The organism is Pseudomonas sp. lyk4-TYG-107 (assembly GCF_030209055.1).
In the GTDB taxonomy this organism is placed as follows: domain Bacteria; phylum Pseudomonadota; class Gammaproteobacteria; order Pseudomonadales; family Pseudomonadaceae; genus Aquipseudomonas; species Aquipseudomonas putida_A.
The window spans coordinates 1-113,390 of record NZ_JARVST010000018.1 but is presented as its reverse complement, the minus strand read 5'-3'; the positions used below and the strand labels follow the sequence as shown (position 1 = coordinate 113,390).

Below are 113,390 nucleotides of genomic sequence, written 5' to 3'. Positions count from 1 at the left end.
TTGGCGCAGCCTTGTTGTTGCGCCTGCTCCCAGCGCTCGCCGAGGTTGTCTGGCGATAGATCTTCAAGCAATCGCCATGCGGCCTGCGCTTCAAGACTCTGCGCGTCCGCCGCCAGCGGCTCGACACGCAGGGCGTCGTCCTTCGATGGCGGCACAAACGGCTCCGGGGCTGCCGGACTGACGGGCGAAACCTCCAGAGCGGCGAAATCCCACGCCTGGTTTTGCGCCTGGCTGGAGCTGTTGGCCAGGGCATTATCGAGCGCCAGTGCAGCAAAGGCGCTGGACGCCGTGGCGACAGCGACGTCGGCGTCCTGCTCGTCTTCCTGTTCGGCGTTTTCCAGGCGCCATTGGGCAATCGCCAGCGCGCGTTCGTAGGCTTCGCGCAAGCGCTGGAAGCCTTCGGGATCTTCATCGGGCCTGAAGGTTTTCAGCAGGCGTGCATAGCTGCGCTTGATATCGCGGACGTCAGCGTCATCGGGCAAATGCAGGAAGGACCAGCAATCCATGTCAGCGCTCCCTTATTGCCACGGCGTGCGATCAAGTTCGCTCAGGTGCCTGCTCAGCTCGGTGCGCACTTCACGAATCTGGCGCTCGTCCTGCGAGTCGAGCGCGATCTGGAATTGCTTGGCCCAATGGCCAATCTGATCGCGCAGGTCGCCCAGGCTTTCCTGGTAGAGGCGTTCGAGACGGGCACTGAGCAGCGTGTTGACCTGTTGCTCGCGCGGGTGAATCTTGAGCTGAGCGAGGTTCTGCAAGCGTTGCTGAATCTCTTCAGGCGTGAGCACGCCGGGGTTGTTTTCGATGACCAGCGAATGTTGTTGCCCGGTCAGCGGAATATTCACCTGGGCCTCCAGCAGGCCGTTGTTGTCATAGGTGAAACGCACATCGAGGGACACTTCGCCGGCCTTGCGTTTCGGCACCTTGATCGCCAGTTCGCCAAGCGCGACGTTGTCTTTGACCAGACGGCTTTCGCCCTGGAAAATCCGCACAACCACCTGCTCCTGATTGTCCTGCAAGGTGTACACGGTCTTGACCCGGCTGACCGGGACGATGCTGTTGCGCTCGATGATGGGCAGGTAGTGACCGGCCTCATAATTGCGGCCAATCTGGGTCGAAGTTTCGATGCCCAGGGTGTAGGAGCAGACGTCGGTCAGCACCACTTCTTCAAGTGCGGCCGAGCGGGCCTTGAGTGCTGCCTGAATGGCTGCGCCTTGCGCCACCACCTGATCCGGATCGAGGGTGATCGACGGAAAACGGCCGAACAATCCGGCGGCAAGTTTGCGCACCAGCGGCATCCGGGTAGTACCGCCGACCAGCAGAATCTCATCAAGGTCGCTGACCCGGATGCGTGCGTCGCGCAGAGCCCGTTCGATCGGCGCGCGCAGGCGCTCGAGCAGTGGCATGTAAAGCGTCGCCAATTCTTGCTGGGTGATGGTGTGGGTCCAGTGGCGGTCACCCAGTTGCAGCCGGAACTCGGCGCTGCTGTCCTGACCCAGAGCCTTGCGCACACGCTCAGCCTCGCGGCGCAGGGGCTGGATGACGCTGTTGCGGTCAGGGAAGTCGGCGACTGAGCGGTGCTGGTCGATAAAGTGTTCCAGCAGCACGCTGTCGAAGTCTTCGCCACCGAGGAAGTTGTCGCCGGCGCTGGCGCGGACCTCCATCACCCCTTCGAACAACTCCAGAATCGACACGTCGAACGTGCCACCCCCGAGGTCGAACACCAGGAACGAGGTTTCCTTGTCGCGTTGGTGCAGCCCATAAGCGAGGGCGGCGGCAGTCGGTTCGTTGATCAGCTTCTCGACTTTCAGCCCGGCCAGTTCGCCGGCGATCCGCGTGGCTTTGCGCTGGGCGTCGCTGAAGTAGGCCGGGACGCTGATCACCGCTTCAGTGACGGTTTCGCCATAAGCCCGTTCGACGTCTTCTTTCAGACTTTTCAGCACCAGCGCGGACAGCTCTTCCGGACGAAACGCTTTGTCTGCCAGATAGACTTCCGTGGCGCTGCCCATGTGACGCTTGAACAGCGACGCCGTCAGGCGCGGATGCGTGTGCAGACGTTCGCGCGCAGCCTGACCGACCAGAATCCGGCCCTGATCATCCAGCCCGACCACGCTCGGCGTCAGGAACTGACCGAGGGCATTGGGCACCAACTCGGAGGATTCGCCACGCCAGACGGCGACGAGACTGTTGGTGGTTCCCAGGTCAATCCCTACGATCATTGCAACAACTCCCTTGGCGCTTGGCAAAAAAATGAAACATATTTTCGGCGCGCAAGGATATTACCGAGGCTGTGATGCGGTAAAGGACGATGATGGCGCTGAGCCATTATTTGCGACAGAAAGCCATGTCGGCGTCGACACGGCGCTGTCAGGAAGGGAAGGCGGGGCGTCGACCGATTGACCGCGCCCCGCACTGATTCAAGGAATAACCGGCGGCGTATACGCCAATGTCGTCCCCAGCACCCACAGCAAGAACAGCACCAGCGGCGTGTGCACCAGCAATTGCACGAACGAGAAGCCGATCAGGTCGCGCGCCTTCAGACCGAGCACGCCCAGCAGCGGCAGCATGTAGAACGGGTTGATCAGGTTCGGCAGGGCCTCGGCGGCGTTGTAGATCTGTACCGCCCAGCCGAGGTGGTATTGCAGATCGTTGGCGACTTGCATCACGTACGGCGCTTCGATGATCCACTTGCCGCCGCCGGACGGGATGAAGAAGCCGAGAATCGCCGAGTACACGCCCATCAGCAACGCGTAGGTGTCGTGGGAGGCGATGCTGACGAAGAAGGTCGAGATGTGATGCGCCAGGGTCTGCGCATCGGCACCTTTGACCGTGGTCAGCAGCGCGGCGATCGAGCCGTACAGCGGGAACTGGATCAGCACGCCAGTGGTGGTCGGCACCGCCCGGGCCACCGCATCGAGGAAGCTGCGCGGGCGCCAGTGCAGCAGGGCACCGAGCATGATGAACAGGAAGTTATAGGTGTTCAGCCCGGAAATCGCGGTGATCGCCGGTTTGCTCGAAAACTCGTGGAACAGCCAGCCGGCGGCCAGCAGCACCAGCAAAATGATCAGCAGCGGACTGTGCTCCAGCCATTCGCCGGGCCGGGTGCGCGGTTGCAGCGGTGGCAGGTTGAACGCCGGGTCGATGCCACAATCCTTGGCATCGCGCGCAGAGTTCGGGCCGGGCGCGGTGGCGTAGGCGACGATGATAGAAATCACGATCAGCGCCAGCAGCATGGCGCCGGACTGCCAGAGGAAGATGGTTTGGGTGAACGGAATCACCCCGGTGATCGACAGGATCGCCGGCGGCAGGCTCGCCGGGTTGGCCTGCAACTGCGCCGCCGATGAGGACAGGCCCAGCGCCCAGACCGCGCCCAGGCCCAGATACGCCGCCGCACCGGCCGCGCGGTAATCCATTTTCAGATCGGTGCGGCGGGCGAGGGCGCGCACCAGCAAACCGCCGAATACCAGCGACAGGCCCCAGTTCAACAGCGAGGCGACCATCGAGATCAGCGCGACCCAGGCCACGGCAGAGCGGCCGTTTTTCGGGATGCGCGCCAGTTTGTCGATCAGCTTGACCGCCGGCGGCGAACTGGCGACGACGTAACCGCCAATCACCACGAAGGCCATTTGCATGGTGAACGGGATCAGGCTCCAGAACCCGTCGCCGAAGGCCATCGCGGCATCGGTGGGTTTGGCGCCCATCGCCAAAGTGGCCAGCGCGACAATGATCACCGCCAGTGCGGCGAATACCCAGGAGTCGGGGAACCAGCGTTCGGCAAAGCTTGAACAGCGCAAGGCAAAGCGCGCAGAGCGGCTATCTTCGATATCAACGGCCACAGGGAGTACCTCGGATTTTTATGGTTATTGTGGGTCTGCAGCACGCTGAGTGCTTTGGGTGGGAGCGGGCTTGCTCGCGAATGCGGTGTGTCAGTCGACGCTGATTTGGCTGACACAGCGCATTCGCGAGCAAGCACGCTCCCACAGGTTTTCACCAGGTGCGGCTGGAGACTGGTCTAAACAGTAAATCAAGCCTGGCTGTTTTGTGAGCTGGTTTTGCGAAACCGGGACTATGGTCTAACGGGTTGTCCCCAGGCAGATTTGCGTAGACCATGGGCGCCTTGGTTTTTTGCCTGCCAGAGTTCTTTGCCATGACTGCCCAATCCACAGCCCGACCGGCGCCATTCAGCCGTTCCGATTACAAGACCCTCGGTCTTGCGGCCCTCGGCGGGGCGCTGGAGATCTACGATTTCATCATTTTCGTGTTCTTCGCCCTGACCCTCAGCCAATTGTTCTTCCCACCGGAAATGCCCGAATGGCTGCGTCTGCTGCAAAGCTTCGGGATCTTCGTCACCGGTTATCTGGCGCGCCCGCTGGGCGGGATCCTGATGGCGCATTTCGCCGATCGCCTGGGCCGGAAAAAGGTCTTCAGCCTGAGCATCCTGATGATGGCGCTGCCGTGCCTGCTGATCGGGATCATGCCGACTTATGCACAGATCGGTTACTTCGCGCCGCTGCTGTTGCTGGCGTTGCGCATCCTGCAAGGCGCGGCGGTCGGCGGCGAAGTGCCGAGCGCCTGGGTGTTCGTCGCCGAGCACGCGCCTGCCGGGCATCGCGGTTACGCGCTGGGCTTTTTGCAGGCCGGGTTGACCTTTGGTTACTTGATTGGCGCGCTGACCGCGACTTTCCTTGCACAAGTGTTCACCCCGGCGGAAATCCTTGATTACGCCTGGCGGTATCCGTTCCTGCTCGGTGGTGTGTTCGGCGTGATCGGTGTCTACCTGCGCCGCTGGTTGAGCGAAACCCCGGTGTTCATGGCCATGGAAGCCCAGCGTGAAGCGCGGGTCGAACTGCCGTTGCGCACGGTGCTGCGCGAACATCGTCTGGCGATGTTGCCGGCGATGCTGCTGACCTGTGTGCTGACGTCGGCGGTGGTGGTGTTCGTGGTCATCACCCCGACCATGATGCAGAAAACCTTCGGCATGACCGCCAGCCACACCTTCGCCCTGAGCGCGTTGGGCATCGTCTTTCTCAACATCGGTTGTGTGATTGCCGGATTGCTGGTCGATCGCATCGGTGCCTGGCGCACGGTCATGCTTTATAGCCTGCTGCTGCCGTTGGGCATTGGTGTGCTTTATAGCTGTCTGATCATGGGCGGCAATTGGGTCGGGCTGGCGTATGCCGTCGCCGGCCTGGGCTGCGGTGTGGTCGGCGCGGTGCCATCGGTGATGGTCGGACTGTTTCCGGCGCGGATTCGCGTGTCGGGCATCTCCTTCACCTACAACATTGCCTACGCCGCGTGGGCGAGTATCACACCGCTGTTGCTGATCGGTCTGATGCCGTGGAGTCCGTGGATCTGCGTGATGTTCTGTGCGGTGATGGGCGCAGTCGGCATTGTCAGCGCGGCGTATTTCGGTTCGCGCATGAGCAGTGTCGGGCGCCAAGCCGTGGCGCCCTGTTCCTGACGAGTGTCAGGTCAGCCAGTGCCACCACAGCAACGTCCCCACCAGTCCCACCACCGAGACAATGGTTTGCAGGATCGACCAGACCCAGATCGTCTGTTTGAGTTGCAAGCCAAAGTATTCGCGAACCATCCAGAAGCCGGCGTCATTCACGTGGCAGAAGAACACGGAGCCGGCGCCAATCGCCAGCGCCACCAGTGAGCTTTGCGTCGCGGCGAGCCCCGCCATCATCGGCGCCAGAATCCCCGCTGTCGTCGTGGTCGCGACGGTCGCCGAACCCGTAGCCTGACGCAGTGCCACGGCAATCAGCCAGGCCAGCAGCAGGTACGGCATGTGCGCGCCTTCGGCGACTTTGCTGATGGTCTGGCTGACGCCGGCGTCCAGCAAGGTCTGCTTCAAGCCGCCGCCGGCACCGATGGTCAGCAGCAACACGGCAATCGGCGCCAGGCTTTTGCGCAGCGTGCCGCCGACCTGTTCGCGCGGCATGCCGTTGGCCCAACCGAGGCAGATCACCGCCGCCATCACCGCAATGCCCAGCGCCACCAACGGTTCGCCGAGGAACTTCAGCGTCAGGGCGACGCTGCTTTCGGGGGGCATCGCGACTTTCGCCAGGGTGCTGCCGAGCATCAGCAGCACCGGCAACAGAATGATCAGCAGCGACAGGCCGAAACTCGGCTGGCGCGGCGCTTTCGGCGGAGCGCTGAACAGTGCGCCGAGCTCTGCCGGCTCATCGACGTGCATGCGTTTCGACAGCCAGTTGCCGTACAGCGGCCCCGCCAGAATCACCGCCGGAATCGCGATGCTGAAGCCCAGCAACATGGTCAGCCCAAGGTCGGCATGCAATGCGCTGACCGCGATCAGCGGCCCGGGATGCGGCGGCATCAGGGCATGCAGGGTGGTCATCCCAGCCAGCGCCGGAATGGCGATTTTCAACAATGGCTGACCCGAGCGACGGGCCATGACGAAGATGATCGGCACCATCATCACCAGCCCCACTTCGAAGAACAGCGGCAGGCCGATCACCATCGCCACCAACGCCATGACCCACGGCAGGGACTTGCCTTTGCCCAGCCCGAGCAGCGTCGAGGCGATACGGTCGGCAGCGCCGGACTCGGCCATCAGTGCGCCAAGCATCGAACCCAGGGCAATGATGATCCCCGCTTCTCCGAGAATCGCCCCGGCGCCTTTGCTGAACGCCTTGGCTACGTCTTCCGGCGGCAGACCGGCGCCGACACCGGCAATGAAAGTGCCGATCAGGATCGAGAGAAAAGGTGGAAGTTTGGTGGCGCTGATCAACACGATGATCGTCGCAATCGCCAGCAGGCAGCAAAGAATCAGGCGGGTGTCATGCATCATCCAGGCAGCGGTCGATAAATCCAAAACGGCACTCCTTATCGGGCGGTTACCTGCAACATGTTGTTGCAATTTGACCTGAGAATACCTGAAGTGGCCGGGCCAGAGCGGTGGCTTTTGTAACCGGCCTGCGCGGTGATAGTCAGAGCCATGGCCTATTGAGATTATTTTTGACTGACCGGTCTCAAACGCTCTTCAGAAAAGTTTTCCAAGGCCGATGGTTAGGCTGCATCCTGCTTTCTACCTGCCTATCGGTACTTTCCCATGTTCAACAAACGCCTCAAGCAAGAGCTGGCTACGCTTCGTGAAGAACTCTCCAGCCTGCTGCAAGTGAAGGAAAGCCTGGAAAGCGAGATGCTGGTGCTGACCCTGGAACCCGATGGCCGGATTCAGTCGGTCAATCAGAACTTCCTTGGCGAGATGCTCTACAAGAGCCAGGATCTGGTGGGGCGCGCCATTGAAGATATCGTTCCGGCGCACGTGAAGGCCGACGACTTTCATCATCGTTTCAAGGCCGCACTGACCCGTGGCGAACATTTCGCCGGAGCCGTGCGCCTGTTGCGTGGTAATGGCGAAGAGGCGTGGCTGCGCTCCATCGTGCAGCCGGTGCGCTCTTCGGACGAGCGGATCAAGCATTTCTCGATCTTCTCCAGCGACCTGACCCGCACCATCGAAGCCTCCCGCGAACACGAAAACCTGATCGGCGCGTTGGTGCGTTCGACGGCGGTGATCGAGTTCGACCTCAATGGCAACGTGCTCAATGCCAACGAGCGCTTTCTGCAGGGCATGGGTTACAGCCTGGCGCAGATCAAAGGCAAACATCACCGGATGTTCTGTACGCCCGAGGAGTACAACAGCGCCGAGTACCAGAATTTCTGGCGTCGCCTGAACAACGGCGAGTTTGTCGCCAACCGCTTCAAGCGGGTCGACAGCCATGGTCGTACGGTGTGGCTGGAGGCGTCCTACAACCCGGTGGTCGATGCCAACAACAAACTGTACAAAGTGGTGAAATTCGCCACGGTGATCACCGATCAGGTCAATCGCGAACAAGCGGTAGCCGACGCGGCCAGCATTGCCTACAGCACTTCGCAGCAAACCGACAGCACCGCTCAACGTGGCACTACGGTGGTCACCGAGGCAGTGAATGTGATGCGTGATCTGTCGCGCCACATGCAGGCGGCTGGTGAGGGCATCGAGGCACTGAACGAGCAGTCGCAGGTGATCGGTACCATCGTCAAAACCATCAGCGGCATTGCCGAACAGACCAACCTGCTGGCGCTCAACGCCGCCATCGAAGCGGCTCGTGCCGGCGAACAGGGCCGGGGCTTTGCGGTGGTTGCCGACGAAGTGCGGCAACTGGCCTCACGCACCAGTCAGGCGACCGAAGAGATCGTCACTGTGGTGCGACAGAATCAGGAGATGGCGCGCAATGCTGTGGCGCTGATGACCGATGGCAAGCTTCAGGCTGAACAGGGCCTGGCACTGGCGGCGGAAGCGGGCACGGTGATCGTCGAGATCCAGGACGGCGCGCAGAAAGTGGTGGATGCGGTCGGCCAGTTTGCCAATCAACTCTCTAACTGACCTGTACTAAACCCTGTAGGAGTGAGCCTGCTCGCGATATCGGTCTGACATTCAACCTCCATGTTGATTGAACTACTGCGATCGCGAGCAGGCTCACTCCTACAGTTGAAGGTGGCGCTACAATCTTCTCCTTTTTCCCCGGAGCAGATCCCCATGAGTGCTTCCCACCGCCGCCCGGTGCCCCTGAACAAAGCCTATCGTCTGCTCAATCACGGGCCGACCGTGCTGGTCAGCGCTGCCCATGACGGCCAGCGCAACATCATGGCCGCCGCCTGGGCGATGCCGCTGGATTTCGAACCGCCGAAAGTCGCCGTCGTCCTCGACAAGTCCACCTGGACCCGCCAGTTGCTCGAAGCCTCCGGCACTTTTGTGCTCAACGTGCCGTGCGTCAATCAGGCTGACATCGTGCAAACCGTCGGCAATACCTCGGGTCTGGAAATCCAGCAGAATCAGGGGCAGGACAAGTTTCAGGCTTATGGCCTGCAAACCTTCGCCGGTGAAACCGTCGAGGCGCCGTTGCTCGAAGGCTGCGTGGCCTGGCTCGAATGCCGCTTGCTGCCCGAACCGCGCAACCACGAGCAATATGACCTGTTCCTCGCCGAAGTCATCGCCGCTCAGGCTGATGAACGGGTGTTCAGCGATGGGCGTTGGCATTTCGACGGGCACGACGGTTTGCGCACGCTGCACCACGTGGCCGGCGGGCATTTCCTGACGATTGGCGATGCGGTGGACGGTAAAATCCTGCCGGTTTGATTAGCTAGCCTCTTGCGGCAGAGGAGCACAATTTATAAGGCACAAAAAAGGCTTACCTCGCGGTAAGCCTTTTGTTTTTCCTGCGTCGCCTCAATCCCCCAACGCTTCCCCTTCACGCCGCGGATCTGCGCCACCTTCCAGCGAGGCTTTCCCTTGCGCATCCTTGACCCGCACGATCGCCTGGGTGCCGCTGGTCATGTCGATTTCATTCACAACATGTCCCTTGTCCTTCAACGCCTGAATCAACGCCGGGCTGAACTGGCCTTGTTCCAGTTCGGTCGGGCCGTTGCGGCTGCCGAAGTTGGGCAGGCTGATGGCGCTTTGCGGGTCGAGGTTCCAGTCGAGCAGGCCGACGGTGGTCTTGGCCACGTATTCGATGATCTGCGAACCGCCCGGCGAGCCGACGCTGGCGAGGAATTCGCCGCTGTTGCGGTCAAAGATCAGCGTCGGCGCCATCGACGAGCGTGGGCGTTTGCCGGGTTCGACGCGGTTGGCGACTTTCTGCCCGTGCTCTTCGGGGATGAACGAGAAGTCGGTCATCTGGTTGTTCAGCAAAAAGCCCTGCACCATCAGGTGCGAGCCGAACGCCGCTTCGATGGTGGTGGTCATCGACACCGCGCCGCCCAGATCATCCACGGCAACGACTTGCGAGGTGGAGATGCGCAGCGGCGAGCGATCCGGCGCGTAGGCCACCTGCACGCCCGGCGGTGTGCCCGGTTGGGCGCTGCCCATGCTGCGTTCGCCGATCAGGCTGGCGCGGCTGGCCAGATAACCCGGATCGACCAGACCTTTGACCGGCACCGGAACGAAATCGGTGTCGGCGACGTATTGCGCGCGGTCGGCGTAGGCCAGGCGTTCGGCTTCGGCGATCAGGTGCACGGCTTGGGGATCGGGTTCGATACCGGCCGGTTTGTTGGTTTTCACAGGTTTGAGCGGTGTCAGCGACAGACGCGGGTCGCGGCTTTCCAGCGCCTGCAAGGTGCCGAGAATCTGCGCCACGGCGATCCCGCCCGACGACGGCGGCGGCATGCCGCAGACCTGCCAGCGCTTGTAGTCGGTGCACAGCGGCGCGCGTTCCTTGGCCTGATAGCGCTGAAGATCATTCAGTGACAGGCTGCCGGGATTGGCGTGACCCTGCACCTTGGCGACGATCTCTTCGGCGATCGGGCCTTTGTACAGCGCGTCCGGGCCTTCGTTGGCGATGCGCTTGAGCACGGCGGCCAGCGCCGGGTTCTGCAGGCGCGTGCCGATGGCTTTGACGCTGCCGTCGCGGTTGAGGAAGTAGGCGGCCATGTCCGGTGATTTACGGATCACCGGGTCGGATTCCAGCAGCGAATGCAGGCGCGGTGAAATCGCAAAGCCCTGCTCGGCGAGTTTGATCGCCGGCTCGAACAGCGTGGCCCACGGCAGGCGACCGTGTTGTTTGTGTGCCATTTCCAGCGCACGCAGCACGCCCGGAGTACCCACCGAGCGCCCGCCGATCTGCGCCTGCGGGAATGGCATCGGTTTGCCGTCGGCCTGCAGGAACAGCTTCTCGGTGGCACCCGCCGGGGCGGTTTCGCGTCCGTCGTAGGTGCGCACCTGTTTGCCGTCCCACAACACGATCATCGCACCGCCACCGATCCCGGAGGATTGCGGCTCGACCAGGGTCAGCACTGCTTGCATGGCAATCGCCGCATCAATCGCCGAACCACCCTTGCGCAGCATCTCGCGACCGGCCTCGGCGGCCAGCGGATTGGCGGCAGCGGCCATGTGTTGACTGGCGTGGCGAGTCTGCAGATCGGTGCGGTAACCGGAAGCGGCCTCCGGCGCCAGCGGCAAGGTCGAGGAGGGCGGGGCGTTGCACGCGGTGAGGGTCAGCGCGCTGATGATCAGCGTCAGGGCAGGCAGGCGAAAGCGGCTCAGGGGCAGGGCTGGAAACACGTGGGGCTCTCCGTCCATGGGGTGAAAGGTCTGACGGACTTTATCGACCGCTCGGTCGCGACGCAAACCGGTGGGCATTATTGTCTTTCTTTTCCGGGCGGATGTTCGCTAGGGTCAAACTCAATAGAACGACCGCAAATATCCCCCTGTAGGAGTGAGCCTGCTCGCGATGGCGTCATAACATTCAACATCCAAGTTGACTGACCCACCGCTATCGCGAGCAGGCTCACTCCTACAAAGGTCAAGCCATAAAAAACACAAGAGGCCGATATGCACAGCGAGTTTCCAACCGAGTCCAGTTACCGCGATCAACGCGAACAGTTTCTGACCGCCGCCCAAGCTGCCGGAGCCACGCTCACCTCCTACGCACATCCGCGTTGCGGCCCCTTTGGCGAGCCCCTGAGCACCGATGTCGCGGTGCTCGGTAATCCGCAGGCAAAGCGCCGGCTGGTGGCGCTCAGCGGCACTCACGGAGTCGAGGGCTATTACGGTTCGGATTGCCAGATCGACTGGCTGAAGACTTTCGTGCCGGGCTCGCTGCCCAAGGATGTCGCGGTAGTGATGATTCACCTGATCAACCCCTGGGGTACGGCGTGGCTGCGGCGGGTCAACGAAGACAATATCGACCTCAACCGCAATCACCTGGATTTCGCAGGATCGCTACCGGACAACCGCGCCTACGCCACGCTGCACGAGATCTACGCCTGCACCGATTTGCACGGCCCCGAGCGTAAGCGCACCGATGCCTTGCTCGAAGCGCAGATTGCCGAACACGGCTGGCCGGCGGTGATGTCGATTGTCGAGGGCGGTCAGCATAGCCATCCCGATGGACTGTTCTATGGCGGCCGCGCGCCGAGTTGGTCGAATCGCACGTTGCATCAGATCATCGACGCCCATGTGGCTGGCGCTGAAACCGTCATGTGCTTCGACCTGCACACCGGGGCAGGGGAGTACGGGCATCCGATGTTGCTGACCATCACCCAGGCGCCTTATCCGGCGTTGGCGCAAGCACAGTCGATCTACGGCCCATGGTTGTACACCTTGCACACCGGCGCCGAAACGTTGAGCGAAACCGGTGTCGCCGCGACGGCTACCGGCTACACCTCACAGGCATTGCTCAATGCGTTGCCGGGCGTGCAACTGATGCCGTTCGTGATCGAATGCGGAACGTATCCGGGGCCGGAGGTGCATCGTTATTTGCGCGATGATCACTGGTTGCATCTGCATGGCGATCCGCTGGATGCGACGGGGCGGGCGATCAAGTTGAAACTGCTGGAGCAGTTCTATCCGGCCGATCCGGATTGGCGGGCGATGGTCGGGTTGCGTACTCGGCAGATCTGGGCGAAGGGGCTGATGGCCCTGTCGGCAGAGCAGACCTGAATAGGTCAGGATTGGCATTGTGGTTAGGGATTTATCTCCTCACCACAGAGGGCGGTTTTCTCGAGGCATAAAAAAACGGCCTACCTTTCGGTAAGCCGTTTTTAGTACTTGGTGGCTACACAGGGACTTGAACCCCGGACCCCAGCATTATGAATGCTATGCTCTAACCAACTGAGCTATGTAGCCAAGTGGCGCGCATTATTCCCCTGAAATGGAAAAGCGTCAAGCGTAAATTTAAAATATTTCTTCTTATTTTCAACCGCTTATCCTCCGACCCCGGAAATCGGGGCTGGGCAGGGCGTCAACGCAGCTGGAATCTCGCGGTATTGGCGCTCAACGCATGGCTGCCTTGGCTCAGCGTGTCCGCTGCGAGGTTCACCGCCCGCGCACCTTCAAGCAAACGCATCGCCGCCTGATCGACCTGCTGGATATTGCCGCTGACTTCATCGGCGGTGCTCGCCTGTTCCTCAACGGCGGTGGCGATCTGCGCCAGGGTGTCAGTGACACTTTGCACCGCGCTGGCGATTTCGCCGAGACGTTCACCAAGACCGGTCACGGCTTCGGCATCCGATTGCGCCTGGCCGCATGCAGCTTCCATCAGGCTCACCGCCTCGTTGACCGTAGCGCGGAGGCTATCGACGGTGCCGGCAATCTGCGCAGTGGACGATTGCGTGCGCTGCGACAGGCTGCGCACTTCATCGGCGACCACGGCAAATCCGCGTCCCTGTTCGCCAGCGCGTGCCGCCTCGATCGCAGCGTTGAGCGCCAGCAGGTTGGTCTGCTCGGCGACGCCACGAATGGTGTCGACCACCAGTTGAATCTGCTGGCCCTGTTCGCTGACTCGACCGAGTGCCGCTGCGGTTTCGTTGAGGCGTTGATTGAGCTGCTGAATGCTCGCCGTGGTGCGCTGGCTGTCGCGGCTACTGTCGGCGGCGATGCGCCGGGTGTGCTGGGCGCTGCCGGACGCCTGTTCGCAACTCTGCGCCACACCTTGCGAAGTGGCGGCCAGTTGCGTGGCAGCGGCGGCGATCTGGCTGATCTGCAATTGCTGCGCCTCGACTTCGCTCAGCGCGCCGCTGGAATGCTCGTTGAGGCTGCGCACCGCGTGGCTCAGTTGTGAGGTTTCGTGATCGACCCCGAGCATGCTCGCGCGCAGTTGCACCACCGCGACGTTGAGCGCGGTGCTGATCGCCGCCAGCTCATCGCGGCCCACCACCGGCACTTGCAGGCTGAGATTGCCGTCACGCAGGGCCTCGGCCAGCAGGGTGATGCCGCTGGCGCTGCGGCGGATCGAAGCCTGCAGGCAGACGAACAGGTACAGCGCCGCCAGCAACAGGCAACCGAAGATCGCCGCGACTACGATGAACTGGCGAATCGCCGAGGCGTGGTAGGCGTCCAGACGCTGATCCAGCGACAGCAGCGATTGCTGGCGCAACGAGGCGAGATCACCCAGCAGAGCATCGAGGCTGCGTTCGAAGTCTTCAGGCTTGAGGGTAATGCTGCCGCCGAACACGCCGTCATCCAGCACTTTCAGCCCTGCGTCCAGACGCTTGAGGCTGTCGTGGTATTGACCGGCCCAGGTTTGCAGATCGCTCGGCATGCGCGCTTCGAGCAGGCCTGCCGTTTTGACAAGCTGCTCGCGGGCGTCGCCGATGCGGCCGCGCAGGTCGCGCAGTTGCAAGCGACTTTGCAGGGTGAATTGTCCCGAGACCACCGAAGCCTGGCCGACGGCGGCGAGTCGACCCACGCGCTCGATCAGATCCGGTGCGTGCTGCGTGGAGATCTGCGTCAGCAGATAGGTCTCCAGCCATGGCGCCAGCGTCAGGCGGTTGTCCATGACGATTTGCTCGCGCAAGGCTTGCAGGGCGCTGAGAGCATTGGTGAAACGGTCGTAACCGTCCGGCCACCAACCGACGCCGCTCAGGCTTTTCGAATCCAGACCGCCGAGCGCGGTTTGCAGGGCTTGATAGCGGGCGAGGGTTTCGCCTTCGGCACCTTCATTTTTCAGCGCGTTGCCCAAATCACTGGTGGCTTGCTGGACGGCTGGTTGAATCGCGTCAAACGCCGCCATGGCGGCGAGGGTCGCCGGGGTCGGCTGGCGATTGGTTTCGGTGGCGCGCCAACGGGCGGCGCGGTCACGCTGGGCGGCGAGCAGGTTGTCCAGCGCATCGAGGCTGAGCAACTGGCGTACGCCGGCACGCTCGCCGGAAATCAGATTGAGCTTGTTGCGATAGTCCTGGCCAATCATCAACAGGCTGCCGGCCAACGGCAGAATGAACAGCAGAAACAACAACTGGAATTTACGCGCGAATCCAAACCGCCCCAGCAATTTGATCCCCGGTGACAAGAAAGCCTGCATGCCTCATGACTCCTCTGGACACCACGCACCAATGGCGTGCATCGCGGTCGTGCGACCTCGATGTCGTGCCCTGCTAAAAGGCCTCGAAAGTTCACTCTCGCCCGCTCTGTAGGCCGGCTCTGTAGCGAAACTTCCCATTCTCGGAGGCCTTTGTAAGGCCGCCGCGTTCGAGGGGAGAAGCAAGGCAAGATTCAGACCATGGCGTTGCGCTATCACTTCGCGTGCGACGGTCAGTCAGTTAGTTAGCTGGCTAAGGGGATGGCGCTGGCGCACCGAAAAATGGCACATTGACGCACCTGCCTGCGTGCACCCATCTGCTGTACGGAAACTTTCATGGCTATCAGCAACGCTCAGACCGCCGCTGCCTCGGCGTCCGCTCCTCCCCAAAGCAGCCCGTTGGTGATGCGTATCATCGGCGCGGTGGCGCTGGCGCATTTGATCAACGACCTGATTCAGTCGGTGCTGCCGTCGATCTATCCGATGCTCAAAGCCAACTATGGCTTGAGCTTCACCCAGGTCGGCCTGATCACGCTGACCTTCCAATTGACCGCGTCGCTGTTGCAGCCGTGGGTCGGTTATCACACTGACCGCCATCCGAAACCGTGGCTGTTGCCGGCAGGTTCGATCTGCACGCTGATTGGCATCGTGATGATGTCGGTGGTCGGCAGTTTTCCATTGATTCTGTTGGCGGCGGCGCTGATCGGTATCGGCTCCTCGACCTTTCATCCCGAGGCTTCGCGGATCGCGCGGTTGGCCTCGGGCGGACGCTTTGGTCTGGCGCAATCGACCTTCCAGGTCGGTGGTAACGCCGGTTCTGCGTTCGGCCCGTTGCTGGCGGCAGCGATCATCATTCCGTTCGGTCAGGGCAACGTGGCGTGGTTCGGTCTGTTCGCGGTGTTTGCGCTGTTCGTGCTGTATCGCATCAGCCGCTGGTACGCCCATCACCTGAACCTGTTCAAGCTCAAGGCCGGGCAGGCGGCGACTCACGGGTTGTCGAAGGGCAGGGTGATCAGTGCGCTGGTGGTGTTGGGGCTGTTGGTGTTTTCCAAGTATTTCTACATGGCCAGCCTCACCAGCTATTTCACCTTTTACCTGATCGAGAAGTTCGACCTGTCGGTGGCCAGTTCACAGCTGCACCTGTTCCTGTTTCTCGGCGCGGTGGCGGCGGGGACGTTCTTTGGCGGGCCGATCGGCGACAAGATCGGGCGTAAGGCGGTGATCTGGTTTTCGATCCTCGGCGTGGCGCCGTTCACGTTGCTAATGCCGCACGTCGATCTGTTCTGGACCACTGCCCTCAGCGTGGTGATCGGCTTCATTCTCGCCTCGGCGTTCTCGGCGATTGTGGTTTACGCGCAGGAACTGGTGCCGGGCAATGTCGGGATGATCGCCGGGGTGTTCTTCGGCTTGATGTTCGGGTTTGGCGGGATTGGCGCGGCGCTGCTTGGGCATCTGGCGGATGTGCACGGGATCGAGTACGTGTATTTCCTGTGCTCTTTTTTGCCGTTGTTTGGCGTGCTGGCGATCTTCCTGCCGCGCACCAAAAAAACCTGACCTACACAATTCCAACGGTGGGAGCGGGCTTGCTCGCGAATGCGGTATATCAGTCGATATTAATGTGGCTGACCCACCGCCTTCGCGAGCAAGCCCGCTCCCACAGGGGGATTGGTGGTGTTGCAAACAAATCTGTAAGGCACAAAAAAGCCGCGTATCAAACGCGGCTTTTTCTTGGGCGTGTCGCTTACACGTTGAAGCGGAAGTGCATCACGTCGCCGTCTTTGACGATGTAGTCCTTGCCTTCCAGGCGCCATTTACCGGCTTCCTTGGTACCGGCTTCGCCCTTGTACTGGATGAAGTCGTTGTAGGCGATGACTTCGGCGCGGATGAAGCCTTTTTCGAAGTCGGTGTGGATCACGCCAGCAGCTTGTGGTGCGGTGGCACCGACGCGGACGGTCCAGGCGCGGACTTCTTCGACACCGGCGGTGAAGTAGGTCTGCAGGTGCAGCATTTCGTAGCCGGCGCGGATCACGCGGTTCAGGCCAGGCTCTTCCAGGCCCAGAGCCTCGAGGAACATGTCTTTCTCTTCGCCGTCATCGAGCTCGGCGATTTCCGCTTCGATCTTGTTGCACACCGGAACCACCATGGCGCCTTCTTCTTCGGCGATGGCCTTGACCACGTCCAGGTGCGGGTTGTTCTCGAAACCGTCTTCAGCGACGTTGGCGATGTACATGACCGGTTTGGTGGTCAGCAGGTGGAAGCCCTTGATCACCGACTTTTCGTCAGCGCTCATGTTCTTCATCAGGCTGCGCGCCGGCTTGGCCTCGGTGAAGTGCGCGATCAGTTGCTCAAGCAGAGCTTTCTGAACCACGGCGTCCTTGTCACCGCCCTTGGCGTTGCGCGCGACTTTCTGCAGTTGCTTCTCGCAGCTGTCGAGGTCGGCGAAGATCAGTTCCAGGTCGATGATTTCGATGTCGCGTTTCGGGTCGACGCTGTTGGACACGTGGATCACGTTGTCGTCTTCGAAGCAGCGCACCACGTGAGCGATGGCGTCGGTTTCGCGGATGTTGGCCAGGAACTTGTTGCCCAGACCTTCACCTTTCGACGCGCCGGCCACCAGGCCTGCGATGTCGACGAATTCCATGGTGGTCGGCAGGATGCGCTTTGGATTGACGATGGCCGCCAGGGCTTCCAGACGTGGATCCGGCATCGGCACGATGCCGCTGTTCGGCTCGATGGTGCAGAAGGGGAAGTTCTCGGCCGCGATCCCGGATTTGGTCAGGGCGTTGAACAGGGTGGACTTGCCGACGTTAGGCAAGCCGACGATGCCGCAATTGAATCCCATGGTGTTTCCCCTCGGATTAGAGTCAGGCCTTCTGGCTGTGCAGGTTTTTCATCGCGCGGTTCCATTCACCGGCGAGGATATCCGGCAGCACGCCGAGGGCAAAGTCGATGCTGGCATCGAGTTTTTCCTGTTCGGCGCGTGGCGCACGACCCAGGACGAAATTTGAAACCATACTGGCGACGCCCGGGTGGCCGATGCCAAGCCGCAGGCGGTAGAAAGTATTCTGATTGCCCAGTTGCGCGATGATGTCGCGCAACCCGTTGTGACCGCCATGGCCACCGCCCTGTTTGAGCTTGGCGACGCCCGGAGGCAGGTCGAGTTCGTCGTGCGCCACCAGGATTTCTTCAGGCTTGATGCGGAAGAAACCGGCGAGTGCCGCCACGGCCTGGCCGCTGCGGTTCATGTAGGTGGTGGGAATCAGCAGACGAACATCCTGACCCTGATGCGAGTAGCGTCCGGTCAGGCCGAAATATTTGCGATCGGGCACAAGGTTGACACCTTGCGCGGCAGCGATGCGCTCAACAAAAAGGGCCCCTGCGTTATGCCGGGTCTGTTCGTATTCAGCGCCTGGATTACCCAGGCCAACGATCAGTTTGATGGCAGTCACGATAGGGGCCCTTCCTTGGAGTGGTGGTTAACATCGCCGCGATCAGTGAAGGCGGCGAAAGTGGACGAAAATTGCTCATTTACCATGAATGTAAACTCCGCGTTCCCGCCCGCTTTCTCGCTACGTTCCAGTCCGCGATGTTTCACTCACTCCGACGAACAGAGTGAAATTACTCTGCTGCGCCTTCTTCGGTAGCTTCTGGAGCAACACGTGGAGCGTGGACGTTGGCTACTGCCTTGTCATCGCCGTGTGCCAGAGCAACGAACTCGACACCTTTAGGAGCTTTGAGGTCCGACAGGTGAACGATGGTGCCGATTTCAGCGTCAGCCAGGTCGACTTCGATGAACTCAGGCAGGTCTTTTGGCAGGCAGGAAACTTCGATCTCGGCAACAACGTGCGAGATTTCGCCGCCTTTCTTCACTGGAGCAGCTTCGTTGATGAAGTGCACAGGAACGATAGCGGTCAGTTTCTGGCCAGCTACAACGCGTACGAAGTCAGCGTGCATCACGTGGCCTTTGGCCGGGTGACGTTGCAGGGCTTTGATCACGACGTTTTGTTTCTTGCCACCAACGTTCAGCTCGATGATGTGGCTGTAAGCCGCTTCGTTTTCGAGCAGTTTGGCAACTTCTTTGGCCAGCATGCTGATGGATTCAGGGGCTTTGTCGCCACCGTAAACAACAGCTGGAACCAGAGCGGCGAGACGACGCAGGCGGCGGCTCGCACCTTTCCCCAGGTCGGAACGCACTTCAGCATTCAGAGTAAAATCGTTCATTTTGTATCTCCAAAATAGCCATGACCGAGTGGCGTTTGCGACCAGCGCCAAACACGGTATGGGCAAAAAAGCCCCGCCCCGACAGGAATGCCGGGGCGGGGCGCTTTTCGTCAACGAGACATTTCGAGAAGGGCAGGGCCCTTAACGGAACATCGCGCTGATCGATTCTTCATTGCTGATGCGGCGAACCGCTTCGGCAACAACCGGTGCGATATCCAGTTGACGGATACGTGCACAGGCTTGTGCTGCAGCGGACAGCGGGATGGTGTTAGTCACCACCAGCTCGTCCAGCACGGAATTTTCGATATTCTCGATGGCCCGGCCCGACAGCACAGGGTGTGTGCAGTAGGCAAAGACCTTGGCTGCGCCATGCTCTTTCAGGGCCTTGGCCGCGTGGCACAGAGTGCCGGCGGTATCGACCATGTCATCGACCAGAATGCAGGTACGCCCTTCGACATCACCGATGATATGCATCACTTCAGAGTGATTGGCTTTCTCACGGCGTTTGTCGATGATCCCGAGATCCACGCCCAGGGATTTGGCAACGGCCCGTGCACGCACGACGCCACCAATGTCCGGGGACACGATCATCAGGTTTTCGAAGCGCTGATCTTCAATGTCATCCACCAGAACCGGGGAGCCGTAGATGTTATCTACCGGAATATCGAAGAAGCCCTGAATCTGGTCAGCATGCAGATCAACCGTGAGAACACGGTCGATGCCGACTACGGTGAGCATGTCAGCAACGACTTTCGCGCTGATAGCCACACGTGCGGAACGCGGACGGCGATCCTGACGGGCATAACCAAAATAAGGAATAACAGCAGTAATACGAGTAGCCGAGGAGCGGCGGAAGGCATCAGCCATCACTACCAGTTCCATCAGGTTATCGTTGGTCGGAGCGCAAGTCGGCTGAATAATGAAAACGTCTTTACCGCGAACGTTTTCATTGATCTCGGCAGTAATTTCGCCGTCGGAGAATTTACCGACAGAGATGTCACCGAGAGGGATATGCAGCTGACGTACAACACGCCGAGCCAGATCGGGGTTAGCGTTCCCCGTAAAGACCATCATCTTGGACACGCGCAGTACCTAGAGGCTGAGGGTAACCTGGATGAGTATAGAAAATGGCAGGGGCGGCTGGATTCGAACCAACGCATGGCAGGATCAAAACCTGCTGCCTTACCGCTTGGCGACGCCCCTGTATCTGTTGCTTCAAGTGCCTGGCACTTGATTCCTTTTAGAGCAGACTTTGCAGCTTGCGATGCAACATCGAAACGTTGCTTCCTTTCGCTACAAACCCTGTAAGGGTCTCTGTCAGAAGGGCCGAGACTTTATCAGCTTCAGCTTTGCTTGGGAAGCCCCCAAACACACAACTTCCAGTTCCGGTGAGTTTCGCTTCGGTAAATTTACCTAACAAATCCAATGCGTTACGTACTTCTGGATAACGCCTTGCAACCACCGGCAAGCAGTCATTTCGACTGTTTCCCTCGGGAACGGGGCGCACTTTAATGGGCGGCGTGTTACGTGTCAACAAAGGATCGGAAAAAATTTCTGCCGTACTTACAGAGACTTGCGGCACGAGCACCAGATACCACGGTTCTTCGGGGTCGACCGGGGTCAGTTTCTCGCCCACGCCTTCGGCAAATGCCGCGTGACCACGGACGAAAACCGGCACGTCAGCGCCGAGCGACAGGCCCAGTGCGGCGAGGCGATCTTCATCCCAGCCCAGTTGCCACAAGTGATTGAGGCCGAGCAGGGTGGTCGCCGCGTTGGAGCTGCCGCCACCGATGCCGCCGCCCATGGGCAGCACTTTGTCGATCCAGATGTCGATGCCGAGTGTGCAGCCGGACTGTTGCTGCAGCATTTTTGCCGCACGCACGATCAGGTTGCTGTCGTGGGGCACGCCAGCGAATTCGGTGTGCAGATGAATCAAGCCGTCATCGCGCACGGCGAAGGTGATTTCGTCGCCGTAATCGACAAACTGAAACAGCGTCTGCAATTCGTGGTAGCCGTCCGCGCGGCGCCCGAGAATGTGCAGCATCAGGTTGAGCTTGGCCGGCGACGGCAGCGTCAGGCGTGGAGCGGTCATGCTTTATTGCCCCAATTTACGCGGTTGCCAGGTCTTGATCACCAGCGTCACGTCCAGATCGGTGCCATGCAGCTTGATCCGCTCGGGCAGCCAGTAACCGTTTTGCTCGGCGTAGCTGAGGTACTCGACCTTCCAGCCGTCCTGTTCCAGATTGGCCAGGCGACTGTCGTTATCGAGGGTCAGACGGCTTTTGCTGCTGGGGGCCGGCAGGCCACGGACCCACCAGGCCAGATTGGAGACCGGCAGCTTCCAGCCGAGTTGCTCTTCGAGCAGCGCTTCCGGCGACTCGGAGTCATAGCGGCCCTGATTGGCGACTTCCAGCGAAACCTTGCCCGGGCGCCCGGTCAGACGTGCCGCGCCACGACCCAGCGGGCCGGACAGGCGAATGTCGTAGTAGTCCTGGCGTTGCAGCCAGAACAGCGTGCCGCTACCGGAATCTTTCGGTGCGCGAATGCCGATCTTGCCGTCGATCTGCCAGCCGTCGAGGCCGGTCAGTTGTTGTTTGTTCGCGGCCCACTGAGCCGGACTGCCGTGGCCCTCGACCGATTCGCGAGCGCCGAAACCCGCGCAACCGGAGAGCAGGACGATGAAGCTGAAAACAATAACGTGGCGCAAAAACATGAGTTAAAGAGTCTCGGATCCGGTCAGGCGCTTGATGGTGCTGCGCAGGATGGTGCTGTCGGGCTGATCTTTGAGGTACTTGCCCCAGACTTGTTTGGCCTCACGCTGATTGCCCTTGACCCACAGAACTTCGCCCAGGTGCGCGGCGACTTCGTGGTCCGGGAAACGCTCGAGCGCCTGACGCAGATATTTCTCGGCGTCGTCCAGATTGCCCATGCGGAAATTCACCCAGCCGAGGCTGTCGAGTACCGCCGGGTCTTCCGGATTGATCTGGTGCGCCTGTTCGATCAGGGCCTTGGCTTCAGCGTAGCGGGTGGTGCGATCGGACAGGGTGTAGCCCAGCGCATTGAGCGCCATGGCGTTGTCCGGGTCGCGCTTGATGATCAGGCGCAGGTCTTTTTCCATCTGTGCCAGATCATTGCGTTTTTCCGCGAGCATGGCCCGGGTGTAGAGCAGATTCAGATCGTCCGGGTATTGCTGCAAGGCTTTATCCAGGGTTTTCCAGGCCTTGTCGTCCTGTTTGTTGGCCGACAGGGTTTCGGATTCGATCAGATACAGCTGGATCGCGTAATCCGGCTGGGCATCGCGTTCGGCCGCCAGTTTGCTCTGGGCTTCGGCGGTCTTGCCGTTGTTCATCAGAATATCGGCCTGACGCAGTTGCGCCGGCAGATAGTCATTGCCAGGGCCGACCTGCGCGTATTCGATCAGCGCGCCCTGCGGGTCGTTGCGTTCTTCGGCGATGCGACCGAGGTTCAGGTGCGCCGAGTCAACGTGGCTTTCCCGGGCGATCAGGTCTTCCAGGTAACCCTTGGCCTCGTCCCAGGCCTTGGCTTCCAGGCACACCAGTGCCAGCGAATAACGCAGTTCGTCATCTTCCGGGTATTGCTGAACGAGGGTGGAGAACTCGACCTTGGCGTCATCCATCCGGTCCTGTTCAACCAGCGTGCGCGCATAAGTCAGGCGCAGGCGTTTGTCGTCCGGGTATTTCTTGATGCTTTTCCGCAACAGCGGCAGGGCTTCGTCGCCACGATTCATGGTTTGCAGCAGACGCGCGCGCAGCAGGATCGGCGCAATCTCGCCTTCTTCCGGCGGGTTGTCTTCGAGCAGTGTCAGGGCGGCTTTATTGTCGCCGTCCTGTTGCAGCAGCAGGGCCTTGCCGAAAATCAGCTGGCTGTTCTTCGGGTGGCGCTGCAGCAGACGGTCGAAACTTTTCATCAGGCCGTTGCGGGTTTCCTGATCGGTATCGGCGGCCGACAGCGCGAGGAAGTCGAAATGGGTGTCGCCCTTGCCCTGCAGGACTTTCTCCATATAAACCATGGAGTCGTCATAACGCCCGGCGCGGGCCAGTTGCACGGCGGCGGCGCGTTGCGCTTCGAGGTCGTCCGGGGCGTTTTTTGCCCAGATCAGTGCGGTGTCCAGCGCAGGCTGGTCGGCACCGAGGTATTCGGCGATGCGGAACGCGCGCTCGGAAACCCCCGGGTCCTGAGTATTGATCGCCTGGGTCACGTAGTTGTCCAGGGCAATGTCGAACCGATTGCGCTGGCCGGCGAGTTCGGCGCTCAGCAGGCTGAAAACGGTTTCCTCGCTGAACGAGCTGTAAACCTTGGGTTTTTCAGGCGTGGACGCGGTGTCTTCGACCGGCGGGGTACCGTCCGGCGAAACGGGTGCCATGGCCTGGCAGCCGCTGAGGAAGACAAAAGCAAGGAGCAACGCGGAAGATCTATTCATATAGGAAGAGGACGACTAACCTGCGGTCGGATCATCATGACACAAGCCTTCGGCCAAACATAACCGAGTCTCGAATGTGGCCTTTATAGTGGCCGACAATTGGGACAATAGTCAGCGGTAGTTGTTCTGAATCTGACGAAGTAGGACAATTGCCGGCTTCACGTCACCATCAGCGACCTTGAATGGCCTTCCTTGCACTCGGTATTAACCACAAGACTGCTTCAGTAGACGTCCGCGAGCGCGTGGCCTTTACCCCTGAGCAGCTGGTGGAGGCCTTGCAGCAGCTCTGCCGACTCACCGACAGCCGCGAAGCTGCGATCCTCTCCACCTGCAATCGCAGTGAGCTGTATATAGAACAGGATCAGGTTTCGGCTGATCTGGTTCTGCGCTGGCTGGCCGATTATCACCATTTAAGCCTCGATGAGCTGCGCGCGAGTGCTTATGTGCATGAAGATGATGCGGCAGTTCGTCACATGATGCGCGTCGCCTCCGGGCTCGACTCGCTGGTGCTGGGCGAACCGCAGATTCTCGGCCAGATGAAATCGGCTTACGCCGTGGCTCGCGAGGCCGGGACCATCGGCCCGCTGCTGGGGCGGCTGTTTCAAGCGACGTTCAATGCCGCCAAGCAAGTGCGTACCGACACCGCCATCGGCGAAAACCCGGTGTCCGTGGCGTTTGCCGCCGTCAGCCTGGCCAAACAGATTTTCAGTGATTTGCAGCGCAGCCAGGCTCTGTTGATCGGCGCCGGCGAGACCATCACGCTGGTCGCCCGCCATTTGCACGAGCTGGGGGTCAAGCGCATCGTGGTCGCCAACCGTACGCTGGAGCGTGCCAGCCTGCTGGCCGAGCAGTTCGGCGCGCACGCGGTGCTGCTCTCGGACATTCCGGCGGAACTGGTGCGCAGCGATATCGTGATCAGTTCGACCGCCAGCCAGTTGCCGATCCTCGGCAAGGGCGCGGTGGAAAGCGCGCTGAAGCAGCGCAAGCACAAACCGATCTTCATGGTCGACATCGCCGTACCCCGCGACATCGAGCCGGAAGTCGGCGAACTCGACGACGTTTACCTGTACAGCGTCGATGATCTGCACGAAGTGGTTGCCGAGAACCTCAAAAGTCGTCAGGGCGCAGCCCAGGCGGCGGAAGAGATGGTCTCGGTCGGCGCCGACGATTTCATGGTGCGTCTGCGTGAGCTGGCGGCGGTCGATGTGCTCAAGGCTTATCGGCAACAAAGCGAACGCCTGCGCGACGAGGAGCTGCAAAAAGCCCTGCGTCTGCTGGCCAACGGCGGCAACGCCGAAGATGTGCTCGGGCAACTGGCCCGCGGCCTGACCAATAAACTGTTGCATGCGCCCAGCGTGCAATTGAAAAAGCTTTCTGCCGAAGGCCGCCTCGATGCGCTGGCCATGGCCCAGGAACTCTTTGCCCTCGAGGGCTCACCGGATAGTTTTTCGGATAAAAAACCGCAATGAAAGCGTCACTGCTCAACAAGCTGGACACCCTCCAGGACCGTTTCGAGGAACTGACCGCGCTGCTCGGCGACGGCGAAGTCATTGCCGATCAAGCCAAATTCCGCGCCTATTCCAAGGAATACGCCGAACTCGAGCCGGTGGTACACGGCTACAAAAAGCTGCTCGGCGTACAAAGTGATCTTGAAGGCGCCCAGGCGCTGCTCAAGGACAGCGACCCGGACATGCGTGAAATGGCCGTGGAAGAAGTCCGCGAAGCCAAGGAATTGCTGATCAGGCTGGAAGATGATCTGCAGCGCATGTTGCTGCCCAAGGATCCCAATGACGGTCGTAACGTCTTTCTCGAAATTCGCGCCGGTACCGGTGGCGACGAAGCGGCGATCTTCTCCGGCGATCTGTTCCGCATGTACTCGCGTTACGCCGAACGACGTGGCTGGCGCGTGGAGATTCTTTCGGAAAACGAAGGCGAGCACGGTGGCTATAAAGAAGTCATCGCCCGCATTGAAGGCGACAACGTTTACGGCAAGCTGAAATTCGAGTCCGGCGCGCACCGCGTACAGCGTGTACCCGCCACCGAATCCCAGGGCCGTATCCACACCTCGGCCTGCACCGTGGCGGTGTTGCCCGAACCGGACGAGCGCGAAGCCATCGAGATCAACCCGGCGGATCTGCGTGTCGACACTTACCGCTCCTCCGGGGCCGGTGGTCAGCACGTCAACACCACCGACTCGGCGATCCGCATCACGCACATACCGACTGGCACCGTCGTCGAGTGTCAGGAAGAACGTTCCCAGCACAAGAACCGTGCCCGGGCGATGGCCTGGCTGTCGGCCAAACTCAACGATCAGCAAACCGCAGCGGCGGCGAATGCGATTGCCAGCGAGCGTAAGTTGCTGGTCGGTTCCGGTGACCGTTCCGAGCGCATTCGCACGTACAACTTTGCCCAGGGCCGGGTCACCGACCATCGCGTCAACCTGACCCTGTACTCCCTCGATGAAATTCTCGCCGGTGGCGTTGAAGCGGTGATCGAGCCTTTACTGGCCGAATACCAGGCCGACCAACTTGCAGCGATAGGTGAATAAATGACCATCATTGCCAGTCTGTTGCGCGCTGCCGAATTGCCGGACTCGCCCACCGCGCGCCTGGATGCCGAATTGCTCCTGGCAGCGGCACTGGGCAAATCGCGAAGCTTCCTGCACACCTGGCCCGAGCGCATCGTACCCAGCGAAGCGGTGCTGATTTTTACCGAGTACCTGCAACGGCGTCGAAGTGGCGAGCCGGTGGCCTACATCCTTGGTCAGCAGGGGTTCTGGAAGCTCGATCTGGAAGTGGCGCCGCACACTCTGATCCCGCGCCCGGACACCGAGTTGCTGGTCGAGGCCGCACTGGAACTGCTGGCGGCAACGCCGGCGAAAGTCCTCGATCTGGGCACCGGCAGCGGCGCGATTGCCCTGGCCCTGGCCAGCGAACGCCCGGCGTGGAACGTCATGGCGGTGGATCGTGTGCTGGAAGCCGTGGCCCTCGCCGAACGCAACCGTCAGCGTTTGAACCTGAGCAACGCCACGGTGCTGAGCAGTCACTGGTTCAGCGCCCTCGCAGGCCAGCGTTTCCATCTGATCATCAGCAATCCGCCGTACATTGCGGCTGCCGATCCGCATCTGGTCGAGGGCGACGTGCGCTTCGAACCGGCCAGTGCGCTGGTGGCCGGTGTCGACGGGCTCGACGATCTGCGCCTGATCATCGCCCAGGCCCCGGATCATCTGGAAGCCGGCGGCTGGCTGATGCTCGAACACGGCTATGATCAAGCCGAAGCCGTGCGTGATCTGTTGCTCACCCGTGGTTTTGAACAAGTCCACAGCCGCACCGATCTGGGCGGCCATCAACGGATCAGCCTGGGGCGCCTGCCGTGCTGAATGATCAGGAATTGCTGCGCTACAGCCGGCAGATTCTGCTGCAACACATCGATATCGATGGGCAACTGAAGCTGAAAGACAGCCGTGTGCTGATTGTCGGCCTTGGCGGTCTCGGCGCCCCGGTCGCGCTGTATCTGGCGGCGGCCGGTGTCGGTGAGTTGCATCTGGCGGATTTCGACACGGTCGACCTGACCAACCTGCAACGCCAGATCATTCATGACACCGACAGCGTCGGCATGAGCAAGGTCGACTCGGCGCTCAAGCGCCTGAGCGCGATCAATCCCGAGATTAAACTGGTGCCTCATCGTCAGGCGCTGGACGAGGATTCCCTGGCCGCCGCCGTGTCGGCGGTGGATCTGGTGCTCGACTGCTCCGATAACTTCTCCACCCGCGAAGCGGTCAACGCCGCGTGTGTGGTAGCGCGCAAACCGCTGGTCAGCGGCGCGGCGATTCGTCTGGAAGGGCAGTTGTCGGTGTTCGACCCGCGCCGCCCGGAAAGTCCGTGCTACCACTGCCTGTACGGGCATGGCAGCGAAGCCGAACTGACGTGCAGCGAAGCCGGTGTGGTCGGGCCGCTGGTGGGGCTGGTCGGCAGCCTGCAGGCGCTTGAAGCGTTGAAAGTGCTGGTGGGTTTTGGCGAACCGTTGGTGGGGCGTTTGCTGTTGATCGATGCTCTGGGTTCGCGCTTCCGTGAGCTGCGGGTCAAGCGTGATCCGGGGTGCGGCGTCTGTGGTTCGCAGCATGCGTGAGGCGCCGATCGCGGTGTTCGATTCCGGTGTCGGCGGCTTGTCGGTACTGGCTGAAATCCAGCGTTTGCTGCCCCATGAATCACTGCTGTATTTCGCCGATTGCGGGCACATTCCCTACGGCGAGAAAACCCCGGAGTTCATCCGCCAGCGCTGCAATGTGATGGCCGGTTTTTTCCGTGAGCAGGGCGCCAAGGCCCTGGTGATCGCCTGCAACACGGCGACGGTGGCCGCGGTTGCCGATCTGCGCCGTGATTTCCCCGAGTGGCCGATTGTCGGCATGGAGCCAGCGGTCAAACCCGCAGCTGCCGCCACCCGCAGCGGTGTGGTTGGCGTACTCGCCACCACCGGCACGTTGCAGAGTGCCAAGTTCGCCGCGTTGCTTGACCGCTTCGCCGCTGACGTTCGCGTCATCACCCAGCCATGCCCCGGCCTGGTGGAACTGATTGAAAGCGGTGATCTGCACAGCGCCGAGTTGCGCACGTTGCTGCAGCATTACGTCGACCCGCTGCTGGCCAACGGTTGCGACACGATCATTCTCGGTTGCACTCACTATCCGTTTCTCAAGCCGATGCTCAAGACGATGATTCCCGACAGCATCAGCCTGATTGACACTGGCGCAGCCGTAGCGCGGCAACTGCAACGGTTGCTGGCCGAACGTGATCTGCTCGCCGAAGGGCCGAACCGCCCGGTCAGATTCTGGACCAGTGCCGACCTCGCGTTCTTCCGCAAGACCCTGCCCCTGCTGGGTCAGGTTGCCGGCGACGTCGAAAAATTCAGCTTGTAAAAAAAATGTGAAATAACTAAAAAAACAGCTGAACTTCTAATCAGGCGCTAGCTTCTATAGCGATGAGTTATCTAGAAAACCAAACGATCGTTCCGGAAAAGGAAGTTTCAAAGTGAAGCGACTATTCTGCTTGGCCGCGATTGCGGCCGCACTGATGGGGCAAAGTATTACCGCGCAAGCTGCAGGTGTTGAATTTGCAGTGGGTGCGACCAGCGATTCGACCATGACTTATCGCCTGGGCATGAATTTCGATTGGGACAAGAGCTGGCTGCAAAGTGATGTCGGTCGCCTGACCGGTTACTGGAGCGGCGCTTACACTTACTGGGACGGTGACAAGACTTCCAGCAACAACAGCCTGTCGTTCTCCCCGGTATTCGTTTACGAGTTTGCCGGTCAGTCGGTCAAGCCGTACGTTGAGGCGGGTATTGGTGTCGCAGCGTTCTCCAACACCAAGTATGAAAGCAACAACATCGGCGGCTCTTTCCAGTTCGAAGACCGTATCGGTTTTGGTCTGCGCTTCAATGGCGGGCATGAAGTGGGGATTCGTGCGACGCACTACTCCAACGCCGGCCTGGCCAGCAGCAACGACGGTGTAGAAAGCTACGCGCTGCATTACACGATGCCGCTGTAATTGATCCACCACTGACCTTTGTGGGAGCGAGCCTGCTCGCGAAAGCAATTTCTCATTCAACGAAGATGTTGACTGTAAGAACCGCTTTCGCGAGCAAGTCGAATCGTCGCACCGCCGCTCCCACATTGGTTTTGTGTTGCTTGAAAGATCAACGGTAGGCAGTGGCAATGCCTTTGCGTTCTTCAATGCACTCCGGTGCCCCCATCTCGAATTCGCGACAGATCAGCGGACGTTTCTCATAGATCGTGCACATCATGCTGTCGCGATCCAGCGCCGCGCACCAGCCGTCGTCCAGACGCAGCATCACTTCACCACCCCACTCATCAGTATCGATAAAGCGCTCAGGCACGCCGGTGTCGGTGATCAGCATCACTTCGAGCTGGCAACAGCACGCTGCGCAGGTCGAACAGGTGACCGCTGGCTCGGTGATTTGCTGGTGGGGAATGGTTTTCATGCTGCGCAGTGTAAGGCAGCCGCCGGTTGCTGTGTGAAAGGCCTGACAGACGCTCAGTGGGCCAGCCGCCGTGCCATGGCATGCAGCAGCGGAAACAGCAGCGCCCACAGCAGGCCGATGCCGATCAGGGTCGGCACTTCACCGTAGGGAAATTGCACGCCGGCCAGCTGTCCGCCGCCGTAATAGGACACGGCGCCGCCCACTGCACCGAGTCCGCTGGCCAGCCACCACGGGCGGGCGCTCCATTGCAGGCAGTGACGCAACGTGGTCGCGAGCAAGGCCCAGAGCAGCATCAGCCACAGCGGAATCAGTGGCGACAAATCCTGGAATTCGAACACGCCGGCAGCGCGCAACAGACTGTCTACGGCTGTACCGACAAGCACCACGCTGAGGATCAAACGACCTTCCTCCGCCCAACTGCTGATCCAGCCCAGATGAATCACCAGCACCGCCAGCGCCAGCAGCAGCCACAGACTGTCGCCGCCGAGCACGCAGGCCAGCCAGCCGACCTGAAACAGCACGGCATTGGTCAGCCGCTCAAGCATCGAAGCGTCCGAGCAACGGCGCCGGCATCGCGGCCGGTTTGGCCAGCAGCAGTTGCGCGGTGCCGATGGTGCGCTCCAGAAACCCGCCCTCGCAGTAGCACAGGTAAAACTCCCACAGCCGCAGGAAGTAATCGTCGTAACCCAACTCGCTCAACCGGCCATGGGCGCGGCGAAAGTTTTCGTGCCACAGGCGCAGGGTGCGGGCGTAGTGCAGGCCGAAATCTTCCATGTGCAGCAGGTTCATATCGGTCTCGCGGCTGACCACTTCGAGCATCTTCTGCACGCAGGGCAGGGCGCCCCCGGGGAAGATGTAGCGCTGGATGAAGTCGACGCCGCGCTTGGCCTGCTCGTAGCGCTGCTCGCGGATGGTGATCGCCTGCAACAGCATCAGGCCGTTGCTCTTGAGCAGGTGCGCGCATTGCTTGAAATAGGTGGGCAGGAAGCGGTGACCGACCGCTTCGATCATCTCGATCGACACCAGTTTGTCGTATTCGCCGGTGAGGTCGCGGTAGTCGGTGAGCAGCAGCGTTACCCGATCCTGCAACCCCAGTGCTTCAATGCGCCTGGCGGTAAACGCGTACTGCTCTTTCGACAGCGTCGTGGTGGTGACACGGCAGCCGTAGTGCTGCGCGGCGTAGAGCGCCATGCTGCCCCAACCGGTGCCGATCTCCAGCAGATGATCTTCGGGCTTGAGTGCGAGCTTCTGGCAGATCCGTTCCAGCTTGTTCAACTGAGCCTGTTCCAGGCTGTCGTCGGGGCTGAGGAACTGCGCCGCCGAATACATCATGGTCGGGTCGAGAAACTGTTCGAACAGATCGTTGCCGAGGTCATAGTGCGCCGCGATGTTTTTCTGCGACCCCTTGCGCGTGTTGCGGTTGAGCCAGTGCAGGCCTTGCACCAGCGGCCGGCTGAGGCGGGCCAGACCGCGCTCCATGGCGTCGAGCACGTCGAGGTTGCTGACGAACACGCGCACGACCGCCGTCAGGTCCGGCGAACTCCAGTAACCGTGGATAAACGCTTCGCCGGCACCGATCGATCCGTTGCCGGCGACCATGCCCCACACCGCTGCATCCTGCACATGGATTTCGCCGAGCAGGTGGCTGCCCGGCGTGCCGAACATCAGGCGTTCGCCATCCTCAACCACCAGCAATTGCCCGTGTTTGAGCTGACTGAGTTGCCGCAAAACGCCGCGACGCAGCAGCGAACCGGTCAAACCGTTGGTGCTGAAGCGACTGACCGACAGGCTAGAGGATTTCATGGCGGTGCTCCTTGGGAGGCACAGTGGCGATCTGGAAGCTGCCGTCGGCAGCCTGATGAGCAAAAATCGGAGCACGCTTGAGCAACAGGCGCACGGCTTGCCAATAAATCGCCAGGCAGGTTTTCGCGGTCATCCACGGAAAACGTCGCAAGTAGCGGTGCAGGCTGTGGCGGTCGAGGGGTTCGCGCTGCAGATTGAGCGTGGCGTCGAACAGCTTGTGCTCACCCTGCCAGTCGGCCATGTGCACGCCGAGGTTTTGCGCAGCCGGGCTGAAGCTCATGCGGTACTCGAGATCGCGCGGCAAAAACGGCGAGACATGAAAGGCCTTGGCCACGGCGAAGTGCTGGTGAAAGTCTTGCAGGTCGGTCGGTGTGCGGGCCGGCAGCACGTAGTGATAACGCTCGCGCCACGGCGTGTTGGTGACTTCGCAGAGAATCGCCGCCAGTTGTCCGTCGGACTCGTGGCAATAAAAGAAACTCACCGGATTGAACGCCAGACCCCAACTGCGCGGTTGGGTCAGCAGGCAGATCGAACCCTGCGGTTGATGGCCGATGGCGACGCCGACTTGCTGGCGCACCGCATCGATCAGGCGCATGCCGCTGCCGGTGAAGGTTTTCAGGTAGTCGGTTTCGCGAAACGAAAACGGTGCAAAGCGGCTGCGACTGGCAAACGGTGACAGGCCGAACACGGCGTCCTGTTCCGCCAGATCGAGGTACAACAGACCGATCCGGTAACGGAATTCGTGGCGTCTGGGCGAAAAGCGCCGATGGCCAATCCAGCCGCTGTACAGGGCGCTGTTCATAAGCTTTCCCCGAACGCGGCGGCCACGCGCAACGCGCTGACCACGCCGTCCTCATGAAAGCCGTTGGCCCAGTAGGCGCCGCAATAATGGGTGTGCTGCTGACCGTCGAGTTCGGCCCAGCGGTTTTGCGCCGCCACAGCCGCGAGGCTGAATTGCGGGTGGGCGTAGGTGTATTTGGCGAGCACCTTGAACGGGCTGATCCCGGCGCTCTGATTGAGGCTGACGCAGAACGTGGTGTCGCTCTGAATGCCCTGCAGGATGTTCATGTCGTAAGTGACGGCCGCGTGGGTATGGCCGGCGCCGCTCAAGCGATAGTTCCAGCTGGCCCACGCCAGTTTGCGGGTCGGCAGCAGACGGGTATCGGTATGCAGCACGACTTCGTTATCGGCATAGGGCAGGGCGCCGAGGATCGAGCGTTCCGCCTGGCTTGGCGTGCCAAGCAATTGCAGGGCCTGGTCGCTGTGGCAGGCAAGCACGACTTTGTCGAAACGCTCGATGCCGGCCGGGCTGTGGATAACCACGCCGTGTTCATCGCGATCGATGCGCGTCACCGGGCAGCTGAGGCGGATCTTGTCGTGGAACGCCGCAGTCAACGGCGCAATGTAGGCACTGGAGCCGCCCTCGATCACCTGCCATTGCGGGCGATCACTGACTGACAGCAGGCCATGATTCTTGAAGAAGCGCACAAAGAATTGCAGCGGGAAATTGAGCATCTCGGCCATCGGCATCGACCAGATCGCCGAGCCCATCGGCACGATGTAATGCAGGATGAAACGTTCGCCATAACCGCCAGCCTTGAGGTAATCGTCGAGCGTGGTATCGGCGGCAATGCGCTGTTCGGCGAGGTCGCGCTGGGCTTCTTTATTGAAGCGCAGGATGTCGCGCAACATGCCCCAGAACCCCGGGGACAGCAGGTTGCTGCGCTGGGCGAAGAGGCTGTTGAGGTTGTTGCCGTTGTATTCCAGACCGGTGTCCGGGTCGGTGACCGAGAAGCTCATTTCCGTCGGTTTGAACGACACGCCGAGCTGGCCGAGCAATCGAATGAAGTTCGGATAGGTCCAGTCGTTGAACACGATGAACCCAGTGTCGACCGCGTATTCGCGGCCATCGACGGTTACCTGCACGGTGTGCGTGTGACCGCCGACCCAGTCGCTGGCCTCGAACACCGTGATGTCGTGTCGGCGATTGAGCAGGTGAGCGCAGGTCAGGCCGGCGATTCCGCTGCCGACAATGGCGATCTTCATATCGGGTCCCGCAGCGGTGGGTTGCTGCGCACCATGCGCTTGCCGATCGCCAGTTGCAGGCGCGCCGGCAGCTTCGACAGTGGCCACAGCGCCGCCATGAACAGTGCCGGAAAGGCGATCTCCAGCGGACGATCCTTGAGCTTGGCGAAGATGTGCCGCGCCGCTTTATCCACAGGCCAGCTCAACGGCATCGGGAAGTCATTCTTGGCGGTCAGCGGGGTTTCGACAAAACCCGGGCTGATGATGGTGACCTCGATGCCCTCGACGGCCAGGTCGATTCGCAGCGATTCGAACAGATAGCGCAGCCCGGCCTTCGACGCGCCGTAGGCTTCGGCCCGAGGCAGCGGCAGGTAGGTCACGGAACTGGCCATGCCGATCAGATGCGGCGCGGTGCCTTTGCGCAGCAACGGCAGGGCCGCTTCGATGCAGTAACTGCTGGCGAGCAGGTTGGTGCGCACCACATGTTCGATGATCGAGGCATCGAACTGTCGCGCATCGACGTACTCGCAGGTGCCGGCATTGAGAATTACGCTGTCGAGCGAGCCCCAGGCCTGTTCGATCTGCTGGCCGATTTCGCGCACGGTCTGACTGTTGGTCAGATCGCCGGCCACCACCAGCACTTGCCCCGGATAACGTTGCGACAGCACTTTGAGCGGTGCCACCTGACGCGAACTGACAGCCAGATGCGCGCCGCTTTTCAGAATCTCTTCAGCCAGTGCTGCGCCGATGCCACTGCTGGCACCGGTCAGCCAATAACGCCGTGGAGGTGTACGACTCATCCCATTCTCCTTTTCAACCAGGCGATCACCCGGCCCAATACGGGTAAATGTTCATACAGCATGGCCCCGGCATCGAAATAATCCCGGTGGCGATAAACCTTGTCGCGCCACAGCAGGTGCGAACACCCGGCGACGCGAATCAATTGACCACCGGCCAGACGCGGGTGGCGGTAACTCATGACCCAGCGCAGGTAACCTTCACCGTCAGCGATCTGGTCGAAGCCGTGGAAATCGAAGCGCAGTTCGCTGACGTTGGCGTACAGCTCGCTGAAGTAATGTCGCAGTTGCACCAGCCCCTGCACTTCATGCAGCGGGTCGGTGAAGTGAATGTCATCGCTGTACAGCTCGCCCAGACGTTGCAAGTTGTCTTTGTTCAACTCGGCGAACTGGCGGGCGAAGCGGCGCAGGAATTCACTCATGAACTTCTTCCATAGACGAGCGCGACGGCAGGTTCTTGAACGCCGCCAGCGCGCGTTCGCGCGAAGCGCCGAGATTGACGATCGGCGCCGGATAATCCGCCACGCCGAACAGTCCGCCGGCGCTGGCCGGGTTGTGTACTTCCTTCTTGTTCAGGCCGGCCAGCTCAGGCAGCCAGTGCTTGATGAACAGGCCTTCGCTGTCGAATTTTTCCGATTGGCTCAGCGGATTGAAGATGCGGAAGTACGGCGCCGAATCGGTGCCGGTCGAAGAACTCCATTGCCAGCCACCGTTGTTCGCCGCCAGATCGCCGTCGATCAGGTGGCGCATGAAAAAGCGCTCGCCTTCACGCCAGTCGATCAGCAGATTCTTGGTCAGGAACATCGCCACAATCATCCGCAAGCGGTTGTGCATCCAGCCGGTTTCCAGCAGTTGGCGCATGGCTGCATCGATGATTGGCAAACCGGTCCGCGCCTCTTGCCAGGCCGCCAGATCGTCCGGCGCATCACGCCAGGCCAGGGCTTCGGTTTCCGGGCGAAATGCGCGGTGGCGCGAAACCCGTGGGTAGCCGACCAGAATGTGTTTGTAGAACTCGCGCCACAGCAGCTCGTTGATCCAGGTCACCGCGCCGACCTTGCCACTGTCGAACTCGCCCTGATTGCTTTGCAGGGCCGCATGCAGGCATTGGCGCGGCGAAATCACCCCGGCGGCGAGGTACGCGGAAAGTTGACTGGTGCCGGGTTTGGCCGGGAAGTCGCGTTCGCTCTGGTAGTAGTCGATCTGCGCGTCGGCGAAGGTGTCGAGACGGCGCCGGGCTTCCTGTTCGCCGGCCGGCCACAGTGTGCGCAAAGACTCGCTCGGCGTTGCAAAACCGGCGACGGATGCCGGCACCGGATCGCAGTCGATGTTCAGCTTTGCCTGTTTGCCGGGCGTCTTGACCAGCGCCGGCATCGAGCGGTGCAGGCGTTCATAGCAGACCTTGCGGAACTGGCTGAACACCTGAAAGTAGGTTTCGGTTTTGGTCAGTACCGTGCCGGGCTTGAACAGCAGTTGGTCAAGGTAGCTGTGGAAAGCGATGCCTTTGGTCTTCAGGGCCACCGCCAGCGCGGCGTCGCGCTGGCTTTCGTGGATGCCATATTCTTCGTTGACGTGCACAGCTTGAATCTTCAATTGCACACAAAGTTCGAGCAGCACCGCCGGGGCCTGATCCCAATGATTGGCGGTGCGCAGCAGCAACGGGATGTTCAGCTCGCCGAGGCGACTGCTCAGCTCACGTAGGTTGCGCAGCCAGAAGTCGACCTTGCACGCGGCGTCGTCATGTTCCAGCCATTGCTGCGGGCTCAACAGATACACGGCAAACGTCGGGCCGCGCGCTGCGGCGGCCGCGAGGGCGGTGTTGTCATGTAGGCGCAGGTCGCTGCGCAGCCAGATCAATTGCATCGCGGTTTCCATTAAATCAGCCCACGCTGAACCAGTTCCTGATGTGCCGAGAGCGGGTCTTCGGCCAGGATCAGATCAGCGATCTCAGGGGTTCTTACGGACAACTCGGTCTGGTGGATGCATACCGTTGGTCCGACGAGCATTTTTGCAGTGCCGATGCCATTCAGCAGTTTTGGCAGCTGCGCCAGATTCATCGCCTTGCTGGAATACAGCAGCACTCCCCGCGCTTGCAGATGATCGACCGCCAGCGCCAGTTCTCCGGCCGGTAGCGGCCAGTCGAACACTTGCACCGGGCAGTCGGCGCTGCTGATCAGCCACGCGCATAGCCACAGGTGAGGTTCCAGTGCCAGGTCCGAGTGATTGATCAGCAGCAACGGCGCAGCGTGTAATTGCCGATTGTTATGGTAGATGCGCGCGCCGAATTTGCTGCGTAACCAGGAATAAAAGAACACCCGTTCCATCTGTGCGCCGAACTGGCCTTGCCAGCGCTGCTCGAGTTCGGCCAGCAGCGGCAGGAGTAATTGCTCGCACAGGGTGCGTGGCGGGTACAGGGCCATGGCCTGGTTGATGCTGTCGTCGAGGTTGCGCTCATTGAGCTGGATGACGGCGCCGAGCAAGGACTGGCGCTGCCGTTGCCAGTCGTTTTCCACCGTCTCGGTAAAGGCTTGCGGAGCATCGAGCAACGGTTTGACCTGACTGACAGCCACGCCTCGATTAAGCCAGGTCAGGATGGTCAGGATTCGTTGCACATGTTCGCTGGAATACAGGCGATGGCCCTTGGGCGTGCGCTGCGGCACGATCAACCCGTAACGGCGCTCCCAGGCGCGCAGGGTGATGGCGTTGACCCCGGTCTGCCGCGCTACTTCACGGATCGGCAGCCAGCCTTCGTCGAGGGCTTTCTTGAAGTCGGCACCCAGGTCTTCCTGGGCGCTGGTGTCGAGTTTGTCGTTCATCAAATGGCGTTTCGCAGGCTGAGGTTTTCCGGATGCGGCTGCAAGTAAACCTGCCGCGCAATGTACGGATCCGGGTGTTGGCGAAAGTGGTGTTTGAGCAGAGTCAACGGCACCACCAGCGGCACGATGCCGTGGCGGTACTGGCCGATGACATGCTGCATTTCCTGTTTGTCTTCCGGGCTGATCGCCTGTTTCAGGTAGCCGCTGATGTGTTGCAGCACGTTGCTGTGGGTGCGGCGGGTAGCGCATTTCTTCAACGCGCTCATCAACTCGCTGAAATAGCGCGGGCCGAGTTCAACCGGATCGGTCTTGGCCATGTTGCCCAGCAGTTTGCCCAAGGCTTTGTATTGCTCAGGGTTGTGTGCCATCAGCAGGTATTTGTAGCGTGAGTGGAATTCGGTCAGTGCGCGGCGGCTCAAGCCTTGTTCGAGCACCTGCTGCCAGGCGCTGTAGGCGAGCACGCGGGTGATGAAGTTTTCCCGCAACACCGGATCGTTCAGGCGTCCGGCTTCTTCCACCGGCAGGTCAGGGTGCTGCGCACAGAACGCCTGAGCGTAGATGCCACGGCCGCCGCCGTTCACCGGCGCGCCGTTGGCGTGATAGACCTTGACCCGCTCCAGACCGCACGAAGGCGACTGCTGCATGAAGATATAGCCGCAGATGTCATTGAGCTCGCCGGCCATTTTCTGCCCGTAGGCTGCCAGTGGTTCGGTGACATTGATTTGCGGATTGACCGTACCGATAGCTTCAGGAGCATCGGGATCGCCAACCAGGCGGATCGGTTCGCGTGGGATGCCCAGGCCAATCGCGACTTCCGGACATACCGGCACGAATTCGAAATACTCGGCAAGGGTGCGGCTGCACAACCGCGATTCCTTGTGCCCGCCGTTGTAGCGCACTTCGGCGCCCATCAGGCAGGCGCTGATGGCGATTTTGGGCCGGGAAGCAGAAAGATCGGACATGCACACCTCGAATCTATTCCTGTACAGATATTTATCTCTGTACAACTTTTCCTCAGCATAGATTCATGCGTGTACAAGTCAACTCATTTGTATAAGTTTTTCCAGGTTAACCACGATCGACTGTGGAGGCAGCATTGATGTTGAATGATGCGACGCCATCGCGAGCAGGCTCACTCCTACAGGATCTTTATTGCCAGCCCAGTAACCAGTGATCGTTGTTCTTCAACGTCTGCCAATCGAGGCGTTCTGCGCGTTTGGTCAGCACCGCCTGCAACTCAATCTCCAGCACCGTGCCTTCCTCATCCCGGAACAGTTCGGTGACCAGAAAATGTTTTTCGCGGTTTTGCGGGTGGGCTGCTGTCCACTTCGACAGCAGCAATTTTTGCGGATTGATGCGATTCATTGCAGGTGTTCGTGCAAACGGCGTGCAGCTTCCTGGCCACTGAGCCAGGCCCCTTCGACACGCCCCGACAGGCACCAGTCGCCGCAGGCGTACAAGCCCAGATCGGCGTCGGCCAGCGTGCCCCATTCGTGGCCGGTCGCAGGGCGTGCGTAGAGCCAGCGGTGGGCGAGGCTGAAAGTCGGAGCGGGCATCGCGCTGTGCAGCAGTTCGGCGAATGCGCCGTGCAGTTGCTCGATGACAGCTTCCTTGGACAGGTCGATGTGTTGCCGACTCCAGGCGCTGCTGGCGTGCAGCACCCAGGTGTCGCAGGTGGTATCGCGCCCCGGTTTACTGCGGTTGCGTGCCAGCCAGTCGATGGGGCTGTCCTGCACGAAGCAGCCTTCGATCGGTGTATCCAGTGGCGTATCGAAGGCGAGGGCAACGGCCCAGGTCGGGTCCATTTTCACCCCGGCGGCGGCGCCAGCGAGTTTTGGTGCGGCAGCCAGCAACGCCGTGGCTTGCGGCGCTGGCGTCGCAATCACCACGTGACTGAAGGGACCGTGGGTGAAGCCTTCGGCGTCCTGCAGGTGCCAGTGTTCTTCACCGCGAAAGACTTCGGTGATGCGGCAGGCGAAGTGCACTTCCAGACCGTCGAGCAAACCCCGGGTGATCGCGCTCATGCGTGGCGTGCCGACCCAGCGCGTCTGTTCGTCCGGCGACAGATTCAGTTGCCCGCCCTGAAAGGTGTAGAGCTGCGGCGTCCACTCGGCGACCCAGCCCAGACTTTGCCAGCGTTGCACTTCGGTGACGAAACGCCGGTCGCGGGCGGTGAAGTATTGCGCGCCCATGTCCAGAGAACCGGCGTCGCTGCGTTTGCTCGACATGCGTCCGCCACTGCCGCGGCTTTTGTCGAAGAGCTGGACGGTGTGTCCGGCCTCTGTCAGCGCCTGCGCGGCGGAGAGTCCGGCGATGCCGGTGCCGATGATTGCGATAGGTACAGTCATAGGGGCCTCGTTTACCTTTCTGTACAGACTACGCCGTCAATGAAACCTGTACAATTTTGTTTTTTGGTATAACTTCTAGCGTTCTCGTTCTGACAGCTTGGCCTATGGTTAAACAATAGAGCCTGCCCGATAGAAAAGATCCCTGCTTATAAAAATAGACTAGTGATCCGGGTAAAACGCCACGCGAGGAAGAAGTCATGCGCATATTGCTGACCGGCGGTACTGGTTTGATAGGCCGTCAGCTCTGCCGACACTGGTCGGGGCAGGGCCATCAATTGACGGTGTGGAGTCGACGCCCGGAAAAGGTCGCGAAAATCTGTGGCGCGCAGGTGCGTGCAATTGCGCGTCTCGAAGACTTCGGCAACGAGCCGCTGGACGCGGTGGTCAACCTGGCCGGTGCACCGATCGCGGATCGGCCATGGACCCACCGGCGCAAGGCGTTGCTGTGGAGCAGCCGCATCACCCTCACCGAAACCCTGCTGGCCTGGCTGGAAACACGGCAGCAGAAACCGGCGTTGTTGATCTCCGGTTCTGCTGTTGGCTGGTACGGCGACGGCGGCGAACGCGAGCTGACCGAAGATTCGCCGCCAGTGATCGACGATTTTGCCAGTCAGTTGTGCATTGCCTGGGAGGAAACCGCCCAGCGTGCCGAAGGTCAGGGCATCCGCGTGGTGCTGGTGCGAACCGGGCTGGTGCTGTCGGCCGAGGGCGGCTTTTTGTCGCGGCTGTTGCTGCCGTTCAAACTCGGGTTGGGTGGGCCGCTGGGCAATGGTCGGCAGTGGATGCCGTGGATTCACATCGATGATCAAATCGCCCTGATTGATTTTCTTCTGCACCGCGATCAGGCGAGCGGTCCTTATAATGCCTGCGCACCGAAACCGGTGCGCAATCGCGAGTTTGCCAAGACGCTGGGCAGCGTATTGCACCGCCCGGCGTTCATGCCGATGCCGGCCCTGGCGCTGAAGGTCGGGCTTGGCGAAATGTCATTGCTGTTGCTGGGTGGCCAACGGGCCGTGCCGGCACGCTTGCTGGAAGCGGGTTTCACTTTCCAGTTCACGGATTTGCGCGCGGCTTTGGATGATCTCTCCGGCCGCCTTTGAAATAGGACGATGCATGACCGATCACGCCTTGCTTCTGGTCAACCTGGGTTCCCCGGCCTCCACCTCGGTGGCCGATGTACGCAGCTACCTCAATCAATTTCTGATGGACCCGTATGTGATCGACCTGCCGTGGCCGGTGCGGCGGCTGCTGGTGTCGCTGATCCTGATCAAGCGCCCTGAGCAATCGGCCCATGCCTACGCTTCGATCTGGTGGGAGGAGGGCTCGCCGCTGGTGGTGCTCAGCCGTCGTCTGCAGCAGCAGATGACCACCCAGTGGACCCACGGCCCGGTGGAACTGGCCATGCGTTATGGCGAGCCGTCGATTGAAACCAAATTGCTGCAACTGGTGGCGGCGGGGCACGAGCGCATCACGCTGGCACCGCTTTATCCACAGTTCGCCGACAGCACCACCACCACGGTGATCGAAGAAGCCAAGCGGGTGATTCGCGAGAAGAAGCTCGATGTAAAACTCTCGGTGCTGCAACCGTTTTACGATCAGCCTGAGTACATCGACGCGCTGGTCGCCAGCGCTACCCCGCATTTGCAGCAGGACTACGATCACTTGCTGCTGAGCTTCCATGGCTTGCCGGAGCGGCACCTGACCAAGCTCGATCCGACTGGCAATCACTGCTTGAAAAACGCGGATTGCTGCAAGAACGCTTCGCCGGCAGTCCTGGCCACCTGTTACCGCGCCCAGTGCCTACGCACCGCCGCCGAGTTCGCCAGGCGCGCGGGCATTGCCGATGGCAAATGGTCGGTGTCGTTTCAGTCGCGTCTGGGGCGGGCGAAGTGGATCGAACCCTACACTGAAGCGCGGCTGGACGAGCTGGCGCAAAGCGGGGTGAAGAAGATTCTGGTGATGTGCCCGGCGTTTGTCGCCGATTGCATCGAGACGCTGGAAGAGATCGGTGATCGCGGCAAGGAACAGTTCCGCGAAGCGGGGGGCGAGGAGTTGGTGCTGGTGCCGTGCCTGAATGACGACCCGCAATGGGCGAAGGCGTTGGCAACCCTGTGCGAGAGAGCGCCGTTGGCGCTTTAAAGCCAAAAGCTTCGCGAGCAAGCCCGCTCCCACAGGGGATCTTCTGCGCACCGAAGATCAATGTGGGAGCGAGCCTGCTCGCGAAAGCTATCTGTCAGACAATAAAGATCTAAAGCCTTAGATCAGCGGCTCATCCGCCTTCTTGTTCTTCCAGCCATCATTGCCCGGCAGAATCAGGTTCAGCGCAATCGCCACCACCGCGCACAGCGCGATGCCTTTGAGGCCGAAGTCGTCCGGGCCAGTGCCGGTGCCGACCAGCACACCGCCGATACCGAACACCAGGGTCACCGAAACGATCACCAGATTGCGTGCCTCACCGAGGTCGATCTTGTGACGGATCAAAGTGTTCATCCCCACTGCCGCGATCGAGCCGAACAGCAGGCACAGAATTCCGCCCATTACTGGCACCGGAATGCTTTGCAGCAGCGCGCCGAACTTGCCGATGAACGCCAGGGTGATGGCGAAGATCGCCGCCCAGGTCATGATTTTCGGATTGTAGTTCTTGGTCAGCATCACCGCGCCGGTCACTTCGGCGTAGGTGGTGTTCGGCGGGCCGCCAAACAGACCGGCCGCCGTGGTGGCGATGCCGTCGCCGAGCAGGGTGCGATGCAGGCCCGGTTTCTTCAGATAATCACGACCGGTCACGCTGCCCACGGCAATTACGCCGCCAATATGCTCGATGGCCGGAGCCAGGGCTACCGGAACGATGAACAGGATCGCCTGCCAGTTGAACTCCGGCGCGGTGAAGTGTGGCAGGGCGAACCATGGCGCCGCCGCAATCTTCGCGGTATCGACCACACCGAAATAGAACGACATGGCAAAACCGACCAGCACCCCGGAAATGATCGGCACCAGACGGAAGATGCCTTTACCGAACACCGCCACGATCAACGTGGTCAGCAGCGCCGGCATCGAGATCATCATCGCGGTCTGGTAGTGGATCAGCTCGGAACCGTCACCCGCCTTGCCCATCGCCATGTTCGCGGCAATCGGCGCCATGGCCAGACCAATCGAGATGATCACCGGGCCAATCACCACTGGCGGCAGCAGACGGTCAATGAAACCGGTGCCTTTGATTTTCACGGCGAGGCCGAGGAAGGTGTAGACGAAACCGGCTGCCATCACGCCGCCCATGGTCGCGGCGAGGCCGAACTGGCCCTTGGCGAGAATGATCGGGGTGATGAAGGCAAAGCTCGACGCCAGAAACACCGGCACCTGACGCCCGGTGACAATCTGGAACAGGATCGTCCCCAGACCCGCGGTAAACAGTGCCACGTTCGGGTCAAGACCCGTGATCAGCGGCATCAGCACCAGGGCGCCGAAAGCCACGAACAGCATCTGGGCGCCGGACAGCACCGTGCGCCAGAGCGGATCGTTGAACTCTTGCTGCATGCTCACGCGTCCTTCTGCTTGGTACCGAAGATCTTGTCACCGGCATCGCCAAGCCCTGGGATGATGTAACCGTGTTCGTTCAGACGCTCATCGATGGAAGCGGTGTAGATGGTCACGTCCGGGTGAGCCTGTTCCACAGCGGCAATGCCTTCCGGCGCGGCCACCAGCACCATTGCGCGGATGTCCTTGCAACCGGCTTTCTTCAGCAGATCGATGGTCGCGACCATGGAGCTGCCGGTGGCGAGCATCGGGTCGATGATCATCGCCAGCCGTTCGTCGATTTCCGGAACCAGTTTTTCCAGATAAGTGTGCGCTTGCAGGGTTTCTTCATTGCGGGCAACGCCCACAGCGGAAACCTTGGCACCCGGGATCAGGCTCAGCACGCCTTCGAGCATGCCGATGCCGGCGCGCAGGATCGGCACGACGGTGATCTTTTTGCCGGCGATTTTTTCCACCGACACAGTGCCGCACCAACCGGCGATATCGTAGGATTCGAGCGGCAGATCTTTTGTAGCTTCATAGGTCAACAGGGCGCCGACTTCCTGAGCAAGCTCACGGAAATTCTTGGTGCTGATATCGGCGCGGCGCATCAGGCCGAGTTTATGGCGGATCAGCGGGTGGCGGATCTCGAGGATGGGCATGGAAAAACTCCGGCGGCGGGCAAAAAAACCGGCCTAGATTAATCTATCCGAGGGTGATGTCCTATAGGACATTGAGTACGTTAGTCCATTAAGGCTTGATTCGACCTCACGGGATGCGTACCTTTGCCCGCTTTTCCGAAAACATCCCCCTGGAGAGCGCCATGTCCGCTGATCTCGAGCATATCCGTCAAATCATGCGAGAGGCTGACTGCCTGTACACCGAATCTGAAGTCGAGGCCGCCATCGCCCGCGTCGGTGCACAAATCAACGAACAACTGGCCGACAGCAACCCGGTGGTGTTCTGCGTGATGAACGGCGGCCTGATTTTCTCCGGAAAACTGCTGACTCACCTGCAATTCCCGCTGGAAGCTTCCTACCTGCACGCGACCCGTTATCGCAACGAAACCAGCGGCGGCGACCTGTTCTGGAAAGCCAAGCCGGAAGTCTCGTTCATCGACCGCGACGTGCTGATCATCGACGACATCCTCGACGAAGGTCACACCCTGGGCGCGATCATCGACTTCTGCAAACACGCCGGCGCGCGCAAAGTGCACACCGCCGTGCTGATCGACAAGGATCACGACCGCAAGGCGCGTCCTGACCTGAAAGCAGACTTCGTCGGCCTGCCGTGCATTGACCGCTACATCTTCGGTTACGGCATGGACTACAAAGGTTACTGGCGCAACGCCAACGGGATCTTTGCCGTTAAAGGCATGTAAGACCCCGCGCTATCCCTTGTGGGAGCGAGCCTGCTCGCGATAGCGGTCTGTCAGCAATGTTGATGTTGACTGATACGACGCTATCGCGAGCAGGCTCGCTCCCACAGTTGTTTTGTGTGTGCTGATCCATCTGCTACACCCATGCTAGAGTGCTCGGCCCCGCCCCCGGAGCCTGCCATGAGCCTCTTGATCCGCAGCCTTGCCGCCCTGTTGCTGACCCTCAGCCTGCCCTTGGCCGCCGCCCCGGCACCGATGCACAGTCAATTCCTGCCGCCGGACGACCTGACCCTGCGCGGTGCCGAACCCGAGCAGCAACAACTGCTGCAGGTCACCGATTATTCGGTGGTGGTCGGTGCGCAACGCCAGTCCAATCAGCAGCCGATTCCGGTCACGTCGCCGCTGATGATTCGCCTCAAGGGTAAGTCGCTGAACAAGGGCGCAACCATCGCCCAGGTGCTGGTCAGTTTCGATGGCGAAAGCAAAAGCCTGAAAAAACCGGCTTATGACGACAAGAGCAAAACCCTGACCCTGTTTTACCCGCTGGCCCAGTACCGGGTGGTGATCGATCTGCTGCGCAACGACACCGTGTATGTACAGTTCCTCAGTTATGCCAATGGCCACATCTGGGCCGATCTGCACACCGGGGCCGTTCGTGCGCGTTGAGCCGGGGGGCAGGGCAGGGGTAAACTGCCCGCCCCGTGTAATGTCTGCGAGCTGGAGTCGGCAATGCGTAAAGATAAGAAACAGGTGATTGGTGACGAGATCGGCGATGAGCAGATCAAGCTGTTCCTCGATTTTGAACCGGTCGACGCCACTTCGCCGTCGCTGCACAAACTGATCAAGGCCTACCGTGGCCTGCGCATCGACGATTTCGAGCGCTTCCTGACGTTCTTCGTGGCTGCCGGTTACGACGTGGATGGCAAGGACGAGCACGGCAAGACCTTCGTTGACCTGATCGCCGATCAGCGCAATGCCCCGGACTATATCGAACTGATCGAAAAATCCCGCGCCTAACACCATCCCTGTGGCGAGGGAGCTTGCTCCCGCCGGGCTGCGCAGCGGCCCCAAACTCTTGTGAGCGCTGCGCACTCAAGCGGGAGCAAGCTCCCTCGCCACAGAGGTCAGTGTTTCAAATACTGGCCATAAAAAAACGCCCCGCACTCACTGAGTGCGGGGCGTTTTTTTATGGCGCAAGATCAAGCGAAGCTTGGGGTCTCGCTGCTTTCTTCAACCAGTTCCAGGGCGATGTTGTTCTGCGTGTTGATCTTGCGATACAGCGCAGCATCGGTTTCCAGGACTTTCTCGCGGGCCGGGAAGATCTCGGCCAGTTTGGCCGCCCACTCACCCTTGGCCTTGGCCGGGAAGCATTTCTCGATCAGTTCGAGCATGATCGAAACGGTTACCGAAGCACCTGGCGAAGCGCCGAGCAGGGCGGCGAGGGAGCCGTCTTTCGCCGCAACCAGTTCGGTACCGAATTGCAGGATGCCGCCCTTTTTCGGGTCTTTCTTGATGATCTGTACCCGTTGGCCGGCCACTTCCAGGCGCCAGTCCTCGGCTTTCGCCTCCGGGTAGAAGCGGCGCAGGGATTCCAGACGCTGCTCCATCGATTGCATCACTTCGCTGACCAGGTACTTGGTCAGGTCCATGTTGTTCTTCGCCACTGCCAGCATCGGGCCGATGTTGCCGGCGCGAACCGACAGCGGCAGGTCCATGAAGGAACCGTGCTTGAGGAACTTGGTGGTGAAACCGGCGTATGGCCCGAACAGCAGGGATTTCTTGCCATCGACCACACGGGTGTCCAGGTGCGGCACCGACATTGGCGGCGAGCCCACCGCGGCCTGGCTGTAGACCTTGGCCTGGTGGTGCTTGACCACTTCCGGGTTGTCGCAACGCAGCCACTGGCCGCTGATCGGGAAGCCGCCGAAGCCCTTGCTTTCTTCGATGCCCGAGGCCTGTAGCAATGGCAGAGCCGCGCCGCCAGCGCCGAGGAAGACGAACTTGGCGTCGACTTCACGGCTGGCGCCGCTGTTGACGTCCTTGATGCTGACGGTCCAGCCGGCGCCGTTACGCTTGAGGCCGGTGACGCGCTTGCAGTATTTGACCTGGGTGTCCGGTGCGCTGGTCAGGTGCTTGAGCAACTGATTGGTCAGGGCGCCGAAGTTGACGTCGGTGCCATTCATCACGCGGGTAGCGGCCAGGACTTCGTCCGGCGAGCGGCCCGGCATCATCAGCGGCATCCACTCGGCCATCTTGGCCTTGTCTTCGGTGTATTCCATGTCGGAGAAGGCGTGGTGCTTGTGCAGCACGTTGAAGCGTTCCTTGAGGAACGACACGCCTTTGTCACCCTGAACGAAGCTCAGGTGCGGCACCGGGCTGATGAAGGATTTGCACGAGCCGAAGGTGCCTTTCTTGGTCAGGTACGACCAGAACTGTTTGGACACTTCGAACTGGGTGTTGATGTGCACGGCTTTCTTGATATCGACGCTGCCGTCGGCTGCCTGCGGCGTGTAGTTCAGCTCGCACAGGCCGGCGTGGCCGGTACCGGCGTTGTTCCACGGGTTGGAACTCTCCGCAGCACCGGAATCCATCAACTCGACGACTTCCAGCTTGATCGCCGGGTCGAGCTCTTTGAGCAGTACTGCCAGGGTGGCACTCATGATGCCCGCCCCAACCAGAACTACGTCGACTGCTTCGTTATGCGCCATTTAACGCGTCTCCAAAATCTGCAGCACCAAATTGTCGGCATGGTTGCCAGGGAGTGACGGGGCAGGTCAGTTGCGCCCCGGATACCCATGGTCAGGTTCGTCATGTCCGAATCTTCGCAATTTTTCGCAACTTCGACGGATGCATGCGGCCTGGCTTCAAGAGCTCCATGAACTCATTTCAGCACGCGGCTGGCAATTCGACTTATGGTCGAGACATCCGTTTTTGTGCAACCAAATCCGTAGCGGACAGGCTTCAGGCTCCGATGTTCGAGGTATACCCGGTCCTGTGTCGTTGGGCTGTTTCAGACGCTAATGGTGCATGTTCAGACGCAAAACTTTTCATTTGCTCGCCACACTCTTGTGAAGTTGTGAAAACCCGTTTTTTTCACGCTCTTTTGAAGACGTGAACCTCAAAAAAGGGCTGTCCAGGCCTGGCACCCTGCCCGCAAGGGCAAAACAACGCGGTGGCCGAGCGTCATGACAGCTCTGCAGATTCGCGAAAAGCGGGGTTTTTGCCGGAAGAACAGGCAAGCGCGCCAACTTCACTCGATCTGTGTGGGCGGCTCTCTGTGGGCGATTTGGGTGTCGATGCATGCGCATTGACGGTGTTGCGGGGCCCGATCAGGAGACGTCCTTATAATCGGGGGGAGATTGTATCGAAGAAATGCGGGCAGTTGCTCGTGTTTAATGACTTTTATTAGGCATCCGGTCAGATGCTCAACATCGCTTGCACACGTGCGCGGGGCTGCGACGCTATGACGCGGGCGCTGGCGGGCAGTGGCTGGTGCAACCAGTTGAGACGGATTTCTTCGATTTCCACCCAGCCATCGCCCATCGGCTGCAGGCTGCACTGCTTGAATGCCTGACAATGACCGTTGCGGTCGAGCAGGGCAAAGCTGCGGTGCAGTGGGCGTGGGGCGAACAACGAGATCAGATAACGCATGGCCGAGTACCTTGTTGGAGGACTGGTTTGAAGCTTGCCGGGCGGCCGTGACGCCGAGGTGTATGGGCGGTGAATAATCTGTGACAGGAACCGCATTCCCACGGCTGGGTCAGACATTTGAGTATTCACTGTCGGGTGCTGGTGACCCGCAGTGGCCCACCGCTATACTGCCGGCCTGTTTGTGCCTGATTCTGGAGAAAAGAGCATGTTGCAACGCCTGTTGTTCGGTTTGATCACTGTGACCAGTTTGACCCTGGTTGGCTGCGCCCACAGCCCGCAACAACTGAGCCCGGAACCGAAGCTGACCACGCAGTTGGCCCCGGTCGGCCATGGCCAGCAAGTGGTGGTGCGCGTGGTTGACGGTCGTCCGTCGCCAACCCTCGGCACCCGTGGCGGCCTGTACCCGGAAACCAGCGCGATCACCGTGCAGCGCGAGCAGATCCTGCCCAAGTTGCAGGCGCAGGCTGAAGCCGCCGTACGTCTGCTCGGCTTCACCCCGACCAGCAACGGGATGAACGCGCCGCAACTGACCGTGACCCTGACCGAGCTGAAGTACCAGTCGCCGAAAGAAGGCATGTACGTGACCGAAGCCACCATCGGCGCGACCTTCCGCTCCGACGTGCAGAGCGGCAACCGTCGTTACAGCGGCCGCTACGGCGCTTCGCTGGACCAGCGTTTCGGCATGGCGCCGAACCAGGAAACCAACACCAAGCTGGTCAGCGACGTGTTGAGCGATGCGTTGACTCGCCTGTTCAAGGACCCGACCGTGGGTCAGATCCTCGCCGAGTAAGCTGTGCGGTTGATGTGAAAAAGCCCGGCGCCAGTGATGGCTCCGGGCTTTTTTGTGGCCACAAAATTTATCTGAATACTCATACAACTGTGGGAGGGGGCAGGCGTGTGTCAGGCAGCCTGGGAGTAGAAGTCGAGGACACTCACACCGGTCAGCAGATCAGTCTCCGGCAAATCCGCATGCTGATGCCCGCCGAGGGCGCAATACACCAGCCAGTGGCGATCCTGAACATTGAAGGCGAGGCTGCCGACGAGGCTTTGTTGTTCGTCGGTCGGGGTGATGAGGTACAGGCGATCCTGGTTTTCGGCGTGCAGCATGTCGCGTTCCATGTGTGTTTCGAGGCGCGCATGGTGGCCGATGTAAATGACGATGCCGTGACACAGGACAGCCATCGGTCGATTGTCAGGTTATTTGTCGCAAAGGGTAGGGTAGTGGCGGAGGGTTTCGGTAGAATCCGCGCCGCGGTCGTCGATCTGGCGCCTGCCACACCGATTCAGTTCCGAGGTCTGTGATGTCGCTGCACTTGATGACGCTGTTTACCGCCCATCCCGCCAAATTGATCAACCTGCTGGCGTTGGCCCTGGCCTTCCCGGGCAGTTGGCTGCTGCACGCGACCCGCCGCCGTGAACAGCGCGCCATGGCCAGCATCGCCGCGCAACGCCAGGCCCAACCCAACGCCGAACCGATTCTGGATTGGGCGACGTTGCGCATGAACCGCTTTTTCTACCGCTTCGGTTTTGCCTGCCTCGGTCTGGCCCTGATCGTTTCCTGGATCAGCACCCGCTTCTGAAGCGAATGCAAAACCTTGTGGCGAGGGGATTTATCCCCGATGGCCTGCGCAGCAGGCCCATGATTATTCAGGCAGAATCCTGGGGCCGCTTCGCGACCCATCGGGGATAAATCCCCTCGCCACAGGGGCTCCGCTATGCCTGTTTACAACGGCAACCCAGCCTTCACTCGGTACTGATTGCGCACCGGCGTCGCATATTGCAGCACCAGATACGGACGGTGCTCTTCAGGGCAGGCGTCCAGTCGGCGCTGCCATTCTTCCTGCGCCTTGGCCAATTCATCCGCCGGGAACACTTCGGCAGCCTTCGGCACGTTCAGTTGCGGATCGGCATCGGCCCACTGCGCGTACGCCAGGTAATGCACCGGGAACAGGCGATAACCGCCGAGAATCTGCTTGTCCATCTCGACCGCCAATTGCTTGGTGTCTTCGAACAGTTCGGTGATCGGCGCGGCAAAGTTCACGTGCACCCGGCCCTTATAACCGGTGATGCCCTTGGCAATGCTCACGTCATCCTCGCCCGGCGCCTTGGCGTAGGTGCCGGTGGTGGCGCGGATGTACAGCTCACGTGCCTTGGCCTGGTCGCACGGGTCGTATTCGTAGCTGATCGACACCGGGGTCAGGTTCAGCGACTGGATGACCTCGCCGAACGGCTCGTCCTTGCGGCTCATGTGGAACATCTTGAGGATCGCCGACTCGGTACGGTCGTCGCCGTCCTTTGCCCGGCCTTCAGCCTGCGCGATCCAGATCGAGGCGCAATCGTTGCGGATCGAGTGGTTGATATACGCCGACAGCAATTGATACGCCGCCATCTTCTCGCGGCGCCCGGTGATCGAGCGATGCACGATAAAACTCTTGTTCAGGCGCATCAGGTCGCTGACGAAGGGTTTCTGCAGCAGGTTGTCGCCGATCGCGATGCGCGGGGTCGGCAGGCCGGCGTGGTACACCGCGTAGTTGACGAAGGCCGGGTCCATCACGATGTCGCGATGATTGGCAATGAACAGGTAGGCGCTGCCGGACTTGAATTGCTCGACACCGGTGTAGGTCACGCCATCAGTGGCGCGCTCGATGGTGTGGTCGACGTAGAACTCGACTTTGTCCTGCAAAGTGGCCACGGAGGTCACGTCGGCAAACTCACGACGCAGCCGATGGGCTATAAGTGGTTTGAGCATCCAGCCGAAGGCACCGGCAAAACGCGGGAAGCGGAAGTGGGTGAGGATATCTAGAAACGCCTTGTCGCCGAGCAGTCTTGCCAGTACCGCAGGTACTTCGCTGTCGTCGTAAGGTCGGATGGCATCGAATTCGCCCATCATGCTCTCTTGTTGGAAACGGCTAGGGTAAGTAAAGGTTTTGATCGAAAACCAACGGGGCACGGTCTGAAAAGGTAGCCAGACAAAAATAGCCCTGCAAATAGACCGGCGATTATACGCACAAGTCACCTGGGAGACCGCGATGCTGGAAGCCGCTGAATACGAATGTCCTTATTGTGGGGAGACGGTCGAGACGACAGTGGACTTGTCCGGCGGTGATCAAACCTATATCGAAGACTGTCAGGTGTGCTGTGCGCCAATAAAGTTCGTATTGCAGGTGCATGGCGAGGATTGGTTTCTGGAAGTCTTCAGCGAAAACGAGTGAGGGGCGCCCATGCAGCGAATCTACGAGCCGGAAAACCTGATGGAAGGCGAGATGCTCAAGGGCATGCTCGCCAGTGAAGGCATCGAGGCGCATCTGGTGGGCCGCGATCTGCTCGGCGGCACGGGGGAATTGCCGATCTTCGGCCTGCTCGGCCTGTCGGTCGATAACGATCAGGCCGAATACGCCCGCGAACTGATCACCGCGTACAATGCCGCGCTGCCGCTGCCCGGCGATGAACCGGAGAGCTTCCCCGGGACGCTGGTCTGTTAGGCTGGTGTTCGTTTTATTTCTGAGTCGTGTTGCCCCATGTGTGGACGTTATGCCCTGTTTCGCTGGAATCGCGATTTCGCGGCCCTGCCCGGATTTCCCGCCGATCAGCAGGCGCAGTGGAACATTTCCCCCAATGATTCGGTGTTGATGCTGCGTGCCGAGGCTGACGGCCAACGCACGCTGGCCCGCGCCCGCTGGGGCCTGACGCCGCCGTGGCTGACCGATCTGTCGAAAACACCGGCGCATGCCCGGGCCGAAACAGTGGCCGAGCAACCGATGTTCCGCGAGGCGCTGCGCCTGCGCCGCTGTCTGCTGCCGGCCAACGGTTTCTACGAATGGCGCGGCAACCTGCGCAAGCGCCCGTACTGGCTTACGCCGGGGGAGGGCTCGTCGCTGTTTTTCGCGGCGATCTGGGAGGCCTATCCGGTGCAGGAGCAGGTGTGGCTGAGCACCGCCGTCATCACGCAGCCGGCGGCCAGTCAGCGCCGACCGTTGATTCTCGATGAGGCGGGGCAGGCGGCCTGGCTCGATCCCGCGACGCCGTTGCATGTGCTTCAGGGCTTGCTCGCCAGTGAGCCCGCGGCATTGCGCGAGCGGGTGCTGGCGAATCTGGTCAATGATCCGAAGCTCAATGGGCCGGAATGCCTGACCCCGGGTTGAGTTGATGCTGTGCCGCCCTCTTCGCGAGCAAGCCCGCTCCCACAGGTTTTGTGAACGCCGCAAAATTACTGTGGGAGCGGGCTTGCTCGCGAAGGGGCCTTTGGATCAGACCTTGAACTGATTGATCAGCCGCCGCTGCTGCTCCGCCAATTTAGTCAGACCCGCACTGGCCGAACTCGACTCATCCGCACCGCCCGCCACTTCATTCGCCACCTGACCGATATTGATCACGTTACGGTTGATGTCATCGGCCACTGCGCTCTGTTCTTCCGCCGCACTGGCAATCTGCGTATTCATGTCGTTGATCACCGACACCGCCTGAGTAATCGTCTCCAGCGCTTCAGCCGCTTTCGCCGCGTGCTGCACGCTTTCGTCGGTGCGGTTCTGGCTGTCCTCCATGACCCGCACCACATCGCGGGTGCCCTGTTGCAGTTGCTGGATCATGCTCTGGATTTCTTCGGTGGCCTTCTGGGTCTTCTGCGCCAGATTGCGCACCTCGTCCGCCACCACCGCAAAGCCGCGCCCTTGTTCGCCGGCCCGCGCCGCTTCGATTGCTGCGTTCAGCGCCAGCAGGTTGGTCTGCTCGGCGATCCCGCGAATCGCGATGAGGATTGCGTTGATGTTTTCGCTGTCCTTGGCCAGCGTCTGCACCACCTCAACGGCCTTGCCGATCTCCACCGCCAGTACGCCAATCGAGCTCGAGGTATCACGAACGATCTGCAGGCCTTGGCCAGCGGCCTGATCCGCATGGCTGGCGGCTTGCGCCGCCTGAGTGGCGTTGCGGGCCACGTCTTGCGCGGTGGCGGTCATCTCCTGTACCGCGGTGGCGACCTGATCGATCTCGGCCATCTGTTTCTGAATGCCGATGTTGGTGCGAATCGCGATGTCGGCAGTGTGTTCCGAGGAATCGCTGACGCTCTGCACTGACGTCACCACCTGCGTGATCATCGCCTGCAACTTGGCGAGGAAGGTGTTGAAGCCCTTGGCAATCGAGCCGAGCTCATCGCTGCGATCACTGCTCAAGCGGCGGGTCAGGTCGCCTTCACCTTTGGCGATGTCATCGAGCATGGCGACCATTTGCTTCAGGGGCCGGGCGATGCCATGACCCACCAGCCAGATCACCAACAAACCGATGGCGGCGATGATCAGGCCGACCATGGCCATGCCGAAGGTGTCGGACTTGCGTTGTGCATCAAGGTCGGCCTGGAGTTTTTGCAGATCCGCCATCACCGCGTTCAACGGCAGTTGCAGCATCAGGGTCCAGCGCGCGTCGGTCTGGCCGATGCCGAACGGCAGGTACAGCTCGATGCGGCCCTTGTCCTTGTTGACCGAGTAGGTGACTTCGCCGCGTTTGAGATTGGCCATGTTGGCGATCTGCTCGGCGTCGAGAATGTCGCTGACCTTTTCACCGAATTTGCTGGTGTCCTTGGTGTAGGCAACGATCCGGCCGTTGCCGCCGATCAGAGCCATTTGCCCGGCGCCGCTGTACAACTTCTGGTTGGCGCCGAGGAGCATGTCCTGGATGAAGTTCACCGACAGGTCGGCGCCGACGATGCCCTGGAATGCGCCGTTGAGCATGATCGGTTCAATGAACGAGGCGAGCATCACGACCTTGTCGCCGACTTTGTACGGCGCCGGATCGATCACGCAGGGCTTTTTCGTTTCCTTGGAGCAGAGGTAGTACTCACTGGCGCGTACCCCGGTGGACAGGGTTTTCTGATCGTCGACATCGGCCAGTTTGTCCACGCCCAGACTGCCGTCGGTATTGCGGAACCACCACGGCAGGAAGCGTCCGTTGGCGGGATCGATACCGGTCACGGCGCTGCCGACGTAGGCCGCGTCATTGTGGTCCAGGGCGTTTTTTTCCCAGCCGATGTAGGTGCCGAGAATCTTCGGGTTCTGCTCGACGTTCTCCTTGATCAGGCTGATCAGTTGCTCGCGGCTGACGCTCAGGCGCGGCTGGCCGTCGGCGCCCGGTGTGCCGAGCAGCGCGTTGACCCGCACCAGTCCGCCGGCAATCAGCAGCGGCGCTTCGAGTTCGCGCTGGATCTGGCTGACCTGAGTCTGCGCCAGCGAGGTCAGGCGCTGTTCGATGACTTGTTCGAACTGCGCCTGGGTGCGCTGTTGCACCATGTCTTGAGTGCGGGCACCGGAAAACAGCGCGTACAGCACCAGCGCGGCGACCACGCTGAGGACGATGGCGCCGGCCAGGGCGGCCACGGAAAACTGGATCGACTTGAACTTCATGGGAGCTCCGCACGCAAGAGGACGTCTGCGCTGTTGTATCGGCAGCAGGCATGGCGCCATGAGCGTTGAGCGGAACAAAGGGCGGAGGATGTCGCAAATGGATCGGTGCGCGACGCAGCGGCAGCAGACTTGCCGGTTGCTGTGAATTTTTTACGACAACAGCGGTGGGAAACTTCCGAAAGACGCTGCAACACGTCTGTTGTATCTGGCGCCGATACAATTCACCCCCTACGATACGCGGCAGGTTTTCAGGGAGCTTTTGAATGAACAAGACATTGGTTGTAAGTGCACTGAGCGCAGCGCTGTTGCTGGCCGGTTGTCAGTCGGTCAACACCACCAGCGGCGGAGCCGTGGGGGTGGAGCGCAAGCAGTACATGTTCAGCATGCTGTCCTCGCAAGAGGTCGACCAGATGTATGCCCAGTCCTATCAGAAGACCGTCGGCGAGGCGTCGAGCAAAGGCGTGCTGGACAAGACCAGCCCGGAGGCCAAGCGGGTTCAGGCGATTGCCAACCGGCTGATTGCCCAGGCACCGAACTTCCGCCCGGATGCGGCGCAGTGGCAGTGGGAAGTCAATCTGATCAAGAGCGACGAGCTCAACGCCAACTGCGGGCCTGGCGGCAAGATCATTTTCTACACCGGGCTGATCGATAGCCTGAAACTGACTGACGATGAAATCGCGGCGGTCATGGGCCATGAAATCGCCCACGCCCTGCGCGAGCACGGTCGTGAGGCGATGTCCAAAGCCTATGGCATTGAAATGGCCAAGCAGGGTGCCGGTGCGTTGCTCGGTCTGGGTCAGGACAGCCTGGCGCTGGCCGACACCGTGGCCAATTACGGCATGACCTTGCCCAATAGCCGCGCCAACGAAAACGAAGCCGACCTGATCGGTCTGGAACTGGCCGCCCGTGCCGGGTACAACCCGAATGCCGCGATCACCTTGTGGAACAAGATGAGCAAGGCTTCGGAAGGCGCACCGCCGGAGTTCATGAGCACCCACCCGGCCTCGTCCAGCCGGATCGCCTCGCTGCAGGCAGCGATTCCGAAGGTGATGCCGTTGTACGAGAAAGCGCCGAAATCCTGATGGTTTTGCCGCAAGGCTGATGGCCCCTTCGCGAGCAGGCTCGCTCCCACCTTTGGAATGCATTCCACTGTGGGAGCGAGCCTGCTCGCGAAGAACGATAACTCGGTCTACCGACTTACGGGGTTAAATCCAGCCACTGCTCTGCATCGCCTTGTACACCGCAACGATCGCCAGAATCAGGAACGCCGAAGCCGCCAGGCGACGGATCAAGGTCAGTGGCAATTTCTCCGCAGCAAAGTTACCCGCCAATACCACCGGCACGTTGGCAATCAACATGCCCAGGGTGGTGCCGATAATCACCAGCCACAGCTCAGGGTATTGCGCCGCCAGCATCACCGTGGCGATCTGCGTCTTGTCGCCGATTTCCGCGAGGAAAAACGCGATCAGCGTGGTCAGGAACGGGCCGAACTTGCGTGCGGTGCTGGCTTCATCGTCGTCCATCTTGTCCGGAACCAGCGTCCACAGCGCAGTGGCGGTGAAGCTCGCGGCAAGAATCCAGTGCAGGACCGAATCGGAGAAGAAGCTGCCGAACCAGGCGCCTACCGCACCGGCTGCCGCGTGGTTGGCCAGGGTCGCAGCGACGATACCGGCAATGATCGGCCAGGGTTTGCGAAAGCGAGCGGCGAGAATCAGCGCGAGCAGTTGCGTCTTGTCGCCGATTTCGGCCAAGGCAACGATTGCGGTGGGAACGAGTAACGAGTCCAGCATCAGGATTTTCCTAAGGGGCGGGTCGACACGGCTATGACACGTACAGCCTTCCCGCCCCGGGTAAGGTGTGCGTGTCATAGGTCTTGTCAAACCCTGCGATCCGTCTGGTGCGGACGCTTGGGTCGCATACGCCATGATCTGAGGATCAAGTATGTTGACGTATGCCGGACGAGCTTGGCGCTCGTGGGAGACTACTCCCCTAGGACGGAGCGGATTCTGCCTTCGCAAAACCGATAGAGCAAGAACAAATTTTCAGCCGCGCTTGGCCCGGTAAATCCGGAAACCATTGCCCTCGGCCTTGATCGCGCACACGCCCAGATGCTCTTCGATCAGTGGCTGATACTTCAGGAAGCTGTTCGCAACCAGGCGCAGTTCGCCGCCGTTTTTCAGATGTTTGGCCGCTTTTCGCAGCAAGTTCTCGGTGGCGAAATAATCGGTGTGCACGCCGACATGGAACGGCGGGTTGCTCAGAATCGCGTTCAAACCCATCGGTGCAGCGTCGATACCGTCGCCGGTCAGCACTTCGGCGTCCAGACCGTTGGCCGCCAACGTCAGGCGACTGCTGGCGGCGGCGAAGGCATCGACGTCGAGCAAAGTCACCTGATTGTGCGGATAACGCCGTTTGACCGCCGCGCCCAAAACCCCGGCGCCACAACCGAAATCCAGCAGATGACCGCTCGGCAGTTTGTCCAGATGCTCCAGCAGCAGGGCGCTGCCGCGATCCAGTCGGCCATGGCTGAACACGCCCGGCAGGCTGATGACTTTAAGCGGGCCTTCGGCCAGCGGCAGCTCATAAGTCTGCGCCAGGCTTTCCAGCGATTTTGCTTCAGGCGCGTTGGCCACGGTGACCTGCCAGAGTTGGCAGTGACGGGCGCTGTCGAGTTTGCGCGGCTTGCCGAACGGGTTGAGTTGCTTGGACGCACCCTCGATGCCGCTGCGTTTTTCCCCGACCAGAAACACCTCACGCCCGGCCAGACGTGCGGCCACGGCATTGAGGATGTAATCGGTCAGATCCTTGGACTTGGGCAAAAACACCACGGCGCTGTCGAACTCGCGCTCCGGCACGTTTACGCCGAAATGGCTGCGACCTTCGAAGCGCGCATCGAGAGCGGCCTGATCGCCGGCATGCCAGCACCAGCCGAACGCATTGGGCAGGCGCCCTAGCAGATCGTCGGCAGGCAAACCGGCCAACAACAGCGAACCCTGGAATAACTCGGCCTGACGAAGCAGTACTTCACTGCGCGGATCCATAACTGCTCCCTGGAAAAAAAGTGCCGTAGTTTATCAACTGACGACCCGCAGCGCTGTACCGCTGAAGAATGCCAGGGCGTTTTCGGTCAATTGGCCGACGATGCGTTGCCGCGCTTCGCGACTGCCCCAGGCGTTGTGCGGAGTGACGATCAGCCGCGGAATATCGGCCGCCAGCAGCGGATTGCCGTTGACCGGCGGTTCGACACTGAGCACATCGGTGGCGGCGCCGCCGAGGTGACCGTTGCGCAGGGCATCGGCCAAGGCTTGCTCGTCGATCAAGCCGCCACGAGCGGTGTTGACCACAAAGGCGCCGGGTTTCATCGACGCCAGTTCACGGGCGCCGATGAAGTGCCGGGTGTGTTCGTTGAGTGGGCAGTGCAGGGTCAGGGCGTCGATCTGCGGCAGCAATTCGTTCAGCGGCAGACGGTCCGGGCGGGCGGGGCGGCCTGGGATCTGCCCGAGCAATACGCGCATGCCAAACGCTTCCGCCAGTCGCGCGACCGCACCGCCGAGTTCGCCATGACCAAGCAGGCCGAGGGTTTTGCCCTCCAGTTCGACGATCGGGTAGTCGAGCAGGCAGAACTGTCTGGCTTGCTGCCAGCGACCTTCGCCGACCGCTTTTTGATAATCCGCGAGGCGGGTGGCGAGGTTGAGCAGCAGCATGATCGTGTGTTGCGCCACCGACGGCGTGCCGTAACCCTGACAGTTGCACACGGTGATGCCGTGGGCGCGTGCTGCGTCCAGATCGACGTTGTTGGTGCCGGTGGCGGTGATCAGGATCAGTTTAAGATCCGGGTTGGCGGCCATCGCGGCGGCGTCGATGCGGATCTTGTTGGTGATCGCCACGCTGGCCCCGTGCAGGCGTTCGGCGACTTGATCAGGCGCAGTCTGGGCGAACAGTTGCAGGTCGCTGAAGCAGGCGCGCAACGGGCTGAGGTCGAGATCGCCGAGATCCAGTGACGGGTGATCGAGGAATACGGCGCGGCGCGGGTTCGTCATCAACTGTACCTTTTGTGCTTGGAACGGAAGGCGTAATCTGCCGAGCCTATCAGATGAAACAATTGGTTACTCACAGCGCCCGCAATACCCTGTGGCGAGGGAGCTTGCTCCCGCTGGGCTGCGAAGCAGACCCAAACCCATTCACCGTATTGTGTCAGGCACACCGGTGTTTCAGATTTTACGACTGCTGCGCAGCCGAGCGGGAGCAAGCTCCCTCGCCACAGGGTTTGAGCCAGTTGATGAATTGTTTTTACTCATTAAAGAGGAGCCCCCATGTACTGGACCGAGTTCTTGACCGTTGCACTGATCCACCTGTTGGCCGTGGCCAGCCCCGGCCCGGACTTTGCCGTGGTGGTGCGGGAGAGTGTGACCCATGGTCGTCGCGCCGGCACCTGGACCGCGCTGGGCGTGGGCACGGCGATTTTCCTGCATGTGGGTTATTCGCTGCTCGGCATCGGCCTGATCGTTTCGCAGTCGATCGTGCTGTTCAACGCCTTGAAATGGGCCGCCGCCGCGTACCTGCTGTACATCGGCTTCAAGGCCTTGCGCGCGCAGCCGGCGAAAACCGTTACCGATGATCTGCACAAAGAGGCCGGCGTGCGCACCGCGCGCGGCGCCTTCACTTCGGGCTTCGTCACCAACGGCCTGAACCCGAAAGCCACGCTGTTCTTCCTGTCGCTGTTCACTGTGGTGATCAACCCGCACACGCCGCTGGCGGTGCAGGCGGGTTATGGGGTTTACCTGGCCGTTGCGACCGCTTTCTGGTTCTGTCTGGTGGCGATGCTGTTCAGTCAGCAACGTGTACGTGCCGGTTTTGCCCGCATGGGCCACTGGTTCGACCGCACCATGGGCGCGGTGCTGATCGCTCTCGGCGTGAAAATCGCGTTTACCGAGATGCATTGATCTCAGAACCGCGACTTAAAACTGTGGGAGCGAGCCTGCTCGCGAATGCGTTGGGTCAGTCGACATTATTGGTGGCTGAAAGACCGCTTTCGCGAGCAGGCTCGCTCCCACAGGGTCTTACACAAGCTCGCTGAGTTTGCTCAGATTATTCAGGTACTCCCGGGGATTGTCCCCGAGCAAACGGCGAAACATCGCGCTGAACGCCCGCGCGCTGCCGTACCCCAGGTCCCGCGCCACGCGCTGCACGCTGTCCCCGGCGAGCAGGCGCGGTAGCGCTTCCATCAGGCGCAGTTGCTGGCGCCAGGCGTTGAAGCTCATCTTCAGTTGTCGCTGGAACAGCCGCGCCAGAGTGCGTGAGCTGGCGCCGACCTGCTGCGCCCAGTCTTCCAGGGTGTTGGGGTGATCCGGTGTGTGCAGCAACGCCAGACAGATGTTCTGCAGGCGTCGGTCAGTAGGCATTGGAATGTGCAGCGGCAGGTTTTCCAGGCTGGCGAGCTCTTCCAGCATCAACTGCTGGATTAGCGGATTGTCCGCGTGCGGCGGGCCCTGCACGGCGCGCAGGATCAGCTCGCGCAACAGCGGCGTCACCGCCAGCACGCAGCACTGTTGCAGGCTGGCCGGTGACCGCTCGGGGGCAATGAACAGCGAGCGCATCTGCACATCGCCGGACATGAAAATCTCGTGCGCGACTTGCGGCGGAATCCACACTGCGCGGCTTGGCGGAATCACCCAGGCACCGAGGTCGGTGACCACCCGCATGATCCCTCGGACGGCATACAGCAACTGCGCCTCGCGATGCAGGTGTAGCGACTGGTGCGCGCCGTCCAGATAATCCCGGGGATAGGCACTCACCGGGCCGTGTTCGAAGTGGCTGATCAACATGTCGGATTCGATGACCTGGTTGGCAGGTATGCGCTTTTTCGCCAACTTAGCATAAAGCCGCTGACAACAATCCGCCCATAACAAACACAAGCGTGCCGCCATGAACCAATCCCGAAACGTGATCCGCTACGTCAATGCTGCCCATGTGATCGACCACATGTTCATGCTGATTTTTCCCGCCGCCGTGCTCGGCATGACCCAGGCCTTCGGCCTCGACTACGCCGCACTGATCGGCCTGTCGCTGGGCGGGTTCATTGCCTTTGGCGCCTGTTCGTTACCGGCCGGCTGGCTGGGCGATCACTGGAGTCGGCGGCAGATGATGCTGGTGTTTTTCTTCGGCATCGGCGCCTCGGCGATCTTCACCGGGCTGAGCACCAGCCCGACGATGCTGGTGATCGGGTTGACCCTGATCGGAATTTTCGCCGCGATCTACCACCCGGTGGGCACCGCGATGCTGGTGGCCTACGCGCAGAATCGCGGCCGGGAGATCGGCATCAATGGCATGTGGGGCAACCTCGGCGTGGCGTTCTCGGCGCTGATCACCGGGTTGCTGGTGGCGCAGTTCGGCTGGCGTTCGGCTTTCGTGTTACCGGGGATGGTGGCGATCGTGCTGGGAATCGGCTTTGCCGTGCAGGTGCGTGAAGAGCCGATCCCGCAGCGTCCACACACCGCACTGAAGGGCGCTGCCGGGCAGCGGATTTCGATGCTCATGGTGTTCGGTGTGCTGGCACTGGCGACGGCCACCGGTGGCGTGGTGTTCAACGCCACCACCATGACCTACCCGAAGCTGTTTCAGGAACGTCTGCATGATTTGTTCGCCTCGCCGCAAACCCTCGGCGTGGTGGTCAGCCTGGCGTATGCCTTTGGTGCAGTGGCGCAGTTGAGCATTGGCCAGGTGCTGCACCGAGTCAGCTTGAAATGGCCGTTTATTGTGTTGACGCTGTTTCAGGCGCCGCTGTTGTACGCCATGGCGTATGTCGATGGTTGGGCAGTGATCGTGCTCGGTGCGGCGTTCATGTTCGTGGTGTTCGGTCAGGTGACGGTGAACGACTCGATGGTCGCCAATTTCGTCGCGCCGCAGTGGCAATCGCGGGTCTTCGCCCTGCGTTACTGCCTGTCGTTCGGCGCCAGTGCGACAGCGATTCCGCTGATTGCCTACATCGAACCGCGCCATGGTTTTGTCGGGCTTTACTTGATTCTGGCGGGTTTCGGCGCATTAACCTTCCTTGCTGCGCTGGTTTTCCCACGGACGCCTTCAGAAGCGGCTGTAGGGCAAACGGCCTGAACGGCGCTGAAATACCGACAAATGCTGGCGCAAAGCTAGCATTTGTACGGCTGTGCAAATCATTCCTTCGGCTGATTTGACTGGGGTATAACGGCTCTAGAGTAACGCTCTCTACGCCAACACCGTGCAGCCAGAAAAGGGATTCATATGTTGCAGACTCGCGTCATTCCCCCGGCCGATGGGGCCTACCAGTATCCATTGCTGATCAAACGGCTGCTGATGTCCGGCGCCCGTTACGAGAAAACCCGCGAGATCATTTACCGAGACCAGTTGCGCTACAGCTATCCGACCCTGATCGAGCGGGTGGCGCGGCTGGCCAACGTATTGACGGCGGCCGGGGTGAAGGCGGGTGACACCGTGGCGGTGATGGACTGGGACAGCCATCGCTACCTCGAATGCATGTTTGCCATTCCGATGATCGGCGCGGTGATCCACACCATCAACGTGCGTCTGTCGCCGGAGCAGATCCTCTACACCATGAACCACGCCGAGGACCGCTTCGTGCTGGTCAACAGCGAGTTCGTTGGGCTGTACCAGGCCATCGCGCCGCACCTGACCACCGTCGAGAAAACCCTGCTGCTGACCGATCTGCCGGAAAAGACCGCCGAGCTGCCGAACCTGGTCGGCGAGTATGAGCAACTGCTGGCCGCTGCGAGCCCGCAGTACGACTTCCAGGACTTCGACGAGAACTCGGTCGCCACTACCTTCTACACCACGGGCACCACCGGTAACCCGAAAGGTGTGTACTTCACCCATCGGCAACTGGTGCTGCACACCATGGGCGTGTCGACGATCATGGGCGCGATCGACAGCGTGCGCCTGCTCGGCACCAACGACGTGTACATGCCGATTACCCCGATGTTCCATGTGCATGCCTGGGGTTTGCCGTACGTGGCAACCATGCTCGGGCTCAAGCAGGTTTATCCGGGGCGTTACGACCCGGAATTCCTCGTCGAGCTGTGGCGCAAGGAGAAGGTCACGTTCTCCCACTGCGTGCCGACCATCCTGCAGATGCTGCTCAACGCCAAAGGCGCGCAGGGCACCGACTTTGGCGGCTGGAAGATCGTCATCGGTGGCAGTGCGCTGAACCGCACGCTGTATGAAACCGCCAAGGCCCGGGGCATTCAGTTGACGGCGGCGTACGGCATGTCGGAGACCGGGCCACTGGTTTCCTGTGCGCATTTGAACGACGAGTTGATGGCCGGCACCGAAGACGAACGCACCACTTACCGGATCAAGGCCGGTGTGCCGGGGCCGTTGGTGGAAGCGGCGATCGTCGACGCCGAGGGCAACTTCCTCCCCGCCGACGGCGAAACCCAGGGCGAACTGGTGCTGCGCGCGCCGTGGCTCACCGAAGGCTATTTCAACGAACCGCAGAAGGGCGCCGAGCTCTGGGCCGGTGGGTGGCTGCACACCGGCGATGTGGCAACGCTCGACAGCATGGGCGTGATCGACATCCGCGACCGCATCAAGGATGTGATCAAGACTGGCGGCGAATGGATTTCCTCGCTGGACCTCGAAGACCTGATCAGCCGTCATGTGGCGGTACGCGAAGTAGCAGTGGTGGGCATCGCCGATCCGCAATGGGGCGAGCGGCCGTTTGCACTGCTGGTGATCCGCGAAGGGCACGAGATCGGGGCGCGCGAGCTCAAGGAACACCTCAAGCCGTTCGTGGAACTGGGGCACTTGAGCAAGTGGGCGATTCCAAGCCAGATCGCCCTTGTTACGGAAATTCCCAAGACCAGTGTCGGCAAGCTCGACAAGAAGCGCATCCGCCTCGACATCACCGAATGGCAGGCCAACAACAGCACCTTCCTTTCGACACTTTGAGTGTCTGCTGGCGCGCCGAAACCGGCGCGCCAGACCCACCAAGCAAGCGCTTGGCTTGTTAAATCGAAAAATTCAGCCATCCTTGCCGTGCCGACATGTGTCGGACTGGCGAAAGGACTGTTCCAGAGTGGCCGGCAGCTGCAAATCACACTTTAGAGGGATCAAGCAGTACCCCCTGCTGGCTATAGTCCGCTCAAGGATTTTTAAGAACGGGGCACACGCACGAACAGGGGCGATGCAACTTTGGAGTGACGTCGGGTGGCTACTGGCTCCCGGTCTTCCAGGCGTTTTTAAAAGTACTCACTGCCATAACAATAATGCACATGGAGTAGCGTCGATGACATCAGTAAACCAGTTCTGGCGCCGGGCTAAACTGCCTCTGGCCGTCAGTCTTGCCTCTACGCTCGCCGGGCCCGCATTCGGCGTCAGTTTCAACGTCGGTGAAATCGAAGGTCAGTTCGACTCCTCGCTCTCCCTGGGCATGAGTATCTCGACCCAGCAGCCGAACAAGGACCTTATTGGTGTCAACAACGGCGGCAAGGGCCTGTCCCAGACCTCCGACAACGGCCACCTGAACTTCAAGAGCGGGCAAGCCTTCTCGAAGATCTTCAAGGGCATCCATGATCTGGAACTGAAATACGGCGACACCGGGGTCTTCGTCCGGGGCAAATACTGGTACGACTTCGCGCTGCAGAATCAGGACCTGGAATACAAGGACGTGAGCAACCACAACCGCGACGTCGCGGCGCGCTCTTCCGGCGGGCAGATCCTCGACGCCTTCGTCTACCACAACTACTCGATTGCCGATGAGCCAGGTTCGGTGCGTCTGGGCAAGCAGGTGGTGAACTGGGGCGAAAGTACCTTCATCGGTGGTGGCATCAACTCGATCAACCCGATCGACGTGTCCGCGTTCCGCCGTCCGGGTGCCGAGATCAAGGAAGGCCTGATCCCGGTCAACATGTTCTACGTGTCCCAGAGCATTACCGAAAACCTCTCGGCCGAAGGTTTCTACCAGATCGACTGGCAGAAGACCGTGACCGACAACTGCGGCACGTTCTTCTCGCAGCCGGACATCGTCACCACCGGTTGCGACGACAACCTGCGGGTACTGAACAAGCGTTCGACCATTCCGGGTATCGCGCTCGGGCCGTTGGCCAATGCTGGCGTCGACGTCAACGAAGAGGGCGTGCTGGTGCGCCGTTCGCCCAACCGCAACGCGCGTGACAGCGGGCAGTGGGGCGTTTCCGCCAAGTACATGTTCGACCCGCTGGCCACCGAGTTCGGCGCTTACTTCATGAACTACCACAGCCGTGCGCCGATCTTCAGCGCCACCGGCGCGCCACAGTCGATCTATAACGGCGTGGCGGCATTGCCGGGGCCGTTCCAGGCGCTGGGTCCACTGGTAGTCGCAGGCAACTCGAACTACTTCATCGAATACCCTGAAGACATTCGCCTGTACGGTCTGAGCTTCTCCACTACCCTGCCTACCGGTACGGCGTGGAGCGGTGAAGTCAGCTATCGGCCGAATGCGCCGGTGCAGTTGAACTCCACTGACATTCTGTTCGCCGGCGTACGTCCGCTGGGAGGCGCGTTGACCAACGCGTCGGTCCTCAACGGCGTGCCGGGCCAGGATCTGCACGGTTACAACCGTAAAGAAATCACCCAGCTGCAAACCACCCTGACGCACTTCTTCGATCAGGTGATGGGCGCCAACCGTCTGACCCTGGTGGGTGAAGTCGGCGTGACCCACGTCGGTGGCCTGGAAAGCAAATCCGAAGCCCGTTACGGCCGCGATCCGGTGTTCGGCCCGGGTGAACTGCCTGCCACGGGAGGTCTCAACACCTGCTCGCAGATCCTCAACACCTCCACCATCAACGGTGCCGGCCCGGGGGCTTCGCGCGATAACGTTTCCAGCAACTGCAACAACGACGGTTTCACCACAGCCACATCGTGGGGCTATCGCGCTCGGGCCATCTGGGATTACAGCGACGTGTTCGCCGGCGTGAACCTCAAGCCGAACGTGGCCTGGTCCCATGACGTGAAAGGTTACTCGCCAGGCCCTGGCGGCAACTTCGAGGAAGGTCGCAAGGCCATCAGCCTCGGTCTCGATGCCGAATACCAGAACACCTACACGGCGAGTCTGGCCTACACCAACTTCTTTGGCGGCGACTACACGACCGTGGACGATCGTGACTTCGTGGCCTTGAGCGTCGGCGTGAACTTCTAAGCACAGTTTTTTCAGGACGAACACACATATGAAAATAACAAAGAGTCTGTTCCACGCGGGTGTTCTGGGTTTGTCGCTGCTGGCGACCAGCGTCATGGCGGCCGTTCCCGCCGCCGAAGCCGACAAGCTGGGCAAGAGCCTGACCCCGATGGGCGCCGAAATGGCCGGCAACGCCGACGGTTCGATCCCTGCCTGGAAACCGTTGGCGAAAAATGCCGGCACGGTCGACAGCAAGGGCTTCCTGTCCGATCCGTTCGGCAGTGAAAAACCGCTGTTCACCATCACCGCGCAGAACGTCGAGCAGTACAAGGACAAGCTTGCTCCGGGCCAGTACGCGATGTTCAAGCGCTACCCGGACACCTTCAAGATTCCGGTTTATCCGTCCCATCGCGGCTCGACCGTGCCGGATGACGTGTTCGCCGCGATCAAGAAAAACGCCACCACCACCAATCTGGTCGCAGGCGGTAACGGTCTGGAAAACTTTGACACTGCCGTGCCGTTCCCGATTCCGAAAAGCGGTCTGGAAGTGATCTGGAACCACATCACCCGCTATCGCGGTGGCAGCGTGACCCGTCTGGTGACCCAGGCGACTCCGCAAACCAACGGCTCGTTCAGCCTGGTGTACTTCCAGGACCAGTTCGTGTTCCGCGACAAGATGAAGGACTACGACCCGGCCAACCCGGGGAACATCCTGTTCTACTTCAAGCAGAAAGTGACTGCGCCGGCACGTCTGGCCGGTACCGTACTGCTGGTGCACGAAACCCTCGACCAGGTGAAGGAGCCGCGCAAGGCGTGGGTCTACGCCACTGGTCAGCGTCGTGTGCGTCAGGCACCGCAAGTGTCCTATGACGGCCCGGGCACTGCCGCGGACGGTCTGCGTACCTCCGACAACCTCGACATGTACAACGGTGCGCCGGATCGCTACGACTGGAAGCTCGAAGGCAAGAAAGAGATGTACATTGCCTCCAACAGCTACAAGATCGACTCGCCGACCCTCAAGTACGCCGACATCATCAAGGCCGGCCATATCAATCAGGATCTGACCCGTTACGAGTTGCGTCGTGTCTGGCACGTGGTCGCCACCCTGAAACCGGGTCAGCGCCATATCTATGCCAAACGTGACTTCTACATCGACGAGGACACCTGGCAGGCAGCGGTCATCGACCACTACGACGGTCGCGGTCAGCTGTGGCGTGTCGCCGAAGCGCATGCCGAGGACTACTACGACAAGCAAGTACCGTGGTACGCGCTGGAAGCCCTGTACGACCTGCAATCGGGCCGCTACCTGGCGCTGGGCATGAAGAACGAAGAGAAATCAGCGTATGACTTCGGTTTCTCTGCCACCAAGAGCGAATTCCAGCCGGGCAACCTGGGCCAGGACGGTATCCGCTAAGCTTTGACCCGAGGCCGCATCCTCGAAAAAACGCCCCGACTGGTTCGGGGCGTTTTTTTTGGCGTTGATTTTGTAGGAGCTGCCGGCTCTCGACAGTCTTTTTGTAGCCATTTGTAGCAGCAACCTTCATAACCGCTACGTTTAAGGCTAGGCTGCGGACATCTGCTACGCCGCCAACCGCCATTCGAACAAGAGCCGGCCATGACTGATCTGTCCCCACTTCCGGGTCCCGCAAGCGTTGCCGTCGCGGCACTGGACGGACGTTTTTTCCGTCCTCCGCTGCCGGACGGATACGTCTTGCGGCCACGTCTCTGCGAGCGCCTGCAAACCGGGCTCGGTGGACGTCTGTTACTGGTGTGCGCTCCGGCCGGGTTCGGCAAGAGTTCGCTGGCGGTGGAGTTCTGTCAGAGCCTGCCGGCGCACTGGCAAAGCCTTTGGCTGGGATTGAGCCCACGGGATAGCGATCCGGGGCGGTTTCTCGAGCGGTTACTGGAAGGGTTGCAGGATTACTTTCCGGATCTGGGCAGTCGTGCACTCGGCCTGTTGAAGATGCGCCAGCGCCATCAGCCGTTCGCCTTCGAAGAATGGCTCGACGGCTTGCTCGATGAACTGGCCCTGCAACTGCAACCGACGGCGCCGCTGTTGCTGGTGCTCGACGACTACCATCTCGCCCAAGGCCCGGTACTCGACCGTTGCCTGCAGTTTTTCCTCAATCATCTTCCCGATGGCTTGCTGGTCATGGTCACCAGTCGGCAGCGCCCGGACTGGCATCTGGCGCGTCTGCGCCTGTCGCGCCAGTTGCTCGAAGTGCATGAGCAGGACTTGCGCCTGACCCACGATGAGGCCCTGACGCTGCTCGATCGACACAGCAGTTCATTGCGCGGCGAAGCGCTGGAAAACCTGATCCAGCGCAGCGAAGGCTGGGTGGCCGGACTGCGTTTCTGGTTGCTTGCGGTCTCCGAGGCTGGCAGCGGGGCTCCGTTGCCACCCGCGCTGAACGGCGGGGAAGGGCTGATCCGCGATTACCTGTTGGAAGAAGTGATCGATTGCCTGCCGGCCGAGGTGCAGGCGTTTCTCTACGACACCGCCCCTCAAGAGCGCTTTTGCAGCGAGCTGTGCGACGCGGTGCGCGAAGCACACGACAGCGCCGAAATCCTGCGGTTTCTGTTGGCGCATCAGGTATTTCTGGTGCCGCTGGACGAACACGGTCACTGGTATCGCTATCACCATTTGTTTTCCGATCTGCTGCGCAGCCGTCCGGTGACCCAGACGCTGGTGCCGGCGGCGACCCTGCACCTGCGCGCCTGTCGCTGGTTCAATGCTCAAGGGCTGCTCGACGAAGCGGTGGAGCAGGCCTTGCGCGCCGGCCATCTGGATGTCGCAGCGAATCTGGTGCAGAACCTGTCCGAGGAACAACTGCTCGCCGAGCAGAACGTGGGCATGCTGCTGCGCTGGAAAATGGACTTGCCCGACAGCCTGCTGATCAGCACGCCACGCTTGATCGTGCTCTATAGCTGGGCGCTCGGGCTGGCCTGTCAGCTGGATGCCGCTGAAGAGCTGGCCAGTCATTTAAGTCGTTTCCTGCCGGCGCCTTCGGCTTCGGCGCAGAAGTCGATGCTGGCGCAATGGCTGGCGTTGAGCGGGATCATCGCTCGAGGGCGTGGGCTTCGGGAGTTGACGATCAGATATTGCACCGAGGCCCTGGAAAGCCTGCCGGCCAAACGTTATGGCCAACGGCTGATGTGTTTATCGACCCTGTCCAATCTGGCCATTGCTGATGGCGATCTGTGGCGCGCACGCGGTCTTAACCGTGAATCCCTGGAATTGGCGCAACGGGTCGGCAATCCGCTGTTCGAAGCTTTGGCCCATTACGACCGTGCACGGGTGTTGCAATCGCGCGGCGAAATTCTGCGCGCACTCGATGAAGCCCATCAGGGCCTGGAGCGCTTACGCGGCTTGTCACCACAACGCCTGTATGCGGTGCGCGCACGGTTGACGTTGTATGAGGGTTTTCTGTTGGCCATGCGCTTGCAGCCTCAGGCGGCACGCGTGCGGTTGTTGGCCGGAATCGGCGAGGCACGCGCCTGTCGCGATATCAGCGTGTTGATCGGCCACTGCGTGATCGCCCGCCTGGACGGCGCCACTGGCGAGTTCGCCAAGGCCTTTGCCGAACTCGCTGAAGCCGAGCGCCTGATGCACATCTGGGACGTGCCGCCGATCTACTATCTGGCGATGATCACGCTGGTCAAATGTGAACTGTGGCTGGCGCAAGGCCGCACCGACCTGGCCGAAGCCTGGCTGGCGCGATTGGGTCAGACGTACACGGGCGAACGCGCTGCCGCACCACCAGAATTTCATCCACAGTTGCCGCTGCATGTGGAACTGCAACAGGCACTGCTCGACATGATTCAAGGGCAACCGATGCTCGCAGAAGGGCGGTTGAACGTGTTGCATGAAAATGGCCAGCAAACCGGCCGGCAGTTGCTCAGTGTGATGGCGTTGACGCAGAAGGTCGCGTTGCTGCTGGCAGGGGGGCGTGAGCCCGAGGCCAGGAAAGCATTGAATCAGGCATTGGAGGCGGCGGCTGGGGGCGTGTTGCAGCCATTCAATACGTTGGTGAAAGAACATGGCGACTGGCTGCGCGGGCAGTTGGTATCGATTGCGTCGACGGCGATCATTCAGCAATTGCTGGGGTACCTTCCCCTTCCTGTTGCTCGCCCGGTTGCAGAGATTTGCGTGACAGAGCAGCTCAGCAGTCGCGAACTGGCCGTGCTGCGCCTTATCGCCCAAGGATGCTCGAATCAGGAAATCAGCGAGCAGCTGTTCATTTCCCTGCATACCGTGAAAACTCACGCCAGCCATATCAACAGCAAGTTGGGGGTTGAGCGGCGCACACAGGCGGTGGCGCGGGCCAAAGAGTTAGGAGTGTTAGGCTGAATGCGAAAAATTTTCAGATTGGCGTGCGTTTGAACCGGATTTCGGCGTGTTCTTACTGTATCGTTTCGGCTCTTTAAATTAATGGTTCGCGCTAAATGCCGTACGTTTGGAAGGTTCGAATCGATGATTGATGCTGTTGACCTTTTTTGTGGTGCTGGTGGGCTCACCGCCGGCATGCGGAACGCTGGTGTCACCGTGCGTGCGGGCTATGATAATGAGCGTCAGTGTGAGTTCGCTTACCATGAGAATAATGGTGCTGCTTTTATTGCCAAGAATGTCGAAGATGTATCTGTTCAAGAGATACAGGAGTGGTATCGACCTAACCGCCTGAAATTATTAGCGGGTTGTGCTCCTTGCCAGCCGTTCTCAACATATAACCAAGGTAAAGATACTCGCAGCGATAGAAAATGGCCTCTACTTTATGCTTTTCGCCGCCTTATCGATGGGGTTAAACCAGATCTTGTCACGATGGAAAATGTGCCAGATGTCACAAAGCATGAGGTATATCATGACTTTGTCAGTGGTTTAGTTGATCTCGGATATCATGTATGGGCCGATCGTGTTCTCTGTGTCAATTATGGTTTACCGCAGCAGCGCCGTCGTCACGTACTTCTCGCTTCGAAGCTTGGTCCGATTAGAATAATTGAACCAACACATATCGGTAAACCTAAAACAGTGCAGGAAGCGATCGGGTTCTTACCCGAGATCGCAGCCGGGGAGTGCGATCCCCATGATCCGCTCCATCGATCCGCGACTCTTACGCCTCTTAATGTTCAACGGATATTGCATTCACGCCCTGGTGGGACATGGAAGGATTGGCCACGTGAGTTGGTTGCAGAGTGCCACAAAAAACCAAGCGGTAAAACATACCCAAGTGTTTATGGGCGGATGAGAGGTGATGAACCCAGTCCAACTATGACCACATTATGTTATGGTTTTGGTAACGGTAGATTTGGTCACCCTCAGCAAAACAGAGCGATTTCTTTAAGGGAGGCTGCAATACTTCAGTCATTTCCTCCAAACTATATATTCATGCCGAGCAATAAAATTACTTTCAAAGCAGTTGGCCGAATGATTGGGAACGCAGTCCCAGTGAGGTTGGGTGAGGTAATAGGCGAAAGCTTGATTGCACATGCAAATGAATATATTCATGACATTCACCAATAGCTTAATCTGAAGTTTACGCGAATTTTTTGAGTCGTAATTTTGAAGGTAATATATTATAGATAGTTAATATCTTCTGTGCGCTTTTAAGTAAGATGGCGCACAGAAGATGATAGTTTAGACGTTTACGTTACCTTGGAGAGAATGTATTCGAAATTTTTGTTTAGGCCTAATAGTTTTGCAACGGTTTTTATATTGGGCGGCAAGCTTGCACCGTATATAGACAGTGCTGCGTAGATTGTAGTATCGGTAATACTAAAGTTTTCGGGCTCAGAAAATACTATTGGGTGAGCCGGGACACTACCGTCGATCCAGTCAACGTTATTAGCTAGCGGAAATTTAATCGAGTCGATTTTTTCAAATGCTTGAATATATTGAGCATGCCAGTAATTGTGGCGCTGGTCTCCTTGGAAGTGTGGTGGATCAATTCTGAAACCATACGATTTAGCACCCGCTTTTGCGTCCTTTCCACGGCATACCATTATCTCTACTTTACTTTTATAAGGCTTTTCAAAATCCCAGCGACACCATAGGCCAATTACAGAATCTTTCAGGCGGCTAGGTGGGTTAAGAGAAATTATCTTGTCGCCGAAGTCTCCTGAGTTAGACGATGTAAGGGTTTTTATGTCGTCGGCATTGTGAATCCAGTTTGCGTTTTTGATAATCGGCATTCTGGTTATTTTTGTTTTTAGATTTTCTGTACCATCTTGATGTAATGCGCTCAGAAGTTTTTGGAATTTTGTCAGATCGCTAGACATAAAGGGGCTCACTATATCAGGCGAACTTTAGGTGCGTATTTTATTTCTCGCGCTTTGAATGCTGTCCGAGAAATGTATCTGTTTGACCAAATGGAATTCAATGCTGAGCTGAATTCATCTGTTTCCTCCCGTGTTACGAAAATAGAAAAGTCCTCAAGATAAACAGGTAGATTCAATTCATCAATTTCGACATCAATTTGATAAAGCTTATCTAATTTATCCGAAGCCTCAATTCTTTGCGTCCAATAACCGTCACGAGATAGCCAGTGTCTCTTTTTAAATGTGAATTCCTCCAAAGCATCGTGAAGAATTTTTTCATTTGTAAAGCTCCCCGCTCTCAGCCACGTATCGTTGATGCTTACATCGCCTTGTTGTATCCAATACATTCTCGAAATTAGGTGCGGAATGTCAGCGACTGCATCACCAGACGCCATCACCATATGAGTAAGCCATCTCTTCATTTGGGCTACTATTACGGATGTAGCGATTTTTTTGCGCTCAATCTCTTCAGGGTTTGTAAGAACCCAAGTCTTGATTTCTTCAGTGATGCAGCCGTTGCAACCATGCATGAAAAAGTCTAAGAAGGTTGCATTCTGTGGTTCTGGTGACTGAGGGTTAATGAATCCGAGAGCAGTTTTTGTCAATGCTCTGAAATCATCCTCATTGAAATTTAGGAAGTCGAATACTTTGGTGTCTTTTAACTCAATACCCATTAAATCTTTGCGGCATTGATGAATATCATCGATTAATTCTGGCAGCGATGGCCAGTACCAAGGCCGAAAGTTCTCCCTATTCATGTCGATAGGCAGTTTTCTAGACTCTGGTTTTACCCAAAGAGTACCGCAAACTAAGCTTTCTGCGTTTAAATGAAGATCCGCAGCGGTGACCGTTGGAGCTAAAAGGCTTAGGTCAAAGTCAACTTCGTGGAATCGATTGAGTATACAAACAACGGGGATTTGAGAGAAAGCCCGAAAAGCACCGGCCAGATCTTCGGCGGTTAACCACGCATGGCCGTCTAACTTTGGAAGTTGGTAATCAAGGAATAGTACATCTACTCCCTCCAGGCTTCTAAGTGAGTTTGGTGCTGTGTCTAGTTTGCTTGAGTCAGACAAGATTCCGGTTATTTTTTCTATAAGTTCATTTTTTTCTTTTAGTGGGATGTTTTTAAATTCAACTTCGTGTGGGAATTCACTAATGGACTCTATCGCATGTTTAATATTGCTCAGGCTTTGAGTCTGGTTTTCTTCATAGTCGTCAATAAGAGCGACGGTTATTTTCATATTTATATCCTCCATTCGATTTCAAAGGTCGTATTGAAACCCTGCGCCGGCTCAACAAACCTAACGCTACATCCGCGGCTTTCTGCGATCATCTGCACAATGGTTAGCCCAAGTCCATGCCCGCCCAAACCCATTGCTCGTCGCTGCTCGGGAATATCTCCCTTCCTTCTAAACGGCTCAAATAACGTTTCGGTATCTGATAAGTCGACACCAGAACCTGAATCCGATATATGCACCCATGCTCTATTCTTGCCGCGATAGCCGGCATCGACATGTATCTTTCTCACTTGCTTGACCGCGAGCATCGCATTTAAAGCATTTGTAAATACGTTTTGGAATATCCCTTGCCACTCAACGAAGGTTGCGGCTGGAAGTAAGATGTTTGTGGGAATATCTTGTGTTACTGTTGTGCTGTTCATAAAGTGTTGTAGTGAGTCAATAACAATGTCAATCACTCGCGCGGCTCGAAGCGGTTTAATGGTTTCTCTATCTTCTTGGTTCGCAAGTGGTTCAAATACTCTTCTCATGGATTTGAAGTCGAGTATCCATTTTCTTATTTCTTTAGCACTTTCTTCGGCTCGGATACCAGAGCCGCTGAGGTTTTTCGCGATTCTTTCTAAAATAGAGAGTTGTCTTGATGTTTCATGTTCCAGCGCTAGTGCCGACATACCTGCGGTGGCGAGAGGGCCTAGTAAGCTTGTGATTGAATCAGAGTAAACTTGTTCTTTTTCGACCGAGCTAGTGAATGTTTCAATAGCGGCGGATACTTCGTTGTAAACTCTTTTCGGAATCTCATTTTTATACTCTGAGAGAAGACCTTGAAGGCCGACAGCCTGCGAAACTGGGCTGAGTTCGGGGCGCTCTCTTCGAGCATTCTCATGGCGTTGACGCATTGAGAATACTGCATATAAATCCACGGATCGTCGAACGGCGTTTTTAAGCTGGTCATAAGCTTTGTTTATCTGAAGGCGATCGCGTGTAACTTGAATTTTTAGGTAGTCACCGCTTTTTATTGCTCTTGGAGAGGCATGTTGGTGTTCGCTACCGGTGTTGATTCTTACTACACCAAGTATCCTACCCTGAGTCGGTAGGTCATTAAGTGCCCGCTCTACATGAAAATGGGATGGTAATAGAGCCGATCTAACTTTTCGATGAGAATGATCAAGCTCTATACCTAGCCAGTCTTGCTCAATACCATAATAGGGTAGGCGAAAGGGGCCGTCATATACATGGACACCTCCGAACTCTGAGAAATATTTTCGTGCATCTCCTACTTTGATTTTTGAACCGTAGTGCCCGGACAAATTGAATATTCGGATTTCCCAAGTGGCTGAATCTATTTGACAGTTTTCATTTTCTGATACGTAGAAACTTTCTTCAAACACCTTTCCATCTTGAAAGGTGATTTTTACTCTTTGTTTGTTGTTTTTCCTACCTCGCTCTATTACACCCTCAATTTTAGCTATCCACTGTTCAATAGCTGCGGAAGCTTGTTGGCTGAACAATGAAAGCTCTAGGTCTGTGTCTTCGCTTGATTCAATTTCAATGTTGAAGTTATGGCTTTGATCAAGATTTCCTTTTCCGGCAAATCCGTCAAATGGCGCTTTTAGTGTCCAGACTTCTTGTGCTAAACCCTTTAAAGACTGATTGTCCCAATCCTGCCTCAAACCTGAAAGTATTACTCTAAATCCGTGGGGTGAGTCGTTTGCGTAACTGCTTAGGGATGATGTTAGTTCGAAATCTGCACTTGCTTCTGTAATAAACTCATGATGAACTGCATCATTCCAATCTACTTTAACATTGAGGGAAAGATTGCCGCCTGCTGCAGTAGATTGAATCTCAACTTTGTTTGCTAAAAATTGAACCGCGAGTCGACCGACGCCCTTTGATCCAGTTAGTGGGCGTCTCAGAGTTCGAGAGTATACCTCGCCTGCTTTATGGGTTGTGCCGACGCGCATCCAGAAACGTTCAAATTCCTGTAAGGTCATCCCATGCCCGTCATCCACAATTTCAATTTCATTAGCCCTAAATGTTATCGTGCATTTAGTAGCGTCAGCATCAAACGAGTTTTTAACTAGTTCAGCCAAGGCGATATGAGCTTTACCTACGAGACGTTCACCGAGCTCTCTGAGCAAAGCTGAATCGACTGTGAATAATAACTTTCCACGTTTTTCTACCAGATTTTTCAATTAGGGCCTCTACTAATTACGTTTAACCCAAAAAAAGGTAAGGTCTAATGAGTTCGCAATTTTTTTGCTGCTGCTTATATTTATTTTTCGCGATCTTGTTATGGCAATCCCGTAGTGGTGTTCGATAGGATTAACATTATTGGGGTTTATGCATGACTGATATACTAAAGGGATAAATGCGATGGTTTGGCTTTGCGTGTCGAATATGCTGTTATGTCCAATTGATGCGTTTTTATTCAAGAAAAAGCTCAAATTAGCGCTAGAATAAGGTTCCGTGACTTTATAACCTGACTGCGTGCTGTAGTCGGGCGTAGGCCCGTTATTGACGAAAGAAGATTCTAATGATTTTTTTGGTGTTGCCTTCCTTCCTAGGCTTATGCTTTCGTAAAGCAATGGTGTATCTCCGTGGTCTTGCGTGGTGCAGCCGCAACGATAAAGCTCTACTTTTACTGCGAACGCATTATTTTTGAAACCCCTTGACCTTGCTTTTTTGCTTTTATTTTGTGGGAACGAAGGCCGTTGCATTGCGCAGCTTTGTTGTACAAAGTCCAGGATATTTTTGGTCTTCGATGTGTCTTATTTGTTAATTTTAATTAACCCTATCGCTCCGCGTTATCACGTTCGCGGTAGACCTACGGTTCGCATAAATGATATCTCCGATTTTGTTTACAAAAGACACGCTCATCCGCGAAACCTTCCCCGTCGGCCCGCTGCAGTGCAACTGCACGATCATCGGCGACCCGATCACTAAAAAAGCCATCGTCGTCGATCCGGGCGGCAACCCCGATCTGATCATGGCGCGCCTCGATGCCCACGGTCTGAAAGTGGTCAGCATCATCCACACCCACGCGCATCTCGATCATTTCCTCGCCTCCGGGCAGATGAAGGAAAAGACTGGCGCAACCCTGCATCTGCACAAGGAAGACCAGTTCCTGTGGGACAACCTTGAAATGCAATGCCAGATGTTCGGTGTGCCCTACACGCCGGTGCCGTCGCCGGATCGCTGGTTGAGCGACGATGAAGAACTGGCCTGCGGCTGCGGCGTGGCGCTGCATACGCCGGGACATACGCCCGGTTCCATGAGCTTTTGGTTTTCCGAGGCTAAGCTGTTGATTGCCGGCGACACGCTGTTTCGTCGCGGGGTAGGGCGCACGGATTTGTGGGGCGGCGATCAGGCGACCATCGTGCGATCGATCAAGCAGCGGCTGTACACCCTCGACGAAGACGCAATCGTGGTTGCCGGGCATGGTCCGGACACGCGTCTCGGGGATGAAATGCGGGAAAACCCGTTCGTGCGCGCCTAAACATTTTGTCATGAGTGTGCGGCGGAATTTTTTGGCATTGTCATGATCCAACGCCCGCACAGGTCTATTGCCTAGGGCCGCTGCCACACAGAATGCGAAAAAACCAGGAGCTCTTCATGTTCACCACGCCTCGTTTGATTATTGTTGCTACCGCTGTGGCCATGTTGGCCGGCTGCGCCTCGCCCAACCCGTATGACAATCAGGGGCAGGCCGACGGTGGCTCGCAAGGCATGAGCAAAACCGCCAAGTACGGCGGTCTCGGTGCGCTGGCCGGCGCCCTGGCGGGTGCCGCCATCGACCACAACAACCGTGGCAAGGGCGCCTTGATCGGCGCGGCGGTGGTAGGTGCTTCGGCGGCCGGTTACGGTTACTACGCCGACCAGCAAGAGAAAAAGCTGCGCGCCAGCATGGCCAACACCGGGGTTGAAGTGCAGCGCCAGGGCGACCAGATCAAACTGATCATGCCAGGCAACATTACCTTCGCCACCGACTCGGCGAACATCGCGCCAAGCTTCTATCAGCCGCTGAACAATCTGGCGAACTCGCTGAAAGAGTTCAACCAGAACCAGATCGAAATCGTCGGCTACACCGACAGCACCGGCAGCCGCCAGCACAACATGGACCTGTCTCAGCGTCGTGCGCAGAGCGTGGCCACCTACCTGACCTCGCAAGGTGTCAGCGGTGCCAACCTCTCGGCCCGTGGCGCCGGCCCGGATAACCCGATTGCCAGCAACGGTGACGTCAATGGCCGCGCGCAGAACCGCCGCGTCGAGGTCAACCTGAAAGCGATTCCAGGTCAGCAGTATGGTGGTCAGCAGCAACAGCCGGGGACGGTTCAGCAGTATCCGTAAGTGAATGCTTGAGTGAAGAAATGCCCGGTCTTGTGACCGGGCATTTTTTTGGCTTGCCCGTGCTGGCCCTTTCGCGAGCAAGCCCGCTCCCACAGGGATGGGTGTTGTTCACAGAATCTGCGTTCACCACATGACCCTGTGGGAGCGGGCTTGCTCGCGAAGGGGCCGGACCAACACCCTCAAATCATCAGATACAAAAAAAGCCCCCGGACAACCGAATTGTCCGGGGGCTATTTGCTTGCAGCGAAGACTGATTACTTCTTCAGGCCATAATGCTCATCGAGCATGCCCGGCGAGTTCGGGGCTTTCGGTGCGTAGTCGCGTGGCGGCTCCTGATCGCGCGGCGGCGTCAGGCGTTCGCGCGGTGCCTGCGCGGCATCGGCGTGCAAAGCGGCGATCAGGCGTTGACGGGTCTGCTCGTCCAGGGCCAGGCGGTTGGCACCCTCGGCGAGATGATCCTGCACTTCCTGATAGCTCTGGGTCAGCTTCTTGACCAGCGTCGCGGTGCTGTTGAAGTGAGTGACCACCTCGTTTTGATAGCTGTCGAAACGCTCCTGGATATCATCCAGTTGACGCTGCGTGCGGCTCGGCGCGGCATTCGGTGCGACGCGAGCGATCAGGAATCCAATGGCGACACCCACAACCAGGGCAAGAGTCGGTAACAACCAAACTAAGAGCGAGTGTTCCACGAGTCCTTCCTCTATAAACGGCTTTGCTTTACGTTAACGGCTCGAACCTGCGCTGTATACCGCGATTCACTCGCAATAGATTGGCACAGACAATTTGCTAGACGAGTCGACCCGATTCGAGGTCACGGAGTTCCTTCCTTGCTGATGCGTGAAACCCCTGTAGTGATTGCCGGCCCAGTCGGCCAAATCGAAGCGCTGTACCTTGATAACGAGCAGCCAGTCGGCATCGCGCTGATCTGCCATCCAAACCCGGTGCAGGGCGGCACCATGCTCAACAAGGTCGTCTCGACCTTGCAGCGCACTGCGCGCGACGCAGGTTTGATCACCTTGCGCTTCAACTATCGCGGCGTCGGTGCCAGCGAAGGCTCCCACGACATGGGCAGCGGTGAAGTCGACGACGCTCAGGCTGCCGCAGCATGGCTACTGGAAAAGCATCCGGAGCTGCCGCTGACCCTGTTCGGTTTCTCCTTCGGTGGATTTGTTGCAGCAAGTCTCGGCGGGCGTCTCGAAGCCCAAGGCGTGCAGTCAAAGCAGCTGTTCATGGTCGCGCCGGCAGTGATGCGTCTGGGCGATCAGGATCAACTGCCACAGCACGGCGAGCTGACCGTGATCCAGCCGGAAACCGACGAAGTGATCGATCCGCAGTTGGTCTACGACTGGTCGGAAAAACTCCAGCGCCCCCATGAGCTGCTGAAAGTGGCAGAATGCGGACACTTTTTTCATGGCAAGCTGACCGATCTCAAGGATCTGATCCTGCCGCGTCTCTCGAATTGATTGCAGTCTGACAAGCGATTACCCATGACGAACCGTACCCGTATCCTCACCGGCATCACCACCACCGGCACGCCGCACCTGGGCAACTACGCCGGCGCCATCCGCCCGGCGATCCTCGCCAGCCGCGACAGCAATGCCGATTCGTTCTACTTCCTGGCCGACTACCACGCCCTGATCAAATGCGATGACCCGCTGCGCATCCAGCGCTCGCGTCTGGAAATCGCCGCGACCTGGCTGGCCGGTGGCCTCGATGTTGACCGTGTGACCTTCTATCGCCAGTCCGACATCCCGGAAATTCCCGAGCTGACCTGGCTGCTGACCTGCGTCGCCGCCAAGGGCCTGCTCAACCGTGCGCATGCCTACAAGGCCTCGGTGGACAAGAACGTCGAGAGCGGTGAAGACCCGGATGCCGGGATCACCATGGGTCTCTACAGCTACCCGGTGCTGATGGCGGCGGACATCCTGATGTTCAACGCGCACAAGGTGCCGGTCGGTCGTGACCAGATCCAGCACGTGGAAATGGCCCGCGACATCGGCCAGCGCTTCAACCACCTGTTCGGCCAGGGCAAGGAGTTCTTCACCATGCCCGAAGCGCTGATCGAGGAAAGCGTGGCGACCTTGCCCGGCCTCGACGGGCGCAAGATGTCGAAGAGTTACGACAACACCATCCCGCTGTTCTCCAGCGCCAAAGAGATGAAGGACGCGATCTCGCGGATCGTCACCGACTCCAAAGCGCCGGGCGAAGCCAAAGATCCGGACAACTCGCACCTGTTCACTCTGTTTCAGGCGTTCGCCACACCGGCGCAGGCGGACGAATTCCGCAGCGAACTGCTCGGCGGTCTGGGTTGGGGCGAGGCGAAGAATCGTCTGTTCCAGTTGCTCGACAATGAACTGGGCGAGTCCCGCGAGCGCTATCACCAGTTGATCGAGCGCCCGGCGGATCTGGAAGACATCCTGCAACACGGCGCGAAAAAGGCTCGTGCGGTGGCGACGCCGTTCCTCAACGAACTGCGTGAAGCGGTCGGCCTGCGTTCGTTCGTCAATCAGGTGCAAGTCGCGGCGACCACCAAAAAGAAAGCCGTGAAAGCTGCACGTTTCGTGAGCTTCCGTGAAGACGACGGCAGTTTCCGCTTCCGTCTGCTGGCGGCTGATGGCGAGCAACTATTGCTGTCACGCAACTTTGCCGACGGCAAAACCGCCGGCCAAGTGACCAAGCAACTGCAATCCGGTCAGGCGCTGGACATCCGCAATCAAGACCTGAGCTTCAGCGTGTGGCTGGAAGGCGAGTGCGTTGGCGACAGCCCGGCGTTCGCCGATACTGCTGCGCGGGACGCGGCTGTCGAAGCTCTGCGCGTTGCACTGACCCCGGTTCAGGACTAATCCGCGGCGCGGCCCGACCAAGGGCTGATTGCCATTCCTACGGGCCGTCGCTACAGTGACGGCCCGTTTTTGTTGCCTTGCTAACGAATTATGACGCCCCTAGAACGATACCAAGCTGATCTGAAACGCCCGGACTTCTTCCATGACGCCGCGCAGGAAACTGCTGTGCGTCATCTGCAGCGCCTGTACGACGATCTGATCGCGGCCGAGCAGAACAAGCCGGGTTTGCTGGGCAAGCTGTTTGGCAAGAAGGATCAGACGCCGGTCAAGGGCCTGTACTTCTGGGGCGGCGTGGGTCGCGGCAAGACTTACCTGGTCGACACCTTCTTCGAAGCGCTGCCGTTCAAGGAAAAGACCCGCACTCACTTCCACCGCTTCATGAAGCGTGTGCACGAAGAGATGAAAACCCTCGGCGGCGAGAAAAACCCGCTGACCATCATCGCCAAGCGCTTTGCGGCCGAGTCGCGAGTGATCTGCTTCGATGAATTCTTCGTTTCGGACATCACCGACGCGATGATCCTCGGCACGCTGATGGAAGAGCTGTTCAAGAACGGCGTGACCCTGGTCGCGACCTCGAACATCGTTCCGGACGGCCTGTACAAGGACGGTCTGCAGCGCGCGCGCTTCCTGCCGGCCATCGCGCTGATCAAGCAGAACACCGAAATCGTCAACGTCGACAGCGGTGTCGACTACCGTCTGCGCCACCTCGAACAAGCGGAGCTGTTCCACTATCCGCTGGACGAAGCCGCCCATGAAAGCCTGCGCAAGAGCTTCAAGGCCCTGACGCCGGAATGCACGGCAGCGGTGGAAAACGATGTGCTGATCATCGAGAACCGCGAAATCCGCGCCCTGCGCACCTGCGACGACGTGGCCTGGTTCGACTTCCGCGAACTGTGCGACGGTCCGCGCAGCCAGAACGACTACATCGAGCTGGGCAAGATCTTCCACGCGGTGCTGCTCAGCGGCGTCGAGCAGATGAGCGTCACCACCGACGACATCGCCCGGCGTTTCATCAACATGGTCGACGAGTTCTACGACCGTAACGTCAAGCTGATCATTTCTGCCGAAGTCGAGTTGAAAGACCTGTACACCGGCGGACGCCTGACGTTCGAATTCCAGCGTACGCTCAGCCGTCTGCTGGAGATGCAATCGCACGAATTCCTGTCCCGGGCGCACAAGCCTTAAACAGTTTCGGCATACAAAAAAAGGGCCTGCAATTGCAGGCCCTTTTTATTGGCACTGATTTCCCCTGTGGGAGCGAGCCTGCTCGCGAAGGCGGTGTGTCAGCCAACAGTTTTGTTGAATGTGAAACCGAATTCGCGAGCAGGCTCGCTCCCACAGGGGTACTGCGCTGTTCTGGGAGGGCTACGCAGCCTGCTGAAACTGCTGCCGATACTGGTTCGGCGACAGCTCGGTGTGCTGGCGGAACAGCCGCGCAAAGAAGCTCGCATCGTCGTAGCCGACCTCATAACTGATGGTCTTGATGCTCTTGCGGCTGCCGGACAGCAAGCCCTTGGCGGTCTCTATACGCAACCGTTGCAGGTAGTGCAGCGGCTTGTCGCCAGTCGCAGTCTGAAAGCGGCGCATGAAATTACGGATGCTCATGCCGTGCTCGCGGGCCACGTCTTCGAAGCGGAACTTGTCGGCGAAATGCTCTTCGAGCCAGTGCTGGATCTGCAGGATGATCACGTCCTGGTGCAACTTCTGCCCACCGAACCCTATACGTCCCGGCGAATAGCTGCGCTGCACTTCATACAGAATGTCGCGGGCCACGGCTTGCGCCACGTTGGCGCCGCAGAAGCGTTCGATCAGGTAGATATAGAGATCGCAGGCCGAAGTGGTGCCGCCGGCGCAATACAGGTTGTCAGCGTCGGTCAGGTGCTTGTCCTGATTGAGGTACACCTTGGGGAAGCGCTCGGCGAAGGCATTGAAGAAACGCCAGTAGGTGGTCGCTTCCTTGCCATTGAGCAGTCCGGCCTCGGCCAGCCAGAATACCCCGGTGGCTTCGCCGCAGAGCACGGCGCCGCGGGCATGCTGCTCGCGCAGCCACGGCAGGATTTGTGGATAACGGCCGCACAGGGTTTCAAAGTCGTCCCAGAACGCCGGGAGGATGATGACGTCGGCGTTTTCCAGGCCGCCGTCCACCGGCATCATCACGTCACTGAAGCTGTTCACCGGTTTGCCGTCGGGGCTGACCAGGCGGGTTTCAAACGCCGGTGTCAGGCCGTGGCCCAGTTGTTTGCCGTAACGCAGGCTGGCCAGATGGAAGAAATCCTTGGCCTGCATGAGAGTGGATGCGAAAACCCGGTCGATTGCCAGGATGCTGACGCGCCGCAAGGGCGTGGAGACTTGCTTGGACATAATTCAACTTTTGTTTTGTTTTTATAAGGGAAAGTGGTCACCAGACGGCTGGATCGTCTTATTTTTTGTCGGATGTGTCCAGTGTCCTGTGTCGGAGGTGAGGCTTAGTCTCTGAAGGTCATATTCCTCCAACAAGAATGAAAGGTGCCGCATGATCCCCAGAACCTTGTTCAGCTCCGAGCACGAATTGTTCCGCGACAGCGTACGAACCTTCCTCGAAAAAGAGGCTGTGCCGTTCCATGCGCAATGGGAGAAACAAGGCCACATCGACCGCAAGCTGTGGAACAAGGCCGGGGAGGCGGGGATGCTCTGCTCACACCTGCCGGAAGAATACGGCGGCCTGGGCGCGGACTTTCTGTACAGCGCGGTGGTGATCGAAGAGGTCGGTCGCTTGGGTCTGACCGGTATCGGCTTTTCGCTGCATTCGGACATCGTCGCACCGTACATCCTGCATTACGGCAGCGAAGCGCTTAAGCACAAATACCTGCCGAAACTGGTCTCTGGCGAGATGGTCAGTGCGATTGCCATGACCGAACCGGGTGCCGGTTCCGACCTGCAAGGGGTCAAGACCACGGCGGTGCTGGATGGCGACGAGTACGTGATCAACGGCTCGAAGACCTTCATCACCAACGGCTTCCTCGCTGATTTGGTGATCGTGGTCGCCAAGACTGATCCGAAGGCCGGCGCCAAGGGCACCAGCCTGTTTGTGGTAGAAGCGAATACGCCGGGCTTCGAGAAGGGCAAACGCCTGGAGAAGGTCGGAATGAAGGCTCAGGACACGTCGGAATTGTTCTTCCAGGACGTGCGTGTTCCCAAGGAAAACCTGTTGGGTCAGGCCGGGGCAGGGTTTGCCTACCTGATGCAGGAATTGCCGCAGGAACGTCTCACGGTGGCGATCGGTGGTTTGGCCTCAGCCGAAGCTGCGCTGAAGTGGACGCTGGATTACACCCGTGATCGCAAAGCGTTCGGCAAGGCGATTGCCGACTTCCAGAACACCCGCTTCAAACTGGCGGAAATGGCTACCGAGATTCAGATCGGCCGAGTATTTGTCGACAAGTGCCTGGAGCTGCATCTGCAGGGCAAGCTCGACGTTCCGACAGCGGCGATGGCCAAATACTGGGGCACCGACCTGCAATGCAAGGTGCTCGACGAGTGCGTGCAGTTGCATGGCGGCTACGGCTTCATGTGGGAATACCCGGTGGCCCGGGCGTGGGCGGATGCGCGCGTGCAGCGCATCTATGCCGGCACCAATGAAATCATGAAGGAGATCATTGCGCGGTCGCTTTGATCTTCGCTGCATTGACGGGCCTCTTCGCGAGCAGGCTCGCTCCCATAGGTGCGGTGAGCCTCTGTGGGAGCGGGCTTGCTCGCGAAGCTTTTAGCGGTCGATCAAGGTGCCGGATTCGGATGATCCTTGTGAATCGCCTCGATCCCTGCCAGCACTTCATCGGAAAGTTTCAGATCAAAACTGGCAATGTTGCTGTCCAGTTGCGCAAGCGTCGTCGCACCAATGATGTTGCTGGTGACGAACGGTTGCTGGGTGACGAACGCCAGCGCCATTTGCGCCGGATCCAGGCCGTGTTCACGGGCCAGGGCCACATAACGGCTGCAGGCTGCTTCTGATTGCGCGTTGAAATAGCGGCTGAAGCGGCTGTAGAGGCTCAGGCGGCCTTTCGGTGGGCGCGCGCCACCTTCGTACTTGCCTGACAGGAAGCCGAACGCCAGCGGCGAGTAGGCGAGCAGGCCGCATTGTTCGCGGATGGCGATTTCCGCCAGGCCGATTTCGAAGCTGCGGTTGAGCAGGTTGTACGGGTTCTGGATCGACACCGCGCGCGGCCAGCCACGGGCTTCGGCCAGGGCAAGGAAACGCATGGTGCCCCACGGGGTTTCGTTGGACAGGCCGATATGGCGGATCTTGCCGGCCTTGACCTGTTCGTCGAGCGCTTCGAGCGTGTCTTCGAGCGGCGTCAGGTTGGCCTCGATCTTGTGCTTGTAGCCCAGCTGTCCGAAAAAGTTGGTGCTGCGCTCTGGCCAGTGCAATTGATAAAGGTCGATGTAATCGGTCTGCAGGCGCTCGAGGCTGGCATCCACCGCGGCGGTGATGTGCTGGCGATTGTGGCGCAGGTTCTTGTCGCGGATGTAGTCGATGGTGTTGCCGGGGCCGGCGATCTTGCTGGCTAGGATCCAGTCGGCGCGGTCGCCGCGACGCTTGAAGTAATTGCCGATGTAGCGCTCGGTGGTGGCGTAGGTGTCGGCTTTCGGCGGCACCGGGTACATCTCGGCGGTGTCGATGAAATTGATCCCGGCTTCCTTGGCCCGTTCAATCTGGGCGAAGGCTTCAGCTTCAGTGTTTTGCTCGCCCCAGGTCATGGTGCCGAGGCAGATTGCACTCACGTTCAGGTCGGTACGGCCTAGCTGGCGATAGTCCATCGGGTGCTCCTTGGGCAAAACAATCATAAAAGCAGGTTGAAAATTTTTTCGCAATCTGCATAATTGCCGACCTCTTTCTGCAGTGGAAGTGATGCGCCGCCGCCGAAGAATCTTGCCGTTGAACGGACGCGCCGACCCGAGCCCCCGAAAGCGTCTGTATCCGGCTGCCTTTGACTTGTCAAAGTACGCACTATTCAGTAAGATCCGCCGTCTTATTTACAGGCGGCCCCTGAGGCTATAAAGAATGAAAACTTTTACTGCTAAACCGGAAACAGTAAAGCGCGACTGGTTTGTCGTCGACGCTGCTGGTCAGACCCTGGGTCGTCTGGCCACCGAAATCGCGAGCCGTCTGCGTGGCAAGCACAAGCCTGAGTACACTCCTCACGTTGACACCGGCGACTACATCGTCGTAATCAACGCCGAGCAGATCCGTGTAACCGGCGCTAAAACCACTGACAAAATGTACTACTCCCACTCCGGTTTCCCGGGCGGCATCAAGTCGATCAACTTTGAAAAGCTGATCGCCAAAGCCCCTGAGCGCGTGATCGAGACCGCGGTTAAAGGCATGCTGCCTAAGAACCCGCTGGGTCGTGACATGTACCGTAAGCTGAAAGTCTATGCGGGCGCTGCACACCCTCATACTGCTCAGCAGCCCCAAGAACTGAAGATTTAACGGAATAGTTCATTATGTCGGCGACTCAAAATTACGGCACTGGCCGTCGCAAGACCGCAACCGCACGCGTTTTCCTGCGTCCGGGTACTGGTAACATCTCCATCAACAACCGCTCCCTGGACTCGTTCTTCGGCCGCGAAACTGCCCGCATGGTAGTTCGTCAGCCGCTGGAACTGACCGAGACTGTCGAGAAGTTCGACATCTACGTCACTGTCATCGGTGGTGGTGTAAGTGGTCAGGCTGGCGCAATCCGCCACGGCATCACTCGCGCTCTGATGGACTACGACGAAACCCTGCGTAGCGCTCTGCGCAAAGCTGGCTTCGTTACTCGCGACGCCCGTGAAGTTGAACGTAAGAAAGTTGGTCTGCGTAAAGCGCGTAAGCGTCCGCAGTACTCGAAGCGTTAATTCGTTTCCACGTTCAAAAAAGAACGCCCGATTCCTCACGGAACCGGGCGTTTTTTTATGCCTGCGATTTATCAAAAGAATTGCGCTGTGACAACTTGCCACATTCGTAGACCCCCTATACTGCAAGGCTTGAGGGTATGAGCTCCGGGTAATTCCCTTGTCAGAATTGGGGCTTTTCATTACCATCTCGGCAAAATTTTTATAAGTAACATTGATTTATTTAGTAGATGCCTGATTTAACAGGCCACAAAGCTGATGGGAGAGGACTGAATGAGCAATGACGGCGTGAATGCAGGCCGGCGTCGCTTCTTGGTAGCAGCCACATCCGTGGTGGGTGCTGCAGGAGCGGTGGGGGCTGCGGTCCCGTTCGTGGGGTCATGGTTTCCCAGTGCCAAGGCGAAAGCCGCCGGTGCACCGGTGAAAGTGAATGTCAGCAAGATCGAGCCAGGACAGCAGATGATTGCCGAGTGGCGCGGCCAGCCGGTGTTCATTGTCCGCCGTACTGCGGAAATCCTGGGGAATCTCAAGAAGATCGAGGGCCAGCTCTCCGATCCGACTTCCAAAAACTCCACGCAACCCACCTATGTCGACCCTGAAGTGCGTTCGATCAAGCCGGAAATTCTCCTGCTGATCGGGATCTGCACTCACTTGGGTTGCTCACCAACCTTCCGTCCCGAAGTGGCGCCTGCAGATCTGGGTAAAGACTGGGTCGGTGGCTATTTCTGCCCTTGCCACGGCTCCCACTACGATCTGGCTGGCCGCGTCTACAAGTCGCAACCCGCGCCTTTGAACCTGCCAGTTCCCCCGCATTCCTATGAGACCGATGACCTGATTGTCATTGGCGTCGATACGGAGAAAGCGTGATGAGCAAGTTCATGGATTGGGTTGATGCGCGCTTCCCAGCGACCAAAATGTGGGAAGACCATCTCAGCAAGTATTACGCGCCAAAAAACTTCAACTTCTTCTATTTCTTCGGCTCGCTGGCGCTGCTGGTGCTGGTCAATCAGATCGTCACCGGTGTCTGGCTGACGATGAGCTACACGCCGTCGGCAGAAGAGGCGTTCGCTTCCGTCGAATACATCATGCGCGATGTCGAGTACGGCTCGATCCTGCGTCTGCTGCACTCCACCGGCGCCTCGGCGTTCTTCATCGTGGTCTATCTGCACATGTTCCGTGGTCTGCTCTACGGTTCGTACCAGAAACCACGTGAACTGGTCTGGGTATTCGGCATGCTGATCTACCTGGCGCTTATGGCCGAGGCCTTCATGGGTTATCTGCTGCCTTGGGGTCAGATGTCCTACTGGGGTGCCCAGGTGATCATCTCGCTGTTCGGTGCGATTCCGGTGATCGGTAACGACCTGACCCAGTGGATTCGGGGTGACTACCTGATCTCCGGGATTACCCTGAACCGCTTCTTCGCCCTGCACGTCGTGGCGCTGCCGATCGTGATTCTTGGTCTGGTGGTCCTGCACATTCTGGCGCTGCACGAAGTCGGCTCGAACAACCCTGATGGCGTCGACATCAAGAAGCACAAAGACGAAAACGGTGTCCCGCTGGATGGCATTGCCTTCCATCCGTACTACACCGTGAAAGACATCGTCGGCGTAGTGGTGTTCCTGTTCATCTTCTGCTTTATCGTGTTCTTCTTCCCGGAAATGGGCGGCTACTTCCTCGAAAAACCAAACTTCGAGCAAGCCAACCCGTTCAAGACGCCTGAGCACATTGCACCGGTCTGGTACTTCACACCGTTCTACGCGATCTTGCGTGCGATCCCGGACAAACTCATGGGCGTGATCGCCATGGGCGCCTCGATTGCCATGCTGTTCGTGCTGCCGTGGCTGGATCGCAGCCCGGTCAAATCGATGCGTTACAAGGGCTGGATGAGCAAGATCTGGCTGGTGGTGTTCTGCATTTCCTTCGTGATCCTCGGCATTCTGGGCGTACTGGCCCCGACGCCGGAGCGCACGCTGGTGTCGCAGATCTGCACCTTCCTGTACTTCGCCTACTTCATTCTGATGCCGTTCTACACCAGGCTCGAGAAGACCAAACCGGTTCCGGAAAGGGTGACTGGCTGATGAAAAAGTTATTTTTTGCTCTGATTTTTGCTGCTCTGCCCGTGCTGTCTTTCGCCGCCGAACACGGTGGTCCGGAGCTGGAAAAAGTCGACATCGATGTATCCGACAAGGCTGCCCTGCAAGATGGCGCGCGAACCTTCGCCAACTATTGCATGGGTTGCCACAGTGCCAAGTTCCAGCGTTACGAGCGGGTGGCCGATGACCTCGGCATTCCCCACGAAATGATGCTCGAGAAGCTGGTGTTCACTGGCGCCAAGATCGGCGACCACATGAACATCGGCATGCAGCCGGCGGACGCCAAGACCTGGTTCGGTGCTGCGCCGCCGGACCTGACTTTGGTGGCTCGCGTGCGTGGCACTGACTGGCTCTACGGTTACCTGCGCTCGTTCTACGAAGATCCGGCACGTCCTTGGGGCGTGAACAACAAGGTCTTCCCGAACGTCGGCATGCCTAACGTGCTGGTCGGCCTGCAAGGTCGCCAGGTGGTTGGCTGCAAGCAAGTGCAGATCGTCGAGGACGGCAAGAAGCAATACGATCCGCTGACCGGTACGCCGCTGACCCATGAAGCGTGCGATCAGTTGACCATCGTGCCGAAATCCGGTGCTCTGAACGAAGAGCAGTTCGATGAGAAGGTCAAGAATCTGGTAACCTTCCTGGCTTACTCGGCTAACCCGGTTAAGCTGCAACATCAGCGCATCGGTACTTACGTCTTGCTGTACCTGGCGTTCTTCTTTGTGTTCGCCTACCTGCTCAAGCGTGAATACTGGAAAGACGTGCACTGATACGCTTCAAGCATTGCTGTTAATCGCGCGCGCCCAAGGGTTCCTCCGATAACGCAAGGTCTGGTTCGCCAGACATTGCGGGAGGCGCCCTCTGGGCGCGCGCGTTTTTCCGGTTCCGATAATTTCAACAAGCGAGGAGGATCGCCATGGGCGTGACCAATCGGTTGGCCTGTTACTCCGACCCCGCCGACCACTATTCCCACCGAGTGCGCATCGTGCTTGCAGAGAAGGGTGTCAGCGCCGAAATCATTTACGTGGAAGCTGGTCGCCAGCCGCCTAAACTGATTGAGGTGAACCCTTACGGCAGTCTCCCGACGCTGGTCGATCGCGACCTGGCGTTGTGGGAGTCGACCGTGGTGATGGAATATCTGGATGAGCGTTACCCGCATCCGCCACTGATGCCGGTTTATCCGGTGGCGCGTGCCAACAGTCGTCTGCTGATTCACCGTATTCAGCGCGACTGGTGTGGTCTGGTGGATCTGATTCTTGATCCCAAGTCCAAGGAGGCCGCGCGTGTCGTGGCGCGTAAGGAATTGCGTGAAAGCCTGACGGGCGTGTCGCCGCTGTTTGCCGACAAGCCGTTTTTCCTCAGTGAGGAACAAAGTCTGGTGGATTGCTGCCTATTGCCAATACTCTGGCGTTTGCCGATTCTGGGTATTGAACTGCCGCGGCCGGCCAAGCCGCTGCTTGATTATATGGAGCGCCAGTTTGCGCGTGAGGCTTTCCAGGCGAGTCTGTCTGGCGTCGAACGCGATATGCGCTAAGGCTTAAGGAGCCGCTATGAACTCCAGTCGACCTTATCTGGTCCGCGCGCTCTACGAGTGGATTGTGGATAACGATTGCACCCCGCACATGCTGGTCAATTCCGAATACCCGGCAGTGCAGGTGCCGCAGGGCTTCGCCAGTGACGGGCAAATTGTCCTGAACATTTCGCCCAGCGCCGTGCGGCACTTGCACATGGACAACGACGTGGTGACCTTCGAGGGTCGCTTCGGTGGCGTTCCGCACAGTCTGTATGTGCCAATCAGCGCGATTCTGGGCATCTACGCCCGGGAGAACGGGCAGGGCATGGTGTTCGATCTCGAGTCGCCGATGGATGACGAAGACGATATCGAGCCGGATGACGACTTGCCGCCACCGGGCAGCGAGCCGCCGCGACCAAGCGGCCGGCCAAGCTTGAAAGTGGTGAAGTAATAAAAAAGGCGATCCGGATGGATCGCCTTTTTTGTATCTGCTCGTCGCGTATCAGTCGATGTATTCGAACAGCTTCACGATTTTCTGCACACCGGAAACGCTCTGCACCAGGTTGGTCGCCTGTTGGGCTTCCTGCTTGGTCAGCAGGCCCAGCAGATAGACGATACCGTTCTCGGTCACGACCTTGATGCGCGAGCCGGGAATGCTGGCATCGGTCAGCATCTGGGTCTTGATCTTGGTGGTCAGCCAGGCGTCGTTCTGGCGGGCGAGGAAGCTCGACGGCGCAATCACTTGCAGCTCGTTGTGCACCTTCTTCACGCGCTGGACGTTGGCGGCGGCCTGTTCAGCCTTGGCCTTGAGGTCTTCGCGCGGCGTCTGGCCGGCGAGCAGCACCACGCCGTTGAAGCTGGTGACGACGATATGCGAGTCCTTGTCCAGGCCGGGGTCGGCCTTGGCCACGTTGACGCCGACTTTGGTCTCGATCAGCGAGTCGTCGATTTTGCTGCCGAAGGTTCGGGTGCCGCGGTCGTCTTCAATCGGCGCTTCACGGCTGGCATTCACCACCGAGGTGCAGCCGCTGATGCCGAGGCACAGGGTCAAGGCCAGAAGGCCAAGGCGATTAGGGGTCATTCTTCACTCCCGAACAGTTGGCTGTCGATCAGATCGCAGAGGCAATGGATCGCCAGCAGATGGACTTCCTGAATACGTGCAGTGACATGGGCCGGTACGCGAATCTCGACATCTTCAGGCAGCAGCAGCGAAGCCATGCCGCCGCCATCGCGGCCAGTCAATGCTACGACAATCATTTCGCGATCATGTGCGGCCTGGATCGCTTGAATAATGTTGGCCGAGTTACCGCTGGTCGAAATCGCCAGCAATACGTCGCCTGGTTGACCCAGTGCGCGGATCTGCTTGGAGAACACTTCGTTGTAGCTGTAGTCGTTGGCGATCGAGGTGATCGTCGAGCTGTCGGTGGTCAGGGCGATGGCCGGCAGGCTCGGGCGTTCGCGCTCGAAGCGGTTGAGCAGCTCCGAGGAGAAGTGCTGGGCGTCGCCGGCAGAGCCGCCGTTGCCGCACGAAAGCATTTTGCCTTCGTTGAGCAGGGCGTTGACCATGATCTGGCTGGCTTGCTCGATGTGCGGTGCAAGTACGTCCATCGCCTGTTGCTTGGTGTCGATACTGGCCTGGAAAAGCTGGCGAATTCGGGATTGCATGTCCATCTGTGTGACCTTAAGTAGCGCGGCTGTTCGGCACGTGAATGTGCAGCCCGCAAAGCAAAGAGCAAAAATTGTCGGTGAAAGTGTCCGGGGTGGTGTGCAGAGAATCAACCATCGAACGCATTCTGCAACCAGTTCAACTGATCCGGGTGCCTGTCGATGGCCACCACGTCGAAGCGGCAAGGGGAATCGGCCCAGCGTGACTCACGCTGAAGAAAATACTGTGCGGCGAAAATCAGTTTCTGCCGTTTGCGCTCATCGATGCTAGCGAGCGCGCCACCCCATTGAGTGTTTTTTCTGTAGCGGACTTCGACGAATACTACTGTATCGCCATCAAGCATGACCAGATCAAGCTCGCCCCGTTTGCATGACCAGTTCTGCGCCAGCAGGCGCAGACCGTGGTGTTGCAGATGCTCGAGCGCCTGGCGTTCGGCATCCTTGCCGCTTTGCAGGTGGGAGCCGTCGGGCATCAGCGCGGGGTGTCCGGCAGGCGTTGAACCTGACCGTTGACGAACTGCGCCCATGGCAACTGACGCACCACGCGTTGGGTCTGGGTCATGCCCAGGCTGCCCGACTGACCTTCGATGCGGCTGTCCGGCAGCGCCTTCAACTGACCCAGGCGCGGTGCCAGACGGTAGGCATCGACGCCCATGGCGTACAGGCGGCCGAGGCTACCGGCCGCTTGTGGCCATTGCGCGGTGACTTGCTGGCGTAGCGGGTCATTGGCTTCCAGCAACCACGGGGTTTCGCAGAAGCGCACACCGTTCATGTCGTTGTACTGGTTCACATCGCCGCTGGCGCTGTAGACGTGGGACGTTGCGTACACCGGAACGTCACCGGCGTACTGGAAGTTCAGGGTCGGCTTGATCTGCTGCGCCTGTTGCGGGGTGGCTGCGAGGAAGATGAACTCGATGTCCTGACGACGCGACGGCTGCGCGGCTACGTTGGTGCCAGCGGCGTTCTGCAGGCTCTTGGCGCGGGCTTCGCTCTGACGCAGCTGGAACATGTCGGCGATCTGCTGGGCCAGTTGCACCGGCTGATCGACACGTTCGGTGGCGACGATGCTGCCGCCATTGGCCTGCCAGTCCTGGCTGAACGCGCGCAGTACGCGGTCGCCCCATTCGCCTTTCGGCACCATGATCGCCGCGCGGTGCAGGCCGTCGGCGCGGGCACGACGCGAAACTTCGCGGGCTTCGTCTTCAGCCGCCAGGCCGAACTGGAACAGTTGCGCCGGACCCTGATCACCTTCGCTGTAGTTCAATGCGAGGGTGGTGATCGGCAGTTGCGGACGGGTGCTCAGTTGTTTGACCAGCGGTTTTTCCAGCGGGCCGACCACCAGTTGCACGCCATCAGCCTGGGCCTTGCGGTAGAACTCGTCCATCGAGGTCAGCTTGGAGCTGTCGTAGAACTCGATGGCGGGCGGCTTCTGGCCGGCCTGTTGCGCTTGATAGTGCGCCGCCATGAAGCCTTCGCGCAGGGCCTTGCCGACCGAGGCCAGTGGGCCGTCTTGCGGCAGCAGCAGGGCGATCTTGCTCAGGGGCTGGCTGGCCAGTTCCTTGAGTTTGGTCAGGGGCAGCGGCAGGTTGATCGCAGCCGGGTGTTTTGGATTCTGCGCGCGCCAGGCATCGATCGCCGCTTGCTGCTGTTCCAGGGTGCCGGCAGTTTTCACTGCCAAGGCCAGGCCCATCCAGCCACCGAGATCGTCGGAGGTATTGGGTTGCAGTTGATCGGTTGGCAGCGAGGCGATCAGGGTCCAGATCGCTTCGTGGTTCTTGCTCGCGGCTTCGCCTTTGAGCATTGGCGCGATGAAGATGCGCTCGCGAGCGGCCGCCAGGGTCTGGCCATCGGCTTCCAGTGCGCGGGCATGCACGGTGCCGGTGCGCACTTGCTGGTCTTCCGGCATTTCGCTCAGATGCTGCAGGCTCGGATGGCTCAGGGCCGTCAGCGCGGCTTTCGGCTGATTGCGGGTCATCGCCAGTTCAGCGGACAGGGTGCTGGCGAAGATCTGTTGGCCTGGCTTCAACTGCTCCATCGGCACTTGTTGCAGGATCTGCGCGGACTGGCCGGCGTTGCCCTGGCGATAAGCCAGGTCTGCTGCACTCAAGCGCAACAGCGCGGCTTTTTCCGGCGTCTTGGCCTGGGTAGCCTGTTCGAGCAGTTGCTCGATGCTGGCATCCGGAGTCCGTGGAAGTTCGCCAAGGCTGGAGGAAGGGGAACTGGCGCAGGCCGCCAGCAAGGCAGCGAGGCAGAGGGCAGTGAACAGCCGCAGGCAAGCGATCATGTAAGTGTTCCTGATACTCGATCAAATTAGCGTGGAATTGTACCCAAGCACTGGCCGGGGCGCGATGTTACTGGCGTGAATCAATCAATTTAGCTGGAGTAAATGTTGCGGCGGCGCACAACTGCGTGCAAAACCGCGCTTGGCTCATACGGTTCGCAAGCCTCGTGACGCGTTACAATGCCGGCTTTTACCGAACACGAGGTGTGCGCTTTGACTGCTCCAGGTCCTTTGAATTCCGCTGCTGGCTCGCTTTATGTGGTGGCGACGCCCATCGGCAACCTGGACGACATCAGCGCCCGGGCTCTGAAAATCCTTCGCGAGGTTGCACTGATCGCCGCCGAAGACACGCGGCACTCGGCGCGGTTGATGCAGCACTTCGGCATTGCCACGCCGTTGGCCGCCTGCCACGAACACAACGAACGTGATGAAGGTAGCCGCTTTATTACCCGTTTGCTGGCGGGCGATAACGTCGCGTTGATTTCCGATGCGGGGACGCCGCTGATTTCCGATCCGGGTTACCACCTGGTGCGTCAGGCGCGGGCGGCGGGGATCAATGTGGTGCCGGTGCCGGGCGCCTGTGCTTTGATCGCGGCGCTGTCGGCGGCGGGCCTGCCCTCCGACCGGTTCATCTTCGAAGGCTTCCTGCCGGCCAAGTCGGTAGGGCGCAAGGCGCGCCTGGAAGCAGTCAAAGAAGAGCCGCGCACGCTGATTTTCTACGAGGCCCCGCATCGTATTCTCGAATGCCTGCAGGACATGGAAGCGGTGTTCGGTGGAGAGCGTCAGGCATTGCTGGCCCGGGAAATCACCAAGACTTTCGAGACGCTTAAGGGGTTGCCGCTGGCTGAGCTGCGTGCGTTTGTCGAGTCCGACAGCAACCAGCAGCGCGGCGAGTGTGTGGTGCTGGTCGCCGGCTGGTCTGCACCGGAGTCCGAAGACGCCGTCAGCAGCGAAGCGATGCGCGTGCTCAATTTGTTGCTCGAAGAGATGCCGCTCAAGCGTGCCGCCGCTCTGGCCGCGCAAATCACCGGCGAGCGCAAAAACGTGCTGTATCAGGTCGCACTGGAACAGCAGAAGGGCGGGTAACCCGTCGCGCAGACGGGTTTCACGGCTATTAGCGCTTGTTCTTCGGGCGCTCTGCCGTTAACCTGCGCGGCGGAGAGTCGATCGGACAGTCGCTGCCCTCTATGAAAATTAGGGGGGGGAGGAAAGTCCGGGCTCCATAGGGCGAAGTGCCAGGTAATGCCTGGGAGGCGTGAGCCTACGGAAAGTGCCACAGAAAATAACCGCCTAAGCGCTTCGGCGCCGGTAAGGGTGAAAAGGTGCGGTAAGAGCGCACCGCACGTCTGGCAACAGTTCGTGGCTAGGTAAACCCCACTTGGAGCAAGACCAAATAGGGTCCCAAGGCGTGGCCCGCGCTGGGACCGGGTAGGTTGCTAAAGATGTCCAGTGATGGCCATCGTAGACGAATGACTGTTCAAGACAGAACCCGGCTTACAGATCGACTCTCCACCTTTTTCTTTCCCTGCTTGAATCAATGGCATCAGGGCTGGTTATTATCGGCAGGCCTGCGCTAAAGTCCGGCAGCGGCAAATGCAGTAATAGCCATTTCCCACCTTGCTTCAATCAACAGCAGAAGCGCTTTTGTAATACCGAAAAAATCTTACTCTTAACAAATTACTTTAACTTCCGAGCGCAGCTTTCAGTGCTGCATCAAGTTATTGGTCAAAAGTGTCCGCCAAATTGTCGTTACCCCTCCTTTTAAGCTCCTAAATCTCCGTTCTGTAAGGGTTTTCCTTTGATCCGCGCCTTGACGGTGTGGTGGGCGCATTCCTATAGTGTGCGCAAGTGGCGGAAAGTGGCATGAAGTGGGTTTTTTGAGCTCAAAACGATAAAAATTGGAGAAACGCTGACGTGTTTCGCGGAGCTAACGCTATCAGTCTCGATGCAAAGGGCCGTCTCGCCATGCCGAGCCGGTACCGTGACGAGCTCGTTTCGCGTAGTTCCGGCCAATTGATCGTGACCATTGATGCCGTTGATCCGTGCCTGTGTGTCTACCCGCTCGACGAGTGGGAAATCATTGAAACCAAGTTGCGCGCGCTCCCTTCGCTTCGCGAAGAGAACCGTCGCCTGCAGCGTTTATTGATTGGTAATGCCGTCGACCTCGAACTCGACGGCAGTGGTCGTTTTCTGGTTCCACCGCGTCTGCGCGAATACGCCAAGCTTGATAAGAAAGCGATGCTGGTGGGCCAACTGAACAAGTTCCAATTGTGGGACGAGGATGCATGGAACGCGGTGTCTGCCGCTGACCTTGCTGCTATTCAACAACCGGGCGCCATGCCTGACGAACTGCGTGATTTGATCCTGTGACTATTGATAGCGGCTTTAACCACATCACCGTACTGCTTGACGAAGCCGTCGAGGCTCTCGCCGTACGTCCTGATGGCTGCTATCTGGACGGTACGTTCGGGCGCGGCGGGCACAGTCGGCTGATCCTCAGCCAGCTCGGGACGGACGGTCGACTCATCGGGTTCGACAAAGATCCACAAGCGATTGCCACCGGGCAAACGCTAGCGGCCGAAGACGGCCGCTTTGTCGTTGTGCAGCGCAGCTTTGCCGAGCTGGGTTCGGTGGTTGCCGAGCAGGGTTTGAGCGGCAAGGTCAGCGGTATCCTGCTCGATCTCGGCGTGTCTTCGCCGCAGCTCGACGACGCCGAGCGCGGCTTCAGTTTCCTTAACGACGGCCCGCTGGACATGCGGATGGATCCGTCCCGTGGCATCAGCGCCGCCGAGTTCGTCAACACCGCGCCGGTGGAAGAAATCGCCCGGGTGTTCAAGGAATACGGCGAAGAACGTTTCTCCGGGCGCATGGCCCGTGCCGTGGCCGAGCGCCGCGACATCAAGCCGTTCGAGCGCACCGCTGATCTTGCCGAAGTCTTGAAAGTCGCCAACCCGGCGTGGGAGAAGGGCAAGAACCCGGCGACCCGTGCGTTCCAGGGGTTGCGCATTCACGTCAACAACGAACTGGGCGATCTGGAAGCCGGCCTCGAAGCCGCCCTGGATGCTCTGGAGATCGGTGGCCGTCTGGTGGTCATCAGCTTCCACTCGCTTGAAGACCGCATCGTCAAACTGTTCATGCGCAAGCTGGTGAAAGGCGAAGCTGACAACCTGCCACGCAACCTGCCCGTGCGCCACGTGGCGTTCGAACCGAAAATCAAAATCCACGGCAAAGCGCAGACGGCCTCCGACGCCGAACTCAAAGCCAACCCACGTTCCCGTAGCGCTGTCATGCGTGTCGCGGAGAAGTTGCGGTGAGCAAGCTTTTCGCCAAGCCCCTGCCGGGCGGCAGCTTTATCATGCTGCTGCTGTTTATCGGCGTGCTCGTGTCGGCCATCGGCGTGTCTTACAGCGCGCACTGGAACCGGCAGTTGCTCAACAATCTTTATAACGAACTCAGCGTGCGCGACAAGGCGCAGGCCGAGTGGGGGCGCCTGATTCTCGAGCAAAGCACCTGGACTGCGCACAGCCGCATCGAAGTGCTGGCCACCGAACAACTGAAGATGCACATCCCTGGCGCGGCTGACGTGAAGATGGTGGCGCCATGATGAAACTCGAAGGGGCACTCTTCCCGTGGCGCTTCCGCCTGATGGTGGCACTGCTCGGCGTGATGGTTGCGGCGATCTGCTGGCGCATCATCGACCTGCAAGTGGTTGACCGTGACTTCCTCAAAGGTCAGGGCGACGCGCGCAGTCTGCGTCATATTCCGATTCCTGCTCACCGTGGTCTGATCACCGACCGTAACGGCGAGCCGTTGGCCGTGAGCACCCCGGTGACGACCCTGTGGGCCAACGCCAAGGAAATGCAGACCGCCAAAGAGAAGTGGCCGGCGCTGGCCGCTGCGCTGGGGCAGGATCCGAAAGCCCTGGCCGAACGTCTCGAAGCCCAGGCCAACAAAGAATTCATTTATCTGGTGCGCGGGCTGACCCCCGAGCAGGGCCAGGCTGTGCTCGATCTGAAAGTGCCGGGCGTTTACGGCATCGAAGAATTCCGCCGCTTCTATCCGGCCGGTGAAGTTACCGCACATATGGTCGGCTTTACCGACATTGACGATCACGGGCGTGAAGGCGTCGAGCTGGCCTACGACGAGTGGCTGGCCGGTGTCCCGGGCAAGCGGCAGGTCATCAAGGATCGGCGCGGTCGGCTGATCAAGGATGTCCAGGTCACCAAAAACGCCAAGGCCGGCAAGCCCTTGGCGTTGTCGATTGACCTGCGTCTGCAATACCTGGCCAACCGCGAGCTGCGCAATGCGATCATCGAGAACGGCGCCAAGGCCGGCAGCCTGGTGATCATGGACGTGAAGACCGGCGAGATTCTCGCCATGGTCAACCAGCCGACCTACAACCCGAACAACCGTCGCAATCTGCAGCCGGCGATGATGCGTAACCGCGCGATGATCGACGTGTTCGAACCGGGTTCGACCATGAAAGCGATCTCGATGAGTGCCGCGATCGAAACCGGCCGCTGGAAACCGAGCGACACCGTCGAGGTGTACCCGGGCTCCCTGCAGATCGGCAAATACACCATCAAGGACGTGTCGAAGACCGAAGGTCCGGTACTCGACCTGACCGGCATCCTGATCAATTCCAGTAACGTCGGCATGAGTAAGGTTGCGTTCGATATTGGTGGCGAAACCATTTTCCGCCTCGCACAGAAAGTCGGCCTCGGCCAGGACACCGGCCTCGGCTTCCCGGGCGAGCGCGTCGGCAACCTGCCGAATTACCGTGAATGGCGCAAGGCCGAAACTGCGACGCTGTCTTACGGCTACGGTATTTCCGTGACGGCGATCCAGCTGGTTCACGCGTTTTCGGCACTGGCCAACAACGGTCGTCTGGCACCGCTGACCCTGATCAAAACCGACAAGCCGCCGCAGACCACCCAGGTACTGCCGGAAGCGGTCGCGAAGACCATGCAAGGCATGCTGCAGCAAGTGATCGAAGCCCCGCGCGGCGTGTTCCGTGCGCAGGTGCCGGCGTATCACGTGGCCGGCAAGTCGGGTACTGCACGTAAAACGTCGGTGGGCACCAAGGGCTACGCCGAAAACTCGTACCGCTCGCTGTTTGCCGGTTTCGGCCCGATGAGCGATCCGCGTTACGCCATCGTGGTGGTGATCGATGAACCGTCCAAGGCCGGTTACTTTGGTGGTCTGGTTTCGGCGCCGGTGTTCAGCCGTGTGATGTCCGGCACCCTGCGTCTGATGAACGTGACCCCGGACAACCTGCCGACCACCCAACAGGCCAACGCTACGCCGGCCGTTCCGCTGAAAGCCAATGGAGGGCGCGGCTGATGTCTCTGAGTCTGAACAAGATATTCCCCCACGCCGGCCACGATCTGCTGATCCGTGAATTGGCGCTGGACAGCCGCAACGTACGCGCGGGTGATCTGTTCCTCGCCGTACCGGGCGGCAAGTTCGATGGCCGTGCGCACATCGCCGATGCCTTGCAGCGTGGCGCGGCGGCAGTTGCCTATGAAGTGGAAGGCGCCACCGTGCTGCCGATCACCGAAGTGCCATTGATTCCGGTCAAAGGCCTGGCGGCGCAGCTGTCCGACATCGCCGGGCGCTTTTATGGCGAACCGAGCCATCACTTGAACCTGATCGGCGTCACCGGCACCAACGGCAAGACCAGCGTGACCCAACTGGTCGCGCAGGCACTCGATCTGCTCGGTCAGCATTGCGGCATCGTCGGTACGCTGGGTTCCGGCTTCTATGGCGCGCTGGAAAGCGGCCTGCACACCACGCCGAATCCGATTGCCGTGCAAGCGACCCTTGGCGACCTGAAAAAGGCCGGGGCCAAAGCCGTGGCCATGGAAGTGTCGTCCCACGGTCTGGATCAGGGCCGGGTCACTGCATTGGCGTTCGACGTTGCGGTGATGACCAACCTGTCCCGCGATCACCTGGATTACCACGGCACCATGGAGGCGTATGCCGAGGCCAAGGCCAAGCTGTTCGCCTGGAATGACCTGAAGTGCCGCGTGGTCAACCTCGACGACGATTTCGGTCGGCAACTGGCCGCCGAAAAACGCGATTCGCGCCTGATCACCTACAGCCTGCTCGACAGCAGCGCCTACCTGTTCTGCCGTGAAGCGCAGTTCGATGACCACGGCGTGCGCGCCACGCTGGTCACGCCGCAGGGCGAGCATCACCTGCGCAGCACGCTGCTCGGTCGTTTCAACCTGAGCAACGTACTGGCGGCAGTCGGCGCCTTGCTCGGTCTGGATTACGCCTTAGACGAAATTCTCAAGGTGCTGCCGAAACTCGAAGGCCCGGCCGGACGCATGCAGCGTCTGGGTGGTGGCACTCAGCCGCTGGTGGTGGTCGACTACGCCCACACCCCGGATGCGCTGGAAAAAGTTCTGAGCGCATTGCGCCCACACGTCAAAGGCCAGTTGCTGTGCCTGTTCGGCTGTGGCGGTGATCGTGATCGCGGCAAGCGTCCGCTGATGGCCGAAGTGGTCGAGCGTCTGGCTGATCGTGTACTGGTCACCGATGACAACCCGCGCACGGAAGACCCGGCGCAGATTTTCGACGACATCCGCGCCGGTTTCAGCGCTGTGGATAAAGTTACTTTCGTCGCCGGCCGTGGTCAGGCGATCGCCCAGATGATCGCCGGTGCTTCGGCGGATGACGTGATCGTGCTGGCCGGTAAAGGTCACGAGGACTATCAGGAAATCAACGGCGAGCGGCACGCTTTCTCCGATCTGGTCGAGGCCGATCATGCCCTCACCGCGTGGGAGGTGGCCCATGCTTAAGGCCCTGACATTGAGCGAACTGACCAACGTGCTCGACGCCCGTCTGATCAGCAGCGACGCCAGTTTTGATGGCGTCAGCATCGACAGCCGTGCGATCACCGCTGGCCAACTGTTTATTGCCCTGACCGGTCCGCGCTTCGATGGTCACGACTATCTGAACGACGTCGCTGGCAAGGGCGCGGTGGCGGCACTGGTCGAGCGCGAAGTCGTCGACAGCACCTTGCCGCAACTGCTGGTCAAGGACACCCGCCAGGCCCTCGGCCAGTTGGGTGCGTTGAACCGTGCCGCATTCACCCAGCCAGTCGCGGCCATCACTGGCTCCAGCGGCAAGACCACGGTCAAGGAAATGCTCGCGAGCATCTTGCGTACCCGCGGTCCGGTGCTGGCGACGCGCGGCAATCTGAACAATGATCTGGGCGCACCGCTGACCCTGCTCGAACTGGCCCCGGAACACACCGCCGCCGTAATCGAACTGGGCGCTTCGCGTCTGGGTGAAATCGCCTACACCGTCGGGCTGACCAAGCCACACGTGGCGATCCTCAACAACGCTGGCACCGCCCACGTTGGCGAGTTCGGCGGGCCGGAAAAAATCGTCGAAGCCAAAGGCGAGATCATCGACGGGCTGGCGGCGGATGGCGTCGCTGTGCTCAACCTCGATGACAAGGCCTTTGGTATCTGGAAGCTCCGCGCCGGCGCACGCAAAGTGCTGACCTTCTCCCTGAGCAATCCTCAGGCAGATTTCCACGCCAGCGACCTGAGCACCGATGCCCGGGGTTGCCCGGCCTTCAACCTGCATACACCTGAAGGTGTGGAGCACGTTCAACTGAACCTGCTCGGCACCCATAACGTCGCCAACGCCATGGCTGCCGCCGCTGCCGCTCACGCCTTGGGCGTGTCGCTGTTCGGCATTGCCACCGGGCTTGGCGCAGTACAACCGGTCAAGGGTCGCACCGTCGCGCAACTGGCGAAGAACGGCATGCGCGTGATCGATGACACTTACAACGCAAACCCCACCTCCATGTGCGCGGCCGTTGATATACTCGCCGGCTTTTCCGGCCGCACCGTCCTGGTGCTCGGAGATATCGGCGAGTTGGGCGACTGGGCGGAGCAGGGGCACCGCGACGTGGGCGAATACGCCCGGGGCAAGGTTTCCGCGCTTTACGCGGTCGGGCCGAACATGGTCCACGCCGTGAACGCATTCGGTAAAGAGGCGCATCACTTCGGCACGCAAGCCGAACTGATCCAGGCCCTCGACGCCGAGCAGGACACAAACACCACCATTTTGATCAAGGGTTCGCGCAGTGCAGCGATGGAAAACATCGTTGCGGCTCTGTGCGGGTCCAGTCTGGAGAAACATTAATGCTGCTGCTGCTAGCGGAGTATCTGCAACAGTTTTACAAAGGCTTCGCGGTCTTCCAGTACCTGACCCTGCGCGGGATCCTCGGTGTGCTGACCGCGCTGGTTTTGTCGCTGTGCTATGGCCCGTGGATGATCCGCACCCTGCAGAACCGTCAGATCGGCCAGTCCGTTCGTAATGACGGCCCGCAATCGCACCTGTCCAAGTCGGGTACGCCAACCATGGGCGGCGCGTTGATTCTGTCTTCCATCGGTGTCAGCACCCTGTTGTGGGCTGACCTGAGCAACCGCTACGTGTGGGTCGTGCTGCTGGTGACTCTGCTGTTCGGCGCCATCGGCTGGGTCGACGATTACCGCAAAGTGATCGAGAAGAACTCCCGTGGCTTGCCAAGCCGCTGGAAATATTTCTGGCAGTCGGTCTTTGGCCTGGGCGCAGCGATCTTCCTTTATATGACCGCCACCACGCCGGTGGAGACCACGCTGATCCTGCCGATGCTCAAGGACTACAGCATTCCGCTGGGCGCCGGGTTCATCGTGCTGACCTACTTCGTGATCGTCGGTTCGAGCAACGCGGTCAACCTGACCGACGGCCTCGACGGTCTGGCGATCATGCCAACCGTGATGGTCGGCGGCGGTCTGGGGATCTTCTGCTACCTGTCGGGTAACGTGAAATTCGCCGAATACCTGCTGATCCCTTACGTGCCGGGCGCGGGCGAACTGATCGTGTTCTGCGGCGCACTGATCGGTGCCGGCCTCGGATTCCTCTGGTTCAACACCTATCCGGCGCAAGTGTTCATGGGCGACGTCGGTGCTCTGGCACTGGGCGCGGCACTGGGCACCATCGCAGTGATCGTCCGTCAGGAAATCGTCCTGTTCATCATGGGCGGCGTGTTCGTGATGGAAACCCTGTCGGTGGTTATCCAGGTTGCCTCTTTCAAGCTGACCGGTCGCCGTGTGTTCCGCATGGCACCGATTCACCACCACTTTGAACTCAAGGGCTGGCCCGAGCCACGCGTGATCGTCCGTTTCTGGATCATCACCGTGATTCTCGTGTTGATCGGCCTTGCCACCCTGAAGCTGAGGTAGAACGAGTGTCTCTGATCGCTTCTGACCACTTCCGCATCGTTGTCGGCCTCGGCAAGAGCGGCATGTCCCTGGTTCGCTTCCTGGCGAACCGGGGCGTGTCGTTTGCCGTCGCCGATACGCGGGACAATCCACCGGAACTGGCCACGCTCAAGCGTGACTATCCGCACGTGGAAGTGCGTTGTGGCGAGCTGGACGTCGAATTCCTGTGCCGCGCCGACGAGCTCTACGTGAGCCCCGGCCTGGCGCTGGCGACCCCGGCCCTGCAAGCCGCTGCAGCCCGTGGCGTGAAAATGGCCGGCGACATCGAGCTGTTCGCGCGTAACGCGCGGGCGCCGATCGTGGCCATCACCGGTTCCAACGCGAAAAGCACCGTCACCACTTTGGTCGGCGAGATGGCGGTTGCGGCCGGCAAACGCGTCGCGGTGGGCGGCAACCTCGGTACGCCAGCACTGGAACTGCTCAGCGATGACGTCGAGCTGTACGTGATGGAGCTGTCGAGCTTCCAGCTGGAAACCACCGACCAGCTCAACGCTGAAGTGGCCACCGTGCTGAACATTAGCGAAGACCATATGGACCGCTACAGCGGCCTGCCGGCGTACCACCTGGCCAAGCACCGGATCTTCCGTGGCGCGAAGCAGTTCGTGGTCAATCGTCAGGATGCACTCAGTCGTCCGCTGATCGGCGAAGGCCAGCCTTGCTGGACCTTCGGCCTGAACAAACCGGATTTCAAGGCCTTCGGCCTGCGCGAAGAAGACGGCGAGAAATACCTGGCCTTCGAATTCCAGAACCTGATGCCAGTGCGCGAACTGAAAGTGCGCGGCGCGCATAACCAGGCGAACGCCCTCGCGGCGCTGGCGCTCGGCCATGCGGTCGGCTTGCCGTTCGACGCCATGCTTGATGCCCTGCGTAACTTCACCGGCCTCGAACACCGCTGCCAGTGGCTGCGTGATCTCGACGGCGTCGGTTACTACAACGATTCCAAGGCCACCAACGTCGGTGCTGCACTGGCTGCCATCGAAGGCCTGGGTGCGGACATCGACGGCAAGGTCGTGCTGATCGCCGGTGGCGACGGCAAGGGCGCCGAGTTCAAGGATCTGCGCGATCCGGTGGCGGCCAACTGCCGCGCCGTGATCCTGATGGGCCGCGACTCCGATAAGATCGGCGAGGCCATCGGTGACGCCGTGCCACTGATTCGCGCGACCTCGCTGGTCGACGCCGTCGCGCAATGCCGCGCAGTCGCCCAGCCGGGTGACGTAGTGCTGCTGTCGCCGGCCTGCGCCAGTTTCGACATGTTCAAGAATTACGAAGACCGTGGTCACCAGTTCGTCCGCGCCGTGGAGGATCTGGCATGAGCCTGCGCAATATCATCAAGCCGTACCCGTCGCCGATCATCACCGGGCGTGGCATCGACCTCGACTTCCCGATGCTCGCCGGTTGCCTGGCGCTGCTGGGCCTGGGCCTGATCATGATCGCCTCCGCTTCCACCGAAGTGGCGGCGGCGCAGTCGGGCAGCGCGCTGTATTACATGATTCGCCACCTGATCTACGTGGCACTGGGCCTGGGTGCCTGCATCATCACCATGATGATTCCGATTGCCACCTGGCAGCGTCTGGGCTGGATGATGCTGATCGGCGCATTCGGTCTGCTGGTGATGGTGATCGTCCCCGGGATCGGCCGTGAAGTGAACGGTTCGATGCGCTGGATCGGTTTCAGCTTCTTCAACGTTCAGCCGTCCGAGATCGCCAAGGTGTTTGTGGTGATCTACCTCGCCGGTTATCTGGTGCGTCGGCAGAAAGAAGTGCGCGAGAGCTGGATGGGCTTCTTCAAGCCGTTCATCGTGCTGCTGCCGATGGCGGGTCTGTTGCTGATGGAGCCGGACTTCGGTGCCACCGTGGTAATGATGGGGGCTGCGGCGGCGATGCTGTTCCTCGGCGGAGTCGGGCTGTTCCGCTTCTCGCTGATGGTGGTGCTGGCAGTCGGGGCCGTGGTCTTGCTGATTCAGATGCAGCCTTACCGGATGGCGCGTTTGACCAACTTCGCCGACCCGTGGGCCGACCAGTTCGGCGCCGGTTATCAGTTGTCGCAGGCGTTGATTGCCTTCGGTCGCGGTGAGTGGCTGGGCGTTGGCCTGGGCAACAGCGTGCAGAAACAGTTCTACCTGCCTGAAGCGCATACCGACTTCGTGTTCTCCGTACTTGCCGAAGAGCTGGGTGCGGTGGGTTCGCTGTGCACCGTGGCGCTGTTCGTCTTCGTGTGTATTCGCGGCATGTACATCGGTCTGTGGGCCGAAAAAGCCAAGCAGTTCTTCGCTGCTTATGTGGCTTACGGTCTGTCGTTCCTGTGGATTGGCCAGTTCCTGATCAACATCGGCGTGAACGTCGGTCTGCTGCCGACCAAGGGCCTGACCCTGCCGTTCCTCAGTTATGGCGGCAGTTCCCTGGTGATCTGCTGCGCCTGCCTTGGCTTGTTGCTGAGGATCGAGTGGGAGAGTCGAACCCACCTGGGCAGTGAAGAGATGGAGTTCCATGAGAGCGACTTCGCCGAGGAGCCGAACCATGGGCGCTAACGTATTGATCATGGCCGGCGGCACCGGCGGCCACGTGTTCCCGGCGCTGTCCTGTGCCCGCGAATTCCAGGCGCGCGGCTACACCGTGCACTGGCTCGGCACGCCACGCGGAATCGAAAACGAACTGGTGCCGGCTGCAGGTCTGGAACTGCACCGCATCAATGCCACCGGGTTGCGTGGCAAGGGCAAGCTGTCGCTGCTCAAGGCACCGTTCATGTTGCTCAAGTCGGTGTGGCAGGCGCGGGCGGTGATTCGCAAGCTGCGTCCAGTCTGCGTGGTCGGCTTCGGTGGTTATGTGACCGGGCCTGGCGGGATTGCCGCGAAACTGGCCGGTGTGCCGGTGATCGTTCACGAGCAGAACGCCGTGGCCGGCACCGCCAATCGGTTGCTGGTGCCGTTCGCCGCCCGGGTGTGTGAAGCGTTCCCCGACACCTTTACTCTGTCGGACACCCGCCGTACCACCGGAAACCCGGTGCGCAGCGAGCTGTTCCTCGAAACATCGCGACCGGCTCTGGCCGGGCGCAAAGCGCGTTTGCTGATCCTCGGCGGAAGCCTGGGCGCAGAACCGTTGAACAAGTTGCTGCCTGAAGCCCTGGCGCAAGTACCTGCCGATTTGCGTCCGGAAGTGTTTCATCAGGCCGGCAAAAACCACGATGAAGTGACTGCAGAGCGCTACCGCGCCGCCGGCGTGGATGCGCAGGTGCAGCCCTTTATCAAAGACATGGCCCAGGCCTATGGCTGGGCTGACCTGGTGGTGTGCCGCGCTGGCGCGCTGACCATCAGTGAGCTGGCTGCCGTTGGTCTGCCCTCGATGCTGGTGCCTTTGCCCCACGCGATCGACGATCACCAGACCCGCAACGCCGATTATTTGGCCCGTGAAGGCGCAGCCTTCGTGATGCCGCAAAGAACGACTGGTGCCGCGGACCTTGCCGCGCGCCTGACAGAGGTCTTGATGCAACCGCAACGACTCGAAGAAATGGCCCAAGCGGCCCGCCGTCTGGCCAAACCCGATGCCACCCGTAGCGTGGTCGATACCTGCCTGGAGGTGGCTCATGGTTGAGAATCAGAAAGCCATGCCACAACCGGAAATGCGCCGCATCCGTCGCATCCACTTCGTCGGTATCGGCGGCGTGGGCATGTGCGGGATTGCCGAAGTGTTGTTGAACCTGGGCTATGAAGTGTCCGGTTCCGACCTGAAGGCTTCGCCGGTGACCGAGCGTCTGGAATCGTTCGGTGCGCACATCTATATCGGTCACCGTGCCGAGAACGCCGCTACCGCTGACGTGTTGGTGGTGTCGAGTGCTGTCAACACTTCCAACCCGGAAGTGGCGACCGCCCTTGAGCGTCGTATCCCGGTGGTACCGCGTGCCGAGATGCTCGCCGAGCTGATGCGCTATCGCCACGGCATCGCCGTCGCCGGCACCCACGGCAAAACCACCACCACCAGCCTGATCGCTTCGGTGTTCGCCGCTGGTGGTCTGGACCCGACCTTCGTCATCGGTGGCCGTCTGAATGCGGCGGGCACCAATGCCCAGCTCGGCACCAGCCGCTACCTGATCGCCGAAGCCGACGAAAGCGACGCGAGTTTCCTGCACCTGCAACCGCTGGTGGCCGTGGTCACCAACATCGACGCCGACCACATGGCGACCTACGACGGTGACTTCAACAAGCTGAAGAAAACCTTCGTCGAGTTCCTGCACAACCTGCCGTTCTACGGTTTGGCGGTGATGTGCCTGGACGATCCGGTGGTGCGTGAAATCCTGCCATTGGTCAAGCGTCCGACCGTGACCTACGGCTTCAGCGAAGACGCCGACGTGCGCGCGATCAATGTGCGTCAGCAAGGCATGCAGACCTTCTTCACCGTGCTGCGTCCTGATCGCGAGCCGCTCGATGTGTCGGTGAACATGCCGGGCAACCACAACGTGCTCAACTCGCTGGCGACCATCTGCATCGCCACCGACGAAGGCGTCAGCGACGAAGCCATCGTTCAGGGCCTGTCCGGGTTCCAGGGCGTTGGCCGACGCTTCCAGGTCTACGGCGAATTGCCGGTGGACGGCGGTAACGTGATGCTGGTCGACGACTACGGTCACCACCCGACCGAAGTCGCCGCCGTGATCAAAGCCGTGCGCGGTGGCTGGCCGGAGCGCCGTCTGGTGATGGTTTACCAGCCGCACCGTTACAGCCGCACCCGTGACCTGTACGACGATTTCGTCAATGTACTGGCCGATGCCAACGTGCTGCTGCTGATGGAAGTCTATCCGGCGGGCGAAGAGCCGATCCCGGGCGCGGACAGCCGCAAGCTGTGCAACAGCATCCGTCAGCGTGGTCAGCTCGACCCGATCTACATCGAGCGCGGTGTCGACCTCGCGCCGCTGGTCAAGCCGCTGCTGCGTGCCGGCGACATCCTGCTGTGCCAGGGTGCCGGGGATATCGGCGGTCTCGCGCCGAAGCTGTTGAAAAGTGAATTGTTCGCCGGCGCCGTGGCTGCGTCGGTCGAGGGGAAGTTGAAATGACTGCTGCCTACGCCAACCTGTTCTCCACCATCGCGCCGAAAGATTTCGGGCGTGTCGCCGTGCTGTTCGGTGGCATGAGTGCCGAGCGTGAGGTTTCGCTGAAATCCGGTAACGCCGTGCTCGACGCGCTGCAAAGCGCGGGCGTGGACGCGTTCGGGATCGACGTCGGCGAGGATTTTCTGCAGCGTCTGCTGAATGAAAAGATCGACCGCGCGTTCATCATTCTCCACGGTCGTGGCGGTGAAGACGGCTCGATGCAGGGCCTGCTCGAATGCGCCGGTATTCCTTACACCGGCAGCGGCATCCTCGCTTCGGCACTGGCGATGGACAAACTGCGCACCAAGCAGGTCTGGCACAGCCTCGGGATTCCGACGCCGCGTCACGCCGTGCTGTGCAGCGAAGCCGATTGTATTTCCGCGGCGACGGAACTGGGCTTCCCTTTGATCGTCAAACCGGCGCATGAAGGTTCAAGTATCGGGATGGCCAAAGTGAGTTCTGCGTCCGAGTTGATCGACGCATGGAAAGCGGCCAGTACCTACGATTCGCAAGTCTTGGTTGAACAATGGATTCAAGGTCCGGAGTTCACCATCGCCACCCTGCGTGACCAGGTGTTGCCTCCTATCGCCCTGGGTACACCGCACACGTTCTACGACTACGACGCCAAGTACATCGCCAACGATACCCAGTACCGCATTCCGTGCGGACTGGATGCCGCCAAGGAACAGGAACTCATGGATCTCACGGCCAAGGCCTGTGAGGCGCTGGGTATTGCCGGTTGGGGCAGGGCGGACGTGATGCAGGACGCCGACGGACAGTTCTGGTTCCTGGAAGTGAACACCGCACCGGGCATGACCGATCACAGCCTGGTGCCGATGGCGGCCCGTGCTGCCGGTCTGGACTTCCAGCAACTGGTTCTGGCCATTCTGGCCGCCAGTGTTGAAGGCTCCGGTCATACAGAGGCGCGAGGTTAAGACCATGCAAGGCGCTCATCTCAGACATCAGCCACCCGCACCCGGCCGCAAGCCGGTGCCGCGGGGTGCCAGCCGAATGGTGGCCAAAGAGCCGATGTCCGCGCGCCTGCCGAAAGCCAATTTCGGCTTTCTGAAAAGCCTGTTCTGGCCGGTGCTGCTGGTGGCGCTCGGGTTCGGTACTTACGAAGGCGCGCAGCGTTTGCTGCCATACGCTGACAGGCCGATCACCAAGATCGCCGTGCAGGGCGACCTGAGCTACATCAGTCAGCAAGCGGTGCAGCAGCGAATCGCCCCGTACGTGGCGTCGAGCTTCTTCACCATTGATCTGGCCAGCATGCGTACCGAGCTTGAGCAGATGCCGTGGATCGCCCACGCCGAAGTACGCCGGGTGTGGCCGGATCAGGTGGTGATCCGCCTCGAAGAGCAACTGCCGGTGGCCCGTTGGGGCGACGAGTCGCTGCTCAACAACCAGGGTCAGGCCTTCACGCCAAAGGAGTTGGCGAACTACGAACACCTGCCACAGCTGTTCGGCCCACAACGGGCCCAGCAGCAAGTGATGCAGCAGTATCAGGTGCTGAGCCAGATGCTCCGGCCGCTGGGCTTCTCGATCGCGCGTCTGGAACTGCGTGAACGTGGCAGCTGGTTCCTGACCACTGGTGCCGGCAGCTCCGGCCCCGGCATCGAGTTGCTGCTGGGACGCGGCAACCTGGTGGAAAAGATGCGCCGCTTCATTGCCATCTATGACAAGACGCTTAAAGACCAGATTACGAACATTGCGCGCATCGATCTGCGCTACGCCAACGGCCTCGCTGTTGGCTGGCGGGAACCAGTAGCGCCGACGACAGCCCAACCCGCTGTCGCAAAGAATTAAGAAGAGGCAGGACCCATGGCAAACGTGCAAAGCGGCAAAATGATCGTCGGTCTGGATATCGGCACCTCCAAGGTGGTGGCGCTGGTAGGCGAGGTCGCGGACGACGGCACGCTGGAAATCGTCGGTATCGGTACTCATCCGTCCCGCGGCCTGAAGAAGGGCGTGGTGGTGAACATCGAGTCCACCGTGCAATCGATCCAGCGCGCGATCGAAGAAGCCCAACTGATGGCGGGCTGCCGCATTCACTCGGCTTTCGTCGGCGTGGCCGGCAATCACATCCGCAGCCTGAACTCCCACGGCATCGTGGCGATTCGTGATCGCGAAGTGAGCTCGGCTGACCTGGAGCGCGTACTCGACGCCGCCCAGGCCGTGGCGATCCCGGCTGACCAGCGCGTGCTGCACACCCTGCCGCAGGATTACGTGATCGATAACCAGGAAGGCGTCCGCGAGCCTCTGGGCATGTCCGGCGTCCGTCTGGAAGCCAAGGTTCACGTGGTCACCTGCGCCGTCAACGCCGCCCAGAACATTGAAAAGTGCGTGCGTCGCTGCGGTCTGGAAATCGACGACATCATTCTCGAGCAACTGGCCTCGGCCTACTCGGTACTGACTGACGACGAAAAAGAACTGGGCGTGTGCCTGGTCGACATCGGCGGCGGCACCACCGACATCGCGATCTTCACCGAAGGCGCGATCCGCCACACCGCGGTGATCCCGATTGCCGGTGATCAGGTGACCAACGACATCGCCATGGCGTTGCGCACCCCGACCCAGTACGCCGAAGAGATCAAGATCCGCTACGCCTGCGCCCTGGCCAAACTGGCCGGTGCCGGCGAAACCATCAAGGTGCCGAGCGTTGGCGACCGTCCACCGCGCGAACTGTCGCGTCAGGCCCTGGCCGAAGTGGTCGAGCCGCGTTACGACGAACTGTTCACCCTGATCCAGGCCGAGCTGCGTCGCAGCGGCTACGAAGACCTGATCCCGGCGGGCATCGTCCTGACCGGCGGTACGTCGAAGATGGAAGGTGCCACCGAACTGGCCGAAGAAATCTTCCACATGCCGGTGCGCCTGGGCGTGCCGCATGGCGTGAAGGGCCTGGATGACGTGGTGCGCAATCCGATTTATTCCACTGGCGTGGGCTTGTTGATGTACGGCCTGCAGAAGCAGTCCGACGGGATCTCGTTCTCGGGCATCGGCAGCCGCGACAGCTACAGCAACGATGAGCCACAGGCGCCGTTGCTGGACCGATTGAAGAAGTGGGTTCAAGGCAACTTCTAAAGCTTTACCGCAACACCGTTACAAAAATGCAGTAGGCGAAAAAACTAGAGAATGTAAGGAGAGGGAAAATGTTCGAACTCGTAGACAACATCCCCGCAAGCCCGGTAATCAAAGTTATCGGTGTTGGCGGTGGCGGCGGCAACGCTGTCAACCACATGGTCAAGAGCAACATCGAAGGCGTCGAATTCATCTGCGCCAACACTGATGCTCAAGCGCTGAAAAACATCGGCGCGCGTACCATCCTGCAACTGGGCACCGGCGTGACCAAAGGTCTCGGCGCTGGCGCCAACCCTGAAGTAGGTCGTCAGGCCGCTCTCGAAGACCGTGAGCGCATTGCCGAAGTACTGCAGGGCACCAACATGGTGTTCATCACCACTGGCATGGGCGGCGGTACCGGTACCGGTGCTGCGCCGATCATCGCCGAAGTGGCCAAGGAAATGGGCATCCTGACCGTTGCTGTCGTGACCCGTCCGTTCCCGTTCGAAGGCCGCAAGCGTATGCAGATCGCCGACGAAGGCATCCGCATGCTCTCCGAAAGCGTCGACTCGTTGATCACCATCCCTAACGAGAAGCTGCTGACCATCCTCGGTAAAGACGCGAGCCTGCTGTCGGCTTTCGCCAAGGCTGACGACGTACTGGCCGGTGCCGTTCGCGGTATCTCCGACATCATCAAGCGTCCGGGCATGATCAACGTCGACTTCGCCGACGTGCGTACCGTGATGAGCGAAATGGGCATGGCGATGATGGGCACTGGCTGCGCCAGCGGTCCGAACCGTGCACGTGAAGCGACCGAAGCGGCCATCCGCAACCCGCTGCTGGAAGACGTGAACCTGCAAGGTGCACGCGGCATCCTGGTGAACATCACCGCCGGTCCTGACCTGTCCCTGGGTGAGTACTCCGACGTGGGTAGCATCATCGAAGCCTTCGCTTCCGAGCACGCAATGGTCAAGGTCGGTACCGTTATCGATCCGGACATGCGCGACGAACTGCACGTCACCGTGGTTGCCACCGGTCTGGGCGCGAAAATCGAGAAGCCTGTGAAGGTCATCGACAACACCGTTCACACCTCCATGGCTGCCGCTCAGGTTCAACAACCGGCTCCTGCGCGTCAGGAAGCTCCGGCGGTGAACTACCGTGACCTGGACCGTCCGACCGTCATGCGCAACCAGGCTCAGGCCGGTGCTGCGACTGCCGCGAAGATGAACCCGCAGGACGATCTGGATTACCTGGACATCCCGGCATTCCTGCGTCGTCAGGCCGATTGATGGAATGTATCAGGGCTATGACGGTGATTGGTGTTCAGCAAAGGCTCGGTCTGCTATTATCGCCAGCCTTTGTTGATACCAGTTCGCAATTTGCGCTGAAGCGGCCCAAGCCATGATTAAACAACGCACACTGAAAAATATTATCCGTGCCACAGGTGTAGGCCTGCATTCCGGGGAGAAGGTCTACCTGACCCTCAAGCCTGCGCCTGTCGACACTGGCATTGTGTTTTGTCGCGCTGACCTCGACCCTGTGGTGCAGATCCCTGCCCGCGCGGAAAACGTCGGTGAAACCACTATGTCGACGACGCTGATCAACGGCGACGTCAAAGTGGACACGGTAGAGCACTTGCTCTCGGCCATGGCTGGCCTGGGCATCGATAACGCCTACGTCGAGCTCTCCGCGTCCGAAGTCCCGATCATGGATGGCAGCGCTGGACCGTTCGTATTCCTGATTCAATCGGCTGGCCTGGAAGAGCAGGACGCCGCCAAGAAATTCATCCGCATCCTGCGTGAAGTGACAGTGGAAGACGGCGACAAGCGCGCCACTTTCGTCCCTTTCGAAGGGTTCAAGGTGAGCTTCGAGATCGATTTCGATCACCCGGTTTTCCGGGACCGCACCCAAAGTGCAAGCGTGGATTTTTCCAGCACTTCGTTCGTAAAAGAAGTCAGCCGCGCCCGTACTTTCGGTTTCATGAGTGATATCGAGTACCTGCGCAAGCACAACCTCGCACTCGGCGGCAGCGTTGAAAACGCGATCGTGGTGGATTCCGATGGTGTACTGAACGAAGACGGCCTTCGCTACGAAGACGAATTCGTGAAGCACAAGATCCTCGATGCGATTGGTGACCTGTACCTGCTGGGTAACAGCCTGATTGGTGAGTTCAAAGGCTTCAAGTCCGGTCATGCACTGAACAACCAGCTGCTGCGCAAGTTGATTGAGCAGACAGATGCGTGGGAAGTGGTGACGTTCGAAGACGCCAGCACCGCACCAATCTCTTACATGCGCCCGGTTGCGGCGGTGTAAGTAAAAAACCTCTCTAGTTTTTTGAAGGCCATCCTCGGATGGCCTTTTTTTATGCCTGCAATTTTTGTGTTGCCTGGGCTGGCCTCTTCGCGAGCAAGCCCGCTCCCACAGGGGAATGCATTCCAAAATGTGGGAGCAACTGTCTTACTGCCACCGTTCGTCACCGCCACTCTGTGCCGT

The 113,390-nt window shown here is 59.7% G+C and carries 106 protein-coding genes, 2 tRNA genes, 1 other RNA gene, 2 pseudogenes and 1 riboswitch (1 of these 112 running past the window's edge); of the genes and pseudogenes, 61 read left to right on the top strand and 50 right to left on the bottom strand.

From position 1 onward, the window contains the following. The 3 genes from QRN61_RS15275 to QRN61_RS15265 all read right to left on the bottom strand — a co-directional run. Positions 1-506, bottom strand: the 5' portion of a protein-coding gene (locus QRN61_RS15275) for a J domain-containing protein (protein WP_285374114.1). It extends 1,216 nt beyond the left edge of the window; the window shows 506 of its 1,722 coding nt (coding positions 1-506); the start codon lies at positions 504-506; its stop codon lies beyond the left edge, outside the window. A 12-nt stretch (positions 507-518) separates the two neighbouring features. After that, complete coding sequence (locus QRN61_RS15270; RefSeq protein WP_003228190.1) at positions 519-2,216, bottom strand: molecular chaperone HscC; 1,698 nt, start codon at positions 2,214-2,216, stop codon at positions 519-521. Between the two features lie 198 nt (positions 2,217-2,414). Further along, a complete protein-coding gene (locus QRN61_RS15265; RefSeq protein ID WP_003228189.1) occupies positions 2,415-3,833 on the bottom strand; it encodes a short-chain fatty acid transporter in 1,419 nt (472 codons plus the stop codon). Between the two features lie 311 nt (positions 3,834-4,144). Here QRN61_RS15265 and QRN61_RS15260 point away from each other — a divergent pair, with 311 nt between their 5' ends. Continuing rightward, a complete protein-coding gene (locus tag QRN61_RS15260; RefSeq protein WP_098968455.1) occupies positions 4,145-5,458 on the top strand; it encodes an MFS transporter in 1,314 nt (437 codons plus the stop codon). Between the two features lie 6 nt (positions 5,459-5,464). Here the strand turns inward: QRN61_RS15260 and QRN61_RS15255 are convergent, their stop codons facing one another. Beyond that, positions 5,465-6,835: a GntT/GntP/DsdX family permease gene (locus tag QRN61_RS15255; protein WP_150368464.1), complete on the bottom strand. Its 1,371-nt coding sequence runs from the start codon at positions 6,833-6,835 to the stop codon at positions 5,465-5,467. 237 nt (positions 6,836-7,072) lie between these two features. On the opposite strand from QRN61_RS15255, the pseudogene QRN61_RS27790 reads away from it, so the two are divergent. The 3 genes and pseudogenes from QRN61_RS27790 to QRN61_RS15245 all read left to right on the top strand — a co-directional run. Further along, positions 7,073-7,801 (top strand): annotated as a pseudogene (locus QRN61_RS27790) (PAS domain-containing protein); the annotation flags it as partial. Then, positions 7,781-8,389: a methyl-accepting chemotaxis protein gene (locus QRN61_RS27785; RefSeq protein WP_372241231.1), complete on the top strand. Its 609-nt coding sequence runs from the start codon at positions 7,781-7,783 to the stop codon at positions 8,387-8,389. The pseudogene QRN61_RS27790 and the gene QRN61_RS27785, both read left to right, overlap by 21 nt. Positions 8,390-8,542: 153 nt before the next feature. Beyond that, entirely contained in the window at positions 8,543-9,142 is a 600-nt protein-coding gene (locus QRN61_RS15245) for a flavin reductase family protein (protein ID WP_097086259.1), read from the top strand. Positions 9,143-9,232: 90 nt separating this feature from the next. On the opposite strand, the gene ggt is transcribed toward QRN61_RS15245, so the two are convergent. Next, the gene (gene ggt, locus QRN61_RS15240) at positions 9,233-11,065 is read right to left on the bottom strand and encodes a gamma-glutamyltransferase (RefSeq protein WP_201137076.1); all 1,833 of its coding nucleotides are present in this window, start codon (positions 11,063-11,065) and stop codon (positions 9,233-9,235) included. Positions 11,066-11,335: 270 nt separating this feature from the next. Between ggt and QRN61_RS15235 the strand changes: the two genes are divergently transcribed. Beyond that, a complete protein-coding gene (locus tag QRN61_RS15235; protein WP_115988906.1) occupies positions 11,336-12,445 on the top strand; it encodes a DUF2817 domain-containing protein in 1,110 nt (369 codons plus the stop codon). A 109-nt stretch (positions 12,446-12,554) separates the two neighbouring features. Here the strand turns inward: QRN61_RS15235 and QRN61_RS15230 are convergent. Then, positions 12,555-12,631, bottom strand: a tRNA-Met gene (locus QRN61_RS15230). Positions 12,632-12,746: 115 nt separating this feature from the next. Beyond that, positions 12,747-14,804, bottom strand: coding sequence for a methyl-accepting chemotaxis protein (locus tag QRN61_RS15225; protein ID WP_285374112.1), 2,058 nt, complete (start codon positions 14,802-14,804; stop codon positions 12,747-12,749). A 333-nt stretch (positions 14,805-15,137) separates the two neighbouring features. Between QRN61_RS15225 and QRN61_RS15220 the strand changes: the two genes are divergently transcribed. Next, positions 15,138-16,355: an MFS transporter gene (locus tag QRN61_RS15220; RefSeq protein WP_285374111.1), complete on the top strand. Its 1,218-nt coding sequence runs from the start codon at positions 15,138-15,140 to the stop codon at positions 16,353-16,355. Positions 16,356-16,542: 187 nt separating this feature from the next. Here QRN61_RS15220 and ychF read toward each other — a convergent pair whose 3' ends face one another. The 8 genes from ychF to QRN61_RS15180 all read right to left on the bottom strand — a co-directional run bounded on the left by ychF (position 16,543) and on the right by QRN61_RS15180 (position 23,463). After that, positions 16,543-17,643: a redox-regulated ATPase YchF gene (gene ychF, locus QRN61_RS15215; RefSeq protein ID WP_047599160.1), complete on the bottom strand. Its 1,101-nt coding sequence runs from the start codon at positions 17,641-17,643 to the stop codon at positions 16,543-16,545. Between the two features lie 22 nt (positions 17,644-17,665). Next, positions 17,666-18,250 carry an aminoacyl-tRNA hydrolase gene (pth, locus tag QRN61_RS15210; protein ID WP_285374110.1) on the bottom strand — a complete coding sequence of 195 codons (585 nt, stop codon included), beginning with the start codon at positions 18,248-18,250 and terminating at the stop codon, positions 17,666-17,668. Between the two features lie 169 nt (positions 18,251-18,419). Next, positions 18,420-19,022, bottom strand: coding sequence for a 50S ribosomal protein L25/general stress protein Ctc (locus tag QRN61_RS15205; RefSeq protein ID WP_095136806.1), 603 nt, complete (start codon positions 19,020-19,022; stop codon positions 18,420-18,422). 141 nt (positions 19,023-19,163) lie between these two features. Then, complete coding sequence (locus tag QRN61_RS15200) at positions 19,164-20,105, bottom strand: ribose-phosphate pyrophosphokinase (protein ID WP_003171603.1); 942 nt, start codon at positions 20,103-20,105, stop codon at positions 19,164-19,166. A 45-nt stretch (positions 20,106-20,150) separates the two neighbouring features. Then, a tRNA-Gln gene (locus tag QRN61_RS15195) sits at positions 20,151-20,225 on the bottom strand. 37 nt (positions 20,226-20,262) lie between these two features. After that, positions 20,263-21,114, bottom strand: a complete 852-nt coding sequence (ispE, locus tag QRN61_RS15190) for a 4-(cytidine 5'-diphospho)-2-C-methyl-D-erythritol kinase (RefSeq protein ID WP_097086251.1) — start codon at positions 21,112-21,114, stop codon at positions 20,263-20,265. A 3-nt stretch (positions 21,115-21,117) separates the two neighbouring features. Continuing rightward, positions 21,118-21,735, bottom strand: a complete 618-nt coding sequence (lolB, locus tag QRN61_RS15185; RefSeq protein WP_285374109.1) for a lipoprotein insertase outer membrane protein LolB — start codon at positions 21,733-21,735, stop codon at positions 21,118-21,120. A 3-nt stretch (positions 21,736-21,738) separates the two neighbouring features. Continuing rightward, complete coding sequence (locus tag QRN61_RS15180) at positions 21,739-23,463, bottom strand: tetratricopeptide repeat protein (protein WP_096797286.1); 1,725 nt, start codon at positions 23,461-23,463, stop codon at positions 21,739-21,741. A 182-nt stretch (positions 23,464-23,645) separates the two neighbouring features. Between QRN61_RS15180 and hemA the strand changes: the two genes are divergently transcribed. From hemA to QRN61_RS15150, 6 genes are all read left to right on the top strand, one after another. After that, positions 23,646-24,932, top strand: a complete 1,287-nt coding sequence (hemA, locus tag QRN61_RS15175) for a glutamyl-tRNA reductase (protein ID WP_027612235.1) — start codon at positions 23,646-23,648, stop codon at positions 24,930-24,932. Further along, the gene (gene prfA / locus QRN61_RS15170; RefSeq protein ID WP_285374108.1) at positions 24,929-26,011 is read left to right on the top strand and encodes a peptide chain release factor 1; all 1,083 of its coding nucleotides are present in this window, start codon (positions 24,929-24,931) and stop codon (positions 26,009-26,011) included. Before hemA ends, prfA begins: the two co-directional genes overlap by 4 nt. Beyond that, positions 26,012-26,842, top strand: a complete 831-nt coding sequence (gene prmC / locus QRN61_RS15165) for a peptide chain release factor N(5)-glutamine methyltransferase (RefSeq protein WP_183785910.1) — start codon at positions 26,012-26,014, stop codon at positions 26,840-26,842. Then, on the top strand, positions 26,836-27,591 hold the full coding sequence (locus QRN61_RS15160; RefSeq protein WP_285374107.1) for a molybdopterin-synthase adenylyltransferase MoeB: 756 nt from the start codon (positions 26,836-26,838) through the stop codon (positions 27,589-27,591). Before prmC ends, QRN61_RS15160 begins: the two co-directional genes overlap by 7 nt. Beyond that, positions 27,584-28,375 (top strand): glutamate racemase, encoded by a 792-nt coding sequence (gene murI / locus QRN61_RS15155; RefSeq protein ID WP_285374106.1) that lies wholly within the window; start codon positions 27,584-27,586, stop codon positions 28,373-28,375. Before QRN61_RS15160 ends, murI begins: the two co-directional genes overlap by 8 nt. A 112-nt stretch (positions 28,376-28,487) precedes the next feature. Next, entirely contained in the window at positions 28,488-29,006 is a 519-nt protein-coding gene (locus QRN61_RS15150; protein WP_285374105.1) for an acyloxyacyl hydrolase, read from the top strand. Between the two features lie 148 nt (positions 29,007-29,154). Here the strand turns inward: QRN61_RS15150 and QRN61_RS15145 are convergent, their stop codons facing one another. The 12 genes from QRN61_RS15145 to QRN61_RS15090 form a co-directional block, all read right to left on the bottom strand. Next, positions 29,155-29,460: a YkgJ family cysteine cluster protein gene (locus QRN61_RS15145; protein WP_007967664.1), complete on the bottom strand. Its 306-nt coding sequence runs from the start codon at positions 29,458-29,460 to the stop codon at positions 29,155-29,157. Positions 29,461-29,513: 53 nt separating this feature from the next. Continuing rightward, positions 29,514-30,005, bottom strand: coding sequence for a DUF2878 domain-containing protein (locus QRN61_RS15140; RefSeq protein ID WP_285374104.1), 492 nt, complete (start codon positions 30,003-30,005; stop codon positions 29,514-29,516). Further along, positions 29,998-31,263 (bottom strand): SAM-dependent methyltransferase, encoded by a 1,266-nt coding sequence (locus QRN61_RS15135; protein WP_096797281.1) that lies wholly within the window; start codon positions 31,261-31,263, stop codon positions 29,998-30,000. Before QRN61_RS15135 ends, QRN61_RS15140 begins: the two co-directional genes overlap by 8 nt. Then, entirely contained in the window at positions 31,250-32,065 is an 816-nt protein-coding gene (locus tag QRN61_RS15130) for a DUF1365 domain-containing protein (RefSeq protein WP_285374103.1), read from the bottom strand. The genes QRN61_RS15135 and QRN61_RS15130 overlap by 14 nt, the downstream gene beginning before the upstream one ends. Continuing rightward, positions 32,062-33,309: an NAD(P)/FAD-dependent oxidoreductase gene (locus tag QRN61_RS15125; RefSeq protein WP_027612226.1), complete on the bottom strand. Its 1,248-nt coding sequence runs from the start codon at positions 33,307-33,309 to the stop codon at positions 32,062-32,064. The genes QRN61_RS15130 and QRN61_RS15125 overlap by 4 nt, the downstream gene beginning before the upstream one ends. Further along, on the bottom strand, positions 33,306-34,088 hold the full coding sequence (locus QRN61_RS15120; protein ID WP_183785904.1) for an SDR family NAD(P)-dependent oxidoreductase: 783 nt from the start codon (positions 34,086-34,088) through the stop codon (positions 33,306-33,308). The genes QRN61_RS15125 and QRN61_RS15120 overlap by 4 nt, the downstream gene beginning before the upstream one ends. Then, complete coding sequence (locus tag QRN61_RS15115) at positions 34,085-34,507, bottom strand: nuclear transport factor 2 family protein (protein ID WP_027612224.1); 423 nt, start codon at positions 34,505-34,507, stop codon at positions 34,085-34,087. The genes QRN61_RS15120 and QRN61_RS15115 overlap by 4 nt, the downstream gene beginning before the upstream one ends. Then, a complete protein-coding gene (phrB, locus tag QRN61_RS15110; RefSeq protein ID WP_285374102.1) occupies positions 34,500-35,945 on the bottom strand; it encodes a deoxyribodipyrimidine photo-lyase in 1,446 nt (481 codons plus the stop codon). The genes QRN61_RS15115 and phrB overlap by 8 nt, the downstream gene beginning before the upstream one ends. A gap of 11 nt (positions 35,946-35,956) precedes the next feature. Further along, complete coding sequence (locus QRN61_RS15105) at positions 35,957-36,898, bottom strand: MerR family transcriptional regulator (RefSeq protein WP_096797277.1); 942 nt, start codon at positions 36,896-36,898, stop codon at positions 35,957-35,959. Further along, positions 36,898-37,860: a YbgA family protein gene (locus QRN61_RS15100; protein WP_027612221.1), complete on the bottom strand. Its 963-nt coding sequence runs from the start codon at positions 37,858-37,860 to the stop codon at positions 36,898-36,900. The genes QRN61_RS15105 and QRN61_RS15100 overlap by 1 nt, the downstream gene beginning before the upstream one ends. Before the next feature lie 187 nt (positions 37,861-38,047). Next, positions 38,048-38,263, bottom strand: coding sequence for a TIGR02450 family Trp-rich protein (locus tag QRN61_RS15095; protein ID WP_027612220.1), 216 nt, complete (start codon positions 38,261-38,263; stop codon positions 38,048-38,050). Next, a complete protein-coding gene (locus tag QRN61_RS15090) occupies positions 38,260-39,246 on the bottom strand; it encodes an NAD(P)/FAD-dependent oxidoreductase (RefSeq protein WP_007967686.1) in 987 nt (328 codons plus the stop codon). Before QRN61_RS15090 ends, QRN61_RS15095 begins: the two co-directional genes overlap by 4 nt. A 197-nt stretch (positions 39,247-39,443) precedes the next feature. Here QRN61_RS15090 and QRN61_RS15085 point away from each other — a divergent pair, with 197 nt between their 5' ends. Continuing rightward, positions 39,444-40,346 carry a TIGR01777 family oxidoreductase gene (locus QRN61_RS15085; protein ID WP_115988916.1) on the top strand — a complete coding sequence of 301 codons (903 nt, stop codon included), beginning with the start codon at positions 39,444-39,446 and terminating at the stop codon, positions 40,344-40,346. Between the two features lie 13 nt (positions 40,347-40,359). Continuing rightward, complete coding sequence (hemH, locus tag QRN61_RS15080) at positions 40,360-41,385, top strand: ferrochelatase (protein ID WP_285374101.1); 1,026 nt, start codon at positions 40,360-40,362, stop codon at positions 41,383-41,385. A 117-nt stretch (positions 41,386-41,502) separates the two neighbouring features. Here hemH and QRN61_RS15075 read toward each other — a convergent pair whose 3' ends face one another. After that, complete coding sequence (locus QRN61_RS15075; protein WP_003228120.1) at positions 41,503-42,777, bottom strand: uracil-xanthine permease family protein; 1,275 nt, start codon at positions 42,775-42,777, stop codon at positions 41,503-41,505. A 2-nt stretch (positions 42,778-42,779) separates the two neighbouring features. Next, positions 42,780-43,418: a uracil phosphoribosyltransferase gene (gene upp, locus QRN61_RS15070; RefSeq protein WP_003228118.1), complete on the bottom strand. Its 639-nt coding sequence runs from the start codon at positions 43,416-43,418 to the stop codon at positions 42,780-42,782. Between the two features lie 161 nt (positions 43,419-43,579). On the opposite strand from upp, the gene QRN61_RS15065 reads away from it, so the two are divergent. The 3 genes from QRN61_RS15065 to QRN61_RS15055 all read left to right on the top strand — a co-directional run bounded on the left by QRN61_RS15065 (position 43,580) and on the right by QRN61_RS15055 (position 45,151). Beyond that, complete coding sequence (locus QRN61_RS15065; RefSeq protein WP_016987197.1) at positions 43,580-44,137, top strand: hypoxanthine-guanine phosphoribosyltransferase; 558 nt, start codon at positions 43,580-43,582, stop codon at positions 44,135-44,137. 177 nt (positions 44,138-44,314) lie between these two features. After that, entirely contained in the window at positions 44,315-44,800 is a 486-nt protein-coding gene (locus QRN61_RS15060) for a hypothetical protein (RefSeq protein WP_285374100.1), read from the top strand. Positions 44,801-44,863: 63 nt separating this feature from the next. After that, positions 44,864-45,151, top strand: a complete 288-nt coding sequence (locus QRN61_RS15055) for a PA4642 family protein (RefSeq protein ID WP_096797272.1) — start codon at positions 44,864-44,866, stop codon at positions 45,149-45,151. 182 nt (positions 45,152-45,333) lie between these two features. Here the strand turns inward: QRN61_RS15055 and mqo are convergent, their stop codons facing one another. Both mqo and QRN61_RS15045 read right to left on the bottom strand, forming a co-directional pair. Next, complete coding sequence (gene mqo, locus QRN61_RS15050) at positions 45,334-46,842, bottom strand: malate dehydrogenase (quinone) (protein ID WP_027612214.1); 1,509 nt, start codon at positions 46,840-46,842, stop codon at positions 45,334-45,336. Between the two features lie 709 nt (positions 46,843-47,551). Further along, the gene (locus tag QRN61_RS15045; RefSeq protein WP_007912834.1) at positions 47,552-47,785 is read right to left on the bottom strand and encodes a hypothetical protein; all 234 of its coding nucleotides are present in this window, start codon (positions 47,783-47,785) and stop codon (positions 47,552-47,554) included. A gap of 205 nt (positions 47,786-47,990) precedes the next feature. Between QRN61_RS15045 and QRN61_RS15040 the strand changes: the two genes are divergently transcribed. After that, positions 47,991-48,575 (top strand): YajG family lipoprotein, encoded by a 585-nt coding sequence (locus QRN61_RS15040; protein WP_003228101.1) that lies wholly within the window; start codon positions 47,991-47,993, stop codon positions 48,573-48,575. A 110-nt stretch (positions 48,576-48,685) separates the two neighbouring features. Here the strand turns inward: QRN61_RS15040 and QRN61_RS15035 are convergent, their stop codons facing one another. After that, positions 48,686-48,892, bottom strand: coding sequence for a hypothetical protein (locus tag QRN61_RS15035; protein WP_027612213.1), 207 nt, complete (start codon positions 48,890-48,892; stop codon positions 48,686-48,688). A 194-nt stretch (positions 48,893-49,086) separates the two neighbouring features. On the opposite strand from QRN61_RS15035, the gene QRN61_RS15030 reads away from it, so the two are divergent. Next, positions 49,087-49,365, top strand: a complete 279-nt coding sequence (locus QRN61_RS15030; RefSeq protein ID WP_007967709.1) for a hypothetical protein — start codon at positions 49,087-49,089, stop codon at positions 49,363-49,365. 143 nt (positions 49,366-49,508) lie between these two features. Here QRN61_RS15030 and QRN61_RS15025 read toward each other — a convergent pair whose 3' ends face one another. Beyond that, positions 49,509-50,672 (bottom strand): 1-acyl-sn-glycerol-3-phosphate acyltransferase, encoded by a 1,164-nt coding sequence (locus tag QRN61_RS15025; RefSeq protein ID WP_171061843.1) that lies wholly within the window; start codon positions 50,670-50,672, stop codon positions 49,509-49,511. Positions 50,673-50,814: 142 nt separating this feature from the next. Here QRN61_RS15025 and QRN61_RS15020 point away from each other — a divergent pair, with 142 nt between their 5' ends. Genes QRN61_RS15020 through QRN61_RS15010 form a run of 3 tightly spaced genes read left to right on the top strand, consistent with a single transcriptional unit; the run spans position 50,815 to position 51,927 of the window. Further along, positions 50,815-50,997, top strand: a complete 183-nt coding sequence (locus QRN61_RS15020; RefSeq protein WP_027612211.1) for a CPXCG motif-containing cysteine-rich protein — start codon at positions 50,815-50,817, stop codon at positions 50,995-50,997. A 9-nt stretch (positions 50,998-51,006) separates the two neighbouring features. Further along, on the top strand, positions 51,007-51,267 hold the full coding sequence (locus QRN61_RS15015; RefSeq protein WP_025109321.1) for a putative signal transducing protein: 261 nt from the start codon (positions 51,007-51,009) through the stop codon (positions 51,265-51,267). Between the two features lie 36 nt (positions 51,268-51,303). Further along, complete coding sequence (locus tag QRN61_RS15010) at positions 51,304-51,927, top strand: SOS response-associated peptidase (RefSeq protein ID WP_047599203.1); 624 nt, start codon at positions 51,304-51,306, stop codon at positions 51,925-51,927. Positions 51,928-52,032: 105 nt separating this feature from the next. On the opposite strand, the gene QRN61_RS27780 is transcribed toward QRN61_RS15010, so the two are convergent. Together QRN61_RS27780 and QRN61_RS27775 are read right to left on the bottom strand one after the other, a co-directional pair. Then, positions 52,033-52,776 carry a methyl-accepting chemotaxis protein gene (locus QRN61_RS27780; RefSeq protein ID WP_431061457.1) on the bottom strand — a complete coding sequence of 248 codons (744 nt, stop codon included), beginning with the start codon at positions 52,774-52,776 and terminating at the stop codon, positions 52,033-52,035. Positions 52,777-52,887: 111 nt separating this feature from the next. Then, positions 52,888-53,085, bottom strand: a pseudogene (locus QRN61_RS27775) (HAMP domain-containing protein); the annotation flags it as partial. Between the two features lie 1,352 nt (positions 53,086-54,437). Here QRN61_RS27775 and QRN61_RS15000 point away from each other — a divergent pair. Beyond that, positions 54,438-55,256 carry a M48 family metallopeptidase gene (locus tag QRN61_RS15000; RefSeq protein ID WP_027612207.1) on the top strand — a complete coding sequence of 273 codons (819 nt, stop codon included), beginning with the start codon at positions 54,438-54,440 and terminating at the stop codon, positions 55,254-55,256. A 123-nt stretch (positions 55,257-55,379) separates the two neighbouring features. Here QRN61_RS15000 and QRN61_RS14995 read toward each other — a convergent pair whose 3' ends face one another. The 3 genes from QRN61_RS14995 to QRN61_RS14985 form a co-directional block, all read right to left on the bottom strand. Then, positions 55,380-55,964: a TMEM165/GDT1 family protein gene (locus tag QRN61_RS14995; RefSeq protein ID WP_027612206.1), complete on the bottom strand. Its 585-nt coding sequence runs from the start codon at positions 55,962-55,964 to the stop codon at positions 55,380-55,382. An 88-nt stretch (positions 55,965-56,052) separates the two neighbouring features. After that, positions 56,053-56,177: riboswitch (yybP-ykoY riboswitch) on the bottom strand. 39 nt (positions 56,178-56,216) lie between these two features. Continuing rightward, positions 56,217-57,215, bottom strand: a complete 999-nt coding sequence (locus tag QRN61_RS14990; protein ID WP_285374099.1) for a methyltransferase — start codon at positions 57,213-57,215, stop codon at positions 56,217-56,219. A 33-nt stretch (positions 57,216-57,248) separates the two neighbouring features. Further along, complete coding sequence (locus QRN61_RS14985; protein ID WP_285374098.1) at positions 57,249-58,214, bottom strand: 2-hydroxyacid dehydrogenase; 966 nt, start codon at positions 58,212-58,214, stop codon at positions 57,249-57,251. Positions 58,215-58,487: 273 nt separating this feature from the next. Between QRN61_RS14985 and QRN61_RS14980 the strand changes: the two genes are divergently transcribed. After that, on the top strand, positions 58,488-59,117 hold the full coding sequence (locus tag QRN61_RS14980; protein ID WP_027612203.1) for a LysE family translocator: 630 nt from the start codon (positions 58,488-58,490) through the stop codon (positions 59,115-59,117). A gap of 117 nt (positions 59,118-59,234) precedes the next feature. On the opposite strand, the gene QRN61_RS14975 is transcribed toward QRN61_RS14980, so the two are convergent. Continuing rightward, on the bottom strand, positions 59,235-59,999 hold the full coding sequence (locus tag QRN61_RS14975; protein WP_285374097.1) for an AraC family transcriptional regulator: 765 nt from the start codon (positions 59,997-59,999) through the stop codon (positions 59,235-59,237). 100 nt (positions 60,000-60,099) lie between these two features. Between QRN61_RS14975 and QRN61_RS14970 the strand changes: the two genes are divergently transcribed. From QRN61_RS14970 to QRN61_RS14945, 6 genes are all read left to right on the top strand, one after another. Continuing rightward, positions 60,100-61,284: an MFS transporter gene (locus tag QRN61_RS14970; RefSeq protein ID WP_150368482.1), complete on the top strand. Its 1,185-nt coding sequence runs from the start codon at positions 60,100-60,102 to the stop codon at positions 61,282-61,284. A 147-nt stretch (positions 61,285-61,431) separates the two neighbouring features. Further along, positions 61,432-63,114, top strand: coding sequence for a fatty acid--CoA ligase (locus QRN61_RS14965; protein WP_027612200.1), 1,683 nt, complete (start codon positions 61,432-61,434; stop codon positions 63,112-63,114). A 337-nt stretch (positions 63,115-63,451) separates the two neighbouring features. Beyond that, complete coding sequence (locus QRN61_RS14960; protein ID WP_096797153.1) at positions 63,452-65,341, top strand: DUF1302 domain-containing protein; 1,890 nt, start codon at positions 63,452-63,454, stop codon at positions 65,339-65,341. A 28-nt stretch (positions 65,342-65,369) separates the two neighbouring features. Next, the gene (locus tag QRN61_RS14955; RefSeq protein ID WP_096797152.1) at positions 65,370-66,734 is read left to right on the top strand and encodes a DUF1329 domain-containing protein; all 1,365 of its coding nucleotides are present in this window, start codon (positions 65,370-65,372) and stop codon (positions 66,732-66,734) included. 201 nt (positions 66,735-66,935) lie between these two features. Further along, complete coding sequence (locus tag QRN61_RS14950) at positions 66,936-69,671, top strand: winged helix-turn-helix domain-containing protein (protein ID WP_285374096.1); 2,736 nt, start codon at positions 66,936-66,938, stop codon at positions 69,669-69,671. Positions 69,672-69,794: 123 nt separating this feature from the next. Beyond that, positions 69,795-70,838 carry a DNA cytosine methyltransferase gene (locus QRN61_RS14945; protein ID WP_285374095.1) on the top strand — a complete coding sequence of 348 codons (1,044 nt, stop codon included), beginning with the start codon at positions 69,795-69,797 and terminating at the stop codon, positions 70,836-70,838. 122 nt (positions 70,839-70,960) lie between these two features. Here the strand turns inward: QRN61_RS14945 and QRN61_RS14940 are convergent, their stop codons facing one another. From QRN61_RS14940 to QRN61_RS14930, 3 genes are read right to left on the bottom strand one after another with little or no spacing between them, the layout of a single operon-like run. Next, a complete protein-coding gene (locus tag QRN61_RS14940) occupies positions 70,961-71,593 on the bottom strand; it encodes a hypothetical protein (RefSeq protein ID WP_285374094.1) in 633 nt (210 codons plus the stop codon). A gap of 11 nt (positions 71,594-71,604) precedes the next feature. Then, on the bottom strand, positions 71,605-72,873 hold the full coding sequence (locus QRN61_RS14935; protein WP_285374093.1) for a hypothetical protein: 1,269 nt from the start codon (positions 72,871-72,873) through the stop codon (positions 71,605-71,607). Positions 72,874-72,875: 2 nt separating this feature from the next. Beyond that, positions 72,876-75,062: an ATP-binding protein gene (locus QRN61_RS14930; protein ID WP_285374092.1), complete on the bottom strand. Its 2,187-nt coding sequence runs from the start codon at positions 75,060-75,062 to the stop codon at positions 72,876-72,878. A gap of 647 nt (positions 75,063-75,709) precedes the next feature. Here QRN61_RS14930 and QRN61_RS14925 point away from each other — a divergent pair. Next, positions 75,710-76,366 (top strand): MBL fold metallo-hydrolase, encoded by a 657-nt coding sequence (locus tag QRN61_RS14925; protein ID WP_285374091.1) that lies wholly within the window; start codon positions 75,710-75,712, stop codon positions 76,364-76,366. Positions 76,367-76,482: 116 nt separating this feature from the next. Further along, complete coding sequence (locus QRN61_RS14920; protein ID WP_007961595.1) at positions 76,483-77,217, top strand: YiaD family glycine zipper/OmpA-like lipoprotein; 735 nt, start codon at positions 76,483-76,485, stop codon at positions 77,215-77,217. 254 nt (positions 77,218-77,471) lie between these two features. Here QRN61_RS14920 and QRN61_RS14915 read toward each other — a convergent pair whose 3' ends face one another. Beyond that, entirely contained in the window at positions 77,472-77,906 is a 435-nt protein-coding gene (locus tag QRN61_RS14915; protein WP_027612195.1) for a Z-ring associated ZapG family protein, read from the bottom strand. A 144-nt stretch (positions 77,907-78,050) separates the two neighbouring features. Here QRN61_RS14915 and QRN61_RS14910 point away from each other — a divergent pair, with 144 nt between their 5' ends. The 3 genes from QRN61_RS14910 to zapE all read left to right on the top strand — a co-directional run bounded on the left by QRN61_RS14910 (position 78,051) and on the right by zapE (position 81,245). Then, a complete protein-coding gene (locus QRN61_RS14910; RefSeq protein ID WP_247268091.1) occupies positions 78,051-78,680 on the top strand; it encodes an alpha/beta hydrolase in 630 nt (209 codons plus the stop codon). A 24-nt stretch (positions 78,681-78,704) separates the two neighbouring features. Beyond that, the gene (locus tag QRN61_RS14905; RefSeq protein WP_285374090.1) at positions 78,705-80,060 is read left to right on the top strand and encodes a tryptophan--tRNA ligase; all 1,356 of its coding nucleotides are present in this window, start codon (positions 78,705-78,707) and stop codon (positions 80,058-80,060) included. A 90-nt stretch (positions 80,061-80,150) separates the two neighbouring features. Beyond that, a complete protein-coding gene (zapE, locus tag QRN61_RS14900; protein ID WP_007961607.1) occupies positions 80,151-81,245 on the top strand; it encodes a cell division protein ZapE in 1,095 nt (364 codons plus the stop codon). A gap of 180 nt (positions 81,246-81,425) precedes the next feature. Here the strand turns inward: zapE and QRN61_RS14895 are convergent, their stop codons facing one another. After that, positions 81,426-82,322, bottom strand: a complete 897-nt coding sequence (locus tag QRN61_RS14895; RefSeq protein ID WP_171061848.1) for a GlxA family transcriptional regulator — start codon at positions 82,320-82,322, stop codon at positions 81,426-81,428. A gap of 250 nt (positions 82,323-82,572) precedes the next feature. On the opposite strand from QRN61_RS14895, the gene QRN61_RS14890 reads away from it, so the two are divergent. After that, positions 82,573-83,709, top strand: coding sequence for an acyl-CoA dehydrogenase family protein (locus tag QRN61_RS14890; protein ID WP_003228064.1), 1,137 nt, complete (start codon positions 82,573-82,575; stop codon positions 83,707-83,709). Between the two features lie 101 nt (positions 83,710-83,810). Here the strand turns inward: QRN61_RS14890 and QRN61_RS14885 are convergent, their stop codons facing one another. Continuing rightward, positions 83,811-84,851, bottom strand: coding sequence for an NADP(H)-dependent aldo-keto reductase (locus tag QRN61_RS14885; protein WP_247268089.1), 1,041 nt, complete (start codon positions 84,849-84,851; stop codon positions 83,811-83,813). Positions 84,852-85,095: 244 nt separating this feature from the next. On the opposite strand from QRN61_RS14885, the gene rplM reads away from it, so the two are divergent. The 7 genes from rplM to QRN61_RS14850 all read left to right on the top strand — a co-directional run bounded on the left by rplM (position 85,096) and on the right by QRN61_RS14850 (position 89,982). Beyond that, complete coding sequence (gene rplM, locus QRN61_RS14880; protein ID WP_003228062.1) at positions 85,096-85,524, top strand: 50S ribosomal protein L13; 429 nt, start codon at positions 85,096-85,098, stop codon at positions 85,522-85,524. Between the two features lie 14 nt (positions 85,525-85,538). Next, positions 85,539-85,931, top strand: a complete 393-nt coding sequence (gene rpsI / locus QRN61_RS14875) for a 30S ribosomal protein S9 (protein WP_007961615.1) — start codon at positions 85,539-85,541, stop codon at positions 85,929-85,931. A 270-nt stretch (positions 85,932-86,201) separates the two neighbouring features. Then, on the top strand, positions 86,202-86,795 hold the full coding sequence (gene petA / locus QRN61_RS14870; RefSeq protein ID WP_003228055.1) for a ubiquinol-cytochrome c reductase iron-sulfur subunit: 594 nt from the start codon (positions 86,202-86,204) through the stop codon (positions 86,793-86,795). Beyond that, on the top strand, positions 86,795-88,006 hold the full coding sequence (locus tag QRN61_RS14865) for a cytochrome b (RefSeq protein ID WP_096797145.1): 1,212 nt from the start codon (positions 86,795-86,797) through the stop codon (positions 88,004-88,006). The genes petA and QRN61_RS14865 overlap by 1 nt, the downstream gene beginning before the upstream one ends. After that, positions 88,006-88,788 (top strand): cytochrome c1, encoded by a 783-nt coding sequence (locus QRN61_RS14860; protein ID WP_007917027.1) that lies wholly within the window; start codon positions 88,006-88,008, stop codon positions 88,786-88,788. Before QRN61_RS14865 ends, QRN61_RS14860 begins: the two co-directional genes overlap by 1 nt. A 146-nt stretch (positions 88,789-88,934) precedes the next feature. Further along, positions 88,935-89,552 carry a glutathione S-transferase N-terminal domain-containing protein gene (locus tag QRN61_RS14855; protein WP_007961620.1) on the top strand — a complete coding sequence of 206 codons (618 nt, stop codon included), beginning with the start codon at positions 88,935-88,937 and terminating at the stop codon, positions 89,550-89,552. A gap of 16 nt (positions 89,553-89,568) precedes the next feature. Next, a complete protein-coding gene (locus QRN61_RS14850) occupies positions 89,569-89,982 on the top strand; it encodes a ClpXP protease specificity-enhancing factor (protein ID WP_027612189.1) in 414 nt (137 codons plus the stop codon). A 51-nt stretch (positions 89,983-90,033) separates the two neighbouring features. Here QRN61_RS14850 and QRN61_RS14845 read toward each other — a convergent pair whose 3' ends face one another. The 4 genes from QRN61_RS14845 to QRN61_RS14830 all read right to left on the bottom strand — a co-directional run bounded on the left by QRN61_RS14845 (position 90,034) and on the right by QRN61_RS14830 (position 93,480). After that, complete coding sequence (locus QRN61_RS14845; protein WP_007961621.1) at positions 90,034-90,612, bottom strand: BON domain-containing protein; 579 nt, start codon at positions 90,610-90,612, stop codon at positions 90,034-90,036. After that, entirely contained in the window at positions 90,609-91,202 is a 594-nt protein-coding gene (locus QRN61_RS14840; RefSeq protein ID WP_007961622.1) for a phosphoheptose isomerase, read from the bottom strand. Before QRN61_RS14840 ends, QRN61_RS14845 begins: the two co-directional genes overlap by 4 nt. A 104-nt stretch (positions 91,203-91,306) precedes the next feature. Continuing rightward, on the bottom strand, positions 91,307-91,669 hold the full coding sequence (locus tag QRN61_RS14835) for a YraN family protein (RefSeq protein ID WP_027612188.1): 363 nt from the start codon (positions 91,667-91,669) through the stop codon (positions 91,307-91,309). Beyond that, complete coding sequence (locus tag QRN61_RS14830; protein ID WP_096797143.1) at positions 91,669-93,480, bottom strand: penicillin-binding protein activator; 1,812 nt, start codon at positions 93,478-93,480, stop codon at positions 91,669-91,671. The genes QRN61_RS14835 and QRN61_RS14830 overlap by 1 nt, the downstream gene beginning before the upstream one ends. Positions 93,481-93,657: 177 nt before the next feature. Here QRN61_RS14830 and rsmI point away from each other — a divergent pair, with 177 nt between their 5' ends. From rsmI to lpxC, 18 genes are all read left to right on the top strand, one after another. Then, positions 93,658-94,563: a 16S rRNA (cytidine(1402)-2'-O)-methyltransferase gene (gene rsmI / locus QRN61_RS14825; protein ID WP_096797142.1), complete on the top strand. Its 906-nt coding sequence runs from the start codon at positions 93,658-93,660 to the stop codon at positions 94,561-94,563. Positions 94,564-94,636: 73 nt separating this feature from the next. Further along, positions 94,637-94,990, top strand: an RNA gene (gene rnpB, locus QRN61_RS14820) — RNase P RNA component class A. A 401-nt stretch (positions 94,991-95,391) separates the two neighbouring features. Continuing rightward, positions 95,392-95,847: a division/cell wall cluster transcriptional repressor MraZ gene (gene mraZ / locus QRN61_RS14815; RefSeq protein WP_003228026.1), complete on the top strand. Its 456-nt coding sequence runs from the start codon at positions 95,392-95,394 to the stop codon at positions 95,845-95,847. Beyond that, positions 95,844-96,791 carry a 16S rRNA (cytosine(1402)-N(4))-methyltransferase RsmH gene (gene rsmH / locus QRN61_RS14810; RefSeq protein WP_007961626.1) on the top strand — a complete coding sequence of 316 codons (948 nt, stop codon included), beginning with the start codon at positions 95,844-95,846 and terminating at the stop codon, positions 96,789-96,791. Before mraZ ends, rsmH begins: the two co-directional genes overlap by 4 nt. Continuing rightward, entirely contained in the window at positions 96,788-97,081 is a 294-nt protein-coding gene (gene ftsL, locus QRN61_RS14805; RefSeq protein WP_007961627.1) for a cell division protein FtsL, read from the top strand. Before rsmH ends, ftsL begins: the two co-directional genes overlap by 4 nt. Beyond that, positions 97,081-98,820 carry a peptidoglycan D,D-transpeptidase FtsI family protein gene (locus QRN61_RS14800; protein ID WP_179353344.1) on the top strand — a complete coding sequence of 580 codons (1,740 nt, stop codon included), beginning with the start codon at positions 97,081-97,083 and terminating at the stop codon, positions 98,818-98,820. Before ftsL ends, QRN61_RS14800 begins: the two co-directional genes overlap by 1 nt. After that, positions 98,820-100,283, top strand: a complete 1,464-nt coding sequence (locus tag QRN61_RS14795; RefSeq protein WP_285374089.1) for a UDP-N-acetylmuramoyl-L-alanyl-D-glutamate--2,6-diaminopimelate ligase — start codon at positions 98,820-98,822, stop codon at positions 100,281-100,283. The genes QRN61_RS14800 and QRN61_RS14795 overlap by 1 nt, the downstream gene beginning before the upstream one ends. Beyond that, positions 100,276-101,643 (top strand): UDP-N-acetylmuramoyl-tripeptide--D-alanyl-D-alanine ligase, encoded by a 1,368-nt coding sequence (locus tag QRN61_RS14790; protein ID WP_097086210.1) that lies wholly within the window; start codon positions 100,276-100,278, stop codon positions 101,641-101,643. Before QRN61_RS14795 ends, QRN61_RS14790 begins: the two co-directional genes overlap by 8 nt. Next, positions 101,643-102,725, top strand: a complete 1,083-nt coding sequence (gene mraY / locus QRN61_RS14785) for a phospho-N-acetylmuramoyl-pentapeptide-transferase (RefSeq protein WP_025109289.1) — start codon at positions 101,643-101,645, stop codon at positions 102,723-102,725. Before QRN61_RS14790 ends, mraY begins: the two co-directional genes overlap by 1 nt. Before the next feature lie 5 nt (positions 102,726-102,730). Next, the gene (murD, locus tag QRN61_RS14780) at positions 102,731-104,077 is read left to right on the top strand and encodes a UDP-N-acetylmuramoyl-L-alanine--D-glutamate ligase (RefSeq protein WP_285374088.1); all 1,347 of its coding nucleotides are present in this window, start codon (positions 102,731-102,733) and stop codon (positions 104,075-104,077) included. Next, on the top strand, positions 104,074-105,291 hold the full coding sequence (ftsW, locus tag QRN61_RS14775; RefSeq protein WP_003228018.1) for a putative lipid II flippase FtsW: 1,218 nt from the start codon (positions 104,074-104,076) through the stop codon (positions 105,289-105,291). Before murD ends, ftsW begins: the two co-directional genes overlap by 4 nt. Continuing rightward, the gene (gene murG / locus QRN61_RS14770) at positions 105,281-106,351 is read left to right on the top strand and encodes an undecaprenyldiphospho-muramoylpentapeptide beta-N-acetylglucosaminyltransferase (protein ID WP_027612180.1); all 1,071 of its coding nucleotides are present in this window, start codon (positions 105,281-105,283) and stop codon (positions 106,349-106,351) included. Before ftsW ends, murG begins: the two co-directional genes overlap by 11 nt. Beyond that, positions 106,344-107,804, top strand: a complete 1,461-nt coding sequence (murC, locus tag QRN61_RS14765; RefSeq protein ID WP_007961634.1) for a UDP-N-acetylmuramate--L-alanine ligase — start codon at positions 106,344-106,346, stop codon at positions 107,802-107,804. Before murG ends, murC begins: the two co-directional genes overlap by 8 nt. Beyond that, complete coding sequence (locus QRN61_RS14760) at positions 107,801-108,775, top strand: D-alanine--D-alanine ligase (RefSeq protein WP_086791637.1); 975 nt, start codon at positions 107,801-107,803, stop codon at positions 108,773-108,775. Before murC ends, QRN61_RS14760 begins: the two co-directional genes overlap by 4 nt. Positions 108,776-108,779: 4 nt before the next feature. Next, entirely contained in the window at positions 108,780-109,646 is an 867-nt protein-coding gene (locus QRN61_RS14755; protein WP_007961636.1) for a cell division protein FtsQ/DivIB, read from the top strand. A 15-nt stretch (positions 109,647-109,661) separates the two neighbouring features. Beyond that, positions 109,662-110,921: a cell division protein FtsA gene (gene ftsA, locus QRN61_RS14750; RefSeq protein WP_003228014.1), complete on the top strand. Its 1,260-nt coding sequence runs from the start codon at positions 109,662-109,664 to the stop codon at positions 110,919-110,921. Positions 110,922-110,989: 68 nt separating this feature from the next. Next, a complete protein-coding gene (gene ftsZ / locus QRN61_RS14745) occupies positions 110,990-112,186 on the top strand; it encodes a cell division protein FtsZ (RefSeq protein ID WP_007961637.1) in 1,197 nt (398 codons plus the stop codon). Positions 112,187-112,298: 112 nt separating this feature from the next. Then, positions 112,299-113,210 (top strand): UDP-3-O-acyl-N-acetylglucosamine deacetylase, encoded by a 912-nt coding sequence (gene lpxC / locus QRN61_RS14740; protein ID WP_007961638.1) that lies wholly within the window; start codon positions 112,299-112,301, stop codon positions 113,208-113,210. Here the strand turns inward: lpxC and QRN61_RS14735 are convergent. After that, positions 113,183-113,390 (bottom strand): hypothetical protein (locus tag QRN61_RS14735; RefSeq protein ID WP_285374087.1); only part of this gene is annotated, 208 nt, incomplete at its 5' end. The genes lpxC and QRN61_RS14735 overlap by 28 nt on opposite strands.

Coding starts and splice junctions, on each gene's coding strand:
- QRN61_RS15235 (WP_115988906.1), top strand. CDS start 11,336: ATGCACAGCGAGTTTCCAACCGAGTCCAGTTACCGCGATCAACGCGAA.
- QRN61_RS15000 (WP_027612207.1), top strand. CDS start 54,438: ATGAACAAGACATTGGTTGTAAGTGCACTGAGCGCAGCGCTGTTGCTG.
- QRN61_RS15045 (WP_007912834.1), bottom strand. CDS start 47,785: ATGCGTTATCTGATCTCGTTGTTCGCCCCACGCCCACTGCACCGCAGC.
- hemH (WP_285374101.1), top strand. CDS start 40,360: ATGACCGATCACGCCTTGCTTCTGGTCAACCTGGGTTCCCCGGCCTCC.
- QRN61_RS14970 (WP_150368482.1), top strand. CDS start 60,100: ATGAACCAATCCCGAAACGTGATCCGCTACGTCAATGCTGCCCATGTG.
- QRN61_RS14995 (WP_027612206.1), bottom strand. CDS start 55,964: ATGCTGGACTCGTTACTCGTTCCCACCGCAATCGTTGCCTTGGCCGAA.
- QRN61_RS14855 (WP_007961620.1), top strand. CDS start 88,935: ATGGGCGTGACCAATCGGTTGGCCTGTTACTCCGACCCCGCCGACCAC.
- QRN61_RS14975 (WP_285374097.1), bottom strand. CDS start 59,999: ATGTTGATCAGCCACTTCGAACACGGCCCGGTGAGTGCCTATCCCCGG.
- QRN61_RS14865 (WP_096797145.1), top strand. CDS start 86,795: ATGAGCAAGTTCATGGATTGGGTTGATGCGCGCTTCCCAGCGACCAAA.
- QRN61_RS15220 (WP_285374111.1), top strand. CDS start 15,138: ATGGCTATCAGCAACGCTCAGACCGCCGCTGCCTCGGCGTCCGCTCCT.
- QRN61_RS14840 (WP_007961622.1), bottom strand. CDS start 91,202: ATGGACATGCAATCCCGAATTCGCCAGCTTTTCCAGGCCAGTATCGAC.
- murC (WP_007961634.1), top strand. CDS start 106,344: ATGGTTGAGAATCAGAAAGCCATGCCACAACCGGAAATGCGCCGCATC.
- QRN61_RS15245 (WP_097086259.1), top strand. CDS start 8,543: ATGAGTGCTTCCCACCGCCGCCCGGTGCCCCTGAACAAAGCCTATCGT.
- QRN61_RS14845 (WP_007961621.1), bottom strand. CDS start 90,612: ATGACCCCTAATCGCCTTGGCCTTCTGGCCTTGACCCTGTGCCTCGGC.
- QRN61_RS14955 (WP_096797152.1), top strand. CDS start 65,370: ATGAAAATAACAAAGAGTCTGTTCCACGCGGGTGTTCTGGGTTTGTCG.
- hemA (WP_027612235.1), top strand. CDS start 23,646: ATGGCCTTCCTTGCACTCGGTATTAACCACAAGACTGCTTCAGTAGAC.
- QRN61_RS15135 (WP_096797281.1), bottom strand. CDS start 31,263: ATGAAATCCTCTAGCCTGTCGGTCAGTCGCTTCAGCACCAACGGTTTG.
- zapE (WP_007961607.1), top strand. CDS start 80,151: ATGACGCCCCTAGAACGATACCAAGCTGATCTGAAACGCCCGGACTTC.
- QRN61_RS15120 (WP_183785904.1), bottom strand. CDS start 34,088: ATGAGTCGTACACCTCCACGGCGTTATTGGCTGACCGGTGCCAGCAGT.
- QRN61_RS14945 (WP_285374095.1), top strand. CDS start 69,795: ATGATTGATGCTGTTGACCTTTTTTGTGGTGCTGGTGGGCTCACCGCC.
- QRN61_RS14980 (WP_027612203.1), top strand. CDS start 58,488: ATGTACTGGACCGAGTTCTTGACCGTTGCACTGATCCACCTGTTGGCC.
- prmC (WP_183785910.1), top strand. CDS start 26,012: ATGACCATCATTGCCAGTCTGTTGCGCGCTGCCGAATTGCCGGACTCG.
- QRN61_RS15035 (WP_027612213.1), bottom strand. CDS start 48,892: ATGCTGCACGCCGAAAACCAGGATCGCCTGTACCTCATCACCCCGACC.
- QRN61_RS14830 (WP_096797143.1), bottom strand. CDS start 93,480: ATGATCGCTTGCCTGCGGCTGTTCACTGCCCTCTGCCTCGCTGCCTTG.
- prfA (WP_285374108.1), top strand. CDS start 24,929: ATGAAAGCGTCACTGCTCAACAAGCTGGACACCCTCCAGGACCGTTTC.
- QRN61_RS15085 (WP_115988916.1), top strand. CDS start 39,444: ATGCGCATATTGCTGACCGGCGGTACTGGTTTGATAGGCCGTCAGCTC.
- QRN61_RS14850 (WP_027612189.1), top strand. CDS start 89,569: ATGAACTCCAGTCGACCTTATCTGGTCCGCGCGCTCTACGAGTGGATT.
- QRN61_RS14960 (WP_096797153.1), top strand. CDS start 63,452: ATGACATCAGTAAACCAGTTCTGGCGCCGGGCTAAACTGCCTCTGGCC.
- QRN61_RS14910 (WP_247268091.1), top strand. CDS start 78,051: ATGCGTGAAACCCCTGTAGTGATTGCCGGCCCAGTCGGCCAAATCGAA.
- QRN61_RS14940 (WP_285374094.1), bottom strand. CDS start 71,593: ATGTCTAGCGATCTGACAAAATTCCAAAAACTTCTGAGCGCATTACAT.
- QRN61_RS15260 (WP_098968455.1), top strand. CDS start 4,145: ATGACTGCCCAATCCACAGCCCGACCGGCGCCATTCAGCCGTTCCGAT.
- QRN61_RS14925 (WP_285374091.1), top strand. CDS start 75,710: ATGATATCTCCGATTTTGTTTACAAAAGACACGCTCATCCGCGAAACC.
- QRN61_RS14905 (WP_285374090.1), top strand. CDS start 78,705: ATGACGAACCGTACCCGTATCCTCACCGGCATCACCACCACCGGCACG.
- QRN61_RS14835 (WP_027612188.1), bottom strand. CDS start 91,669: ATGCCCGACGGCTCCCACCTGCAAAGCGGCAAGGATGCCGAACGCCAG.
- murG (WP_027612180.1), top strand. CDS start 105,281: ATGGGCGCTAACGTATTGATCATGGCCGGCGGCACCGGCGGCCACGTG.
- phrB (WP_285374102.1), bottom strand. CDS start 35,945: ATGCAATTGATCTGGCTGCGCAGCGACCTGCGCCTACATGACAACACC.
- QRN61_RS15065 (WP_016987197.1), top strand. CDS start 43,580: ATGTCCGCTGATCTCGAGCATATCCGTCAAATCATGCGAGAGGCTGAC.
- QRN61_RS15180 (WP_096797286.1), bottom strand. CDS start 23,463: ATGAATAGATCTTCCGCGTTGCTCCTTGCTTTTGTCTTCCTCAGCGGC.
- QRN61_RS15125 (WP_027612226.1), bottom strand. CDS start 33,309: ATGAAGATCGCCATTGTCGGCAGCGGAATCGCCGGCCTGACCTGCGCT.
- QRN61_RS15140 (WP_285374104.1), bottom strand. CDS start 30,005: ATGCTTGAGCGGCTGACCAATGCCGTGCTGTTTCAGGTCGGCTGGCTG.
- QRN61_RS15145 (WP_007967664.1), bottom strand. CDS start 29,460: ATGAAAACCATTCCCCACCAGCAAATCACCGAGCCAGCGGTCACCTGT.
- QRN61_RS15060 (WP_285374100.1), top strand. CDS start 44,315: ATGAGCCTCTTGATCCGCAGCCTTGCCGCCCTGTTGCTGACCCTCAGC.
- QRN61_RS27780 (WP_431061457.1), bottom strand. CDS start 52,776: ATGGCCGAGATCGATCAGGTCGCCACCGCGGTACAGGAGATGACCGCC.
- ychF (WP_047599160.1), bottom strand. CDS start 17,643: ATGGGATTCAATTGCGGCATCGTCGGCTTGCCTAACGTCGGCAAGTCC.
- mraY (WP_025109289.1), top strand. CDS start 101,643: ATGCTGCTGCTGCTAGCGGAGTATCTGCAACAGTTTTACAAAGGCTTC.
- QRN61_RS15020 (WP_027612211.1), top strand. CDS start 50,815: ATGCTGGAAGCCGCTGAATACGAATGTCCTTATTGTGGGGAGACGGTC.
- QRN61_RS14950 (WP_285374096.1), top strand. CDS start 66,936: ATGACTGATCTGTCCCCACTTCCGGGTCCCGCAAGCGTTGCCGTCGCG.
- murI (WP_285374106.1), top strand. CDS start 27,584: ATGCGTGAGGCGCCGATCGCGGTGTTCGATTCCGGTGTCGGCGGCTTG.
- QRN61_RS14890 (WP_003228064.1), top strand. CDS start 82,573: ATGATCCCCAGAACCTTGTTCAGCTCCGAGCACGAATTGTTCCGCGAC.
- QRN61_RS14860 (WP_007917027.1), top strand. CDS start 88,006: ATGAAAAAGTTATTTTTTGCTCTGATTTTTGCTGCTCTGCCCGTGCTG.
- lolB (WP_285374109.1), bottom strand. CDS start 21,735: ATGTTTTTGCGCCACGTTATTGTTTTCAGCTTCATCGTCCTGCTCTCC.
- rplM (WP_003228062.1), top strand. CDS start 85,096: ATGAAAACTTTTACTGCTAAACCGGAAACAGTAAAGCGCGACTGGTTT.
- ftsZ (WP_007961637.1), top strand. CDS start 110,990: ATGTTCGAACTCGTAGACAACATCCCCGCAAGCCCGGTAATCAAAGTT.
- QRN61_RS15025 (WP_171061843.1), bottom strand. CDS start 50,672: ATGGGCGAATTCGATGCCATCCGACCTTACGACGACAGCGAAGTACCT.
- QRN61_RS14885 (WP_247268089.1), bottom strand. CDS start 84,851: ATGGACTATCGCCAGCTAGGCCGTACCGACCTGAACGTGAGTGCAATC.
- QRN61_RS14990 (WP_285374099.1), bottom strand. CDS start 57,215: ATGGATCCGCGCAGTGAAGTACTGCTTCGTCAGGCCGAGTTATTCCAG.
- QRN61_RS14790 (WP_097086210.1), top strand. CDS start 100,276: ATGCTTAAGGCCCTGACATTGAGCGAACTGACCAACGTGCTCGACGCC.
- QRN61_RS15055 (WP_096797272.1), top strand. CDS start 44,864: ATGCGTAAAGATAAGAAACAGGTGATTGGTGACGAGATCGGCGATGAG.
- QRN61_RS14965 (WP_027612200.1), top strand. CDS start 61,432: ATGTTGCAGACTCGCGTCATTCCCCCGGCCGATGGGGCCTACCAGTAT.
- QRN61_RS15075 (WP_003228120.1), bottom strand. CDS start 42,777: ATGCAGCAAGAGTTCAACGATCCGCTCTGGCGCACGGTGCTGTCCGGC.
- QRN61_RS15115 (WP_027612224.1), bottom strand. CDS start 34,507: ATGAGTGAATTCCTGCGCCGCTTCGCCCGCCAGTTCGCCGAGTTGAAC.
- mqo (WP_027612214.1), bottom strand. CDS start 46,842: ATGGCGCATAACGAAGCAGTCGACGTAGTTCTGGTTGGGGCGGGCATC.
- QRN61_RS14800 (WP_179353344.1), top strand. CDS start 97,081: ATGAAACTCGAAGGGGCACTCTTCCCGTGGCGCTTCCGCCTGATGGTG.
- QRN61_RS15130 (WP_285374103.1), bottom strand. CDS start 32,065: ATGAACAGCGCCCTGTACAGCGGCTGGATTGGCCATCGGCGCTTTTCG.
- rsmI (WP_096797142.1), top strand. CDS start 93,658: ATGCCGGCTTTTACCGAACACGAGGTGTGCGCTTTGACTGCTCCAGGT.
- QRN61_RS15090 (WP_007967686.1), bottom strand. CDS start 39,246: ATGACTGTACCTATCGCAATCATCGGCACCGGCATCGCCGGACTCTCC.
- QRN61_RS15225 (WP_285374112.1), bottom strand. CDS start 14,804: ATGCAGGCTTTCTTGTCACCGGGGATCAAATTGCTGGGGCGGTTTGGA.
- QRN61_RS15270 (WP_003228190.1), bottom strand. CDS start 2,216: ATGATCGTAGGGATTGACCTGGGAACCACCAACAGTCTCGTCGCCGTC.
- ftsW (WP_003228018.1), top strand. CDS start 104,074: ATGAGCCTGCGCAATATCATCAAGCCGTACCCGTCGCCGATCATCACC.
- QRN61_RS14795 (WP_285374089.1), top strand. CDS start 98,820: ATGTCTCTGAGTCTGAACAAGATATTCCCCCACGCCGGCCACGATCTG.
- QRN61_RS15100 (WP_027612221.1), bottom strand. CDS start 37,860: ATGTCCGATCTTTCTGCTTCCCGGCCCAAAATCGCCATCAGCGCCTGC.
- ispE (WP_097086251.1), bottom strand. CDS start 21,114: ATGACCGCTCCACGCCTGACGCTGCCGTCGCCGGCCAAGCTCAACCTG.
- rpsI (WP_007961615.1), top strand. CDS start 85,539: ATGTCGGCGACTCAAAATTACGGCACTGGCCGTCGCAAGACCGCAACC.
- upp (WP_003228118.1), bottom strand. CDS start 43,418: ATGCCCATCCTCGAGATCCGCCACCCGCTGATCCGCCATAAACTCGGC.
- QRN61_RS14985 (WP_285374098.1), bottom strand. CDS start 58,214: ATGACGAACCCGCGCCGCGCCGTATTCCTCGATCACCCGTCACTGGAT.
- QRN61_RS15030 (WP_007967709.1), top strand. CDS start 49,087: ATGTCGCTGCACTTGATGACGCTGTTTACCGCCCATCCCGCCAAATTG.
- QRN61_RS15040 (WP_003228101.1), top strand. CDS start 47,991: ATGTTGCAACGCCTGTTGTTCGGTTTGATCACTGTGACCAGTTTGACC.
- QRN61_RS15095 (WP_027612220.1), bottom strand. CDS start 38,263: ATGAATCGCATCAATCCGCAAAAATTGCTGCTGTCGAAGTGGACAGCA.
- QRN61_RS14935 (WP_285374093.1), bottom strand. CDS start 72,873: ATGAAAATAACCGTCGCTCTTATTGACGACTATGAAGAAAACCAGACT.
- QRN61_RS14760 (WP_086791637.1), top strand. CDS start 107,801: ATGACTGCTGCCTACGCCAACCTGTTCTCCACCATCGCGCCGAAAGAT.
- petA (WP_003228055.1), top strand. CDS start 86,202: ATGAGCAATGACGGCGTGAATGCAGGCCGGCGTCGCTTCTTGGTAGCA.
- QRN61_RS15205 (WP_095136806.1), bottom strand. CDS start 19,022: ATGAACGATTTTACTCTGAATGCTGAAGTGCGTTCCGACCTGGGGAAA.
- ftsA (WP_003228014.1), top strand. CDS start 109,662: ATGGCAAACGTGCAAAGCGGCAAAATGATCGTCGGTCTGGATATCGGC.
- QRN61_RS15015 (WP_025109321.1), top strand. CDS start 51,007: ATGCAGCGAATCTACGAGCCGGAAAACCTGATGGAAGGCGAGATGCTC.
- QRN61_RS14755 (WP_007961636.1), top strand. CDS start 108,780: ATGCAAGGCGCTCATCTCAGACATCAGCCACCCGCACCCGGCCGCAAG.
- lpxC (WP_007961638.1), top strand. CDS start 112,299: ATGATTAAACAACGCACACTGAAAAATATTATCCGTGCCACAGGTGTA.
- QRN61_RS15010 (WP_047599203.1), top strand. CDS start 51,304: ATGTGTGGACGTTATGCCCTGTTTCGCTGGAATCGCGATTTCGCGGCC.
- QRN61_RS15105 (WP_096797277.1), bottom strand. CDS start 36,898: ATGAACGACAAACTCGACACCAGCGCCCAGGAAGACCTGGGTGCCGAC.
- QRN61_RS14920 (WP_007961595.1), top strand. CDS start 76,483: ATGTTCACCACGCCTCGTTTGATTATTGTTGCTACCGCTGTGGCCATG.